Consider the following 115,343-nt stretch of genomic DNA (forward strand, 5'->3'; position numbering starts at 1 on the left):
GAGTTCGCCGCCTCCGGCGCCGACGCCATCTTCAGCCGGTACAGCACCCTCGACCAGGGCCAGGCCTTCTACACCGACGTCAAGTCCCGCCTCGCTAAGTACGGCCGCAGGCCTGACCAGTTGCTCATCCTCCCGGCCGCGACCTTCGTCCTCGGCGACACCGACGCCGAGGCCGAGGACCTCGCCAAGGAGGTGCGCCGCCAGCAGGTCAGCGGCGCCACGGCCATCAAGCACCTGGAGTTCGTCTGGAACCGGGACCTGTCGTCCTACGACCCGGACGGCCCGCTGCCCGAGATCGACCCGGACGTCAGCGAGCAGCACATCTCCAAGGGCCGGGCCCAAGTCCGCATGTACCGCGACCCGTTGGCGACCGCCCGCGAGTGGCGTGAGCGGGCGGAGGCGAACGGCTGGTCCATCCGCGACCTGGTCATCGAGACCGGCAACCGGCAGGCCTTCATCGGCTCCCCGTCGACGGTCGCGAGGACCATCAACGACTTCGTGCAGGCCGACGCGAGTGACGGCTTCATCCTCGTCCCGCACCTCACCCCGACCGGCCTCGACCCGTTCGCCGACACGGTCGTCCCGCTCCTCCAGGAACAGGGCGTCTTCCGCACCGACTACGAGGGGCCGACCCTGCGCGACCACCTCGGCCTCGCACACCCCGACGACGTCCGCGAGGAACGTGCGGCCTCGTGAGGTTCCCCGCGCTCGCGCGCACAACTGCCGCGCGTGCGCGCCGAGTCGGACACGGCTGAGCGGCCGGAGCTCGTATCCCTCCCCCGAAGGCTACGAACTCCGGCCGCTTCCCCCGGCGCCGGACTCGTGGTCCGTCCGCCCGTATGCGGCTGTACCCATGCCGTTACCAGCACATCACCGCGGTTTCCCCCGAACCCCACGTGGAGTACAGGCGCATACGGACGAAGTAGCGGCGGCCCTTGACGAGCCTGACCTTGAGCGTGGCGTTGTGCGGCGTGCCCCCGTCGTCCTGCCCGGCGAGGAAGCGCGGTTCGCCGTCCCGTTCCTCGAAGACCACGACGACCGTGTCGCTGTCCCCGAAGGAGCCGACGGCGTACTCGCGCGTCTGCGTCGGCTCGATCGCGAAGTCGGCCTGCTCACCCGGTCCCAGGCGCAGCGGGGCCGAGCGGAACGGCACCAGTCCGGCCGGCCGCGGAGGACCGGCGGGCGGGTACCAGCGCAGGACGAACTCCTTGTCGCAGGGGGAGAGACCGCCGTGCGGGTGCAGGCCCGTGCGGTACTCCTCCGGCTCCAGGATCAGTCCCGACCCGAACGGGTACTCCATGATCGACTGCGGGTCCCAGACGGAGCCGTTGACCTCGTCCGGGTCGAGCTTGCGCAGGACGTTGAAGCGTGTCCTGTCCCGGCTCCAGAAGTTCGGCGGGCCCGCCAGCTCGGCGTAGACGGCCTCGTCGTCCCAGTGGATACCGGCGAACGGGCTCTGGTGCTCGTGCAGCATGCCCAGGGCGTGCCCGATCTCGTGCAGGGCCGTACCGCGCTGTCCCGGTGCGGTCAGGTCCCAGCCGAAGTTCATGGTGCGGTCGGACAGCCCGATCGCCAGCGCGTCCCGGCCCACCACCGACCAGGAGCCGTCACCGGGCTGGAACCCGATGCGCAGCTCCGCCTCCGAACGGTCCCCGACCTCGGCGAAGTCGACGCCGATCCCGAGCCCCCGCCACTCACGGAAGCACTCGCGTACGACGTCCTGCTGCTCCTTGGCACCGGCCCACGGAACCCGCCGCCGCTCGCCGGTCCCGGGGACCGGGATGACGGACGTGTCGGTGGCGGCCGCGTTGTCGGCGTCGAAGAAGTAGTAGTGCAGGACCGTGCCGTTGACCCACATGCGGCTTCCGCCGATGAGCGCACCGCGCCGCTCGGCGGCCAGTCCCGGTGCGAACTCCGGGGCCGGCTGCTGCGCGAGGGAGCAGTAGCGGGTGGTCATGCGAACAGACTGCCGTCGGCCGTTCCCGGGCGCCTGAGTCGAGGGCTACTCAAGTCACCCTGTATCAGGGCTGAGCAGCCGGACTCATATCTGCGTGACGACTTTCGAACAGGACGCGAAGACCCTGGAACTGCCCTGGCCGTTCACCGGCCGGCAGGACGAACTGGAGCTGGTCAAGGGCTCGTTGACGGCCGGCCGGCACGGCATCGTGGTGACCGGTCCGGCCGGCCGGGGCAAGACCCGGCTGGTCACCGAGGCCGTCCGGGGCGGCGACTGCGCCAAGGTCACCGGGACCCCCGAGACCCGCGGGCTGCCCTTCGCCGCGTTCGCCCACCTGCTCCCCGAAAGCGTCTCCCTGCACCGTGCGGTGCAACTCCTGTCCGGCGTACGGACGCTGATGGTGGACGACGCCCATCTCCTGGACGACTCCTCGGCCGCGCTCGTGCACCAGCTCGCCGTGCACTCCCGGACCCGGCTGGTGGTCGTGGTGGCCGACGGGGAGCCCGTGCCCGGCGCCGTGTCCCGGCTGTGGACCGGAGAGCTGCTGCCGCGTCTCGCGCTGGAACCGCTGCCCCGGGAGGAGACGGCCCAATTGCTCGCGGTGGGCGCGGGCGGCCCGCTGGACGCCCTCACCGTGAACCGGCTGCACCACCTCTGCCAAGGTGATCTCCGGCTGCTGCGCGACCTGTTCGGCGCCGTGCGCGAGCGCGGACTGCTCACCCGGGCGGCGGACTCCGGCGAGTGGGCGTGGCGCGGCTCGGTGCCGGTCACCGCCGCGGTCCGCGAGCGCACCGCGCGGGTCCTCGACCACACCGGCACCGAGGAGCGCGAGATCCTCGAACGCCTCGCGTTCGCCGAGCCGTTGGCGTCCTCGCTGGACGACTTCGACCTCGACGTCCTCGAACGCCTGGAGACCGAGGCCCTGATCCACGTAGACGACCAGGGCGGCGTCCGTCTCGCCCACCCCCTGCACGGCCCCGCGCTGCGCGCCGCGGCCGGCCGGCTCCGGGCCCGCCGCCTGGCCCGCACCCCGGACCAGTGCGCACCGGCCCTCGCCGGCGAACGGGCCGCGCTGACCGACCGCATCGACCGCACCGACGTACGCCCGCTGCCGACGCCCGTGGGGGAGTGGCTGGTGGCGGAGGGCGCGCCGGTTCCGGCCGGGTACGCCGCCGTCCGCGCCCGTTTCGCGCGGCTGCGGGGCGAGTTGCGCGAGGCGGCGGCCTGGGCCCGCGAGGGACTGCGGGAGGCCGCGGGCGACCGGGCCTGCGCGGCCGAACTCGCCCTGGCCGCCGCCCAGTCGGGCGACGTACCGGCCGCCGACGAGGCGCTGGCCCGCCTCGCGTCGGACGACGCGGGCGGCTGGCTCGCGGCGGCGCGCGGCGACGTGGAGTCGGCCCGCGCGACCGTGACCGAGGCGCTGGCCCCCGGCCGGCGCGGGGACGGCGGGGACCCGCGCGCCACCGCCGCCGAGGACGGCAGGCCGGCCGCCTACGTCCTCTACGACGCCGTACGCCTCGGCGCTCCCGAGCGGGTCGCGGGCCGCCTCGCCCGGCTGCCCGGCGACGGGCCTGCCCTCCTCGCCCGGCACGCGGAGGCACTGGTCGACGGCGACGGGCCCGCACTGGACCGGGTGGCACAGGAGTTGGAGCGGCGCGGCTTCCTGCTGTTCGCCGCTGAGGCGCACGCCCAGGCCGTCCGCGCCCACCGCGACCCGCGCGCCGCCCGCATGTCCCGCACCCGGGCGGTCGCCCTCACCCGACGCTGCCAGGGCGCCCGCACCCCGGCCCTGTCCGGCCTCGTCCTGGGTGAACTCACCGCCCGCCAGCGCCAGATCGTCACCCTGGCCGCGGCGGGCCTGAGCAACCGCCAGATCGCCGACCGGCTCACCCTCTCCGTCCGCACGGTCGGCAACCACCTCTACGGCGCCTACGCCCGCCTCGGCGCGAGCGACCGCGGCGCGCTGCCGTGGCTGGTGGAACAGCCGGCGGCGCGGACGGCGTGACGGGGACCCGCTCCGGTCAGGCCGCCCCGAACGCGGAGAACGCCCACCCCGTCGCCTGATGCATCGCGTCCCCGGGCAGCGCCGCCCGTGCGTCGCGCAGCGCCTCCGCCAAGGACAGGCCCGTGGCGAGCCCCTTGTGGAGGGACAGCATCAGGGGGACGACCGCCGCGTCGTTGACCGGGGCGCTGCTCGCGACCACGCCCGCGGTGCCCAGCGGGAGCAACGCCGCGACCAGGCCCAGGAGTTCGTCCGCGCCGACGGATGCGAACCGGGCCGTGTCGCAGCTGGAGAGGATGATGCGGTAGGGACTGCGGGCCAGGCGTTCGAAGTCGTGGACGATGAGCGGGCCGTCGGCCATGCGAAGGGACGAGAACAGAGGGCTGTCCGCGCGGAACGTGCCGTGGGCCGCGATATGGGCCAGTGTCGCGCCGTCCAACTCGGCCAGGACGCGCGGGACTTCGGCGGCGTCGTGTTCCAGGACCGTGGGCCTGCCGTACTGGTCGGCGAGATCGGGGACCTCGGCGCCGCCGGTCGCGAGGCCCGGACCGCGCACCAGGACGTGCCGGCCGCCCGACGGCGGTTCGGTGTCCAGCGCGCGCAGCCAACTGCCCGCCGACGGCGACACACTGAGGACGCGGTCGCGCAGCGAGGGCAGCAACGCCCAGGGAACACCGTGGAGCCGGCCCGGCGGAACCACCACCACCGGTCCCGAGCCCAGGTGCCGGGCCGCTTCGCCCAGGAGGAGTTCCTCCAGGTGCCGGCCCGCCGCCTCCACCACCGGCAGCCGCGCCTCCGCCCCGGGGTGCGCCAGGCGCCGCAGACCCGCCTGGATGTGGTCCGCCTCCGCCATCGCCTTCGCGAGCAGGCCCGTCTCGAAGCGGCGGACCCGGCCGTCGCCGCACAGGAGGACATGCACGCGGCCGTCCACGACGGCGAGTTCGACGAGTCGCCCCGCACCGAGCCGTGCCAGCAGGCGAGTCGGGTCGAAGCGGTCGCCCTCGCCGGGGGAGTCGCCGCGCATGTGGAGGGTACGGGAGCGGATCTCCCGTTCCAGGCGCCGCTGTTCGCGTTCCAGCGCCGGTACCGGGTGGCCCTCCATACGGGCCTCCTCCGCACGGGCGGCGATCTCGCGGAACGCCGTCAGACCGCTGAGCAGCGCCGGGTCGGACGGCGGCCTGGTGGGCGGGGTGGACAGGGCCGTCGCCCGCCAGCGTTCGCTCCAGACCAGAAGCCGGCGCGGGCCCCCGGAGGCCAGGCTCGCCCGCTGGGCCAGCGCCGCCAGTTCCGCGCCCTGTGCCGTCGCCCGCGCCCTCAACTCCGAGGCGCCCAGGGTCGTACGGTGGTCGTCGAGCACGTCGAGGCCGCGGCGGCACGCCTCCAGGACACCGCGACCGGAGCCCGCCGCCTGGGCGCGCAGCGCCTGTGCCGCCCAGCCCGTCATACGGGCCAGGGGCGGCCCGCCGCGCCTGCTGCGCGCGGCCACCGCCAAGTGCCGTTCCGCGTCGGCCGTCCAGCCCAGCGCCAGGGCGATCCGCCCCGCGAGCAGCGAGGCCTCCGGCGCGGACGGTGAGCCGAACCCGGCGAGCCGGTCGGCCACCGCCGCCGCGTCCGCCACCAGCCGCCCCGACGCCCGCCCGGCCGCCAACCGCGCCTCGATCAGCACCAGTCGGGCATGCGTCTCCCACCAGGTGCGGCGCTGCGCGGCGAACAGCCGTACCGCCACGGCCGCGCGGGCGATCGCCGTGTGCGGATCGTCGGCGAGCCGGGCGGCCCGGGCGGCGACGAGCAGCAACTCGGCCTTGCGGGTGGACTGTCCGCCGATGCCGTCGAGCAGCCGGACCGCCGTGTCCGCGTACGTCAGCGCCTCACCGGCCAGGCCCGCGCTCATCAGCACCTCGCAGCGGCGGATGGTGAGCATGAACGTCGGCGTGGCCAGCTTGGCGTACATCTGCTCGGCCTCGTCCAGGAGTTGGAGCGCCACCGGGATGTCGCCCGACCGGAACGCGGCCAGCCCGCGGCTCTCCACCGCGTCCGCCTTGTCGTGCTCCTGGCCGGTGGTCTCCCACAGCCGCTCGGCCGCCGTGAAGTCGGCGTCGGCCCGGTCCACCGCGCCGAGCGCGAGATGCACGGTCGCCCGCAGGGTGAGCGCCCGCGCCGTCCAGATCACGTCGTCGACCTGCCGCAGCACGGGAATCGCCCGCCGTACGTCGTCCAGCGCCTCCCGGTGCCGGCCCAGCACCCACCAGGCGTAGGCGCGCAGGTACAGGACGCGCGACCGGCTCTGCCGGCTGCCGCGGGCGATGCCCCGGTCGAAGGCCTCCAGGCCCTGCCGGGTCCGGCCCGCGTGCACCAGGGCCACGCCGAGCGTGCCGAGGACGTCCGCCTCGCGCTCCGCCGAGTCCGCGCGGGCCGCCAGGTCGCGGGCCCGCCGCAGATGGTGCAGGGCGAGCCGCATGTCGCCGAAGTCCCGCTGCCAGATGCCGATCACATGGTGCGCCACGGAGGCCCGGAACGGCGTCGGATCGCCGTCGAGCACCTCCCGCGCACCGGCCAGCGCCTCGCCCGGCGCCGCGAACACCATCGGCAGCAGTTCGAGAACCGAGTCGCTTCCCGCAGTCACTCCGCGCATCCTAGTGGCCCCTGGTGCGGACCTCACAGATTTGGTGCTGTATCAAGTAGCGGTCCGGCGGCTCTGATTGACGACCGCCGCCGCAGTGGGAGGAACACGCCATGGCGCCACAGCGATTCCACGAGCAGTTCGACCAGATCCAACGCTCGATGCCCGACGTCCCCCTGGCGATGGGGCCGGACGACTCGGCAGAGTTCTTCTACGAGAAGGGCGTCGTGCTCGCCCGCGACGGCGAGGAGGCACGCCTCGTCGAGGACACCGTCCGCACGCACTTCACCGCGGTCACCGGCCTCAGCGAGGACTCCGTCCGCCGCGCGGGCCCGGAGACCAACCGCTCCGGCATCACCCGTATCCAGGTCGGCGACCCGGGCATCGGCGACCGGACCGGCGACCACGCCGTGGCCAACGCGCTGCGCTCCCTGCGCGAACCGGAGGGCCGCGCCGGACGCCGGCTGGTCAGCCGCAACCACGTGGTGTCGATCGCGGTGAACGCCTGCCCCGGCGACGAGCCCGTGCCCGCCCCGCTCGCCGAGGGCGCCAACCCCGCGCCCGCGGAGGCCGGTTACGACGCGGACACCGCCGTGGGCGTCCTCGTCATCGACACCGGCCTCATGCGCGACCACCGCTCCTACCCGCTGCTCGCCCACGTCCAGGGCGACGCCCAGATCAGGGAGACCGACGACGCGGGAGTGCTCCAACAGTACGTAGGACACGGCACGTTCATCGCCGGACTCGTCGCCGCCGTCTCGCCCAACACCGAGATCATCGTCCGCAACACCCTCAACGACGCGGGCGCCATCCTCGAATCCGACTTCGGCGAGGCGCTGTTCGCCGCCGTCGACCAGCACGGCTGGCCCGACGTCATCAGCCTCTCCGCCGGCACGTCGAACGGCCGTACCGACGGACTCCTCGGCGTCGAGGGCTTCATGCAGGCCCTGCGCGGCCAGCGCACCCTCCTCGTCGCGGCCGCGGGCAACAACGCGAGCGCCACCCCGTTCTGGCCCGCCGCCTACGCCGACCTGCCCGACTACCGGGACGTCGTCCTCTCGGTCGGCGCACTGCGCGGCGACGGCGAGTTCGGCGCCTGCTTCAGCAACCACGGCTCCTGGGTCAAGGCCTACGCCCCCGGCGAGCGGCTCGTCGGCCCCCTCACCGGCTTCGAGACGCCCGTGCCGTACGCCTACCAGCACACCACCTACGACGCCTGCCGGTTCGGCTTCACCTACACCTGCACCTGCCAGTCGCCCATCCACAAGGGCGTGCTGAGCCAGGCCGGGGACGCCGAGCCGGGCGACCCGGACCAGGTGACCTTCGAGGGGCTCGCGCGCTGGAGCGGCACCTCGTTCGCCGCACCCGTCGCCGCCGGCATGGTCGCCGCGTTCATGACCGCGAACAAGGAGGCCGACGCGCGCGTGGCCCGTACCCAGCTCCTCACGGGGAACACCGAGTACGCCGAAGTGCGCGGGGCGCACGTACCGGCGCTGCGCCCACCCACCTGGCGCCCGGTCCCCGTCGTACCGCTCACCCCTCCGGCATGACGGCCGGAACCATCCCCTCCACGGCGTACGATGACATGCCGTACACGAGGGGTGGCACCGTGGACCGTGCAGAAGTCGGCGTGCTCGTCCAGTCCGCCGTCGACGGCGACGCGGCGGCCTGGAAGGCGCTCGTGGAGGGCCTCAGCCCGCTGGTCTGGTCCGTGGTGCGCGCGCACCGGCTCTCCGACGCCGACGGCCACGAGGTCTACCAGACCGTGTGGTTCCGCTTCGCCCAGCACCTGCGACGCATCCGCGAACCCGAGAAGGCCGGCTCCTGGCTCGCCAGCACGGCACGCAACGAGTGCCTGAAAGTGATCAAGAGCCTGCGGCGGCTCATGCCCACGGACGATCCCCAGCTCCTCGACCGCGTCAGCGAGGAGCGCACCCCCGAGCAGTCGCTCATCGACTCGGAGGAGGCGGCCTCGGACGCGGAGCGCATCCGGCGGCTGTGGCAGGAGTTCGAGGAACTGGGCGAGCGGTGCAGGCAGTTGCTGCGGGTGCTGATGGCCTCGCCGCCGCCCAGCTATCAGGAGGTGTCCGCCGGTCTGGGGATCGCCGTCGGCAGCATCGGCCCGATGCGCCAGCGCTGTCTGCGCCGGCTGCGGGCCCGACTGGACGCCCGGGGGGCGCTGTGAACGGCATGCACGACGACGGCTACGACCCGTTCGGGACCTTCGGCCAGGACCCCCTGGGCGACGAGGAGGCGACCGGCGCCGAGGCCGAACAGGGCGACGACGGCGGCGGGTTCGACGACAGCCTGCTGGAGGAGGAACTCCGCCAGGCCGCCGCCATCCTGGACCCGGTCCCCGCCGACCTGCGTCAACTCGCCATGGACGCTTACGCGTTGTACGACATGGACGCCCGGCTCGCGGAGCTGACCTTCGACTCGCTCATCGACGCGATCCCGGTCAGAGGGGCCATGGACGTGCCCCGCATGCTGACCTTCACGGCGGGTGACCTCAGCATCGACGTGGAGGTGACGAGCGAGGGCCTGATGGGTCAGGTGATGCCGCCCCAGCCGGCCGGCATCGAGGTCCTGAACGGCCCCCAGGCGCTGCGTCCCACCACCCTCACGGCCGACGCCCTGGGCCGCTTCACCAGCGACGCACCCCCCACCGGTCCCTTCGCGCTCCGGCTGCGGGCGGGCGGGGAGGTCGTCGTCACGGAGTGGCTGCGGGCGTGAACGGCGGTGCGCGGGGCGGGTGGTGGATCCGCACCAGCCGCCCCGCGCGGCGGCGGTGTTCGCGCCCCCGCCTCCCGTGCTCGGGCCTACCAGGTCACCGGCAGCGTCTGCGGTCCCCGGATCATCGTCTTGCGGCGCCAGACGATCTCCTCGGCGGGGACGGCGAGTCGGAGCCCGGGGAGCCGGTCCAGCAGGGTGTCGACGAGGAGTTCGGTCTGCAGGCGGGCCAGGACGGCACCGGTGCAGTAGTGCGGGCCGTTGCCGAGGGCCAGGTGCGGGTTGGGATCGCGGTCGACGTCGATGACGTCGGGGTCCGGGAAGACGGCCGGGTCGCGGTTGGCGGCGAGGTAGGAGACGTAGACCGGATCGCCCGCGCCGATGTGCAGGCCGTGCAACTCGACGTCCTCCAGGGCGATCCGGGCCAGGCCGACCGACGAGCGGTGCGGGATGAACCGCAGCAGTTCGTCCAACGCGGCGCCCCTGCACTCGGGTTGGCCGCGCAGCCGCTCCAGCAGATCGGGGCGGGTGAGCATCAGGTACAGCATCTGGCCGCAGTTGTGGGTGACCGCCTCCCCGCCGATCTGGAGCGGGCCCGCCACCCCGGACGCCTCCGCCTCGCTGATCTCGCCCCGGGCCACGGCACCGCCCAGCAGGGAGTACACGTCGGTGCCGTCGCTGTCGGCGCGGGCCCGGATCGTGTCCGCGATCCACGCGTACATGCCCTGCTTGGCGCGGTCGGCGGCCTCGGCACCGCCGGACGTGGAGATGATCTGCCGGGTCCAGGCGTGCACCTGCTCGCGGTCCGCTTCCGGCACCCCCATCACCTCGCTGACCACGGCGATCGGGAAGGGCTCCAGGACCCGTTCGATCAGGTCCGCCGGAGGCCCGTCCGCCACGACCCCGTCGACGAGCGGGTCGAGCATCTCCTGCGCGCGGGGCCGCAGCCGTTTCATCGCGCCGACCGTGAACGCGCCCGCGACGGCCTTGCGCAGCCGGTTGTGGTCGGGCTGGTCGGCGAACGCCAGTGACCCCGGGCGGGGCTTGAAGTGCGGTGCCATGCGCGTCACTTGGCGTGTGGTGACCTCCGCGCGGCCGAACCGCGGATCGTTGGTGATCATCTTCACGTCGTCGTAGCGGGTCGCCAGCCACGCCCAGCCCTCGCCGTGCGGCAGCCGGATCCGGGTCAGCGGGCCCTCGCGCATCAGCTCCGCGAGAACCGGGTCGAACTCCGTCCCGGTCAGGTCGAGCGGGGGCCAGTCCCGGACGGGGGGCGGGGCCTGGCCGGTCAGCGTGGTGGTCTCCTCGGTCATGCTGCCCACCCTCGTACGGCCCCGGCCGGCTGTCCTGCGGGAGTGCTCCAGCCGGAGGGCTGGGGCGTCAGCCGGACACGGCGTCCACGAGTGCCGCCAGCGCGGCGGCGAGCCGGGCGACCCCGGGGGCGGAGGGCTCGCCGCCGGGTTCGGCCATGTAGGTGTCCCGGCGGATCTCCACCATGAGGGCGCCGACGGCGGGCTCCTTGCCGTAGAACGCCAGCGGGACGTACGTACCGGCGAAGGGGCTGTCGAGCCCGATCTCCCCGCATCCCGCGAACGCCTCGCGGGCCGCCGACAGGAGGTCGGGCGGGGTGTGGAGGCTGTCGGTGCCGAGGCAGACGGCCGGGCGCGGGCCGGTGCCGTGGAGCTCGTAGGGGAGCGGGGCGCTGGGGTAGGAGTGCACATCGATGACGACGGCCCGGCCGGTGGCGGCGAGGCGGTCGGCGACGGCGTCCGTCATGGCGCGGGCGTAGGGGCGGAAGCAGCGCGCGAGGAGGGGCTCCGGGTCGTGGTCCGCGGGGCGCAGGTCGGCGTGGTGGGTGGTACGGGTGTAGACCGCGCCCATGCCGACGGCGAGCATCTCCTCGCGCTCGTCCGGGAAGCGCTCCGGATCGACGACCAGACGCGAGAGCCGGTTCACGAACCGCCACGGGGTCACCGCACACGCGTGTGCCGCCTCGGCGGCGATCCGTGCGGTGTGGCTGTCGGTGATGTGGTCGAGTTCGCGTGCCAGCGCCGGGTCGTCCAGCAGGATGTCCGCGCGGACGTCCGCCGGGATCTCCCGCGCGGAGTGCGGGACATGGAGGATCACCGGGGAGCCGGCGGCGCCGGGCAGCAGCTCGAAGGACGGCCCGGGGGTCGGCGCGGAGGGGGTCACGGGCGGCTCCCGGAGGCGTTGTCAGTGGCGTGGTGCAGGATCAAGGTATCCGCAGCGACGATCACGGACCGGGGGAGCACCACCATGCCCGTCAGCAACCAGCAGATCACCGAGCACGCCTTCCTGCGCGCGCTGTACCGGGACGCGTACTACCCCGACCACGTCGTCGATCTCGGCAAGGCGGTCCTGCTGCGCCTGTGCGAGCGCATCGAGACCGAGCGGCCCGCCGACCTGCCCGCGCTGTACGCCCTCACCGAGGTCGCCACCGAGGAGTTCAACGCCCTTCAGGACGACTTCGAGGCGGCCGGCAGCGACATCGAGACGGTGGCGCGCGAGGAGATAGCCGAGGACTTCTGGTTCGTGGCCCACGCGTACGGCTTCGCGGACGCCGACGTGGAGCAGCTGATCGCCGTCCGGGACTGGTGATCGCCGTACGGGACCGGTGAGCGGCCGACCGCACGGGTGCACGCGACCGCCCGCACGGGGTTCATGCGACCGCCCCGGCCGGGAGAGCCCGGCCGGGGCGGTGTGACTCGGGGAGTCCGCGTCAGCTCAGGGAGGCCAGCGCGTCGTTCCACGTCGTCGACGGGCGCATGACCTTCGCGGCCCTGGCCGGGTCGGGCTGGTAGTAGCCGCCGATGTCGGCCGGGCTGCCCTGCACCGCGCCGAGCTCCTCGACGATCTGCTCCTGGGCACCCGTGAGGGTCTCGGCGAGCGACGCGAACGCCTTCGCGAGGTCCGCGTCGTCGGTCTGCGCGGCCAGCTCCTGCGCCCAGTACAGGGACAGGAAGAAGTGGCTGCCGCGGTTGTCGATGCCGCCGACGCGCCGGGTCGGGGACTTGTCCTCGTTGAGGAAGGTCGCCGTGGCGCGGTCGAGGGTGTCGGCGAGGACCTTCGCGCGGGTGTTGCCGGTGAACGTCGCGTACTGCTCCAGGGAGGGGACCAGCGCGAAGAACTCACCGAGCGAGTCCCAGCGCAGGTAGTTCTCCTTGACCAGCTGCTGCACGTGCTTCGGCGCGGAGCCGCCGGCGCCCGTCTCGAAGAGGCCGCCGCCCGCCATCAGCGGGACGACCGACAGCATCTTGGCGCTGGTGCCCAGCTCCAGGATGGGGAAGAGGTCGGTCAGGTAGTCGCGCAGCACGTTGCCGGTGACCGAGATGGTGTCCTCGCCGCGGCGGATGCGCTCCACCGACAGCTTGGTGGCCTCGACGGGGGTGAGGATCCGGATGTCCAGGCCCTCGGTGTCGTGCTCCGGCAGGTACGCGTTGACCTTGGCGATCAGCTGCGCGTCGTGCGCGCGGGTCTCGTCCAGCCAGAACACGGCCGGGCTGCCGGTGGCACGCGCACGCGTGACGGCCAGCTTCACCCAGTCCTTGATCGGGGCGTCCTTGGTCTGGCAGGCGCGGAAGATGTCGCCCTGGGCGACGGCCTGCTCCAGGACGACGTCGCCGGCCTGGTCGACGAGGCGCACCGTACCGGCGGCCGGGACCTCGAAGGTCTTGTCGTGCGAGCCGTACTCCTCGGCCTTTTGCGCCATGAGGCCGACGTTCGGCACCGAGCCCATGGTGGCGGGGTCGTAGGCGCCGTGGGCACGGCAGTCGTCCAGGACGGCCTGGTAGACGCCGGAGTAGGAGGAGTCCGGGAGCACCGCGAGGGTGTCGGCCTCGGCGCCGTCCGGGCCCCACATGTGGCCGGAGGTGCGGATCATGGCCGGCATCGAGGCGTCGACGATGACGTCGGACGGCACGTGCAGGTTGGTGATGCCCTTGTCGGAGTCGACCATCGCGAGCGCGGGGCCCTCGGCGAGCTCCGCGTCGAAGGACGCCTTGATCGCGTCGCCCTCGGGCAGCGCGGCGAGGCCCTTGAGGATGCCGCCGAGACCGTCGTTCGGGGAGAGACCGGCGGCGGCGAGCGTGGCGCCGTACTGCTCGAAGGTCTTCGGGAAGAAGGCGCGGACCACGTGGCCGAAGATGATCGGGTCGGAGACCTTCATCATCGTGGCCTTGAGGTGCACGGAGAACAGGATGTCCTCGGCCTTGGCGCGGGCGATCTGCGCGGTCAGGAAGGAGCGCAGCTCGGCCACGTGCAGCACGGAGGCGTCGACGACCTCGTCCGCGAGGACGGGTACGGACTCCCGCAGCACGGTGGTGGTGCCGTCCTCGGCGACCAGCTCGATGCGCAGCGAACCGGCCTCGGTGATCGTCGTGGACTTCTCGGTGGAGCGGAAGTCGTTCTCGCCCATCGTCGCCACGTTGGTCTTCGAGTCCGAGGACCAGGCGCCCATGCGGTGCGGGTGGGTCTTGGCGTAGTTCTTGACCGAGGCGGGGGCGCGCCGGTCGGAGTTGCCCTCGCGCAGGACCGGGTTCACGGCGGAACCCTTGACCTTGTCGTAGCGGGACTGGATGTCCCGCTCCTCGTCGGTCTTCGGGTCGTCCGGGTAGTTCGGCAGCGCGTAGCCCTGCTCCTGCAGCTCGGCCACGGCGGCCTTGAGCTGCGGGATGGACGCCGAGATGTTCGGCAGCTTGATGATGTTGGCCTCGGGCGTCTTCGCCAGTTCGCCCAGCTCGTGCAGGGCGTCCGGGATCCGCTGGTCCTCGGTGAGGTACTCCGGGAACACGGCGATGATGCGTCCGGCCAGCGAGATGTCCCGCGTGGTCACGGCGACACCCGCCTGCGAGGCGTACGCCTGGACCACCGGCAGGAAGGAATACGTCGCCAGGGCCGGGGCCTCGTCAGTGTGCGTATAGATGATGGTCGAGTCAGTCACCGGTGCTCCGCTCCACGTCTGCAACATTGCTCGACATCAAGATATCTCGTGCCCGGGTCCCGTTCGACAGCGGTCCGTCCGCACCGCGCGAACACCCGGGTGCGATCCGCGGGCAACCCGCCGGCCGGTTCGGCAGTGGATTACGGGTGGATCGCCATTACCGACCTACGGCCGGAGCCGACCGCCCGGCCGCCCGAACGAGAGCGGATCATGAGATATCGCACCAGAGTGACGGCCCCGGTGGCTGCCCTGATCGGTACGGCCGCGGCACTGACCGCGGGTTCCCCGGCCTTCGCGGCCGGACGGGGGAGCGGCACCGAAGGCGCCGAGACCCTCGGCGACCCGGTGTACCCGGGTCTCGGCAACGACGGCTACCGAGTCCTCGGCTACGACCTCGACCTCGCCTACGACGCCACCACCAAGCGGGTCGACGGCACGGCCACGCTGGAACTCCGCACGACCGAGGCCCTCTCCCGCTTCTCCCTGGACGCCCTCGGCCTCGACCTCCGGGAGGTCCGCGTCCAGGGCCGTACGGCCGGCTTCGAGCAGGCCGGCGAGAAACTGCGGATCACGCCCGCCCGGACCCTCCCGGCGGGGGCCCGGGTCTCCGTCCGCGTGGAGTACTCCGTCGACCCGGGCCGCTCCGCCGCGCCCACCGGCGGCTGGGTCGTCACGCCCGACGGTTTCGCGGTGTGCTGCCAGCCGAACCTGGCGCACACCGTCTTCCCCTGCAACGACCATCCCAGCGACAAGGCCGACTTCACGTTCCGGATCACCGTCCCGGACGGGCTGAGCGGGGTCGCGAACGGCCAACTCCTGTGCACCGAGCGCCTGGACGGCGACCGCACCGCGTTCAGCTACCGCTCGCGCTCACCGATGGCGACCGAGCTGGTGCAGATCACGGTCGGCGACTACGTGGTCAGGCACCGGCCCGGCCCGCACGGGCTGCCGCTGCGGGACGTCGTGCCGGCCGCCCGCGCCGCCGCCCTGGAACCGGCGCTCGCGCTCACGCCGGGACTCGTGGACTGGCTGGAACAGCGTCTCGGGGCGTTCCCGTTCGAGACGTACGGACTGCTGCCCTGCAACTCCGACGCCCCGGACGCCTTCGATTTCACGGGACTCGAGACCCAGACCCTCACGCTGTACAAGCCGGGCTTCCTGCTCCAGCCGGAGAGCAAGATCGGCGCGCACATGATGCACGAGCTGGTCCACTCCTGGTTCGGCAACAGCGTCAGCCCCGCCACCTGGGCCGACCTGTGGCTCAACGAGGGCCACGCCGACTTCTACGGACTCCTCTACCGCTACGAGCGCGGCTGGCCCGACTCCCTGGGCATGACCACGATGGACGCCCGCATGAAGGACACCTACGCCCGCGGCGACCAGTGGCGCCACGACTCCGGCCCGGTCGCCGCCCCGAACGCGGCCAACCTCTTCGACGACCAGCGCTACCTGGGCGGCGTCCTCGTCCTGTACGCCCTGCGGGAGTTCATCGGCGAGGACACCTTCCACGCCGTGGAACGCGCCTTCCTTGCCCGGCACCGCGACTCCTCGGCGACGACCGAGGACTACATCGCCGTCGCCTCGAAGGTCGCGCGCCAGGACCTGTCCGGCTTCCTGCGGGACTGGCTCCACGGTACGACGACGCCGCGCATGCCCGGTCACCCCGACTGGACGGTGACGCCGGTGAACCCGTCCCTCGCCGCCCCGCACAGCCGGACCGGCGCGCACCACCGCGACAACTCGGCGACCCTATAAGGGAGTTGTGCGGCCAGGTCAGTCGAGCCGGGTGGAGGGGACTTCGCCCGACTCGCTCTCCGGGACCCGCTGCTGCGGAATGGCGACCGCCCCCTCGGGAAGCGTCCCCTCGGTACGCGCTCCTGGGGGAAACGTCCCCTGGTGGAGCGCCACCGTGCGGGTCGGCGCCGGGATGCGGATGCCCTCGTCGCGGTACCGCTTGTGCAGGCGCTTGATGAACTCGTGCTTGATGCGGAACTGGTCGCTGAACTCACCGACCCCGAGGATCACCGTGAAGCCGATCCGTGAGTCGCCGAAGGTGTGGAAGCGGATCGCCGGCTCGTGCTCGGGGATCGCGCCGGTGATGTCCGTCATGACCTCGGCGATGACCTCCATGGTCACCGCTTCGACCTGCTCCAGGTCGCTGTCGTAGCCGACGCCCACCTGCACCAGGATCGTCAACTGCTGCTCGGGACGCATGAAGTTGGTCATGTTGGTCTTCGCGAGCTGCCCGTTGGGGACGACGACGAGGTTGTTGGAGAGCGCCCGAACCGTCGTCTGGCGCCAGTTGATGTCCTCGACGTAGCCCTCCTCGCCGCTGCTCAGCCGGATGTAGTCGCCGGGCTGCACGGTCTTCGAGGCGAGGATGTGGATGCCGGCGAACAGGTTGGCGAGCGTGTCCTGGAGGGCCAGCGCCACCGCGAGACCGCCGACGCCGAGTGCCGTGAGCAGCGGCGCTATCGAGATGCCCAGCGTCTGCAGCATCACCAGGAAGCCGATGGCGAGGACCAGTATCCGGGTGATGTTGACGAAGATCGTCGCCGAACCGGCCACCCCGGAGCGGGAGTTGGCGACCGCCCGGACCAGTCCCGTGATCACCCGGGCCGCCGCCACCGTCACGGACAGGATGACCAGCACCTTGAGGGTCTGGTTCACCTGGTGCTGGACCGTGTGCGTCAGCGGCAGCACCGCCCCCGCGACCGCCGCGCTGCTGAGGACCGCCGACCACGGCAGCACGCTGCGCAGCGCGTCGACGATCACGTCGTCGCCGCTCCAGCGGGTGCGGTCGGCGTGCTTGCCGAGCCAGCGCAGCAGGATCCGCAGCAGGAACGCCGCGAGCAGGCCACAGGCGAGCGCGATTCCGGCGAGCATGAAGTCGTCGAGGGTCGGCGTGCGGTTCATCGGACACCACCGGGGAGGGAAACGCCCGCGAAGAGGGCCACCGACGGCCGGATGTGAAGAGTCGTCACGTTGTCCACCTGCTCGAAGTACGGGCATTGCCGGAACTGCCGTCGCACCGGACGGAACGGTCCACCGCACCGGCGCGACCGCTCATCCTGCCGTATCCGCACGGCGGGCCCGTACCCCGGCCGGGCGCCGCGCCCCGCCGAGGCCGACGAGCCCGAGACGGCGCAGCGCGTCAGATGACCCTCAGCCTGACCAGGGCGCCGAGCGTCAACGCGCCCGGAATGATGGGGATCCAGACGGTGATGATCCGGTACGCCAGCACCACCGCCGTGGCCACCGCGACCGGCCCGCCCGCCGCCACCAGGGCCACGATCAACGCGGCCTCCACCGAGCCGATCCCGCCCGGCGTCGGCACCAGCGCCACCGCCACCGTCGCCGCCAGATAGGCCAGCGCCATCTGCGCGGGCGGCACCGGCAGGTTCAACGCCTGCCCCACCGCCACGAGTCCGGCCGCCTGCAGCGCGGGGAACGCCAGCGAACCGCCCCACAGCGCGAGCGCCCGCGCCGGCCGCGTGTGCACCGAACGGGCCTCGCTGAACGCCGTACGGAGGAACGACAGGATCGGCGTGCGCAGCCGCCGCACCAGAACGAGGACGAGCACCGCCGCGCACAGAGCCGCGCCGAGGACGAGGAGGAGGGGGCCGACCGCTCCCGCGGGCAGGAGCGTGCCGAGGCGCAGGGCGTCGGGGAAGGCGATCAGCAGACCGGTGAGGAGCGTCAGCCGGGCTATCGACTCCGCGAGCAGGAACAGGGCCAGCGCCGCCGACGAACGGGCGAGCGGGATCCCGCACACCGTCAGGAAGCGCAGGTTCACCGCGCCCGCGCCGAGTCCCGTGGGCAGCAGGTGGTTGGCGGCGCCCGCCGCGAACTGCGTGGCCAGCAGCCGCCGCGCGGGCAGCCGTTCGACCACGGCACCCTGCCGGGTGACGGCGGCGGCGACCCAGGTCAGACAGGTGGCACCGGCCGCCGCCACCAGCCAGGGCCACTCGGCCGCCCGCAGCTGGCCGAAGCCCTCGACGAGGACGGAGCGGTGCCGGACGGCGACGACGGCGACCAGAAGCAGCGGAAGCAGGCACAGGATCTGCCGGGCGCGGACATGTCTCACATCCCGAGAGGGTCCCCAGGCCACGACAACTGCGGGTAGCGGCAGCGGGGACAGTTCCTTACGCGCGCCCTTACACGAGCCCCGCGCTCCCTCCCGCGCCACGATCCGCCCGATCCGTTGACCTCAACGAAGCTTGAGGTCCTACGGTCTCTCCCATGAGCATGGAGAGCACGGCCTGGACCCAGCTGCACAGCGTCATGACCGCCGAACCCGAACGCCGCCCCTTCGCGCGCGCCACCCTGCGCCGCATCGCGGAGTTCGCCCGACCGCACCGCCGCCCCATCGCGCGGTTCGTCCTGCTCGGAGTGGTGACCGCACTCCTCGCCGTCGCGACCCCCGTCCTCGCCGGGCACGTCGTCGACGCGATCGTGTCGGGCGGCGACGACGGCACCGTCGTCCGCCTCGCCCTGCTGATCGCCCTGATCGCGGTCGCGGAGGCGGCCCTCGGCATCCTGGGCCGGCGGCTCTCCTCGGCGCTGGGGGAGGGGCTCATCCTCGATCTGCGGACGGCCGTCTTCGACCATGTACAGCGCATGCCGGTCGCGTTCTTCACCCGGACCCGCACCGGAGCGCTCGTCTCCCGGCTCAACAACGACGTCATCGGCGCCCAGCGCGCCTTCAGCAACACCCTGTCCGGCGTGGTCAGCAACGTCGTCACCCTGCTGCTCACCCTCGCCGTCATGCTCACCCTGTCCTGGCAGATCACCCTGCTCGCACTCGTCCTGCTCCCGGTGTTCGTGATCCCGGCCCGCCGGATGGGCAGCCGCATGGCCCGCATGCAGCGCGAGGCGGCCGAACTCAACGCCGCGATGGGCACCCGTATGACCGAGCGCTTCTCCGCCCCCGGCGCCACCCTCGTGAAACTCTTCGGCCGCCCCGAGGAGGAGTCCGTCGAGTTCGCCGCCCGCGCGAGCCGCGTCCGCGACATCGGCGTCCGCACCGCCACCGCCCAGTCCGTCTTCATCACCTCCCTGACCCTGGTCTCCGCCCTCGCCCTCGCCCTCGTCTACGGCCTCGGCGGCTGGTTCGCCCTGCACGGCACCCTGGAACCGGGCGCGGTCGTCTCGCTCGCCCTGCTCCTGACCCGCCTCTACGCCCCGCTCACCGCCCTCGCCGGAGCCCGTGTCGAGGTGATGAGTGCCCTCGTCAGCTTCGAGCGCGTCTTCGAGGTGCTGGATCTGAAACCGCTGATCGAGGACAAACCCGACGCCCGCGAGGTCCCCGAGGGCCCGGTCGCCGTCGAGTTCGACCAGGTCCGCTTCGCCTACCCCTCCGCCGACAAGGTCTCCCTCGCCTCGCTCGAAGAGGTCGCCTCCCTCGACACCCGCGGCGGCGCCGAGGTCCTGCACGGCGTCTCCTTCCGCGCCGAACCCGGCCAGACCGTCGCCCTCGTCGGCTCCTCCGGCGCCGGCAAGTCCACCGTCGCCCAGCTCCTGCCCCGGCTCTACGACGTCGACGAGGGCGCCGTACGCGTCGGCGGCGTCGACGTCCGCGACCTCACCGCCACCTCCCTGCGCGCCACCCTCGGCATGGTCACCCAGGACGGGCACCTCTTCCACGACTCCGTCCGGGCCAACCTCCTGCTGGCCCGACCCGCCGCCACCGAGGACGAGTTGTGGGACGCGCTGCGCCGCTCCCGCCTCGACGATCTCGTACGGTCGCTGCCCGACGGCCTGGACACGGTGGTCGGGGAACGCGGCTACCGGCTCTCCGGCGGCGAGCGCCAACGCATGACCATCGCCAGGCTGCTGCTGGCCCGCCAGCGTGTCGTCATCCTCGACGAGGCCACCGCCCACCTGGACAACACCTCGGAGGCGGCCGTGCAGGAAGCCCTCGCCGAGGCCTTGCAGGGCCGTACCGCCGTGGTGATCGCGCACCGGCTGTCGACCGTGCGCTCCGCCGACCAGATCCTCGTCGTCGAGGCCGGCCTAATCGTGGAACGCGGCACGCACGAGCAACTCCTCGCCACCGGTGGGCGATACGCCGAGCTGTACCGCACGCAGTTCGAGAACCAGCCGGAGACCGGAGCGGACCGTGAACGGTATGGCGACGAGGTGACCGCGTAACGGACGTCAGGGCTCGCGGTGTCGGCGCGCCGCCTGCTCCAACTCCGCGGCCTCCGCCTCGGCCACGCGGATCTCCGCCTCGACGTCGATCGACCGGCTGAGCCACCAGTACAGCAGCCCGGCGACCGGCAGCCCGACGAACAGGGAGAGGTCGGCGCCGTCCATGGCGTGCGCGACCGGGCCGACGTAGAGGGTGCCGACGGAGAAGAACGGGACCATCGCGCCGAAGCCCACCAGATAGGAGATGATCCCGTGCCAGCCCCAACGGCCGTAGATTCCGCGGGGGTTGAAGATCTCGGCGATGGCGTAGTGGCCGCGGCGCACCACGTAGTAGTCCATCAGGTTGACCGCGGTCCACGGGATGAACAGATAGAGCACCAGCAGCAGGAAGTTGTTGAAGTTCGTCAGGAAGTTCGCGGTCGCGGCCAGCGCGCCGACCAGGGAGAGCGCGGCGGTCAGGCCGATCGTCAACGCCCGCACGGAGACGGTCGGCCGGACCTTCCGGAACGAGTCGATCGCGCTGATCAGGGTCAGTGAACCGCCGTACATGTTCAGCGCGGTCACCGAGACCAGACCCAGGGTGGCGAAGAGGAGGACGATCGCGCCGAAACCGCTGAACACCTTGTCGCCCGCCGCGTCGATCGAGCGGATCGTGTCGAAGTCCTTGCCCGCCCAGGCGGCGAGCAGCGCGCCGAGCGTCATCAGCCAGACCCCGCCGAGCGCCGAACCGAAGTAGGTCCAGTAGAAGGTCTTGCGGACGGTGACGTCCGGCGGGAGGTAGCGCGAGTAGTCCGAGACGTAGATCGCCCAGCTGATCTGGTAGCCCGCGACCACGCCGAACTGCGCGAGGAACGGCGTCCAGGAGAAACCGCCGAGGTCGAAGGAGCCGGCCGGGTAGTGCAGGGTCGCCAGCACGCCCACGGTGAAGATCCCGAAGACCACCAGGAAGCTGTACGTCAGGAACTGCTCCGCCTTGTGGATGACGTCGTAGCCCACGAGCGCGATCACGAAGCCGACGACGGTGACCACGGCCACCCACATCTTGGTGTTGCCGTGCACCGTGGTGTGCAGGGCCTCGCCCGCGAGGATGGTGTTGAAGACGTTGAAGCCCGCGTACTGCACGTACGCGAACAGCCACACCAGCAGGGCGCCCACGTAACCGAACTGGGGCCGCGACTGGATCATCTGCGGCAGCCCGAGCTGCGGGCCCTGGGCCGAGTGGAAGGCCATGAAGAAGGTGCCGAGCAGGGTGCCCGCGACGATCGCGATGAGCGACCAGATGAGGTTGCCGCCCTCGGTGATGCTGATCAGCCCGACGGCGAGGGTGGCGATCTGCGCGTTCGACATGAACCACAGGGGGCCGAGGTGCCACAGTTTGCCGTGGCGCTCGTTCAGGGGCACGTAGTCGATGGAACGTATCTCCAGGCCCGACACCCGGGGCTCAGATGCGGTGGTCACGGCGCCTCCCAGGTGCTGTTCCAGCCTCTGTGGCCACATTCATCCCCCGCACGCGCGGGGGCAACCGCAACGGAACCTCTCGACTCTCCCAAGCCTTCCCACCGGCGTCCTGACGGCCCCGGCCGGCTGGTGGATCCCGGAGGCCCGGTGATCATCGTCGGCTACGCTCAGGTGGCCGGTACGGCCGGACCATCGCATCAGGAGGACGCCCATGAGCGAGATCGAGATCCGCGACGACCGGGCGGCGGGCCGCCTGGAAGCGGTCGGCGACGGCGAAGTCGTCGGCCACATCGAGTACTTCGTCCTGGAGGACCCCGCGCGCGCCCTCGTCCCGGTGCACACGCTGGTGGAGCCGGCCCACGAGGGAAAGGGCATCGCGGGCTCGCTGGCCCGCGAGCTGTACGGCATCGCGGCCCGCGAGGGCATCGTCGTCGCGCCGCTCTGCCCGTACGTCGTCAAGTGGGCGGAACGCCATCCCGACGAGGCACCGGCCGCGGACCCGAAGCTGCGGCGGGCGGCGATGGAGTGGCTCCGGACGCATCCCGGACGGTTCTAGGCCCGTACGGCCCGCGGCTCGTGCGCGGGGCCGGAGCGCGGAGGGGCTGCGCCGAGTCCACTCGGGTGAGTGGCGGGACGGGGGCGGGGTACGCGGGGGAGTAGTCCAGAGCCGATCGAAGCCACTGGCTGGAGGACACGATGACGCTTCCGCACCCTGACCCGGTACCGCCGAGTCCGGTCCCCGTTCCGGGCCCCGGCCCCACGCCGGTCCCCGACCCGGAGCCCCCGGCCCCGCTTCCCACGCCCCCGCCGGGGCCCCCGCCGGGCCCGGACCCGTCCCCGTCCCCGATCCCGCCGGGCCCCGGCCCGGAACCGGTGCCGGCCCCCGAGCCGGGTCCACCGCTCACCTGACCCGCCGCACCGGCCGCACGGGACACCACGAGCCGGGCAGCCCCCGTCCGGGGCTGCCCGGCTCGGCCGTACTCCCGCATCCGCTTCCTGGCCCGCACCCGGCACACACCACGCGGCCCGCTCCCGCCCCTGGCAGGATGCCCCCATGGAACGAGTACTCGGAATCGGCGGATACTTCCTGCGGGCCACCGACCCGGAGGCGCTCAGCGCCTGGTACCGGGACTGCCTGGGCCTGGACACCGACGAACACGGCCTGTGGCGCCCGGAAGCGGGGCCGACGGTGTTCGCGGCGTTCGAGTCCGGAACCGACTGCTTCGGGTCCCGCACCCAGCAGACGATGCTCAACTTCCGGGTCCGCGACCTGGACGCGATGCTCGCCCAGCTGCGTGCCAAGGGAGCGGACGTGGCCGGGGAGACGCAGGACATGGAGGGCGTCGGCCGCTTCGGCTGGGTCACCGACCCCGAGGGCAACCGCCTCGAACTGTGGCAACCCGCCTGACAGGCACCCCGACGCCCCCGCGTTCCGACGCCCCGCGCCCCGGCACCCCCGGGGCCCGCGCCCCAGAGGTCCCCGACGCCCCGCGCCCTCCGTCCGGCGACGGTCCTACGCCGAGACCTCCGACCGGTCCCCGCCCCACAGCGTGTGGAACGCCCCGTCCCGGTCCACCCGGCGGTAGGTGTGCGCCCCGAAGAAGTCCCGCTGCCCCTGCGTGAGCGCCGCGGGCAGCCGCTCGGCGCGCAGTGCATCGTAGTAGGCGAGGGCCGCGGAGAAGCCGGGCGTCGGGACGCCCTGCCGGGTGGCCGCGACGACGACCGCGCGCCAGTCGTCCTGCGCCCCCGCGATCTCCTGCGCGAACGTCTCGTCGGACAGCAGGCTCGGCAGGTCCGCGCGGGCGTCGTACGCGGCCCGGATGCGGTCGAGGAAGGCCGCGCGGATGATGCAACCGCCGCGCCAGATCGAGGAGATGGCGCCGAGGTCGACGTTCCAGTCGTACTCCTCGCTGCCCGCCGCGATCTCGTGGAAGCCCTGCGTGTACGACACGATCTTCGACGCGTACAGCGCCTGCTCGACCCGGTCCGCGAAGGCCGCCGCCTCGGCCTCGCCCAGCGGGGTGGCCGTGGGACCGGCCAGGCCCCGCGAGGCCTCGCGCAGCGCCGCGTGGCCGGAGAGGGAGCGGGCGAACACCGCCTCGGCGATGCCGGAGACCGGGACGCCGAGGTCGAGGGCGATCTGGACCGTCCAGCGGCCGGTGCCCTTCTGCTCCGCCTGGTCGACGACGACGTCCACGAAGGGCTTGCCGGTGGCCTCGTCCACGTGGGACAGCACCTCGGCGGTGATCTCGATCAGGTAGGAGTCCAGCCGTCCCGTGTTCCAGGTGCGGAAGATGTCCGCGATCTGCGCGGGCGAGTACCCGGCGACATCGCGCAGCAGCTGGTACGCCTCGCCGATCAGCTGCATGTCGGCGTACTCGATGCCGTTGTGGACCATCTTCACGAAGTGCCCGGCGCCGTCGGGACCCACATGGGTCACGCAGGGCGCCCCGTCCTTCGCCTTCGCGGAGATCTTCTCCAGCATCGGGCCCAGCGAGTCGTACGACTCCTTCGGGCCACCCGGCATGATGCTCGGCCCGTGCAGCGCGCCCTCCTCGCCGCCGGAGACGCCCATGCCGACGAAGTGGATGCCCTGTTCGCGCAGGTCGCGCTCGCGGCGCCGGGTGTCCGCGAAGTGCGCGTTGCCGCCGTCGATGATCATGTCGCCGGGTTCGAGGAGCGGGGCGAACTCCTGGATCACCGCGTCCGTCGGGTCTCCGGCCTTCACCATGACGACCAGACGGCGCGGGCGCTCCAGGGCCGCCACGAAGTCCTTGGCCGTCTCCGCCGCGACGAAGTCGCCCTCGCTCCCGAACTCCGCCACCAGATCGCGGGTGCGGGACGCGGTCCGGTTGTGCACGGCGACCGTGTAGCCGTTGCGCGCGAAGTTGCGGGCGAGGTTGCGGCCCATGACCGCGAGACCCGTGACGCCGATCTGCGCTGATGTGCTCATTCGGTTGGCTCCTCAAGATCAGGAAGGTCCTGACATCGGTGGTACCGGTCGGGCTCGCCAGTATTGCCCCACCGTCCATCCTGGCCCGCCGGTACCCCGGCCGCACGTGCTGGCCGTACGGAGATGTCCGTCTTGCGTCGCTGTTCCTCCCGGGCTCCTTCCGCGGAAACGCACGCTCGGTCCCACCCGCCCCAGCCGTTTCCAACAGATGTGGATTACCGGTCACTTGAGCCCCAGAGCGGCCGGTTGCCACCTTGTCATGGCTCGTTCGCGGCGCTTACTTTTGGCCCTCCTGACGCATGTCGAGGGGGATTCTCCATGGCCGTACGCGGCCGGCACCGCCGGTATCAGCCGAACAGGATCAACCGGGCCTCGCTGCTCACGGTCACGGCGGGCGGCGCGGGCATCGCGATCCCGCTCGTCGGCGCGGGCGCCGGCACCGCCCAGGCGGCCGATGTGAGCACCTGGAACAAGGTCGCCGCCTGCGAGTCCAGCGGCGACTGGAGCATCAACACCGGCAACGGGTTCTACGGCGGGCTGCAGTTCACCCAGTCCACCTGGGAGGCCTACGGCGGCACCGCGTACGCGCGCCGCGCCGACCTGGCCACCCGGGACCAGCAGATCGCCGTCGCCGAGAAGGTGCTCAAGGGGCAGGGACCCGGCGCCTGGCCGGTGTGCTCGGTGCGCGCCGGACTCACCCGGGGCGGCGGCGCCCCCGACATCCACGTCGGCGGCACCAGGACCGAGAGCACCTCGGCGCACAAGAGCAAGGCCCAGGGCGGTCAGCAGACCGTCGTCAAGCGGTCCGTGAAGGACGTCCAGCCGCAGACCACCCCGCAGTCCCGCGCGGGCACCGCCGAGATGTACACGGTCGTGCGCGGCGACACCCTCTCCGGGATCGCCGACGCCGAGCGGGTCGACGGCGGCTGGCACGGCCTGTACGCCGCGAACCGGGCGACCGTCGGCAGCGACCCGGACCTCATCCTGCCCGGACAGCGGCTGAGCCTGCACCCCAAGGCCGACCCCACTTCCCGCACGAAGACGAAACCGGCCACCAAGTCCCAGAAGAAGAAGGCCACTTCGCACACGGCGGAGAAGACCACCAAGAAGTCGACGGGCCGCTCCCTCGTCGCGCCCGTCAACGCGCCCATCGGCACCGCCTACCACGCGGAGGGCTCGCACTGGTCGAAGGGCTACCACACGGGCGTCGACTTCCTCGTCCCCACCGGCACCTCGGTGAAGGCCATCGAGTCCGGGACGGTCGTCGAGGCCGGATGGGCGGGTTCGTACGGCTACCAGGTGGTGATCCGGCACGCCGACGGGCGGTACTCGCAGTACGCCCACCTGTCCGCGATCTCCGTGCGGGACGGCCAGTCGGTCGGCGAGGGGCAGCGCATCGGGCGGTCGGGGTCCACCGGAAACACCACGGGCCCGCATCTGCACTTCGAGGTGCGGACGGGGCCCGGCTTCGGTACCGACATCGACCCGCTCGCCTATCTGCGGGCCGGCGGCGTCAGGATTTGACGCGCACCCGGTGCCGGTCGGGCACCGGGAGCATCACGTACAGGCCGGCGTAGAACGGGCCGAAGTAGCTGACCGCCTCCGTCTCATCGGAGTCGGTCGGCTCCGCGGTCCGGTGATCCCCGTCGGCCGGACCCGCCGTCTGGGCCGGGACCAGGATCCCGCCGCCCGAGGTGCCGGCGGTGATGTCCGCGTCCGGCGCGCCGACGTTCACGCTCACGTCGACGGGCTGGCCAGGGAGGGCGTCCAGCAACTCCTCGACGGGCGAGGGCGCCAGCGGGGCCGCGGCGGTGTCGGCCGGCACGGACTTCTCCAGCCGCTCCGTGGTCAGCAGGATCAACCCGCCTGCGGCGACCACTCCGGCCGACAGGGCGAGGAGGGTGCCCGTCGTGCCGTAGCGGAAGGTCTCGCCGAACATCGTGATGCCGACCGCCGCCGCCACCACCGGGTTCACCACGGTCAGGACCGCCAGCGGGGCCGCGAGGCCCGCGCCGCGGTAGGAGGCCTGCGAGAGCATCAGACCGGCGACCGCGAACACCGCGATCACGGCCAGGAACGGGATGTCGGTGGCGGAGACCGCGCTGTCGTCCCAGTCGACCGTCACCGTCTTCGTGAACACCGAGGACATGCCGAAGGCTATGCCGGACGCGGTCGCCAGCAGCACGCTGCGCACCGCCGGGTGCCGGTGTGCCGCGCGGCCCGCGATCATCAGGGTCACGACCACCGCGCCGGTGAGCACGGCGACGGACACCCGCTGGGCGGTGCTCAGCGAGTGGCTGTCGGACGCGCCGACCAGGGAGAGCAGACCCGCCAGACCGATCGTCGCCATGATCGCGCCGCGCCAGGCGGTGGACCCGGCCCTGCGGCCGACGAAGAGCGCCGCCATCGGCAGCGCGAACACGATCGTCAGGGCGCCGAGCGGCTGCACCAGGCTCAGCGGGCCGTAGGCCAGCGCCACCACGTGCAGCAGACCGCCGGTGCCGTTCAGTCCGACCGCCGCCCACCAGCTGGGGCGGCGCAGCGGCGCGTACTCCTGCTCGGGCGAGGACACCGCGACGCGCTCCTGCACGATCGCGCCGCCGGCGTAGGCCACGGCGGAGACGAGCGACAGCAGGATGGACAACGCGAGGGCGCTCATCGGCAGCTCCTCTGCGTCAGGCGGGCGCCTCTGGCACCACGCGGCGAACGGTCGGCTTTCATACAGAACACGATGCCCTGCGATGTTCTTCCCGTCGTCGTACCTGAGCACCGATCGGGTAGTACTGCCGATGGAGTACGAGAGGCCCGCTGTCCTCCCCAGGGTGGGTGACACCGGGCGACACCCCGTGAGGGACATCCCCGAGGGCCTTGGTACTACTGCTGTTCGTGGACCTCGACCCCGAACTCGCCGCGCTCCGCCCGCTCGGCGGCTTCTTCGTACTACGCACGGGCGGAGCCCCGCACGGCCCGCTGCCGACCCTCGCGCGGGCCTACGAAAACCCGTCGTCGGATGTTTACGGAAATCCGCTGACTTCTCGTGTCCATGTCGTCGCCGAACGGATCCACGCCCCCGAGCCCCGGATCGCCGCCTCGATCGCCCAGCAGGGACTCGCGGCCCGGCTCTGGTCGGCGGCCCTCGGCAGCGCCGTCCTGTACGGCCGTGTCCCCGACCTCGACCCGGGCCTGCTGCACTGGGACACCGAGGCGAGCGCGCCCGACGACCTGTGGCTGGCCGAGGTGCGCCCGTTGCCCGGCGACGCCGCGACCCTCGCCGAGACGGTCCTGCACGCCCACCTGGAACCGCTGGTCACGGCGCTGGCGGCCCGTCACCGCACGGCCGCCGGTCTCCTGTGGGGCAACGCGGCCTCCGCGCTCGCGGGCGCCGCACGGGAGCTGAACCGCTGGGCACGCGCGCGTGGCCGCGCCGACGTCGCCACGCGCGCGCGTGCCCTGACCGGGGAACTCTTCGCCCACCCGCTCCTCGCGGGCACCGGAACGTTCACCGGGAGCTCCTTCCGGCGCCGCAGCTGCTGCCTCTACTATCGGATCCCCGGTGGCGGGGTGTGCGGGGACTGCTGCTTCACACGACCGCCGGGCTCTTCCCCGAACGCGGCTTCTGGGTGACCATGAGGGCAATCTGCCGCCGAGAACAAGGGGTTTCGGGTGCGAGTGGGACTGCTGACCCGGGAGTACCCGCCGGATGTGTACGGCGGCGCGGGCGTCCATGTGGAGTTCCTCGCCCGGGAGTTGAGGCCCCTGGTCGACCTCGACGTGCACTGCTGGGGTGAGGGCCGCACCGAAGGCGTCGTACGCCACCGCTCCTGGCCCGTCCTCGACGGCGCCAACGACGCCCTGCGGACCTTCTCCGTCGACCTCTCCATGGCCGCCGCCCTCGAAGGCCGCGAACTCGTCCACTCCCACACCTGGTACGCCAACCTCGCCGGCCACTTCGCCAAGCTCCTCCACGGCATCCCGCACGTGATGACCGCGCACTCGCTGGAGCCGCTGCGCCCCTGGAAGGCCGAGCAGCTCGGCGGCGGCTACGCCCTCTCCAGCTGGGCCGAGCGCACCGCGATCGAGGCCGCCGACGGTGTCATCGCCGTGTCGGGGGCCATGCGCGAGGACATCCTCACCTGCTACCCGGCGCTGGACCCGGCGAAGGTGCGGGTGGTCCACAACGGCATCGACACCGCGCTCTACCGCCCCGACCACGGCACGGACGTGCTCACCCGGCTCGGCATCGACCCCGACCGCCCCTACGTGCTGTTCGTCGGCCGCATCACCCGCCAGAAGGGCGTGCCCCATCTGCTGCGCGCCGTGCGGGACATCGACCCGGCCGCACAGGTCGTGCTGTGCGCGGGCGCGCCGGACACCCCGGAGATCGACCGCGAGTTCCGCGACCTCTTCGAGGAGCTGAGTCGCGTCCGCGCGGGCGTCCACTGGATCCCGCAGATGCTGCCCCGCCCGGAGGTCATCCAACTCCTCACCCACGCCACCGTGTTCGCCTGCCCCTCGGTGTACGAGCCCCTCGGGATCGTGAACCTGGAGGCGATGGCCTGCGGCACGGCCGTGGTCGCCTCCCGGGTCGGGGGCATCCCCGAAGTGGTGGCACACGGGGAGACGGGTCTCCTGGTGCCGGTGGACGACGACTTCGAGGCCGGCCTCGCGCGGGCTCTCGACTCCGTGCTCGCCGATCCGGAGACCGCGAAACGGATGGGCGAGGCCGGGCGGGAACGCGCGGTGGGCGAGTTCGGCTGGGACGCCGTGGCGCGGCGCACCGCGCGGCTCTACGCGGAGATCGCCGAACAGGCTTAGTGTGCGCGGCTCGGGGCAGGCTGGGGTCAAATCAGGGTGAGGGGAGCGGCCATGCGTCGTGGCGGACCTTCGGTGCTCGGGATCGTACTGGCGGGCGGTGAGGGCAAGCGGCTGATGCCCCTGACCGCCGACCGGGCCAAACCCGCGGTCACCTTCGGCGGCACGTACCGTCTCGTGGATTTCGTACTGTCCAATCTCGTCAACGCCGACATTCTGCGCATCTGCGTGCTCACGCAGTACAAGTCGCATTCGCTGGACCGGCACATCACCACCACGTGGCGCATGTCGAGCCTGCTCGGCAACTACGTCACACCGGTCCCGGCCCAGCAGCGCCTGGGTCCGCGCTGGTACCTCGGCAGCGCGGACGCGATCCTGCAGTCGCTGAACCTGATCTACGACGAACGCCCCGAGTACGTCGCGGTGTTCGGCGCCGACCACGTGTACCGCATGGACCCCCGGCAGATGCTGGCCCAGCACATGGAGAGCGGCGCGGGTGTCACCGTGGCCGGTATCCGCGTCCCGCGCGCCGAGTCCTCGCAGTTCGGCGTGATCACCCCGGGCTCGGACGGCCAGACGGTCGAGCGCTTCCTGGAGAAGCCCACCGATCCGCCGGGTCTGGTGGACGACCCGGAGTGCGTGTACGCCTCGATGGGCAACTACATCTTCACCACCAAGGCGCTGATAGAGGCCCTTCAGCGGGACGCCGAGGACCTCGACTCGGTGCACGACATGGGCGGGTCGATCCTGCCCGCGCTCACCGACCGGGGCGAGGCCGCCCTGTACGACTTCAGCGCGAACCACGTCCCCGGCGAGACCACCCGGGACCAGGGTTACTGGCGGGACGTCGGCACCCTGGACGCCTACTACGACGCCCACATGGACCTCATAGCCGAGCGCCCCGCCTTCAACCTCTACAACCGCAACTGGCCCATCTACACCCACTCCGGCCAGCTCTCCCCGGCCCGCTTCAACGCCGGCGGCATGGCCAGCGAGTCGATCATCAGCTCCGGCTGCCTGATCCGCGGCCAGGTCACCCGGTCCGTGCTCTCCCCGGGGGTGGTGGTCGACCCCGGGGCGGTGGTCCAGGGCTCGATCCTGCACGACAACGTCCACATCGGCCGGGGCGCGGTCGTCCGGGGCGCCGTGCTGGACAAGAACGTCGAGGTGCCGCCGGGCGCGACGATCGGCGTCAACCCGGAGCGCGACGCCGATCTGTACACCGTCTCCCAGGGCGGTGTCATCGCACTCGGGAAGAACCAACTGGTCACATAACGCCAGGTGGTGGCGGTTCCGAGCCCCGGTGCCCTGCGGTCGCGCCGGGGCCGCGCCGCGTCCGGGCGCACGGCGGGACCACCTCCCGCCCCCGCTTGTCATGTCCCTGGACGGAATGCGGAATCCGTGTTGTCATGCCAACTGCTGCCCATGACAACGTTGTTATGGAGGTTCCGTGCGCATCAGACGACTCAGAGACCGACTCGCGTTACTGCTCGCCCTGGCCCTCGGCATCGCCGGGCTGGCCGCCCTCCCCGCCGCGAGCGCCGCCGCGGCCGACACCCCCGCCGAGATCCACGGCCTGAAGGGCGAGTACTACACCCAGTCCGCCCCCGGCGCCTTCGACTTCGCCGACCTCAAGGCCACCGGCGTCGACCCGAACCTCGACTTCGACAACCTCGAACCCCGGCTCGCCTTCGCCACCGGCCAGTCGGACGACGTCAGCATCCGCTGGACCGGCAAGGTCGTCCCGACGAAGACCGGCCCCCACACCTTCTCGGTCATCGGCGACAACGGCTTCCGCCTCTGGATCGGCGGACAACTCGTCATCGACCACTGGGTCGACGACTGGGACACCGAACAGACCGCCGCCCCGGTCGAGTTGACCGCCGGCACGGCCTACGACATCAAGGTCGAGTACTTCGAGCACTACGGCGGCTCCAACCTCCACGTGCGCTGGACCGAACCGGGAGGCACCAAGGTGGCCGTCCCGCAGTCGGCCTTCCGGCTCCCCGACGGCTACGACTACGACGGCGCCGTCGCCGCCACGGTCACCGGCACCGGCCGCACCCTGAAACTCGACTTCGCCCAGCCCCTCGCCGCACCCCCGGCCGACCTCGCCGACCACCTCGAAGCGGTGATCGGCGGCGCCAAGTGGCCCCTGGGAGAGATCAAGCAGGACCCGGCCGACCCGCGGACCCTGCTCATCGCGCTCACCCAGCCCGTCGTGGGCAACAAGACCGGCACCGCCTCCGGCACCGCGGACATCCGCTACGACGGCGACGCCGGTCTCTCCTCGGCCGATGGCAACGTTATCAACGGCTTCTGGAGCACCGGCCCGAACCACTCCACCTACGAACTGCGCACCCAGTGGGCCGACCAGGTGGGCCCGCACAACGCCCTCCCCGAGTACCCGCGCCCGCAACTGACCCGTACCGACTGGCGCAACCTCAACGGCAGTTGGCAGTTCGCCGCGGCCACGGCGGGGGAGCGGCCCCCGGTCGGCAGGAACCTCGCCGAACGCATCCTCGTCCCGTACCCGGTCGAGTCCCAGCTCTCCGGCCTGGAACGCCACGAGGACCGCATGTGGTACCGCCGCACCTTCACCGTCCCCGCGGACTGGAAGGTCGGCTCGGGCAAGCGCCTGATGCTCAACTTCGGCGCCGTCGACTGGCGCGCCGAGGTCTGGGTCAACGGCACGAAGGTCACCGAACACCAGGGCGGCTATGACAAGTTCAGCGCCGACGTCACCGACGCGCTCAGGCCCGGACACACCCAGGAACTGATCGTCGGCGTCTACGACCCCACCGACGCGGCCGACGGCGAGAACCCGCCCGTCGGCAAACAGCGTCTCGACCCCAGCGGCATCTGGTACACCCCGACCTCGGGCATCTGGCAGACGGTCTGGATGGAACCGGTCGCCACCGACCACGTCGGCTCCCTCAAGCTCACCCCCGACGTCACCAAGGGCCGACTCACCGTCGAGGCCGAGGGAGTTCGCGCCGGCGTACCGATCACGGCGACGGCGTACGACGGAAAACGCGAGGTCGCCACGGCACACGGCCGCACGGGCGGCCCGCTGACCCTGACCCTGCGCGACCCGCACCTGTGGTCGCCCGACGACCCGTTCCTCTACGACCTGAAGGTCACCGTCGGCAAGGACCGCGTCGGCAGCTACTTCGGGATGCGCTCCATCGCCGTCGAGAAGGTCGACGGCGTCCCGCGCACGGTCCTCAACGGCAAGCCCGTCTTCATGATGGCCACCCTCGACCAGGGCTTCTGGCCGGACGGTCTCTACACGGCCCCGACCGACGAGGCGCTCGCCCACGACCTCAGGATCCACAAGGAGCTGGGCTTCAACGCGGTGCGCAAGCACATCAAGGTCGAGCCCGACCGCTGGTTCTACTGGGCCGACAGGCTCGGCCTCATGGTGTGGCAGGACATGCCCGCGATGACGGCCGGGGTGAACCCCTCGACGGCCGCCCGCGCCGAGTACGAGCGCGAGATGAAGCAGATGATCGACGAGCACATCAGCAGCCCGTCGGTCGTCATGTGGGTCACCTTCAACGAGGGGTGGGGCCAGTACGACGAGGCCCGCATCGCCGACCAGGCCAAGGCCTGGGACCCGACCCGGCTCGTCAACAGCATGTCCGGCATCAACCTCGGCGTCGACGGCGGCACCGGCGACATCATCGACGAACACGGCTATCCCAGCCCGGCCCTGCCACCCCACCCGGACGGTCAACGCGCCCTGGTGAGCGGCGAGTACGGCGGCCTCGGGCTCGCGGTGCCCGGGCACGCCTGGTCGGTCCAGCAGTCGTACGTCGACGTCGACCCGGCCGCCTACACCGACGACTACCTCACCAAGCTCGCCGAGGTGCACGCCCTGGCTTGCCAGGGGAGCAACGGCGCGGTCTACACCCAGATATCGGACGTCGAGGGCGAGTTGAACGGCCTGATGACCTACGACCGCCGGGTGCTCAAGCCCGACGCGCAGCGGGTGAGGGCCGCCCAGCAGGCCCTGATCCGCGACGCCTCGCGGGCGACCCCCGCCAACTGCCCCACCACCTGACCCCTTCCGCCAACCGGAGGCCCACCCGCATGAGATGGACCCGGCGCCTGCGCCTGGGGATGGCGGGGGCGGTGGCAGCGTCCGCGCTGTTCGCCGCCCCCGCCGCGGCCGAAGCCGCACCCCACGGCCAACTCACCGATCTGGTCAACCCGTTCATCGGCACCGAGAACGACGGCAACACCTATCCCGGCGCCGCCGTGCCGTTCGGCATGGTGCAGTTCTCGCCGGACACCGGCCACAACACCGGCTACGACTACTCCCAGAACCACATCCGCGGCTTCTCCCTCGTGCACCTCTCCGGCGTCGGCTGCGGGCTGGGCGGCGACCTGCCCGTCCTGCCCACGACCGGAGACGTCACACAGACCGACTACGCACAGTACGCCGCCGAGTTCGGCCACGACGACGAGCACGCGAGCCCCGGCTACTACCAGGTCGGCCTGCACTCGGGCATCGGGGCCGAACTCACCGCGACCGCCCGCACCGGCGTCCAGCGCTACACCTTCCCGGCCACCGACAAGGCCAACGTCCTGCTGAACGCGGCCCAGTCGCTGCACTCCGGCGTCACCTCGAAGGTCGAGGTCCTCGACCACCGCACCGTGCGGACCGCCATCACCGGCCGCGGCTTCTGCCAGGACACCAAGCCCTACACCGTCTACACGATCACCCGCTTCGACCGGCCGTTCACCACGTACGGCACCTGGAACGGCTCGACGGTGACCGCCGGTTCGAGGACCGGGAGCGGCGGCGCGTACGTCCGCTTCGACACGACCGGGGACCGCACGGTCGAGGCGACCACGGCCCTGTCGTACGTCGACGCGCACGGCGCGGCCGTCAACCTCCGCGCGGAGGGCGGGAGTTCCTTCGACGCGGTACGCCACCGCGCCCAACGGGCCTGGGAGGACCGGCTCGACGACGTGCGCGCGCGGGGCGGGTCCGACAGTCTGCGCCGGACCTTCTACTCGTCCCTGTACCGGTCCTTCCTCGCCCCGAACATCGGCAGCGACGCCGACGGCCGCTACACCGGCTGGGACCAACAGGTCCACCGGGCACGGGACTTCACGTACTACCAGAACTGGTCCCTGTGGGACACCTACCGCACCCAGTCCCAGCTCCTCGCCCTGCTCGCACCCCGCGAGGCCCGCGACATGGCGATCTCGGTGATCAGGATCGACGAGGAGAGCGGCTGGCTGCCCAAGTGGGGCTACGGCACGGTCGAGACGAACATCATGACCGGCGACCCGGTCACCCCGTTCCTCACCAACGCCTACCAGCAGGGCCTGCTGAAGGGATACGAGGAACGCGCGTACCGGGCGCTGAAGCAGAACGCCGACGGCGTGCCGCCCACCGACTCGGCCGCGGTCGGCCGGGAGGCGAACAAGGAGTACCTCGCGGGCGGGTTCGCGCCCTACATCAAGGACCGCCCGCACGCGAAGCCCGGTGACTCGGACTACGACCACGGGGCCTCGGCCACCCTGGAGTACGCCCTCTCGGACGCCATGCTCGCCCGGATGGCCCGCGACCTCGGGCACGGCGCCGACGCCGCCCGCTACGCCGCCCGTGCCCAGAACTACCGCACCGTCTTCGACCCCTCCACCGGCTTCTTCCGCGCCCGCGACGCCTCCGGCGCCTTCGTCGGCCCGGCCGACCCCGCGCAGAGCGAGGGCTTCCACGAGGGCACGTCCTGGCAGTACCAGTGGCTGGTGCCGCAGGATCTGCCCGGCATGGTCGACCTCATCGGCGGCCGGCAGGCGGCCAACGCACGCCTCGACTCCTTCTTCGCCTACGACCGGCTGCTGGCCGACCCGGCGGGGACCGCACGCGAGGTGTGGGTCAACGGGCCGTACGACTACTACAACGCGGACAAGTACAACCCGCAGAACGAGCCCGACCTCATCGCCCCCTACACCTACCTGTCCACCGGCCAGCCGTGGAAGACGACCGACGTCGTGCACGCCGCGCTGACCCTGTTCACGGACGGCCCGACCGGCATGACCGGCAACGACGACCTCGGCACGATGTCCGCCTGGAACGTCCTGTCGTCGATCGGGATCTTCCCGGTCCAGCCCGGCTACGACACCTGGGGCCTGTCCACCCCCGTCTTCGACCGGGTCGACCTGACCCTGGACCGCCGCTACTACCCGCACGGCGCCCTCACCGTCACGGCGCCCGGCACCTCGGCGAGCGACCGCTACATCCAGGGCGCCCGGACGGACGGCACGCCCTACGCCCGGACCTATCTGACGACGGGCGCGCTCCGCTCCCTGCGGTCGCTGGACTTCACGGTCGGCCCGCACCCGTCGGAGTGGGGTACATCACCCGAGGCGGCGCCACCTGCGCTGACGTGATCCCGTGTGTCTCCGCAGTCCCGCCCTTCCCAGAAGGGCGGGACCCGGGCATGACGTAACCTGCTGTTAACTGTGCGTAGCTTGATCGTACTTGACCGTAATCACGTGTCGGCGTTGTACTGCTTGCTCACCCCTAGTCGACGCGAGGCAAGCAATTGACTTCCGACCTGCTCGCTCCTCTCGACCTTGCGTTCTGGAACATCGAGTCCGACCTGAACCCGATGCACCTGGGCGCACTCGGCGTCTTCTCGGCGCACTCACCGACCGCCGGAGCCCACGCCGCCGACCTCCTCGCCGCCCGCGCCGCCGCCGTACCGGGGCTGCGGATGCGCATCCGGGACGTGTGGCAGCCGCTGTCCCTGTCCTTCGGGAGCGCCACCCGCGAGGCCGACCCGGACTTCGACCCGCTCCACCACGTCCGGCTGCACGCCCCGACCGCCGACTTCCAGGCGGACGCCGGCCGGCTCATGGAACGCCCGCTGGAGCGCGGCCGGCCCCCGTGGGAGGCGCATGTGCTGCCCGGCGAGGACGGCGACTCCTTCGCCGTGCTGTTCAAGTTCCACCACGCCCTGGCCGACGGACTGCGGGCCCTGACCCTCGCCGCCGCGATCCTCGACCCGATGGACCTGCCCGAGCGCCGCCCCCGCCCCGCCGAACCCGCCCGCGGACGCGTCCCCGACGTGCGCAAGCTGCCCGACCTGCTCCGCGGCGCGCTGTCCGACGTCGGCCGGGCCCTCGACATCGGGGCGTCCGTCGCCCGCTCCACCCTGGACGTCCGCTCGTCGTCGGCGCTGGCCTCCGAGCCCTCGGGCACCCGCCGCACCGCCGGAGTCGTCGTCGACCTCGACGACGTGCACCGGGTCCGCAAGGTGGTCGGCGGGACCGTCAACGACGTGCTCATCGCGGTCGTCGCGGGCGCCCTGCGCCGCTGGCTCGACGCACGCGGCGACGGCAGCGAGGGCGTCGCGCCGCGCGCCCTCATCCCCGTCTCCAAACGCCGTCCGCGCTCCGCGCAGCCACAGGGCAACCGGCTCTCCGGTTATCTGATACGGCTGCCCGTCGACGACCCGGACCCCCTCGCCCGGCTCGACTCCGTGCGCACCGCCATGGACCGCAACAAGGACGCGGGCCCCAACCGGGGAGCCGGCGCCGTCGCCCTCCTCGCCGACCACGTCCCCGCCCTCGGCCACCGCCTCGGCGGACCCTTCGCCGCGCAGGCCGCCCGGCTCTGGTTCGACATCCTCGTCACCAGCGTCCCGCTGCCCGGCATCGGCCTGAAGCTCGGCGGCAACCCCGTCACGGCCGTCTTCCCGTACGCCCCGCTCGCCCGCGGCCAGTCCCTCGCCGTCGCCGTCTCCACGTTCCGCGGACAGGTCCACTACGGCCTCGTCGCCGACGCGGCGGCCGTACCCGATCTCGACGTGTTCGCCCGCGCGCTCACCGAGGAGGTGGAGACGCTCATCACCGCCTGCGGGTCGTGACCTCGCGCGGGTTTGGTGCTGCGGCCCGGCGCTCCGTAAAATTCCCGGTTCGACGGTGCGCGCGATCGAGCGGCGCCGCGGACGACCCAAGGAAACGGCAGCGCGATGACGGTGACAGAGGACGGCTCGATGACCCCGGACGAGGTCGTGTACGGGCCCGGCATCGACCCCGAGCGGCTGGCCGTCTGCCTCAGCGTGCTCGACGAACTGGAGAAGATCGACGTCGACCACCCCGACGCGATCACCGTCCGCCGCGCCACCGCCGGCATCTACCGCAGCGTCAAGCAGCGCCGCCGCCAGGAGCGCAGGGCCGCGAAGACCGCCCACGACAAAGCGGTCACCGAGTCCACCGCGACCGGCTCCGCCCAGCGCATCGACGACGAGACCGAGGGCCTCCTCCCGACGTCGGTGACGGAGGAGGGCCGGATCGCCGGGATACTCCAGCGGCCCCGCTCCTGCTACACCTGCAAGACCCGGTACGTGGAAGTCGACTACTTCTACCACCAGCTCTGTCCCGACTGCGCCCGCCTGAACCGCGAGAAGCGCGACGACCACGCCGACCTCACCGGCAAGCGCGCCCTGCTCACCGGCGGTCGCGCCAAGATCGGCATGTACATCGCGCTGCGGCTGCTGCGCGACGGCGCCCACACCACGATCACCACGCGGTTCCCGAAGGACGCCATCCGCCGCTTCAAGGCCATGGACGACTCCGCGGACTGGCTGCACCGACTGGAGGTCGTCGGCATCGACCTGCGCGACCCGGCCCAGGCGGTCGCCCTCGCCGACCAGGTCGCCGAAGCGGGCCCGCTCGACATCCTCATCAACAACGCGACCCAGACCGTACGACGGCTGCCCTCCGCCTACGCCGCCCTCGTCGACGGCGAGGGCGCCCCGCTGCCCGCCGGTGAACTCCCCGCCCACCACGTCATCGGCGCCTTCGGCTCCGGCGCGGTCGACGGTCTCGCCGCGCTGCCCGTCGGCATCAGCGGCCTCGACGCCCAGCAGGTCGCCGACCTCGCTCTGGTCGCGGGCAACGCCAGCGTCGCCCGGCACCTCGACGGCACGGCCATCGACGCCGGCGGCCTGGTCCCGGACGTCGTCGACACCAACACCTGGGTCCAGACCATCGAGCAGATCTCCCCGGTGGAACTCCTCGAGACCCAGCTGTGCAACTACACCGCCCCGTTCATCCTGATCAGCAAGCTCCGCCCGGCCATGGCCGCCGCCGCGAAGTCCGCGGCCAGCGGACGCGCGTACATCGTCAACGTCTCCGCCATGGAGGGCGTCTTCGGCCGCGGCTACAAGGGCGCCGGGCACCCCAACACCAACGCGGCCAAGGCCGCGATGAACATGGTGACCCGCACCAGCGGCCAGGAGATGTTCCAGAGCGACGGCATCCTCATGACCTCGGTCGACACCGGCTGGATCACCGACGAACGCCCCCACTACGACAAGCTCCGCCTCGCCGAGGAGGGCTTCCACGCACCGCTCGACCTGGTCGACGGCGCTGCGCGGGTTTACGATCCGATTGTGCGCGGCGAGCAGGGCGAGGACCTGTACGGCGTCTTCCTGAAGGACTACGCGCCCGGTAAGTGGTGACCCGCCACCCCGGACGCCGGCCCGGTCGCCGGTCGGGGTTCCGGCCCTGGTGAGGACCGCGCGAGGAGTTCTCATGGCCAGTACACACGGCATCGATCCGAGGGCCTTCGACGACCCGCGCAACCACTATCCGACCGACGACGAGTTCTACGCGAGCGACCGCCCGGCCGACCGCGCCCTGCCGGAGGACCGGCCGCGAGGCGGCGGCGGCTCCACGACCACGGTGAAGCACCGGGGCACGTGGGCGACCGCGGCGCTCGTCGCCGGTGTCGTCCTGCTGATCCTCGTCGGCATCGCCCTGTTCCCGTAAGGGCCCCGCGGGTGCGGCCGGCCTCGTCCTCATGAGGGACCGGCCGGTCCCACCCGGGGCGGTCCGCCCGACCGCAGCCGGTCATGGACGGCGTACCCGCCGGAGGTCCCGGAGGTGTGCGCCGCCCTGACCCGCGTCCCCCCGTCCACCAGCAGCTCCGCCCCCGTGATCCACTCGGCCTGGTCGGAGGCCAGCCACAGCACGGCCCGGGCGACGTCGGCCGGCTCCCCGATCCGGCCGAGGGGCAGGCCGGCGGCGAGTTCCGGCTCGCCCGGCTCCCACACGAACCGGGCCATCTCGGTGCGGACGAGCCCGGGGGAGACGGCGTTGACCCGCACCCCGGGCGCGAGTTCACCGGCGAGCTGCCGGGTGAGGTGGAGCAGGGCCGCCTTGCTGGTGGAGTACGCGCCCACGTTCGGCCCGACATGCCCGGCGCCCTCCGTGCACACGTTGACCACCGCGCCCCCGTGCTCACGCATCCACGCCCGCCACCCGCACTGCACCAGCCGCAGCGGGGCCTCGACGTTCACCGTGAACGCCGTGCGCCACGCGTCCGGATCGGCCTCCATCAGCGGGCCGTACGGCTGGTTCGTCGCCGCGTTGTTCACGACCACGTCGATCCGCCCGAACGCGTCCAGCGCGCACGCGGTCAGCTCCCGCGGATGGTCCGGGTCGGCGACATCCCCGGCCAGGCCGACCCCGCCCAACTCCTCGGCGGCCCGCGCCACTTCACCGGCGTCCCGCGCACTCACGCACACCAGCGCCCCGGCCCCGGCGAACGCCTCGGCCACGGCACGTCCGATACCCCGCGTACCACCGGTGACCACAACGGCCCGGCCCCGCAGACCGTACGACGACGTCATCGCCGTACGATCTCATGACGGACCGTCAGTCGACAGCCCCCAGAGGCGAGTTGGGGATGCGGGAATTCCGTGCGGCCACGATGTCCAGGACCGTGCGCCAGTCCTCCAGGACCCCGGCGTCGAGGCCGACGACCTTGCCGGCGTCGTCGGCCTGGCGCAGGGTGACCGCGTCCTCGGCGAGCGGGTCGCGTTCGAAGGCGGCGGCCTCGGCGGGGGACATGGGGCCGCCCTGCGCGCGCAGGGTCAGCATGCTCTGCGCGGACAGATCGTGGCCCGGGGACGAGGTGGCGAGATAGCGCTTCGCGGGCACGTGCAGATGGACGAGCCGGGCGACACGCCGGCCGAGCAGGGCGCGGACGGCGTCCGCCGCGTGGTCCGCGTGCCCGGCGTCGTCGCCCGGCCGCAGCAGATGCCCGATGTCGTGGACCAGGCCGGCCACCTGGAGTTCCTTGTCGGCGGGGCGACTTCGGCGCAGCAGCGCGGCCGTCTGCAACGCGTGGTCGTGCAGATCGACCGGGTCGCCGCTCCGGTCGGGGGTGTCCCAGGCGCCCCGACAGGCGTACAGCAGATCCATCAGCTCCTCGACGCTGCGCAACTCCATGCGTCAGTCCTCCCGCGAGACAGCCCGTGCGGAACCCCAGGGGATCATGGCGAGCTTTCGGCACAGCCAACGGGACCTGAACTGCGCGCCGCCCTGAGTGACGTAGGTCATGTTCCCGCTCGTGCGGTCGGGGGCCTCGGTCGAGCGGGGGGACATCAAACCGCGCATGATGTAACAAACCGGTTCAGGTCATGGCCGAAGAACACGGGGAGACTTGTAATGGTTACACCATGTTTTCGGCCCCATCGAGCGGCGGCCCGCTCATTTGGTTAACCTGAGGCGGACGGACAGCGACAAGGGGTCCCACCCACACCCATGGTCCGTCCCGGGGCAAGCCGGTCACAACGGCCTGCTCTCACACGAGTGACCGGCGCCACCGCGTCCGAACTGCCTTGAACCCACGCCCGAGCGGGCCAGGTACCGGACCGATGACCGGCCGGTGTGCCCCGAGGGTGACCCGACACATAAGGAGTGCGCGGTGACACCGGAGAAGACGAATCGCGAGCAACGCCCCAAGGAACACATGGAGCGTGCGGGCCGCAGGTCCGACGAGCTCGGCAGCCTGGCCGTGTGGGCACGGTCCGCCCCCATCCGACTCGCGGGCTACGAGGACGACCTCGCCGAGCCCCACATCCTCCCCAGCGTGGACTGACCTCCGCGGAACCCCTCGCGATCGCCGACGGCATGGGCGTGGAAGGATCACGCCCATGCTGATCAGAGAAGCCGCGGCCGACGACTGGCCGCGGATCTGGCCTTTCTGGCACCGGATCGTCGCCGCGGGCGACACCTACACCTGGGCCCGGGACACCTCCGAAGAGGCGGCCCGGGCCCTGTGGACGAGCCCGCCGAAGCGCGTGTACGTCGCCGAGGACGAGACCGGCACGGTCGTCGGCTCGGCCTACGTCACCCCGAACTACGGCGGCCCCGCCGACCGCATCGCCAACGCCGGCTTCATGGTCGACCCCGACCACGGCGGCCGCGGCATCGGCCGCGCCCTCGCCGAACACATCCTCACCACCGCCCGCGACCAGGGCTTTCGCGGCATGGTGTTCAACGCCGTCGTCGAGACCAACCCGGCCGTCGGACTCTGGCTCTCCCTCGGCTTCACGATCCTGGGCACGGTGCCCGACGCCTTCGACCATCCCCGCGACGGCCGCGTCGGCCTGCACGTCATGCACCGCGCGCTGTAGGGACGCGCCCGGCGGCACCCTCTAGTCGAGCGGCGCCGTCCGCTGCCACGGCCGCAGTGTCTCCAGCTCCTCCGCCAGCTCCAGCAGCGCCGCCTCCGACCCCGGCCGTCCCACCAGCTGCACGGCGCAGGGCGCGCCGGAGGGCAGGGTGCCGAACGGCACCGACATCGCCGGCCAGCCGGTGAGGTTCCACGGGGGTGTCATCGGCGAGTAGGCGCTGTTCACCAGCACGTTCCGCAGCCAGCCGCGCTCGTGCCACGGCCCGGCCTTGGGGGAGCGGCGGGCCAGCGCCGCCGTCAGCAGGACGTCGTGCTCGGCGAAGAACGGCGCCATGCGCTCCCGCAGCTGCTCCCGGGCCCTGCCGGTGCGGACGCCCTTCACGAACCGCCGTCCGATCGCCGCGTGCACCCGGCTGCGCCGCGTCAGCCGGCGCGGGTCGAGCCCCGCCGCGTCCACCGACGTGCCCGCCGTCCAGTGCGCGAGGGAGGTCGTGCTCAGGGAGAGCGGATACGGCGGATCGGCACGCAGCACGGTGTGCCCGGCCCTGTTCAGCAGCCCGGCCGCCTCCCGCACTGCGGTCGTATACGGCTTGCCGACGGCCACTCCGGTGAGCGGGCTGCGCACCGAGGCGGCGATCTTCCGGGGGGTGGGCCCGTCGGGGCGTACGACCTCGATGTCCGCGATGACCGAAAGCATCAGCCGGGCGTCCTCGACGGTCGTCGCCAGGGGTCCGTTCTCGGACATTCCGAACCAGTCACCGTCTCCGATGCCGGCCGGCACCACCCCGAACCCCGGCTTGATCGTGACCAGCCCGCAGTTGGCCGCGGGGATGCGCAGCGAGCCCATGCCGTCGTTGCCGAGCGCGATCGGCACCATGCCCGCGGCCACGGCGGCGGCGCTGCCGCCCGATGAACCGCCCGCCGTGCGGCCGGTGTCCCACGGGTTGCGGGAGGTCCCGTGCACGCCCTCGGTCGTCCCGAAGATGCACAGCTCGGGCACGTTGGTGAGGCCTACGACGATCGCGCCCGCCGCCCGCAGCCGCGCCACGGTGATGTGGTCGTGGCCGGCGGGGGTGTCCGGGGTCGCCGCGGAGCCGACCCGGTTCGACTCGCCGGTCACCGGGAGGTTGTCCTTGACGGCCACCGGCACGCCCGCCAGGGGCAGCCGGGCCAGATCGTCCCGCGCGCCCACCGCGTCGGCCTCCGCCCGCGCCGCCTCTGCCCGCACCACCCGGAACGCCCCGACCCGCCCGTCCAGCCGTTCGATCCGCGCGAGATGCTCGGCCACCACCTCGCGCGGGGTGACCCGCTTCTCCCGTACGGCGGTGGCGATCTCGACGGCGGTACGGCCGACCCAGCTGGTCACGGGCGCGCTCCTTCTCACTACTCGCGAGTATGTACGGAGAACTGTGCCTCGGGAGAGGCGGTGCGTCGAGAGCCGGCCGGGGCGGACACCCCGGGCCGCCGGTCTTGGACATTCGGGGCCGTCTTGTTGGACTTTTCGTGAGCCGGTACCGGGTGGTGCCCGACTGACCTGCTGGTCATCCGATCAATGGCCCAACTCGGCTGCTCCCGCCGCCCATTGACAGCCCTTGAGCGTAGTCCAATCATCAGTCGTCCGATCAATCGCGACCGGTGGAGTGGCATGGCTGAGCGCAGGAAGAGACGGTTCCGGTTCATCGGCTTCGCGGCGGTGTGCGCACTGCTCGCCGCACCCGTACCCGCGTCGGCGGTCGCGGCACAGCAGGAGCGGGCGGTGCCGGTCACGGTGCCCGCGCTCGCCGACTGGACTCCGGAGAACGGGAGTTACGCCTTCCGCCCCGGCGCCCGGATCGTGGCCGGCAGCACGAGCGAACGCCGGGTCGCCGACACCCTCGCCGACGACCTGAAGGCCGCCGGTCACGGACGAGTGCCTGTCGTACGGGGCGCCGCCCGCCCCGGAGACATCGTGATCCATGTCGGCCCGGGGCGGCGCGCGTTGGGTGACGAAGGCTACGAACTCCACGCGGGCGCACGGCTGTCGGTGACCGCCGCCACCGGGACGGGCGCCTTCTACGGCACCCGGACCCTCCTCCAACTCCTCGCCCAGGGCGACCGCGTACCCGCCGGACGCACGGTCGACGTCCCGCGCTACCGGGAACGCGGAGTCGGCGTCTGCGCCTGCTACGTCCACATCTCCCTGCCCTGGCTGGAGAACCTGGTCCGCGAGATGGCGTACCACAAGCTCAACCAACTGCTCCTGGAACTCAAGGTGAAGAGCGCCGCGCACCCCGAGGCCGACACGTGGGGCTACTACACCCAGGACGAGATGCGCCGCCTCGTCGCGCTCGGCGACAGGTACCACGTAGAGATCATCCCGGAGATCAACTCCCCGGGCCACATGGACCCGTGGATAGAGAACCGGCCCGACCTCCAGCTGACCGACAGCGACGGCACCAGGCAGCCCGCCCGGCTCGACGTCACGCAACCGGCCGCCTTCGACTACTACACCAGCCTGATGGACGAGTACGCGCAGGTCTTCACCGCGTCCTCCTGGCACATGGGCGCCGACGAGTACATGCTCGGCTCCGACTACTCGAAGTACCCGCAGATGCTCCGCTACGCCCGGGAGAAGTACGGCGCCGACGCCACCCCGCAGGACGCCTACATCGACTTCATCAACCGGGTCCAGGCCTACGCGGCGGGCAAGGGCCGGAAGCTGCGCATCTGGAACGACGGGCTCACCGGCGCCAACACCGTCCCGGTGGCGCCCGGCACGACGGTCGAGCACTGGCTCGACGTCACCGAGAAACCGAGCCAACTCATCGCCCAGGGCTACCCGTTGATGAACGCGGCCTACTCACTCTACCTGGTCCGCGGCGGCTTCCACAGCGACACCGAGGCGCTCTACGACCAGAGCTGGGACCCGCGCAGCTTCGAGGGCGAGAAGCTCACCTCCCGTCACGGCATCACCGGCGCGAAGATCAGCCTCTGGCCCGACAACGGCCGCGGCGAGACCGAGAACGAGGTCATGGCCGACACCGAGCCCGCCCTGCGCCACCTCGCCCAGGCCACCTGGGGCGACCCGCACCCCGACGCCACCTACGCCGCGTTCACCGCACGGGGCACGGCGGTCGGGCACGCGCCCGGCCTGCGGGACCTGACCCGGGTGCCGGTCGCGGACGGGACCTACACGTTCCGTACGGCGGGCGGCACCTCCCTCGACGCCACGGTGCGGCGCACCCCGGACGGCTACGCGACCCTGCGGACCACCGACGGCTGCCTGGAGATACGGGGCGGCAGGCTCACCCTCAACGTGCCGCTCCAGCCCGGAGTCCCGGCCACCCCGCAGCCCTGCGACGCCACGAACACCATGCAGCGCTGGGACCTTGAGTCCGGGCCGAGCGGCTACCGGCTCGTGAACGCCATCACGCGGATGGCGCTGAGCGTCGCGGCCGACGGCGCGCTCGTGCAGTACCCGCCGGACCAGCACCCGCCCGCCATCTGGCACGTGACCGCCCACTGACCCACCGGAGGAGTCCCACCCCCATGGCCCTCTCCAGACGCCTCTTCGTCCTCTCGGCCACCGCCCTCGCCGCGACCGGCACGGCCACGTCCACCGCCCTCGCGGCACCCCGGCCCCCGTCCGACACCCGCTCCCGCATCCCCGTAGGCCCCGGCGACACCGAGGCCGACCTCGTCCGCAAGGCCTCCCAAGTCCGGCCCACCGCACGGCAGGTGGCGTGGCAGCGGCTGGAGCGGACGGCGTTCCTGCACTTCGGCGTGAACACCTTCACCGGTCTGGAGTGGGGGACCGGTGACGAGGACCCGGACGTGTTCCAGCCGGCCGGTCTCGACACCGACCAGTGGGCCCGCGCCCTGCGCGACGGCGGCTTCCAGCTCGCCATCCTCACCGTCAAGCACCACGACGGCTTCGTCCTCTACCCCTCCCGCTACACCGACCACACCGTCGCGTACAGCAGTTGGCGTGCGGGCCGGGGCGACGTACTGCGCTCCTTCGCCGACAGCATGCGGCGGTACGGCCTCAAGGCCGGCGTCTACCTCTCGCCCGCCGACGAGAACCAGTACCTCCACGGTGTCTACGCCAACGGCAGTGCCCGCACCACCCGCACGATCCCGACCCTCGTCGACGGCGACGACCGCTCCCCGGACATCTCCTTCACCCTGGACGCCACCGACTACGGCGCCCACATGCTCAACACCCTCTACGAAGTGCTGACGGAGTACGGTCCGATCGACGAGGTCTGGTTCGACGGCGCCCAGGGCCGCATCCCGCCGGGCCACGTCGAGGACTACGACTGGGACAGCTGGTACACGCTGGTCCGGTCACTCGCCCCGGACGCGGCGATCGCCGTGACCGGACCGGACGTGCGCTGGGTCGGCAACGAGGGCGGCACCGCGCGGGAGGACGAGTGGAGCGTCCTCCCGGTGAAGGAGGAGCAGTACGGGCGCACCGACTGGGCGTTGTCGTACGACACCCCCGACGAGGGCAGCCGTGACGCGCTCGTCTCGGCGCTGCCGGACACCGACTACCTCCAGTGGTGGCCCGCCGAGTGCGATGTGTCGATCCACGACGGCTGGTTCTACCACCCGGACCAACCGCCCAAGAGCGTGGACGAGTTGATCGACATCTACTTCGGCTCGGTCGGCCGCAACGCGGTGCTGCTGCTCAACGTGCCACCGGACACGGACGGCGTGCTGGCGGCCCCGGACGTGGCACGCCTGCGGGAGTTCCGCGAGCGGGTGGACCGGGAGCTGCCCGAGGACCTGGCGCGCGGGGCCCGGAAGACCACCGCGCCCGGCCGGGTCACCGTCGACCTCGGTACCGAACGGGCCGTGGACCGCGTCCGGTTGGCGGAGGACACGGCCCGCTGCGGCCAGCAGTGCGAGGCCTTCGTGGTCGAGGCGCACGTCGGCGGGGCGTGGACGGAGGTCACCCGGGCCGGGACGATCGGCGCGAGCCGCATCCTGCTGCTGCCCGCGCCGGTGCGCGCCCGGCGATGGCGGGTCCGGGTGACGGCGGCCCGGGACATCGTGCGGATCGCGGAGTTCGGGCTGTACCGGTCGCGGAGCTGAGCGGCCGGGGACCTCCCGCCCTCACATGTCCTTGAGGAGTTTCTCCAGGAACTCCACCGACTCGGGGGCCGGTGAGGCCACCAGGCTCAGCCGGTCCATGACCGCGAGGTAGTGGTCGACCTCGTCGGGCTTGTCCAGGTAGAGGGCGCTGGTGAGTTGTTCGAGGTAGACGACGTCCGGCAGGTCCGGCACCGGGAAGCGCAGCACGGTGACCGGACCGCCGGCGGCGGCGTGGCCGCCCACGTGGAACGGCAGCACCTGAAGCGTGACGTTCGGCAGTGCCGAGGTCTCGACGAGGTGCCGCAGCTGTGCGCGCATCACCTCGGTGCCGCCGAGCGGACGGCGCAGCGCGGCCTCGTCCACCACGACCCAGAGCTTCGGCGCGCCGGGCCTGGTGAGCAACTCCTGCCGGGTCATGCGGAGTTCGACGCGGCGCTGGATCGAGTCCGGGGTGTCGACGGGACGGCCGAGCCGGATGACGGCCTCGGCGTACGCGGCGGTCTGCAACAGGCCGGGAATGAACTGGACTTCGTAGGTGCGGATCAGGGAGGTGGCCTCCTCCAGACCCAGGTGCTGCTCGAACCAGGTCGGGAAGGCGTCGCCGTACGCGCGCCACCAGCCGGGTTCGTTGGCGCGGCGGACCGAGTCCAGGAACTCCTGGCGGACATCCGGCTCGTGGAGGCCGTAGAGGGTCAACAGGTCGGCGACGTCGCGTTCTTTGAAGCCGACGCGGCCCAGTTCCATGCGGCAGAGCTTGGCGTCGGAGGCGCGTATGGCCGAAGCGGCCGTGTCCCGGGTGATGTTGAGGGACTCCCGCAGGCGGCGCAGTCGGGTGCCCAGCATGATGCGCTGGACGGTCGGACCACCGCGCTGGAGGCTCAGTACGTCCGATCCCGAGGGAGCGTATTCCGGTTGAGCTGCAGTCATGTTCATCCCCTCGGCGGTCGCGCCGGTACCGTCCGCACGTGTTCGGGACTCAAAAGAGGATCGTAGCACCGAGGTTCCGGATAACTGCGGGGAGTGAAGGAGCCGGAAGGTGCCGGCCTGTGTCCGGCGCCTTCCGGCCAATCCGCGGGTTGCCTGACCTCAGCGGCCGGGGAGTAGGCCGTCGAAGTCGCCGTCCTTCACACCGCGGACGAACGCGGAGATCTCGGCGCTGGTGTAGACGAGCGCCGGACCTTCGGGATGGCGCGAGTTGCGCACGGCGACGTGCCCGTCGGAGAGAGCGGCCAGTTCGACGCAGTTGCCCTCGGGGTTGCTGTGGTGGCTCTTGCGCCACTGCGCGCCGCTCAGCAAGGTCGCCGACATGCCGTTCTCGTGCACGATCTGAGGCCTCATCGCTCCCCCGGAAGATCGGATGCAATTGCAGCTTCAATTGCACCCTTTGGTGGTGTGCAGGACGATAGCCCTCGTTCGCACCGCCCGCAAGATCATCTGCAATTGCAGCGGTAATTGCCGATGCACTTGCGTTCGCAGGGGCACCCGGAGGACGATGCTCCGGACAGGTTTAGCCGCGCAGTTGTTCTCTTCCCAGGGGTCTCAGGGGTCGCGATGTCCGCAGAGCAAGTCGTACGACCGGTCGACACCCTGCGGATCGAGGGGACTTGGGAGTGGCTGTGCCGAGCCGTCGATCAGGCCGGCCCGCCCGAGCCGGGACGGACGGTCACCCTGGTCCCCGCCGCCGGGGACGGGCGCGACCCCGCTCTCTGCTCCGTCCTGGTCGTGCCGCCGCTGCCCCGATCCGCCCATGTGGCACGGGAGTTCACCCGGACGGCACTGGCCGACCGCACCGGTGCCGACGTCCTCGACGACGTGGCGGTCACCGTGTCGGAGCTGGTGAGCAACGCGCTGCGCTACGGCCGGGCGCCCAACTCCCTCGCGGAGCCGCAGCCTTCGCTCTGGGTCGCGGTGTGGGAGCGGCTGCCGTACGCGGTGTGCGCCGTGACCGACGACAGCGACCGGGTGCCCGTGGAGGGGCACCCCGACGAGTTCGCTGAGTCCGGGCGCGGGCTCCAAGTGGTCTCCGCGCTCAGCGAGTCATGGGGCTGGTGCCAGCGGGCGGGCGGCGGGAAGACCGTCTGGGCGCTGTTCCGGATCTGACGACGGGCCCCGGCCGTCGGCCCGCACGGCGAAGAGGGGCACCGGCGACTCCGGTGCCCCTCCTGCGTGTTGCTGCTCAGGCCTTGCGGCCGATCCCGCAGATCGCGTCCACGTCGGACGGGTCACGCCCCACGTCGACGGGCTCCGGGTGCCACTGCGAGGTGGGCACGATGCCGGGCTCGACGACCTCCAGACCGGTGAAGTACGCCTCGATCCGCTCCGGGCCGCGCAGGTGGTAGGAGCTGGCGGAGTTGGCGTTGTACACCGAAATCGCCTGGTTCAGCGCCGCGTTGGTGTCCGTGCCGTCGCTCAGCGCCAGATAGCTGCCCGGCGGCAGGGCCTCCAGGAAGCGGCTCACGACGGCCTCGGGCTCGTCCGAGTCCGGGATCTGGCCCAGGATGCCGAGCATCGTCAGCGCGATCGGTTTGTCGAAGTCCAGTGTCTTCGCGGCGACTTCGAGGATCCGCTCGGGATCGCGCACATCCGCCTCCAGGTAGGCGCAGGCGCCCTCCGGGGTGCTGGTCAGCAGCGCCTGCGCGTGCACCAGCACCAGCGGGTCGTTGTCGACGTACACGATGCGGCTGTCGGGCGCGATGCGCTGCGCCACCTCGTGCGTGTTGTCGACGGTGGGCAGGCCCGTCCCGATGTCGAGGAACTGGCGGATGCCCGCGTCCTCGGCGAGGTAGCGCACCGCCCGCACCAGGAACCGGCGTTGGAGTCGGGCGAGGAGCGCGATGTCCGGGAACATCTGGACGATCATTTCGCCGGCCTCGCGGTCTGCGGCGTAGTTGTCCTTGCCGCCCAGGAGGAAGTTCCACACACGGGCGGAATGCGGCCGGTCGAGCTGGAGCCGGTCGGCCAGCGGGTCTTCGGAGGTCATGGGCAAAGCCTCACACGAAGTACCCGACGGTGTCCGGCGATTCGGTCTCGAACCGGGAGCTACGGCACGCTCAGACCGGCGCCGGACCCGTGCTGTCCCGCTCGATCAGCCGCGGCACCGGCACCCGCACCGTGCGCGCCGGACCGCCGTCCAGCAGCGCGGTCAACTCCCGTGCCGCCGTGCGGCCGAACGCCACGCTGTCGCGGGACAGCGCGGACAGCCACGGCCGGACCATGCGGCACAGCGCGGAGTCCTCCCAGGCGACCACCGACACGTCCGCCGGTACGGAGCGGCCGAGTTCGGCCGCGGCGGCCACTCCGGCGACGGCCATCACATCGTTGTCGTAGATCAACGCCGTCGGGGGAGCGGCGACGTCGAGGACTCGGCGGGTGACGGCGGCGCCCGCCGCGTCCGAGTAGTCGGTGGTCACCGAGTGGACCTCCGTCAGCCCGCGGCGGGCGGCCTCGGCGCGCAGGGCGCGGATGCGGCGCTCGGTGTGCGCGAGGCCGGGCAGCCCGGCGATGTGCGCGACACGGCGGTGGCCGCGCGCGTACAACTCGTCGACGACGGAGGCCATCGCGCCCGCGTCGTCGGCCCACACCGTCGACAGGCCCGGGTGCCGCTCGTCGGGCGCGCCGCCGATCACCACGGCGGGCAGGCCGAGTTCCTCCAGGAGGTCGGGCCGCGGGTCGGCGGTGCGCGGATCGGCCACCAGGACGCCGTCGACGCGGTGTTCGGCCCACCAGCGCCGGTAGACCGCGCACTCGTCGTCGACGTCCTCGGCCATCTGGAAGAGCAGCCCGAGATGACGCTCGGCCAGCACTTCCTGGATGCCCGAGACCAGCTGGAGGAAGAACGAGTCGACGCCGAGGGTCTCCGCGGGGCGGGCGAGGACGAAACCGACCGTCGCCGCGCCCTCGCCGGACAGCGCCCGCGCGGCCGTGCTGGGCCGCCAGCCCAGTTGCTCCGCCACCCGGCGCACCCGGTCACGGGTGATCTCGGAGACGCCGGGCCGGCCGTTCAGCGCGAAGGAGACCGCGCTCTCGGACACACCGGCCCGCTGCGCGATGTCCTTCATCGTCGGCCTGCGCGCGGGCGACCGCTTGCCTGACAAGCCCGCTCTCCATTCCGTCGGCGCCGCGCACTAATGCGCTTGAGTCCGCACACCCTAAAGCGCATTAGTGATCCACCGCAAGAATGCGATCACACCTCTGTGACCAGTGCCGTTGTCCAGATCCGGCCAACTAATGAATTTAGCTGAGCGGAATCCATTGACGGGCCCCGTGAACACCGTGCAAGGTCTGCCCCGGCACGATCAACACCCCCACTGGCAAAGGAGCCACTCGCCGTGCGCATCTCCCGCAGAGCCTTCGCCGCCGCTGCCGCCGCCGTAGTCCTCATGCCGCTGAGCGCCTGCGGTTCCGGAGGCGACGACGGCGGTTCGACCGACGCCTCGGGCAAGGTCGAGGGCGACATCACCTTCCAGACCTGGAACCTCCGCGCCAACTTCAAGCCGTACTTCGAGGGCGTGATCTCCGGCTTCGAGAAGCAGTACCCCGGCACCCACGTGAAGTGGATCGATCAGCCCGCCGAGGGCTACGCCGACAAGATCAGCGCGGACGCCGCCGGCGGCACCCTGCCCGACGTCGTCAACGTCTCCCCGGACCTCGTCGCCCCGCTCGCCAAGGCGGGCCTCGCGCTCGACCTCGACAAGTCGGCCGCGAAGTACAGGAGCGAGTACCTGCCCGGCGCCTGGGCCAGCCACGAGATACCGGGCATGACCGGCACCTACGCCTTCCCCTGGTACCTCAACACCGGCCCGCTCTTCTACAACAAGTCCCTCTTCCAGCAGGCCGGACTCGACGCCGACCAGCCGCCGAAGACCTACGACGAACTCTTCGCCCAGGCCCTCCAGCTGGCGAAGAAGACCGACGGCAAGGTCGCCACCCTCGCCAACGTCCCCACCGTCGAGGACTTCGGCCGCTACGGCGTCGAGCTGATGAACAAGGCCGGGACCGCCTTCGCCTTCAACGACGCGAAGGGCATCGAACTCCTCACCAAGTACAAGGAGTTGTACGACGCCAAGGCCCTCGACCCGCAGGCGCTCACCGCCACACCGGAGTCGTCCGGCAAGAAGTTCCTCACCGGCGCGGTCGCCATGAACCCCGGCAGCGCCCTGGACCTCGACAACTTCAAGAAGCAGGCGCCGACCCTGTACAAGAACATCGGCATCACCGACCAGATCACCAGCACCGGCCACGTCAACATGTACGTGATGGGCGTGATGGTCAACTCGAAGACCAAGCACACCCCCGCCGCCGTCGCCTTCGCGCACTACGTCACCGACGCCCAGCAGCAGATGTCGTTCGCGAAGAAGGTCGCCATCTTCCCGAGCACCGCCGGTTCCCTCGACGACCCGTACTTCACCAAGGAGGACGGCACCGACGAGACCCGGGTGCGGATCGCCGCCGCGAAGTCCCTGAAGAACGCGGTCAACTACACCCCGGTGCTGTTCAGCGAACAGATGAAGACCGCGCTGCGCAACGAGGTCGCCAAGGCGCTGCAGGGCAAGGAGAGCCCCAAGGCGGCTCTCGACAACGCTGTCAAGGCGTGCGACACGCTGCTCCAGCAGGAGGGCTGAGGAACCCATGGCCGACGTGTCCCGCGTGCGGCGCCAACTGCCCACCAGCCCCTGGCTGTTCGCCGCCCCCGGGCTGCTGATCGTCGGCGCCTTCGTGCTCTACCCCTTCGCCTCCACCGTGATCAACTCCTTCACGGACCGGCGCACCCTGATCCCGGGCCACTTCGTGGGCTTCGCCAACTTCCGCGAGCTGTGGCACGACGACATGTTCTGGACCGGCCTGCGCAACAGCACCCTGTACATCGTCGGGGTGGTGCCCGCACTCGTCGTACTCCCGCTGCTGCTCGCCCTGTTGGTGCAGAAGAACATCCCCGGCATCACCTTCTTCCGGTCCGCGTTCTACACCCCGGTCGTCGCCTCGATCGTCGTCGTCGGGCTGATCTGGGTGTGGCTGCTGGACGAACGCGGCCTGGTCAACTCGCTGTTGGAGACGATCGGCATCGGCAGGATCGGGTTCCTCAGCGACCAGTGGCTCCTTCTGCTGAGCGCCATGGCCGTCACGGTCTGGAAGGGCCTCGGCTACTACATGATCATTTACCTGGCCGCGCTCGCCAGTGTCCCGCGCGAACTGCACGAGGCCGCCTCGGTCGACGGCGCGGGCGCGGTGCGCCGCTTCTTCACGGTGACCGTGCCCGCCGTCCGGTCCACCATGGTGCTGGTGGGCGCGCTCTCCTCGGTCGCCGCCTTCAAGGTGTTCTCCGAGGTCTACCTGATGGCGGGCCCCAGCGGCGGACCCGCCGGCGAGGACACCACCCTCGTGATGCTCGTCCAGCGCACCGGCACCGGACTCACCGGCCGCGTCGGCTACGCCTCCGCGCTCTCGGTCGTCGTCTTCGTCGTCACCGTCGCCCTGATGCTGCTCGTGCTGCGGGCCGACCGGAAGGAGGACGCGTGAGCGTCATCGAGCGCGCCGCACCCGTCCAGGAGACGGCGGTTCGCGAACCCCGCATCACCGACGAACACGGCCGCCGCATCCGCGTCTGGGAACTCGCCCTGCGCTACGGCCTGTTGCTCCTCGTCCTCGCCATCACCGTCGGCCCCTTCGTGTGGCAGCTCTCCACCTCGCTCAAGGGACCGACCGAGGACATCTACAGCTCGCCCCCGACCTTCCTCCCCGAACACCCCACCCTGCACAACTACCAGCGGGTCGCCGACACCATCCCCGTCTGGGACTACGCCCTCAACTCGCTGAAGGTCGCCGCCGGCAACGTCGTGACGAACTGCGTCGGTTCGGCCCTCGCGGGCTACGCGCTGGCCCGGCTGCGCTACCGGGGCCGCCGCGTGGCCACCCTCGTGTTCATCCTCGCGATGCTCGTGCCGGTGGAGGGCATCATCATCGCCCAGTTCACCACCATGCGGGAGCTGGGCCTGAACAACACCCTGATCGGCGTGGTCCTCCCCGGCTGCATCGGCGCGATGAACGTCCTGCTGATGCGCAACGCCTTCCTCAACCTGCCCTACGAGATCGAGGAAGCGGCCTTCGTCGACGGCGCCAACGTGTGGCAGCGCTTCCTGCGGATCGCGCTGCCGTCCGTGAAGGGCACCATCGCCGTCGTCGCGATCTTCGCCTTCATGGGCGCCTGGGACGACTTCCTGTGGCCGCTCATCGTGCTCAGCGACCCGTCCAAGTTCACGCTCACCATCGGCCTCAACTATCTGCACGGCACCTTCGCCAACGACGAACGCCTGGTCGCCGCCGGTACGGTCATCGCCGTGGCACCGCTGATCGCCCTCTTCGCCTGCCTCCAGCGGTACTTCTTCCGGGGCGTCGGCGAAGGCGCCGTCAAGGGCTGATGTTCCCCCGCATTCAGGTACGCACTACAGAACCAGGATCCCGATGTCTTCTGCCGTGCGCTTCGGCGTCAACTACACGCCCAGCCAAGGGTGGTTCCACCACTGGCTCGACTTCGACCTCGACTCCGTACGCGCCGACCTCGACTCGATCGCCGAGCTGGGCCTCGACCACATCCGCGTCTTCCCGCTCTGGCCGTACTTCCAGCCCAACCGGACCCTCATCCGCACCAGGGCGGTGGAGCAGCTCGTCGCGCTCGTCGACGCGGCCGGCGAGCGCGGGCTCGACGTCAACGTGGACGGCCTGCAAGGGCACTTGAGCAGCTTCGACTACCTGCCCGCCTGGACCCGCACCTGGCACCGGCGCAACCTCTTCACCGACCCGGACGTCCTCGACGGCCAGGCCGCCTACCTGCGCACGCTCGCCGCCGCCCTCGCCGACCGCCCGCACTTCATCGGGATGACCCTCGGCAACGAGGTCAACCAGTTCTCGGCCGGACCGCACCCGGACCCCGACCGGGCGACGGAGGACCAGATCGACGCCTGGCTGACACGGATGCTCGCGGCCTGCGCGGAAGGCGCGCCCGGCAAACCCCATCTGCACGCCGAGTACGACGCCACCTGGTACCAGGACGACATGCCGTTCACCCCGGCCCAGGCCGCCCGGCACGGCGCGATGACGGCCGTGCACTCCTGGGTCTTCAACGGCACCGGCCAACGCCACGGCCGGAGTTCGGTCCCCGCCGAGCACCACGCCGCCTATCTGATCGAGCTGAGCAAGGCCTGGGCCGAGGAACCGCACCGGCCCGTCTGGCTCCAGGAGGTCGGCGCGCCCCAGCCGCTCGTCCCCGCCGAGCACGCGGCCGGTTTCGCCTCCGCGACCATCGCCAACGCCCTCGACTGCCCCGACCTCTGGGGCATCACCTGGTGGTGCTCGCACGACGTGTCCCGCGACCTCGCCGACTTCCCCGAACTCGAATACGGGCTCGGCCTGTTGACGAACGACCGGCAGGCCAAGGACATCGCCCTGGTCCTCGCCGAGGCGGCCCGCGAGCCCACGTACACGCCCGCCGCCCGCGGCACCGCGCTCGTCGTGCCCGCCGATCCGTCGGTCCGCTCGGTCTGCGCTCCCGGCGGCCCGGTCTTCGACGCGTACTTCCGGCTCGTCGCCGACGGCGCCCGCCCGACGACGGTCCTCGACGTGCGCGCGGACGACAAGGAACACCTCGCCGCGCGCGGCATCACCGAAGTCGTCACTCCCGGCCAGGTACTTCCCGCCGAACAGGGAGGCACCGTCTCGTGAACCCCGGACGCCCCACCGGGCGCACCGTCCGCAGGCCGGACAGGGCGAGCGGATCGCGGGGTTCGAACGGTGCGCGACAGGGGAGCTCTACACAGCGTCGGCCCCCGCGACCGTCACGCACACCTGGTCACACCCACTGGGCGCCACCCCCGCCCCCACCCGCAACCGAGCTACGGAGCACCCCGCATGCATGACGACCGCAGCCTGGTCGAAGCCCGCCTCAAGCGTGTCCTCGAAGAGCGCATCCGTCCCGCCGTGTATCCCGAGTCCGTGCCGCTCGAGGTGGCCGTCTGGCACGCGCCCGACGAGCCCGTGCCCGTGGCCGAGGGCCTCGCGGGCACACCCGAACCCATCGCGGTCGGTGCCCGGTGGGGTGCCCCCTGGGGCACGAGCTGGTTCCGCGTCACCGGGACCGTCCCCCAGGAGTGGGCCGGGAAGACCGTCGAGGCACTGCTCGACCTCGGCTTCGACGAGAACATGCCCGGCTTCCAGTGCGAGGGCCTCGTCTACCGGCCCGACGGCACCCCCGTGAAGGGCCTCAACCCGCGCAACCAGTGGGTCAGGATCGGCGCGCCCGTCGCCGGCGGCGAGGAGGTGCGGCTGCACATCGAGGCCGCGTCCAACCCGGTGATCCTGGACTACCACCCCTTCCTGCCCACCCAGTTGGGCGACAAGGAGACCGCGGGCAGCGAGCCGCAGTACACGCTGACCCGGATGGACCTGGCCGTCCTCGACGAGAACGTCTGGAACCTCGTCCTCGACCTGGAGGTCCTCGGCGAGCTGATGGCCGAGCTGCCGGTGGACTCCGCGCGCCGCTGGGACCTGCTGCGGGCGATCGAGAAGGCGCTCGACGCCGTGGACCTCCAGGACGTGGGCGGCACCGCGGAGCGGGCCCGGGCGCAGCTGACGGCCGTCCTGGCCTCGCCCGCCGGCCCGTCCGCGCACCGCATCAGCGCCATCGGGCACGCGCACATCGACTCGGCATGGCTGTGGCCGCTGCGGGAGACCGTCCGCAAGGTCGCGCGCACGACCTCCAACATGACGGCCCTCCTCGACGACGAGCCCGACTTCGTCTTCGCCATGTCGCAGGCCCAGCAGTGGGCCTGGGTCAAGGAACACCGGCCCGAGGTGTGGGCGCGGGTCAAGAAGGCGGTGGCGGACGGGCGGTTCGTGCCGGCCGGCGGCATGTGGGTCGAGTCGGACACCAACATGCCGGGCTCGGAGGCGATGGCCCGTCAGTTCGTGCACGGGAAGCGGTTCTTCCTCGACGAGTTCGGCATCGAGAACGAGGAGGCCTGGCTGCCCGACACCTTCGGCTTCGCCGCCGGACTCCCGCAGATCATCAAGGCCGCGGGCTCCAAGTGGCTGCTGACGCAGAAGATCTCCTGGTCGCAGACGAACAAGTTCCCGCACCACACGTTCCGTTGGGAGGGCATCGACGGCACCCGGATCTTCACCCACTTCCCGCCCGTCGACACCTACAACTGCTCCATGCAGGGCCGCGAGATCGCCCACGCGGCACGCAACTTCAAGGACAAGGGCGTCGCCCGGCACTCCCTCGCGCCCACCGGCTGGGGCGACGGAGGCGGCGGCACCACCCGCGAGATGGTCGCCAAGGCGGCCCGCCTGCGCGATCTTGAGGGCTCGGCGGCCGTGGCCTGGGAGACGCCGAAGGAGTTCTTCGCGAAGGCCGAGGCAGAGTACCCCGAACCCCCGGTCTGGGTCGGCGAGTTGTACCTCGAACTGCACCGCGCCACCCTCACCAGCCAGGCCATGACCAAGCAGGGCAACCGTCGCAGCGAACACCTCCTGCGCGAGGCGGAACTCTGGGCGGCGACGGCGGCCGTACGGGCCGGATTCCCCTACCCGTACGAGGACTTGGACCGGATCTGGAAGACGGTCCTCCTTCACCAGTTCCACGACATCCTCCCCGGCTCCTCGATCGCCTGGGTGCACCGCGAGGCCCGCCGCACCTACGAGCGGATCGCCGCGGAGCTGACCACCGTCATCGACGCGGCCCAGCGCGCGCTGGCGGGGGAGGGCACCACCCCGCTCCTCTTCAACTCCGCGCCGCACAGCCGCGAGGGCGTCCTCGCGGGCGGCGCGCGGACCCCGGCCGTCGAGGGCGAGACGGCCCTCGCGCCACGGGCCGGCGGCGGACACGTCCTGGACAACGGCCTCCTGCGCGTCGAGATCGACGCCAGGGGCTTGGTCGTCTCCGCCTACGACATCGAGGCCGACCGCGAGACGATCGCCCCCGGCAGGGCCGCGAACCTGCTCCAACTCCACCCGGATTTCCCGAACATGTGGGACGCCTGGGACGTCGACGAGTTCTACCGCAACACCGTCACCGACCTCACGGACGCGGAGGAGGTCGTGGCCGAGGCCGACGACTCCGTACGGATCGTGCGGTCCTTCGGTACGTCCCGGGTCACCCAGGTGCTGTCCCTCGCGCCCGGCGAGCGGCGGCTGCTCATCGACACGGAGGTGGACTGGCACGAGACGGAGAAGTTCCTGAAGCTCGCGTTCCCGCTGGACGTGCACGCCGAACGGTACGCGTCCGAGACCCAGTTCGGGCACTTCCACCGGCCCACGCACACCAACACCTCATGGGAGGCGGCCAAGTTCGAGGCCTGCAACCACCGCTTCGTCCACCTGGAGGAACCAGGCTGGGGCGTCGCCGTCGTCAACGACTCGACGTACGGCCACGACGTGACCCGTACCGTCCGCGGTGACGGCGACCAGGGCACGACCACCACGGTCCGCGTCTCCCTCCTCCGCGCCCCGCGCTTCCCCGACCCCGAGACCGACCAGGGCGTGCACCGCTTCCGGCACGCTCTCGTGCCCGGCGCGGGCATCGGCGACGCGGTGCGCGAAGGGTGGCGGATCAACCTGCCGGAGCGGCGGGTCGAGGGTGCGCACGAGGTCACGCCGCTGGTGAGCGTGGACCGGGACGCGGTCGTCGTCACGGCGGTGAAGCTCGCCGACGACGGAAGCGGCGACGTCGTGGTCCGCTTCCACGAGGCGCACGGGGGACGGGCCAGGGCGACCCTGACGGTGGGCTTCGCGTTCGACGCCGTGGAGGACGTGGACCTGCTGGAACGGCCCTCGGCCGACCGGGCCGCGCCCGAGTGGGACGGGGACCGGATCCAACTGGCCCTGCGCCCCTTCGAGTTGCGGACCCTCAGGCTGCGGCGGAGCTGAGGCGGGCGGGCCGGCGACGGTCCCCCGAGGGTCCGGCGCGCACACGGGCGGCGATGTCGTCCACGCCGCCCGTGTGCCGCGGACAATCCGGTGGAATCGATGGTGGACGCCCTTTTCGGTGCGTATCGTCGTGACCCGCGCCAGGCGCCGTCGGGGACCACGACCGGCGGGCCGGGGGAATGGCGCGGGGGAGACACCATGCGCCGGGGTCTTGTGTGCGCGGCGGTGGCCGGTTCGCTGGCACTGGCCGCATGCTCGCGAGGGGGCCACGTCCCGTCCGCGGACCCGCCCGCGACGGAGTCCTCCGGCACGGCGGCGACTCCGGCGACGAGATCACCGTCGGCGACACGGCCGGCGACACCGTCGGTGCTGATGTCCGACACGCCCGTGCGCCTCGCCTCCGCTCTCCTCGCCCCCGCCGACCTGGAGGGCTTCTCCAAGTCGCCCGCCCCGCCGGCCTCGGCGCCCGCGGGCTCCCCCGGTTCGACGGGGTGTGCGGCGATGGACCGCGTGAACGCGTACCGGAAGCCGCCGCTGCAGCCGTTCGTGGACGCCAAGTTGCAGCGGTTCCAGCCCGTGTCGCTGGTGTACGAGGTGCTCAGCCATCGCAGGATCGAGGACGCGCGGGAGGAAGTGGAGCTGGAGGCGGACGTCTTCCGGGACTGCCACCGGCTGGTGGCGGGCGAACTCACCGGTGACATGAGCCCGTTGGCGTTCCCGGCGATCGGCGAGCGAACGGTGGCCGGGCGCGTGGAGACGTCGGTCTACGGACTCCGCCAGAACACCGACCTGGTCTACCTGCTGCATCCCAAGGGCATCGTGATCAGCCTCGCGATCATGACCTTCGGTGAGGCCGCCGACTCGGACGTCGCCCAGCACGTCGCCGAGATCGCCTACCGCAAGGTGGACGACGTGGTCGCCGGGCGCTGATCCTTCTCGGCGCGGCAGGGCGGGCCGGCGGGGAACGCCGTCCGCCACAGTCCCGCGGTCGTCGGCGCGCCACGGGCCGAACACACCTGGGCGGCGGCCGAGTCGGCGTCGGTGAACCACCGCTGGAGCCGTCCGTCGCCGGTCACCGCCACCAGATCCGGGCTCGCGGTGGAGGCGGACGCGAGGGCCGTGGCGCGGTCCTCGCCGTCACCCACGGTTCCCTCTCCGGTCCAGACACCCCGGTGCCGGGACTCCCACAGCCGTACGGCGCCGTCGTCGCCGAGGGCCGCGAGGACGGATGAGCCGGGGCGCGTGCCCGGTCCGAGGGCCAGGGCGAGGACATCCCCGGAACCGGAGCCTGCACCGGAGCCGGAGGCGGAGTCGTCGTCCGTGGGGGAGCCGGTGCCGGTGTCCGCGGTGAGGTGGGCGGTCGACCGGGCGGCACCGGCGCTCAGGCCCCAGACCGTCACCGAGCCGCGCTCTCCCGCCGCCGCCAGCACCGTCCCGTCCGTGCTCGCCGCGAGCGCGCGGCCGGTCGGGGAGCCGGTGCCCGCGAGCTTCAGGGCCAGGGCGGGCAGCGTCCAGTCCGTGAGGCTCCAGACGTCCACCGCGCCGTCGTCCGAGCCGATGGCCAGCCGGTGCGTACCGCCCAGGAACGCGAGTCCCGTGACCGCCCCGGAGTGGCCGTCGACGCCGGTCGGGCCGGGGATGTGCGCGGGGTCCGACATGTTCCAGAGGTGGACCCGGCCGTGCGCGGTGCCCGCGGCCAGCAGGGTGCCGTCCCTGCTCAGGGCCAGCGAGACGACCGGCTCGGACGCCCGCGTCACGAGCCGCGCGACCGGCGTGCCCGAGCGGGTGGGCCGCCAGAGCAGCACCGTCCCGGAGTCGTACCCGCCGGCCAGCAGCGCACCGCCCCGGCCGCCGAAGGCGAGGGCCGTGAGCCGGCCCGGGCGGGCACCGCCGTGGGAGAGCGGGCCGACGGGTCGTAGCGAGCGGTCCGGGCCCGGGGACCAGAGGGAGACCGGGCCGGTGCGTCCGCCGCCCGCGATCAGGTCGCCGTCGGCGCGGACGGCGAGCGCGGTCAGGCCGCCCGGCCGGGTACGGGCGGCCGGTTCGGGCAGGCGGTGCAGGGCGAGCCGGGGTCCGGAGGCGGTCGCCAGGGTGCGGCCGTCCGGGGAGACGGCCATCGCGGTGAGGGGGCCGGCGGTGCTCACCCGCGCCGTGAGCCGGTCGTCGCTCGTGCCGAAGACGCGGATGCCGGTGTCGCGGTAGGCCGCCGCCCACTCCCGGCCGTCGGCCGTGAAGGCGAGGCCGATCACCGGGCCCTTGCCCGAGAAGGCGGTCCGGCGGGGAAGTGCGGCCGAGGTGCGGCCGTCGTCGCCGATCCGCAGGCGCGACACCGTTCCGTTCTGGTGGCCGACGAGCAGGAGGGTCCCGGCGGGGTTCACGGCGAGTGCGCTGACGGGGCTGTCGGCCAGATGGATTCTCAGCAGCGCGGGGCGTGGGCCGGCCGCGTCGAGGACGACGACACCGCCGTTCTGGGCGCCGACCGCCAGCCATCTGCCCCCGCCGCCGTAGACGATGGGCGCGGAGTCCCCGGCGATGCGCGTGTGCGGCCAGACGAAGGGCACGGAGGTGCCGCGGGTGGTGTCGAGGACCAGGGTGAACCCGGGGTAGAAGTTCAGGGCGAGCCGGCGGCCGTCCGGGCGGAACGCGAGGCCCATCACCGGGGCGTTGAAGACACCGGTGACCGCCTGTCCGGTGGCGCGTTCGGCGGTGGACGTGGGGCGCAGCACCAAGTGAGCCTGCACCATGCCCTCTCGGGTGGACGCGCCCTGTGTGGTGAGGGCGAGTGCCTTTCCGTCGGGGCGGAACGCGGCGAGGTTCGTGCCGCTCGTGCCGGAGAGCCGGGTCGGCGGACCGGCCGGGCCGCCGCTGTCGACGGGCCACATCCGGACCTGTCCGGCACCGGCGGCGACCAGACGGGTCCCCGTGCGGTCGAAGGACAGCGAGGTGATGTCAGGTCCGCGCGCGGTGAGTTGGACCGAGGAGAGGGTCGAGGCGGTGGTCAGTACGGCGTCCCGTGTTCTGCCGGTGTGCTCGATCCGGTGGGCGGCGAGGGCGAGTTGGGCCGCCAGTGCGGGGTCGGTGGCACGCGTCGCACCGGCGTCGGCCAGCAGGGTCTGGACGGACCGCTCACGTGTCCGCTGCCAGTCCGCCTGAAGTGCCTTGAAGCCGAAACCGGCGCCCGAGGCGATCAGGACGGCGAGCACCACCAGCCCGGAGACCACCCGCTGGCGTACTCTGCGCCGCCGTTCGTACTCGGCGGACGCGGCCAGGAAGTCCTGAACGGTGCTGTTGACCCGCCCCTGCCGGCGGTGCGCCCAGTCGCGGGCGTTCGCCAACTCCGGTCCGAGCCACAGCAGTCGGTCGAGCCGCTGCTCCTCCCAGTCGGCGGCGGTCCGCTCCAGCCGCAGCCGCAACAGGGGTTCGCCGTCGTGGAGTTGCTCCACCCACTGCTCCAGCTCGGCCCAGTTCATCAGCAGGGAACGATGGACGAGCTGGACGTGGTGTTCGTCCTCGGTGACCAGGCGGGCCTGTTTCAGCAGGTCGAGCACGGTGCGGAAGGTGCGCTGCCGGGCGGCGGGGAAGTACGAGGCGAGGACCTCCGTGCGGAGCCGTCTGACGGTCTGCTCCGTCTCGCCCGTCCAGTGCACGAGTTCGACCAGGATCTCCCGGGCCGTCCTGCGGTCCTCGTCGGTGGCCAGGCGCTGGAAGAAGCCGTCGGCGGCGTGGGCGATGGAGCGGCCGAGACCTCCGGTGTGCGCGTAGTCCGCGGTGCGCAGCGTACGGCCGCGGTGCCGGTCCCAGGTGCCGCGCAGCGCGTGCGACAGGAGCGGCAGGACCCCGCTGTCGAAGTCGGCCCGGGCCTCCTGGTGCAGCGCCACGTCGGCCCGTAGCCGGGCGAGGAGTCCGGGGCTGATGACGTGTCCCGCCGCGCGCGCCGGACCGGTGATGACCTCGTCCAAGTGGCGTGCGGCGAGGGGCCGTACGACGAAGAGTCCGGCGCCCGGGGTCAGCGCCGGTTCCAGCGACTCGTACGGCAGCAGCGAACCGAGGTCACTGTGCTGCACGGACAGGACGACGCTCGCCGGGGCCTGTGCCGCGGGGTCCTCGGAGGCCACGGAGGCGGCGACCAGGCAGGCGACGAAGGCGTCCCGTTCCGCCTGCTCGGCGGCCGTCCCGCTGCCGTCCCGGTACCGGAACATCTCCTCCACCTGGTCCACGACCACCAGGTGGTGGGCCGGGACGCGGTGTGCGTCGAGCCGTTCGGCCCGGCTCCGGAGGGCCTCGACGAGCGCGTGCGGGTCGGCCGCGAGCCGCCGGGCCAGATCGTCCACTTCGGCGGGGCCGGCGTCCCGTTCCAGGACGGCCCGGGCCAGGGCCTGCAGCGGTCGGTCGGTGGGAGTCAGGGTCAGCTGGTGCCAACTCCCGGTCTCCGGCGCGATCTTGCCCACCGCGAGCGCGGGCAGCAGTCCGGCCCGCAGGAGGGACGTCTTGCCGATGCCGGAGGCCCCGGTGACGAGCAACGGCCCCTGACCGCGGCGGGCGACGACCCGTCCGACCAGGGTGGCGACCTCGGTCGTACGGCCGAAGAAGCTCTGGACGCCGGACGAGTCGAAGGGTGCGAGGCCGGGATAGGGGCACTCGGGGTGGCCGTAGTCGGCGGCCTCGCAGTCGCCGTCCGGCAGCGGATCGGCGGCGTTCCAGGCGGAGTTGGGGGCGAGGACGATGCGCTCGACGCGGTTGTGGGCGGACGACTGCGGGGTGGACGCGGACTCGCCCTCGGGGCGGGGGCGGCGCGTGTGGTCGAGGAGATGGCCGACGGTCAGCAGCGGATGCCCGGGGGCGGCACCGCCGTCGAGGAAGGCGATGACGTCCCCGGTGAATGCCGTGTGGGCGGCACCGCCCGGCGCGTGGGCCTGCTGGTCGTCGTCCGCCGAGGTCAGCAGCAGGCTCGGCCGCCCCGCCCGCCCGGCGAGCGAGTGCAGCCTGCTTCCGGCGAACTCCCCGCTGCTGAGCGGCAGTCCGGAGAAACAGCAGTCCAGTACGACGATCAGCGGCGCGTCACCGACCGGCTCCAGCGCGCTCATCAGCTCCTCGAACCGCAGGGCCGTGCTGCCGAGCGACGGACTGTCGTAGGTCAGGCGGGCCGCGTCCCCGGTCACCAGGAGAAGGGAGGTGTCGCGGCGCCGGGGAGCCTGCACCCCGTGTCCGACGTAGTGGAGGAGCAGGCCGCCCGAGGCCTCCCGGGCCAGGCGCTCGACCGGTTCGAGGACGTCGGCGGGCCGGGCCGGGTCCGTCAGGCGCAGGAGCCGGTCCGGGGCGAGACCGCAGCGCCCGACCAGCAGCCGGGCCAGTGCGTCGGCGGAGCGGTGCACCGACGGGCGGTGCGGGAAGTCGGCGCTGCCGTCGGGCGAGGAGGCGGACACGACGACCGCGCGTGTCCCCTCGTAGCCCAGGAACAGCTGGCGTACGGGGTCGGACGGGGCGCCCATGCCGGGCTCACCCGGCGCTGTCCGGGGCGGTGGTCTCCGGGCCCGGTGGCGGGCTCGGCGCCGGTCGCAGGGCCGCCCGGACCATCGTGTCGACGGCGTCGTACTCCGCGGCCTGCTGCCGTGTCAGCACGACCCGCACGCGACTGCCGTCCGGGCGGCGCACATCGAGCCTGACGGACTCGGTGCGGGGCCGGAACCTGATCCAGGCCACGACGGCTCCGGCGAGGACCGTGAAGGCGCCGCCCGGTTCCAGCGCGGCGACGAGCGCGTCGGTCAGCGGGCCCAGACGGCCCGTGTCCGTCTCGTCCGTCAGGTGTCTGGTGACGCGTCCGCGCAGTTCCGGACGGTCCGTCAAGTACTCCCACAGGTCCCGGAGTTCGGTGGCCCGCAGATTGGCGGACCCCTCACCCTCCACGCACAGGACCACTTCCACCGTGCCGTCCATCGCCGCCCCCGTACCTGCTCTCGTCCCCCTGGCGAGACGGTCATGCTAGGGCTTGCGCGGCGGGTGCGAAGGGGTTTCGGCGGGCACGTTCGCCGTACGGGTGACGGTCAGGACCCCAGCTGCATCCTGAGCCACACCTCTACCTCGCCCACGTGCGAGGCCGCCGCCGCGCGGGCCGCTTCCGGGTCGCGGGCCACCAACGCCCGGTGGATCGCGGCGTGTTCGCGGCGGGTGCGGGCGAAGGCATCCTCCTCCTGGTAGCCGCGCCAGACCCGGGCCCGGAACGTGCGGGAGGAGAGGCCCTCCAGGATCGCGGCCATCGTGTCGTTGCCCGCGGCGGCGGCGATCTCGCGGTGGAAGGCGAGATCGTGGGCGAGGATCTCCTCCGGGTCGTCGGTGGCGTTCATCGCCGTGAGGTGCTTCTCCACCTCGGCCAGCTGGTCCGGGGTGATCCGGGCGGCGGCCAGGGCGGTCGCCGTCGACTCCAGGATGCGGCGCACCTCCAGGAGCTCGACCAGCTGCGGGCCGCGCGAGAGGTCGGCGACGACACCGAAGGTCTCCAGCAGGTCGCCGGCCTCCAGCCGTGTGACGTAGATGCCCGAACCGTGCCGCGCCTCCAGCACGCCCAGCACCGTGAGCGCGCGGATCGCCTCGCGCATCGAGCTGCGGGAGATGCCCAGCTGGGCCGCGAGGTCGCGCTCGGTGGGCAGCCGCTGGCCCGGCTCCAGGCGGCCCTCGCCGATCAGGGCCTTGATCGAGTCGATGGCGCGCTGCGTCACCGTGCCCTTCGGCGCGGCGGCCTCCGGTTCCGTCTCGCTCGGCGAGATCTCGTCCACGCCACTCCTCCTGTCGCCGGTCCGCGCAGTCTAGTCATGGATGTGGTCGGACCACTACGGCTCGAAAGCGCGAAAATTTGGCTCCTGAGGGTGTTGTAGGGCCGAAGTGGTCTGATAAATATTCCGGCAACTGCTCGATCACGCTCGATGAGGAGCCCGACAGATGGCCGGCAGCACAGTGCGGAACGGACGGCAAGGCAGACGACTGACCGCGTGGGCGGTGCGCGCGACGGCGGCAGCCGCGTGCGGCACCCTCGCGCTCACGGCGTGCGGCAGCACCAAGGACACCGGCGCGTCCAGCGCCGGCGGGGGCGGCACCGGCAAGGTCGGGGTGATCCTGCCCCTGCTGACCTCGCCGTTCTGGCAGTCGTACAACGACTACGTGCCGAAGATGGCGAAGTCCGAAGGTGTGCAGGCACTGAAGACGGTCAACTCCAACAGCGACCCCTCGCAGCAGATCACCGACATCAACAACGAGCTGAACCAGGGCGTCAAGGGCCTGGTCGTCGCCCCGCTCGACAGCGCCGCCATCGAAGCCGGCCTGGACCAGGCGGAGCGCAAGGGCGTGCCGGTCGTCGCGGTCGACGTGGCCCCCGACAAGGGCAAGGTCGCGATGGTGGTGCGTGCCGACAACGTCGCCTACGGCGAGAAGGCCTGCGACTACCTCGGGGCGCACATCACCAGCGGCAAGGTCGTGCAGATCATGGGCGACCTCGCCTCGGTCAACGGCCGTGACCGGTCGGAGGCGTTCAGGGCCTGCGTGACGAAGAAGTACCCGAAGCTCAAGGTCCTGGAGATCCCCGCCAAGTGGGAGTCCGACACCGCGGCCTCCAAGCTCGACACCCTCCTCAACGCCAACCCCGACATCAAGGGCATCTACATGCAGGCGGGCGGCGTCTACCTCGCGCCGACCCTCCAGACCCTCAAGTCCAAGGGCCTGTTGAAGAAGGCGGGCCAGGCCGGACACATCACGATCGTCTCGAACGACGGCATCCCGCAGGAGTTCGACGCGATCCGCAAGGGCGAGATCGACGCCACCGTCTCCCAACCGGCCGACGCCTACGCCCAGTACGGCATGTACTACATCAAGGCCGCCATGGCGGGGAAGACCTTCGAGCCCGGCCCCACCGACCACGACTCCACGATCGTCAAGCTGCCCAGCGGCATCCTGGAGGACCAGCTCCCCGCGCCCCTGGTCACCAAGGACAACGTCGACGACCCCAAGCTCTGGGGCAACACGGTCAAATGAGTACCCCACTTGTTGAGGCGCGGGGCATCGTCAAGCGGTACGGCCCGACCGTCGCCCTCGCCGACGGCCGACTGACCGTGCTGCCGGGCGAGTCCCACGCCCTCGTCGGCCGCAACGGCGCGGGCAAGTCCACCCTCGTCACCGTCCTCACCGGTCTGGCGGCCCCCGACGAGGGCACCGTCCGCTTCGACGGCGAGCCCGCGCCCCCGCTCACCGACCGCGACGCCTGGCGCGCCAAGGTCGCGTGCGTCTACCAGAAACCCACCGTCGTACCCGAGTTGACGGTCGCCGAGAACCTCTTCATCAACCGGCAGCCGCAGTCCCGGGGCGGTGTCATCAGCTGGCGCAGGCTCCGCACGGAGGCCGCCGAACTCCTCGACACCTGGGACGTGCGCGTCGACCCCGACGCGCGCACCGCCGACCTCAAGGTCGAGGACCGCCAAATGGTGGAGATCGCCCGGGCGTTGAGCTTCGGCGCCCGGTTCATCGTCCTCGACGAACCGACCGCCCAGCTCGACAACCGGGAGATCGAGCGGCTCTTCACCCGCATGCGGGCGCTCCAGGAGTCCGGTGTCACCTTCCTGTTCATCTCGCACCACCTCCAGGAGGTGTACGAGGTGTGCCAGACCGTCACCGTGCTGCGCGACGCCCGCTGGATCACGACCGCACCGGTCGCCGACCTTCCGCGCCGGGCCCTGGTGGAGGCCATGGCCGGGGAGTCCATTGACGAACTGGAGGTCCGGCTACGGGAGTTGGACACTCAGGCGCCCGTCCTCCTGGAGGCGCACGGGCTCACCTCCGAGTCGTACGAGAACGTCGACCTCACCGTCCGCACGGGCGAGGTCGTCGGACTCGCCGGGTCGAGCGGCAGCGGCAAGATCGAGCTCGCCGAGTCGTTCACGGGGCTGCACACACCGACCGGCGGGACCGCCCGACTGGCCGGCGAGAAGCTGCCGTTCGGGGATGTGCAGGCCTCCCTGAGGGCCGGGGTCGGCTGTGTGCCGCGCGACCGGCACGGGCAGGGGCTGGTCTTCGGCATGTCCATCGGGGACAACGCCACGATGACGGTCCTGGACCGGCTCGGCCGCTTCGGGTTCGTCGGCACCGAGCGCAAGCGCGCGTTCGCCACCGAGCTGATCGACCGGCTCGACATCCACACCGAGGGCCCCGACCAGCCCGTCTCCGACCTGTCCGGCGGCAACGCGCAGAAGGTCGTCATGGCCCGCGCGCTCGCCTCCGACCCCCGGCTGCTGGTCCTCATCAACCCCACCGCGGGCGTCGACGTGAAGTCCAAGGAGTCGCTGCTGGCCCGCATGGACAGCGCCCGCGACGACGGCACCGCCGTGCTCGTCGTCTCCGACGAACTCGACGACCTGCGGCGCTGCGACCGCGTCCTCGTCCTCTTCCACGGCCGTGTCGTCGCCGAGCACCCGGCGGGCTGGCGCGACCACGAGCTGATCGCCTCCATCGAAGGAGTGGACCATGGCTGACACCAAGGCGGCCCCGGCGCCCGCCGCCCCCCGCACCGCCGGGGCGCGCTCGGCCCGCACGGTCCTGCTCCGCCGGGCCCGTGAACTCGCCCTCGTACCGGCCCTGTTGGTGCTCCTGGTGCTCGGTGCGATCGTCAACGACTCGTTTCTCACCGAACGGAACCTGATCTCCATCCTGGGCGCCTCCGCCGCCCTCGCGATGGTGGTCCTCGCCGAGTCGCTCATCCTCATCACCGGCAAGATCGACCTGTCGCTGGAGTCCGTGGTCGGCATCGCGCCCGCCATCGGCGCCCTGCTGGTCCTGCCGGCCGCCGAGTCCGGCTGGGGCACCGAGTGGGCGGCCCCGCTCGCCCTCGTCGCGGTCCTCGTCGTGGGCGGGATCATCGGCGCCTTCAACGGCATCCTCGTGGTGAAGTTCAAGCTCAACGCCTTCATCGTCACCCTCGCCATGCTGATCGTGCTGCGCGGGCTGCTGGTCGGCGCCACCAAGGGCAAGACGCTGTTCGGCATGCCCGACTCCTTCTTCACCCTGGCCACCTCCACCTTCCTGAGCGTGCCGATATCGGTGTGGCTGGCCGCCGTCTGCTTCGCCGTCGCCGGGTTCGTGCTCAAGTACCACCGCGTCGGCCGCGCCCTGTACGCGATCGGCGGCAACCAGGAGGCGGCCCGCGCGGCCGGCATCCGCGTCGACCGGATGCTGCTCGGCGTGTCCGTCGTCGCAGGCGTCCTCGCCTCGGTGGGCGGCATCATGCAGACCGGCTACGTCGGCGCGATCAGCGCCAACCAGGGCAACAACATGATCTTCACCGTCATGGCCGCCGCGGTCATCGGCGGCATCAGCCTCGACGGCGGCAAGGGCACCATGTTCGGCGCCCTGACGGGCGTCCTCCTGCTGGGCGTCGTCCAGAACCTGCTCACCCTCGCCCAGGTCCCGTCCTTCTGGATCCAGGCCATCTACGGCGGGATCATCCTGGTCGCCCTGATGATCGCCCGCGTCACCACCGGCCGCGCCCAGGACTGACCCCACCGGTCTCCGGCACCCGCACGGCACCGGATCCCCGTACCCGACCGAAAGGCCTTCCGTGTCCCCGACGCCCGCCCGCGTGATCGCGGTCGACACCTACGACATCCGTTTCCCCACCTCGCGCGAGCTGGACGGCTCCGACGCGATGAACCCGGACCCCGACTACTCCGCCGCGTACGTCGTGCTGCGCACCGACTCCGCCGACGGGCACGAGGGGCACGGGTTCTCCTTCACCATCGGGCGGGGCAACGATGTCCAGGTCGCCGCGATCGACGCGCTGCGGGACCATGTGATCGGCCGGTCCGTCGACGAACTCTGCGCGGATCCCGGGACGTTGAACCGCGACCTGATCGGCGACAGCCAACTCCGCTGGCTGGGGCCCGAGAAGGGCGTGATGCACATGGCGATCGGCGCCGTGATCAACGCGGCCTGGGACCTCACCGCCAAGCGCGCCGGCACACCGCTCTGGCAGCTCCTCGCCGACGCCGACCCCGAATGGCTCGTCGGCCAGATCGACTTCAGATACATCACCGACGCCCTCACCCCGGACGAGGCCCTCGACATCCTGCGCCGCGGCAGGGCGGGCGCGGAAGGCCGCAGGAACACCCTGCTGGAGCACGGCTTCCCCGCCTACACCACCTCCGCGGGATGGCTCGGCTACGACGACGAGAAGCTCACCCGGCTCGCCGCGCAGGCCGTCGCCGACGGCTTCCGGCAGATCAAGCTGAAGGTCGGCGCCGACCTCGACGACGACATCCGCCGCTGCCGGGTGGCCCGTTCGGTCGTCGGACCCGACATCCGCATGGCGATCGACGCCAACCAGCGCTGGGACGTGGCCGAGGCGATCCGCTGGACCAAGGCACTCGCCGAGTTCGACCCGTACTGGATCGAGGAACCGACCAGCCCCGACGACGTGTTGGGCCACGCCGCCATCCGCACGGCCGTCGCCCCGGTCAGGGTCGCCACCGGTGAACACGTCCAGAACCGCATCGTCTTCAAGCAGTTGCTCCAGGCGGGCGCCCTCGACGTCCTCCAGATCGACGCGGCCCGTGTCGGCGGCGTCAACGAGAACCTGGCGATCCTGCTGCTCGCCGCCAAGTTCGGCGTCCCCGTCTGCCCGCACGCGGGCGGCGTCGGACTCTGCGAACTCGTCCAGCACCTCTCGATGTTCGACTACCTCGCCGTCTCCGGCACCACCGACGACCGCGTCATCGAGTACGTCGATCATCTGCACGACCACTTCCTCGATCCGGTGGTGATCGGCGAAGGTCACTACAGGGCACCCACCGCGCCCGGTTTCTCGGCCACCATGCGGCCCGAGTCGATCGCGCGCTACACGTTCCCCGGCGGCACCTTCTGGGCCGCCGACCTCGACCGGCAGAAGGGACACGCGGCATGACCGACTTCCAGGGGCTCAAGGCCCTGGTCACCGGCGGCGCCTCCGGCATCGGCCGGGCCACCGCCGAACTCCTCGCCGCACGCGGCGCGTCGGTGGCCGTGCTCGACCTCGACCCCTCCTCCGTCGAGAAGCCGCTGCTCGGCTACCGCGCCGACGTCACCGACGACGCCTCGGTCCGGCAGGCCGTCGCCGCCGCCGTCGACGACCTCGGCGGCCTCGACGTGGTCGTCAACAACGCGGGCATCGGCGCCCAGGGCACCGTCGAGGACAACGACGACGAGGAGTGGCACCGCGTCCTGGACGTCAACGTGATCGGCATGGTCCGTGTCGCCCGCGCCGCCCTCCCGCACCTGCGCGCGTCCTCCCACGCGGCGATCGTCAACACCTGCTCCATCGCCGCCACGGCGGGACTGCCCCAACGCGCCCTGTACAGCGCCACGAAGGGCGCCGTGTACTCCCTCACCCTCGCCATGGCCGCCGACCACCTCCGCGAGGGCGTCCGGGTCAACTGCGTCAACCCCGGTACGGCGGACACCCCCTGGGTCGGCCGGCTCCTCGACGCGGCCTCCGACCCGGCCGCCGAACGCGCCGCCCTGGCCGCCCGCCAGCCCTCGGGACGCCTCGTCTCGGCGGCCGAAGTCGCGGGCGCCATCGCCTACTTGGCGAGCCCGCTGTCCGGCGCCACCACCGGCACCTCGCTCGCCGTGGACGGCGGCATGCAGGGGCTGCGGCTGCGGCCGGTGGACCGGTGAGCGCCCTCGGCGGCAGCGGTGTCGAGGTCAGCGGACTGGGCTTCGGCGGCGCCGCGATAGCCAACCTTTACACCGAGGTGAGCGACGACCAGGCGCACCAGGCGGTCGAGACGGCCTGGCAGCAGGGGATCCGCTACTTCGACACCGCGCCGCACTACGGCCTCGGACTGTCCGAACGCCGGATCGGCGCGGCCCTGCGCGGGCTCCCGCGGTCGTCGTACGCGATCTCCACCAAGGTCGGACGGCGGCTGGAACAGGCGGAGACGGTGACCGGCGACGACCTCGCCAGCGGCTTCGCCGTGCCCGCCGCGCAGCGTCGTGTGTGGGACTTCAGCGCCGACGGGATCCGCCGGACCCTGGACGCCAGCCTCGAACGGCTCGGCCTCGACCACGTCGACGTCGTCTACCTCCACGACCCCGACGACCACGCCGAACAGGCCTTCCGCGAGGGCTATCCGGCGCTGGAGAAGCTCCGCGCCGAAGGCGTCGTCGGGGCGATCGGCGCGGGCATGAACCAGGCCGGGATGCTGACCCGGTTCGTCCGCGACACGGACGTGGACGTGGTGCTGTGTGCCGGGCGCTACACACTGCTCGACCAGAGCGGCCTCGCCGAACTGCTCCCGGCCGCGGTCGCGCGCGGCACATCGGTGGTGATCGGCGGGGCCTTCAACTCCGGTCTGCTGGCGGACCCGAAGCCCGACGCGACCTACAACTACGCACCGGCCCCGGCGGAGTTGGTGGACCGTGCTCTGCGCATGAAGACGGTGGCCGAGCGCCACGGCATCACCCTGCGCGCCGCCGCCCTCGCCTTCTGCGCGGCCCACCCGGCCGTGGCGAGTGTCCTGGTCGGTGCCCGCTCCGAGGCCGAAGTGCGGGACTGTGCCGAGCAGTTCGCGGCGCGCGTGCCCGCCGGGTTCTGGCAGGAACTGCGGGACACCGGGCTGCTGTCCGCCGACGCCCCGATCCCCACGGAGGAGCCGTCATGAGAGTGGCCCTGCACACCAAGGTCCGCGCCGACCGGATCGCCGCCTACGAGGACGCCCACCGCGAGGTCCCCGAGGAACTCACCGCCGCGATCCGCGCCGCCGGTGCCACCTCCTGGACGATCTGGCGCAGCGGCACCGACCTCTTCCACGTCCTGGACTGCGACGACTACGCCCGACTGCTGGCCGAGCTGGACCAGCTCCCGGTGAACGTCGCCTGGCAGGCCCGGATGACCCAACTCCTCGACGTGGTCCACGACTACTCCAGCGAGGGCGCCGACGCCGGCCTGCCCGTCGTATGGGAGCTGCCGTGACCGTCGACGCCCACCATCACGTCTGGGACCTCTCGGTCCGCGACCAGGACTGGATCACCGGACCCGAACTCCAGCCCCTGCGACGGGACTTCAGCGTCGCCGACCTCGCACCCGAGGCCCACGCGGCCGGTGTCGACCGGACCGTCCTCGTCCAGACGGTCACCGTCGCCGAGGAGACCCCCGAACTCCTCGCCCTCGCCGACGCGCACGACCTGATCGCCGGAGTCGTCGGCTGGACCGACCTCACCCGCCCGGACATCACCGACGAACTCGCCCGCCTGCGCGAACTCCCCGGCGGCCACCGCCTCAAGGGCATCCGCCACCAGGTGCAGGGCGAGCCCGACCCGAACTGGCTGCTGCGCCCCGACGTCCGCCGGGGCCTCACCGCCGTGGCGGACGCCGGACTCGTCTACGACCTGCTCGTCCTGCCGGACCAGCTCCCGGCCGCCGTCGAGGCCGCGAGGTCCCATCCTCACCTCACCCTCGTCCTCGACCACTTGGGCAAGCCCCCCATCGCCTCGGGCCGCCGGGAGCCCTGGGCCGCCTCCGTCCGCTCCCTGGCCGCGCTCCCCCACACGTACGGCAAGCTCTCCGGTCTGGTCACGGAGGCCGACCGGAAGACCTGGCGCACGGCGGACCTCCGGCCGTACACGGACACCGCACTCGACGCCTTCGGCCCGAGCCGCCTGATGTTCGGCTCCGACTGGCCGGTCTGCACCCTGGCCGCGACCTACGGCCAAGTCACCGACACGGCAAGGGAATTGACCCGCGCTCTCGACGCGGCCGAACGCGCCGAGGTCTTCGAGGGCACCGCCACGCGCGTCTACGGCCTCTGACGCGCGGTGGCGCGTCCCGTCGGCGGCAGGTACTCGCGCACGAACGTTCGCTCCCAGCACGCGCCCGTCTCCCTCAGCTCCCGCCAGGTCGTGTAGCGGTAGCGGAAGAGACGGGCGCGGATGTGGCGCGGGGGAGCGCCGGGCGGGAACGGGGAGCGGCGCAGGAGCCGCAGGGTGTCGCGGTCGTTCTCCAGGAGGCGTTCCACCAGGGCGCCGAACCACGGTTCCGCGGAGCCGGGGGAGAGGGCCGCGAACCACATCATCCAGTCCAGACGGAGATGGTAGGGCGCGAACTGGCGCGGCCAGCGGCGGGGGTCGCCCGGCTTGCCCCTGAACTCGTACTCCCGCCAGCCGGACTCCTCGCGGGGCACCTCGTCGGCCGTGCCCTCGATCACCACCTCGTGGCGGACCCGGCCGACGGTGCCGAACGCGCCGTAGGTGTTGACCAGATGGAGCGGGTCGAAGGAGCGGTTCATGATCTGGCGGCGGGAGACCATGTTCCGTACCGGGCGGCGGCTGAGCCACAGGAGGAGGGCCGCGACGGCGAGCACGGTCACCTCGTACCAGAGGGGCGGGGCGGCCGTGGGCGGCGGTGTGTGCGGGAGCCCGAGCGCGGAGACGGCCAGCACGACGGTGATCCAGTTCAGCCAGGAGAAGTTGCCGGACAGGACCAGCCACAGCTGCGTCGCGATCATCAGGGACGCGGCGGCCGTCGCGATCGGCTGCGGGGTGAACAGGAGGAAGGGCACGAGGAGTTGGGTGACGTGGTTGGCGGCGGCCTCGATCCGGTGCAGGGGGCGGGGAAGACGGTGGAAGAACCAGCTCAGCGGGCCCGGCATCGGCTGGGTCTCGTGATGGAAGTCCAGACACGTCAGCTTCCGCCAGCACGCGTCCCCGCGGAGCTTGATCAGGCCCGCGCCGAACTCCACCCGGAACAGGATCCAGCGGAGCAGGAAGAGCACCACGACCGGCGGGGCCACCTCGTCGTTGCCGAGGAAGACGGCCAGGAAGCCGACCTCCAGGAGCAGTGACTCCCAGCCGAATCCGTACCAGGTCTGGCCCACGTTGACGATCGACAGGTAGAGGACCCAGGGGACCGCCCACATCACCATCCCGCCCCAGAGCGGCAGTCGGGAGTCGAGTCCGGCCGCGAGGGCCGCCGACACCACGCAGCCCGTTCCCGCGCAGAGCGCGAAGAAGCGGTCCGTGTAGTGGAGTTGGAAGACGCTCGGGGCCCGGCGGAACGGCACGCGGGCGACCAGGCGGGGGACCGGCAGCATGCCGCGTTCGCCGATCAGCGCCCGGAACTGCAGGACCGCCGTCAGGAACGCGACCAGATAGACGCCGGCCAGGCCCCGCTGGAAGACCAGTCGGCCCAGCCAGTAGTCGGGTGCGGTGAACCATCCCAAGACCGGGGTCCTCCTCCCTCCGTCGTCGTGCCTGAACGGGCTTCACTCTCCGTGTTCCATGCCTCCGGTTGCGTAACCCAAGTGAGTGAAGCAGACAATAGTGGCGAATCACCCGGCTTGAGGCGGGAGAACCTGGTGCGCACATCCACCGGAACCATCGCCACGGCCTGCGCGCTGTCGGCGGCGCTCATCGTCGCCGGCTGCGGCGGCGACGGCGGCAAGGACACGAAGCCGAGCGGCGAGGTCTTCCTCCAACCCGTCGCGGCACAGGGCCCCGACCCGTTCACGGACTCCACGGCCACCACCGGGAGCACACCGTCCCGGGTCACCCGAACGCCGCAGTCCACACCTGCGCGGTCGACACCCACAAGTCCGGCACCCGCGCGCACCGCGTCCCCGCCGACAGGCCCCCTGCGCGCCGTCTCCGGCGCCACGCCCGGCCTGTACGGCGGCACCGCGCGGACCGGCAGCTGCGACGTCGAGCGGCAGATCTCCTACCTCACCGCCGACCAGGCCAAGGCCCGCGCCTTCGCGCAGGCCGAGGGCATCTCACCGGGCGGCATCCCCGGCTATCTGCGCGGGCTGACCTCGGTCGTGCTGCGCGCCGACACCCAGGTCACCAACCACGGGTTCCGTGACGCCCGGGTGACCGGGTTCCAGTCGGTCCTCCAGGCCGGTACGGCCGTCCTCGTCGACAACCGGGGCGTGCCCCGCGTCCGCTGCGCCTGCGGCAACCCGCTCAAGGCGGGCCGGGCGGGACAGGGTTCCGCCGGGAGCGGCGGCAGCGGTGGCGGCCGGGCCTGGTCCGGGTTCCGGCCCTCCCAGGTGGTCGTGGTGACGCCCGCACCGCAGGTGATCACCGACATCACGATCATCAACATCGTCGACAACACCTGGATCGAACGGCCCCTCGGGCATCGCGGACCCCACCACGACCACGTCGTGCCCCGGCCGCCGCACGTGCTGCCCACACCCACGCCCACCCCGTCGGGCACCGGTCCGTCCCCGCGACCGCACGACAGCGGGTCCGGTCGTCCGCCCGGCGCGAGCACGAGCCCCTCGCAGAGCGCGAGCAGCAGCCCGAGCGACAGCGCCGGTACCGGTCCGAGCGACAGCCCGAGCAGCAGCCCGAGCAGCAGTCCGAGCGACAGCTCCAGTGCCGGTCCGAGCAGCCCGGGCGACAGCGCGGGTGCCTCCCGGAGTCCGGGCGACGCCACGAGCCCCTCGCCGCGGGACGAGAGCGTGCCGCCCGGCGGCCGTCCCACCACCCCCGGCTGCACGACCCCGACCGTCACGGTCACCCCGGGCACGCCCGGCGACGGGGCCGCGTCACCCGGTGCCGTGGACTGTCCCGCCGCCACCGTCACGGCCACCCCGACGACCAGCCCGCCCGGCAGCACGCTCACCCCCTCCCAGCGCGCCGCCACCCCGGGCGCCGGGACGGTCGTACCGGAGGCGTCCCAGGACCCGGACTCGGCGGACGAGATCGGTCCGCCGTCCGTGCCGGAGACCCCCGACCCGCCCGACGGCGGCGGGCTGATCCCCGACGACACCACCACCGGCAGCATCTTCGACAGCCCCACGAGCGTCTTCGGCGGCTGATCGCGCCGGGTGCCTCCGTGGCGGGAGGACAAGTCGAAGAATCGGGCGAATCCTGGCAAGGTGGGCCGCATGGTTGATCGGGGAGCGAGCGCCCTGTCACTCCCGGACGACTGGCCCGCCCACCCGGACCCGATCCTGGCGCTCAACCGCATGGGCAGCTTCGACTGGGACCTGGACAACGGCCTGTTCCACATGGACGCCCAGGCCCTCGAGGTCTTCGACCTGCGCCCCGACGAATACGACGGACACCCCGAGTCGCTCGCGAGCCGGGTGCCGCCCCCGGAGGGCTACCGGCTCGACGGGCTCGTCTCCCAGGCCATGAAGGACGGCAGCGAGAACTACGGCGCCTACTTCCGGATCCGGCTGCGCGACGGCACCCTGCGCTGGACCCACACCCAGGGCTGCATCCGGCGCGACGGGACGGGCCGCCCGCGCCGGATCATCGGCATCGTCCGGGACGCCACCCGGGAACTCGCCGAGAGCGCCGCCCGCCGCGAACAGGCCGCCCAGGACGCGGCGCTGCGCCGGCAGACCAACGTCGTCCAGCTCACCACCGCCGCCCTCGCGCACGCCCGGACCGTCCAGGACGTCATCGACGTCCTCAAGGACACCCACGGGCTCGTCCACCTCGGCGCGACCAGCCTGGTCATGGGCCTGGTCGAGGCGGGGCGCATCCGGCTGGTCGCTGAGGGGCCCGAGGGCAGCTTCGTGCCCGGCACGGAGGTCACCCGGATCGACGAGCCGTACCCGATGGGGGAGGTCGTACGGACTCTGGCGCCCGCGTTCATCGAGTCCCCGGAGGAGTTCGCCGAGCGGTACCCGCTGCTGTGGCCTGACATCACCGAGCTGCACATCACGGCCGCCGCGTATCTGCCGCTGATCGCGCAGGGGCGGCCGATCGGGGCGATGGGGCTGCTGTACGACGACCGGCGCGGCTTCACGGTGGACGAGCGGAACGTGCTCGTCGCGCTGGGCAGCAGCATCGCGCAGAGCCTGCAGCGCGCGATGCTCTACGAGCAGGAGAAGGACCTCGCGCAGGGGCTCCAGCAGGCGATGCTGCCACGCGCGATCCCGAGCGTGCCGGGCGCCGACGTCGCCGTCCGCTACCGGTCCGCGAAGCTCGGGCGGGACATCGGAGGCGACTGGTACGACCTGATCCCGCTGCCTGGAGGCACCTCCTCCGGGGGAGGGCGGGTCGGCGCGGTCATCGGGGACGTCCAGGGACACGACACGCATGCCGCCGCCGTCATGGGGCAACTGCGCATCGTCCTCAAGGCGTACGCCGCCGAGGGGCACACCCCGGCCACGGTGATGGCCCGCGCCTCCGTCTTCCTCCACGAACTCGACACCGAGCGCTTCGCCACCTGCCTCTACGCCGAGGTCGATCTGTCGACCGGAGTGGTACAGGTGGTCCGGGCCGGGCACATCGATCCGCTGGTCCGGCAGCTGGACGGGACGTCTCGCAGGATGACCGTCGCGGGCGGGCTGCCGCTCGGGCTCTCCGCCGAGTTCGGGACGCTCGAATACCCTGTGTCCACCATCGAATTCGACCCCGGCGAGACCCTGTTGCTGTGCACCGACGGCCTCGTCGAACAGCCGGGGGCCGACCTCGACGACGGCATGCGGACCCTCGCCGCGCTGATCGCCTCCGGGCCCGTCGACGTACGCGACCTCGCCGATCTGCTCATCGACGTGGCCGAGGAACGCGGCGGCGAGGACGACGTGGCGCTGCTCCTGCTGCGCCGGCGCGGGCTCGCCGCGCCGCGGCCGGGCGGGCGGCTCCGGCAGCATGTAGGTCCCGGCGACGCCGAGGCCCTCTCCGAGGCACGGCACATGATCCGGGCGGCGGTCCGCGCGTGGGGCACCGGCGAGCGGTCCGACGAGGTCGAGCTGGTCGCCGACGAGCTGATCACCAACGCGCTGATGCACACCGAGGGCTCCGCGATCGTCACCCTCAGAGTCCTCGACGGCACCGGACGCAGGCTGCGGGTGGAGGTCGAGGACTCCTCCAGTGCCCTCCCGCGCCGGCGCGAGGCGGGCGAGAGCGGGGTCTCCGGGCGCGGACTGCTCCTCGTCGACCTGCTCACGGACGTGTGGGGCGTGGAGGCGCGGGGGAGCGGCAAGTGCGTGTGGTGCGAGTTCCTGGTGCCGGACCAGGGCTGAACACCGCGGTCCCTGACCGGACGAACCGGAGCTGACCCCGAGCGCGCCCGATGGCACCCTGGACGTATGCCGGAACTCCCCGAGGTCGAAGCGCTGAAGGACTTCCTGACCGAACACCTCGTCGGCCACGAGATCGTACGGGTGCTGCCCGTCGCCATCAGCGTCCTGAAGACGTACGACCCTCCGCCCACCGCGCTGGAGGGGCATGAGGTGGTGGCCGTGCACCGGCGCGGCAAGTTCCTTGACGTCGAGACGGACGGCGGCCCGCACTTCGTGACCCACCTGGCCCGCGCGGGCTGGCTGCACTGGAAGGACCGCCTCCCGGACGGGCCGCCGCGCCCCGGCAAGGGCCCGCTGGCACTCCGCGTCGCCCTGGAGACCGGCGAGGGCTTCGACCTCACGGAGGCGGGCACGCAGAAGCGCCTCGCGGTGTACGTCGTCGCCGACCCGCAGGAGGTCCCGGGCGTCGCCCGCCTCGGCCCCGACCCCCTCGCCGACGACTTCGACGAGCAGGCCCTCGCCGACCTGCTCAAGGACGAACGCCGTCAGCTCAAGGGCGCCCTGCGCGACCAGACCCTGATCGCCGGGGTCGGCAACGCGTACAGCGACGAGATCCTGCACGCGGCGAAGATGTCCCCCTTCAAACTGGCGTCGTCGCTGACCCCGGCCGAGACGCGCACGCTCCACACGGCCCTGCGCACCACGCTGACGGAAGCCGTCGAGCGCTCCCGAGGGGTGGCGGCGGGCCGTCTGAAGGCGGAGAAGAAGAGCGGCCTGCGCGTCCACGGCCGCACCGGTCAGCCCTGCCCGGTCTGCGGCGACACCATCCGGGAGGTCTCCTTCAGCGACTCCTCGCTGCAGTACTGCCCGACCTGCCAGACGGGCGGCAAGCCGCTGGCCGACCGGCGGATGTCGCGACTGCTGAAGTAGCTACCAGGGCACCGGGGTCCCGTCCCACGACACGAACCGTCCCGTCGGCCCGTCGTCCGGCAGCAGCGCCAGGTCGACGGCTCCCCGGGCCGCCTCCGCGGGGTCCCCGTCGCTCGCGGCGGCCCGTTCGTTGAGGTCCGTCGCGCGCAGGCCGGGGGCCAGGGCGTTCACCTTGAAGCCCGCCGCCGCCAGGGACTGGGCGTAGAAGAGGGTCAGGGCGTTGAGCGCCGACTTGGACGAGCGGTAGGCGGCGCCCGCGCCGGCGTGGCGGGCGAACTCACGGTCCGGGTCGGCGCTCCAGGTCAGGGAGCCGGTGCCGCTGGACACGTTCACGATGCGGGGGTGCGGGGAGCGGCGCAGGGCGGGGAGGAAGGCGTTGGTGACGGCCAGGACGCCGAAGACGTTCGTCTCGTACGTGCGGCGGACGTCGTCGAGGTCCACCCCCGGCGCGGGATCGCCGCCGGCCATGATCCCCGCGTTGTTGACCAGGATGTCCAGGGCGTCCACCTGCCGTGCCGCCGCCGCGACGCTCTCCGCGTCCGTGACGTCGAGGACCAGCAGCCGTGCGCCGCCGCCCAGTTCCGCCACGGTCCGTTCGCCCCGGCCCGCGTCGCGCGAGCCGACGTGGACGGTGCATCCCTCGGCGATCAGCAGGCGGGCAATTTCCTTGCCGATGCCTTTGTTGGCTCCGGTGACGAGTGCTGTGGAATCGTTCATGGGGACGACGATTCCGCAGCCGTGGCCGCCGAACCAGGGACAACCGATCCCTGTCGGCCGAAGAGCGGTCGAAGAGCCGCCGGAGGGCTGACGGCGAGCGGCAGGAAGACATCCGGGCCGGGGTCGGAGGGTCCGGGGGCGGACGGCCGAGGGAAGGAGACACCGTGACCGGTAGGCAGGAGCTCGCCCGGTTTCTGCGGGGGCGGCGGGAGCTGCTGGTGCCCGCCGATGTGGGGCTGCCCGGTGGACCGTCCCGGCGGACCCTCGGGCTGCGGCGCGAAGAGGTCGCCGAGCTGGCCCACATGTCCGTCGACTACTACGCCCGGCTGGAACAGGCGCGCGGGCCCCGCCCCTCGCCCCGCGTCCTCGACGCCCTCAGCGGTGTGTTCCGGCTGACCGCGGCCGAGCGGACGCATCTGTTCCGGCTGGCGGGGACGCAGCCGACCCCGCTCGCCGCGCCGGTACGGACCGTGCGTCCGGACGTGGCGGCCCTGCTGCACCGGATCCCGGACACGGCGGCCGTCGTCACCGACGCGACCTACGACGTCATCGCCTGGAACCCGCTGGCCGCCGCCGTGTTCGGCGGTGATCTCGGCGCGCGGCCGAACCTGGCGCGCCGCCGGTTCCTCGGGCGGCCGATGGAGAGTTCCGGCGCGGAGGAGTTCGGCGCCGTCGCGGTGTCCCGGCTGCGGCGCGCCGCCGACCGCTATCCGCACGACCCGGGGCTCGCCCGGCTGCTGGCGGAACTGCGGGCCGGCAGCGAGGAGTTCACGGAGATCTGGGCGACCGGCCCGGTGCACGCCCCGGGTCATCGCACCAAGACCCTCACCCACCCGGAGGCGGGCCGCCTGCGGGTGAACTGCGACGTGCTCACCGTCCCGCACGACGACCAGCAGGTCGTCTTCGTCACCGCGGACCCGGGGACCCCCTCCGCACGGGCCCTGCGGCACCTGGCGTCCCGGGAACGGGACGTCAGTGCGAGGTGAGCCGTACCAGCTGCCGGCCGTCCTCGGTCCGCACGTCGTAGTGGTCGATGTCGGCGGGGTGCATCGCCGAGCCACCCTGCATCGTGATCATCGTCGCGTCGTGCGCGGGAACGTTCCAACTGGTCACGGTCTGCTCGGAACCGTCGCGGCCGACGACCACGAGACGGCACGAACGCGGTCCCGCGCCGTCCTTGATGCTGAGGGACACATCACTGCCGTAGTTCTCGTCGGCGGCCGTGATCTGCGCCCACACGCCCGACTTGGCGTCGGTCGCGGTGAGGCGCACCGCCCCGTCGCCGTGCCCGACCAGGGTCGCCACCGCGGGCCCGCCCACGGCCAGCACCACCGAGGCGGCCAGGGCGAACAGAAACCGCCGCCGTCCGGACCGCCGGCGCGAGGACACCTCGCCGAGCAACCGGTCCAGCAGGCGCGGGCCGGGTTGTGCCATGGGGTGCACAGAGCGCGGCGTCGCACGCCGGTACAGCATCAACTGCCGTGAGGCGGGACCGAATTCGGTCACATGAGCCGCGCAACTGGTGCACTCCATGAGGTGATCCTCGAAGCGGAAGGCGTCCGCCTCGTCCAGCACGCCTAGCGCGTACGCGCCGACGTCGCGATGCCTTTCCAGGGACCTCATGCCGAATCCTCGTGCCGTTAGGTGCGGGTGGGGTTACTCCTTGCTCCCATCGGTACGCACCAGTCAGCCGAATCACTCAAGGCGTACACAGAATCGCAACCTACGGGTTCGGAGCGGCCGGGCCCGCGGATTGGTCCTGTTTCAAAAAAGATGGATGGCGAGATGGCCGAGGGGCAGACCCAGTCGCCAGGCGGGCGTCCAGACCTTCGGTCCGTCGTCCTCACCGATCACCGGACCGCCTCCCGGCACCGCGTCCAGATCCGGTGCGAGCAGCTCGGTCTCCTCCAGCCACCGCCAGGCGGCCTCCGCCAGCGTCAAGTCCGGTGATTCCGCACCGGCTTCGCGTGTCTCGGCCGTCAACCTGGACATACGTTCCTGGACCCAGTCCTGCCACGGCTGGTCGTACGCCGTCAGCGAAAGCCAGGTCTCCAGCTGGGTGACCACCCGGATTCCGGACAGCTCGCCGTCCGTGTCGGAGAGGAAGATGGTCAGCGCCAGGGCGTCCCGTCCCGCGCGGAACTCGAAGGACGTCGGCGGCATCAGGTCGCCGGTCCGCAGCAGCTCGTCGGCGATGTACTCGGCGTACAACCAGGCCATGGGGACGGTGAGTTCACCGCCACCGGTGCCGTCCGTGCTCTCTTGACCTCTGTGCAGCATCCCTTCCTGCCTTCCTCCGGTGCGTGCGCGTCGCCCGGCGCGTGGTTCCGTCAGGAACCCCGAGCCCCCCAGTCCGGAACACGGATGAGGACAGCCGATTACTCAACAGGGGTGCTGAGCAAGGCGCTTTACGGAGGTTTGACCAATGGATTGGTTTCACCGCAGGTCGGCCGCGTAACCCGGCAACACCCGGCGCAGGGCACGCAGGGCGTAGAACGCACGGGACTTCACCGTACCGGGCGGAATTCCGAGTGCCGCCGCGGCCTCCGCCACACTCGCCCCGTGGAAGTACACGAGTACCAGGACGTCACGGTGCTCCGGAGTGAGTGTCTTCACAGCCTCCCGCACATCGAGCGTCGCCGCCGACCGTTCCGCGTGATCGGCGCAGACGCGGGCGTTCTCCAGCACCGCGTCCCCGACCTCGGGCGGTCGCGCCTGCCGGGCCCGGCGCGCGTCGATGGCGAGCCGCCGGCCCACCGTCAGCAGCCAGGGCCGGACGGACTCGAAGTCGTCGGCGCGCAGCGCCTCGGGGTGCTGCCAGGCGCGGACGAGGGTCTCCTGGACGAGGTCCTCGGCGCGCTGGCGGTCGCCGTCGCAGAGCCGGAGCAGCAGCGCGAAGAGCGGCCTGCCGTGCTCGCGCTGGAGTGCGGCGAGCTCGTGCTCGGCGGTCGTTCCGTCTCTGAGCGTGGGTCCGGCCGTCATGGCCGTATGGCATCGCAGGGTGCGGTTCGGGGACAGGGGGCGCACGAGGGGCTTGCGGCGGACGGTCGATCGCGTCGACGAACGGTGCGACGAACGGTCCGGGCTCCCCGGCGATCCGCCGCCCGCGCACACCGGACGGGTCATCAGGGGCCGGAAGTCGTTTGCGGGGCCGGTGAAGTTCATACCTATCGGTGGGTAAATATGACCACAGTGGGGTGAATCGATGATCGCACGCAGACAGCAGGTGGCCGTTGCCCTCGCCGGCGTCCTCACCGCGGCCGCCGCCTGTCAGGCCCAGCACCACGACTCCAGGACGGCCGGCCGCCCGGCACCCCCCGCCGCCCGCGGCTTCACCCTCGTCGCCGCCGGGGACATCCTCCCGCACAGCGCCGTCCTGGACCGGGCCCGCTTCGACGCGGGCGGCTCCGGCTACGACTTCCGGCCGATGCTCTCCGCGGTCCAACCGCTCGTCTCCCGCGCCGATCTGGCGCTGTGTCACATCGAGGGCGTGTACGGCGACCCCGCCGGTTCGGTGGGCCTCACGACCCCGCCCGAGGAGGCGCGGGGCCTCGCCGCGACCGGCTACGACAGCTGCTCCACCGCGTCCGACCACAGCCTCGACGCCGGTCCCGCCGGCATCCAGCGCACTCTGGACGCCCTCGACGGCGCGGGCGTACGGCACGCGGGGACGGCGCGCACGGATGGCGAGGCGCGCACGGTCACGCTGCTGCGCGCCGGTCCTGCGAAGGTCGCCCACCTCGCGTACACCACCGACACCAACGGCGTCCCGCTCCCGCCGGCCGAGCCCTGGGCCGTCAACCTGACCGACCCCGCCCGCGTCCTCGCCGACGCCCGCGCCGCCCGCCGCGCCGGGGCCGACGTGGTGATCGTCTCGCTGCGCTGGGGCACGGCCGGCGGGCCGGCACCGGACCCCCAACAGGTCGCGCTGGCCCGGGAACTCACCGCCGCCCGTACCGGCGGCCGACCCGACGTCGACCTGATCCTCGGCAGCCGGGCCCACGCCCCGCAGCCGTACGAGAAGGTCAACGGCACCTGGGTGGTCTACGGGCTCGGCGACCAGGTCACCGGCGAGATGTACGACAACGCGGGCACCCAGGACCCCGGCGGCAACCTGAGCACCCTCGGCCGGTTCACGTTCGCGCCGCCCGCCCGGCACGGCGGACGCTGGGAGGTGGCGAAGGCGGAGTTCGTCCCGCAGCTGTTCGACATCGACGCGGGCCGGGTCGTCGACATCGACCAGGCGATCGGCCAGGGCGCCGACCTGACCGGCGACCGCGACCGCGTCCGCGAGGCGGTGCTGAGCAGGGGCGCGGCGAAGGACGGGCTGGTGATGGGGAAGTAGCCTGGGGGTCAGTCGACGTCGACGTGCGCGAAGGTCTCCAGCATCCGGGTGAGCACCTTCGCGCACGCGTCGACGTCGGCCTCCGTCAGCCCGCCGCCGACCTGGCGCATCAGGTGGTGCTCGCGGCCCAGCACGGAGGCGATGGCCGAGCGGCCGGCGTCGGTGAGCCGGATCAGGGAGGACCGCTGGTGCGCCGGGTTCGGGACGCTCTCGACCCAGTCGTGCGCCGCCGCGTCGTTGACCATGCGCTGCACGAACTGCCGGCTCAGTGCCTGGTCGCGGCCCATCTGGGGGACCGTCATGGGTCCGTGCAGGCGCAGCAGGTTCAGGACGGCGCGCACGCCCGCCGACACGCCCTCGACCGGCTCGGCCTGCTCGACCTTGCGCGCCGCGCGCCGGTAGAGCGGGCCGACCAGGTCGAACACCTCGGTGAGGCGGTGGCCGAGTTCGTCGGGGGAGAGGGCGGCTGGGTCGTGCGCGGGGGTGGAGTCGTTCACGAGCACATCATGACACCTTGGTTGCCAAACCCTGGTGAAGATGACACCTTGGTTGTCATGACAGCTGCTCCGGAACTGAGCTTCTTCGCATCTGCCGACGGGGACCTGGCCTACCGCGACGTGGGCTCCGGCGACCCCGTGGTCCTCCTCCACTCCGGCTTCGCCGACCACCGCGTCTTCGACGACCAGATACCGGCGCTGGCCGGCGACCACCGCGTAATCGCCCCCGACATCCGGGGCCACGGCTTCTCGGCCAACGCGAGCGCACCCTTCCGCTGGGCCGACGACCTCACCGGCCTCCTGCGCCACCTCGACCTCGGCCCCGCCGTCCTGGTCGGCCTGTCCATGGGCGCGGGCGTCGCGACCGACACCGCGCTGGAGTCCCCCGACCTGGTCCGCGCGATCGTCGTCAGCGGCGGCGGGACCAGCGCGTTCGAGTACAAGGACCCCGAGCTGCTGGAGCACACGGCCCGCGCCGGCCGACTCCTCGCCGCCGGCGACATCGAGGGCTGGCTCGACCGGTTCACGGAGGGCGTGGCCGGCCCGCACCGCACACCGGACGACGTCGACCCCTCGGTCCTGCGCCGCCTGCGCGCCCTGACCGCCCACACCATCGCGAAGCACACACCGGGCGAGAAGGACTGGTACGTGCCCCTGGGCGACCCGTGGCCGCGGGTCCCGCGGCTGGACGTACCGGTCCTGGCCATCCACGGTGCCGCCGACTGGCCCGACAGCATCGCCATGGCGGACCGCCTCGTCGCCACGGTCCCGAACGGCCGCGCCACAGCCATCGAGGGCGTCGGCCACTACCCGAACATGGAGAACCCGCACACCTTCAACAAGATCCTCAGAACCTTCCTCGACACGCTCTGAGAAACCCCGCACCACCCCCGCTCGACCGCCGGAGGCTACGGCACCACCGTCACCGGCCACCGCCCCGCCTTCACCAGCCGCACCGCGACCGACCCGATGATCCGGTGGCCGGCCTGTTCGGAAGCGCCCACCACGACCGCGTCGGCCTTCAGCTCGTCGGCGGCCTTGACCAGGCCTCCGTAGGGGTCGCCGCGGAACGTGTGGAACTCCCAGCGGATGTCGAATATCTCCTTCACCCGCTCGGTCTCGTGGCGGATCTGGGCGACGAGGTTCTCGGCGATCTCGTCGGTGGTGTCGGCGACCGGTGCCCCCATGGCCGCCCCGGCCGCCAGTACCGGTTGCACGTACACCAGGGCGAGGAGCGCCCCCTGACGCCTGGCCAGACCCGCCGCATAGGACGCGGCCCGGAGCGAGGAGTCGGAGCCGTCCACCCCCGCCACGATCACCTTGGGGCCGTCCGTGCCCCGCTCGAACTGAGTTGAGTGCTGTTCCGTCACGGCCGTGAGGCTATCGGAATCCCCAGGTCCCGAACCCGCCCGGGAGCGCTCGACGGGCGCGCCGCCCGCCCTGTTCCTACAGTCGGAAGCATGACTGCCACCGCGGAGGCCGCCAGGGCCAAGGACACCAGGGGTCCGGCACGACCGCCCGGCAACGGCTTCCTCAGCAGGGTCCCCGAAGGCTTCGCCACCTTCTTCGGCGCCCTCGGCCTGCTCTGCGTCCTGCTCGCCCTCATCGCCCCGCTGCGCCGCGTGCTGCGCCCCGTGGTCCGCTTCCTCGACCTGCTGATCGTCCCGGTCAGCGCCAACCTCGCCTACGCCGTCTTCCTCTTCCTGCTCGCCGCCGCGACCGCGGCCCGCAAGAGGATCGCCTGGTGGCTGGTCGTCGTCTACCTCGGCCTGCTGGTCCTCACCGACGCCCTGGGCGTGGCCCTCGGCCTGTACGCCGAGTCCCTGCCCTCCCTGATCGTGTGCGCCCTGCTGCTGGTCCTGCTGATCGTGGCGCGCGGCCAGTTCTACGCGGCCTCCCGCCGAGCGGCCGTACGACGGGCCCTCGCCGTCCTGCTGATCGGGCTCGCCGTCGCGATCCTCGCGGGCTGGGGACTGGTCGCCCTGTTCCCCGGCACCCTGCCCACCGGCCAGCACCTGGGCTGGGCCGCCGACCGGGTCTGCGGCGGACTGGTCTCCGCCCGCTCCTTCGGCGGCCGGCCGCCCCGCGCCCTCTACTTCCTCCTGGGCCTCTTCGGCGCGCTCGCCCTGCTGAACGCGGCCACCGTCCTCTTCCGCTCCCAGCGCCTCGAAGCCGCCCTGCACGGCGACGAGGAGGACCGCATCCGCACCCTCCTCAAGGCCTACGGCGGCCACGACTCCCTCGGCTACTTCGCCACCCGGCGCGACAAGGCCGTCGTCTTCTCGCCCAGCGGCAAGGCCGCCGTCACCTACCGCGTCGAAGCGGGCGTCTGCCTCGCCAGCGGCGACCCGGTCGGCGACCGCGAGGCCTGGCCGCACGCCATCGCCGCCTGGCTGGACCTGGCCCGCCGCCACGGCTGGGCCCCCGCCGTGATGGGCGCCTCCGAGGACGGCGCCCGCGCCTTCGCCCGCGCCGGACTCGGCGCCCTCCAACTCGGCGACGAGGCCATCCTGCACGTCGCGGGCTTCGACCTCGCGGGCCGCGACATGCGCGTCACCCGCCAGGCCGTCGGCCGGGTCCGCCGCACCGGTGCCGGCTGCCGCATCCGCCGCCACGCCACCCTCACCGACACGGAGATGGAGGAGGTCGTCGACCGCGCCGACGCCTGGCGCGACACCGAGACCGAACGCGGCTTCTCCATGGCCCTCGACCGCCTCGGCGACCCCGCCGACGGCGACTGCCTCCTGGTCGAAGCACTCGACGAGGACGGCAGACTGCTCGCGCTGCTCTCCCTCGTCCCCTGGGGCACCGACGGCGTCTCCCTCGACCTGATGCGCCGCGACCGCACCGCCCCCAACGGCGTCATGGAGTTCATGATCGCCGAACTCTGCGCCGCCGCGCCGAAGTTGGGCGTCCGCCGGATCTCCCTCAACTTCGCCGTGTTCCGCTCCGCCTTCGAGGAGGGCGCCCGCATCGGCGCGGGCCCGGTCCTCCGCCTGTGGCGCCGCCTCCTGCTCTTCTTCTCCAAGTGGTGGCAGCTGGAAGCCCTCTACCGCTCCAACGCTAAGTACCACCCCGAGTGGTACCCCCGCTTCATCTGCTACGGCGAGACCGCCTCCCTGGCCCGCATCAGCCTCGCCTCCGGCATCGCCGAGGGCTTCGTCTCCGTACCGTCGCTGCGCCGGCTCTGGGGCAACGGACACCGGAGGAGCGGACCGCGGCCCGCGACCACGGCGGGTCTCCCACCGCTGTCGGCGCTCGCTCCCGACACCGGGGACGACACCGGCGGCCCGGACGGCGGCCTGCCCGAACAGGTCCGCGTCCGGCACCGCAAGCTCGACCGCCTCCGCGCGGCCGGCATCGACCCCTACCCGGTCGGCGTCCCGCGGCGCACCCACACCCTCGCCGAGGTCCGCACGGGCGACGACGTCACCGTCGCCGGGCGGGTGATGCTCGTCCGCGACCTCGGCGGCATCGTCTTCGTCACCCTGCGCGACTGGTCCGGCGACCACCAACTCGCCCTCACCCGCGCCGGATCGGGCCCCGCACTCGACCGCTTCACCGCCGACACCGACATCGGCGACCACATCACCGCGACCGGCCGCGCGGGCACCAGCGACCTGGGCGAGCCCACCGTCTTCGTCACCTCCTGGCAGCTCACCGGCAAGTGCCTGCGCCCCCTGCCCGACAAGCGCCGCGGCCTCACCGACCCCGAGGCCAAGGTCCGCATGCGCTACCTCGACCTCGTCGCGAGCCCCGCCGCCCGCGACGTCGTCCGCGCCCGCTCCACCGCCGTACAGGCCCTGCGCCAAGGCCTGTTGGAGCGCGGCTACCTGGAGGTCGAGACCCCGATGCTCCAGCAGATCCACGGCGGCGCCAACGCCCGCCCCTTCACCACCCACATCAACGCCTACGACCTCGACCTCTATCTCCGCATCGCCCCCGAGCTGTATCTGAAGCGGCTCTGCGTCGGCGGCCTGGAGAAGGTCTTCGAGATGGGCCGCACCTTCCGCAACGAGGGCGTCTCCTACAAGCACAACCCCGAGTTCACGATGCTGGAGGCCTACCAGGCGTACGCCGACTACGACGTGATGCTCGACCTCGTCCGCGAACTGATCCAGGGCGCCGCGACCGCCGCCTTCGGCTCGCCCGTCGCCCGCAAGGGAGGCGAGGAGTACGACATCTCCGGGACCTGGCCGGTGAAGACCGTCCACGGCGCGATCTCCGAGGCGCTCGGCGAGGAGATCGACGCCGACACCGGACTCGCCCGCCTGCACCGGCTCTGCGACCGCGCGGGCGTGCCGTACGGCGCCGACGACGGGCGCGGGGACGTCGTCCTGGAGATGTACGAACGGCTGGTGGAGGAACCCACCCGGCTGCCCACCTTCTACAAGGACTTCCCGACCGACGTCTCCCCGCTCACCCGGCAGCACCGCACCGACCCCCGGCTCGCCGAACGCTGGGACCTCGTCGCGTTCGGCACCGAACTCGGCACCGCCTACTCCGAGCTGACCGACCCGGTCGAGCAGCGCCGCCGGCTCACCGCGCAGTCGCTGCTCGCCGCCGGGGGAGACCCCGAGGCGATGGAGCTGGACGAGGACTTCCTCGAGGCCCTCGAATACGCGATGCCGCCCACCGGCGGACTCGGCATCGGCGTCGACCGACTCGTCATGTTCCTCACCGGCCTGACGATCCGTGAGACCCTGCCGTTCCCCCTCGTCCGGCGCCGCTGAGCGCGCGGACACTGGGCCGGGCGGGTGTTTTCCTGCCGCCGCACCGGTGTTGCCGTGGGGCGCCGGGTCCCGCACGGGCGACTGATGAGTCATGAAGAAGGAACAGTCGCTCACGCGCCGACGGGCCCTGCTCGCCGGCGCCGCCGCCGTCGGCGCGGCCGGCACCGCCGGTCTGCTGTACTCCGGACTCTCGGACGACGCCCCGGTCCGGGCCGCCGCCCCCGCCGCCGGGCCCCCGCCGCGCCTCGCGCGCACCCCCTCCTCCTACCGCCTCCGGCCCGTGGCCGGCTACGGCGCACCGCCCGCCGCCCCCGCCCGCGTCCCGGTGCGGCACGAACCGTTCCTGCGCATGTCGGGACGCGGCAACACCATGGTCCTGACCTTCGACGACGGACCCGACCCCCGCTACACCCCGCACATCCTCGACACCCTCGCCGAGTACGACGTCCGCGCCACGTTCTTCGTGTGCGGCGAGATGGCCGACTGGAACCGGGACCTGCTCGCCCGCATGGCCGACGAGGGCCACGTCGTCGGCAACCACACCTGGTCCCACCCCCTGCTCACCACGATGACCCGGAGCCGGATCCGCTCCGAGATGGAACGCACCAGCGACGTCATCGAGGACGCCTACGGCGAACGCCCCCAGTGGTTCCGCGCGCCCTACGGCGCCTGGAACCGGGCCACCTTCCAGCTCGGCTCCGAGATGGGCATGGAACCCCTCGCGTGGACCGTCGACACCCTCGACTGGGACACCCCCGGCGTCCGCCACATCGTCGACGCGGTCGAGGACGGCGCCGCCCCCGGCATCGTGGTGCTCTCGCACGACGCCGGGGGCGACCGCACCCAGAGCGTGAAGGCGCTGCGCGAATACCTGCCGCACCTTCTCGACTCCGGCTACCACATGACCCTTCCCCGCCGCCGCACCACCACCTGACGGGCCGTTCGCCCGCCCGGCCGGGAACGCTCAGCGGACCTCGACCAGGCGGGCGAAGACGACGACGTTGCCGTCGTAGCCGTTCTGCTTGGAGAAACCGCCGCCGCAGGTGATGACACGGAGTTCCGGAGTTCCCTTGGAGGCGTAGACGCGGTCTCCGGGGAAGTCCTTCTTCTCGAAGACCTCGATGCCGTAGATCTCGAACACGGCGGTCTTTCCGTCCTTGCGCCCGACCTCGACGCGATTTCCCTTCTTGAGGGCCCCGAGTCCGTAGAACACGGCGGGGCCCATTTTGTTGTCGACATGGCCGACGACGACCGCCGTGCCCTTTTCGCCGGGGGAGACGGCGCCGGTGAACCAGCCCGCCAGATTCGGGTCCTCCGGCGGCGGGGCGCCGACCCAGCCGTCCGCGTCCAGGCCCACCGGCATGACGGGCGCGTCGACCCGGATCGCGGGGATCCGCACCCGGTCGGCGACGGAGTAGGGCAGCGGGTCCGGGGCCTTGGCGAACGTGCTCGGGGCGGTGCGGGCGTCCGCGGCCGCCGCCGTCGCCGGCTGGGGCGGTCCGACGTCGAACTCCCCCGAACCGTTCCTGATGAGCGCGAGACCGGTCAGCAGCACAAGCGCTATCACTCCCCACGGGGCGCGCTTCTTCTGCCGCTCCGCCTCTTCCAGCTCGGACAGCTCGGACGCAGACATTCGCCATCCCCTCTCGACACGGCCGTCGCCATGTCAATCGCGCATACGAGAACGCTAAGTCCCGAAGCCGGAACCGGCGACGGGGAAAGCGCGAACGGGTGGCCCGGACATCCTTATGTGCGCCATATGAGTTGGCCGTCGCAGGAATTTTCTGACGGTGTGTGACCTGCGGCAATATCAGATTGCGCGCTTTTCCCCCGGCGTGTCCTCTCACCAGGACGGACCATTCTCGAAATGCGGGCGCGTGCACGGCATCTGAGGGTCTGTCTGGGAGGCGTTTTCTCGCCGATCGACCGGGGACGGGTCCCGGGGCGCCTTCCGCGGAGGATGACATGCGTACAACTCGTGCCCTGGCCGCCGCCGGTGCCGCGGTGGCCGTCCTGGGGCTCGCCGCCCCGGCGGCCGTCGCGGACGGCATGGGCGCCAGCCCCAGCAACATCGTCGCCCTGCCCAGCGTGATCGCCCGCGGCGGACAGCTCACCGTCACGGTCGACGGCTGCTTCAGCGGCGGCAACGCCATCGCCACCTCACCGGGGTTCGAACGCCCCGCCAACCTGTCCCTGCTCGGCGGCTCCGGTACGACGTCCAGCGGCCAGGCCAGGATCAGCCGGTCGGCCACCCCGGGCTCGTACAGCATCACGGTCCGCTGCTCCAACGGCTCCTCGCTCACCCGTGACGACGCCTACACCGTCATCGGCGGTGTCCGCGGCGGCCTCGGCGGCAGCAGCACCGCAGGGGCGACGCCGACCGACATGGCGATCGGCGGCGGCCTGGTCGCCGCGGCCGTGGTGGGCGGCGGGGTGTTCTGGATGCGCCGCCGCACCGAGCGCGGGATCTGACCTCCTCCCCTTCGGAGTTCAGGCGCGCCTGACAGGCCTTCGCCCCGGACCCTTGCGGGTTCCGGGGCGAAGGCCTGTGCGGGTGGCGGAGCGGTCAGCCGCCGTCCTCGCCGGTACGGCGGCGCGAGAAGTGGTACGCCGCTCCGACCGAGCCCGCGATGAGGGCCGCGCCGACACCGAGTTCCTTGAGGTCGAAGCCGGCGATGCTGCCGCCCTCACCGGCGTGGACCCCGCGCGGCATCTGCCGGTCCGGCTGCAGCGGCTGGATGTTGTTGTTGGTGCGGCCCGACGCGATGGTCAGCCCCGTGGAGCCGCTCGCGCCGTCGCACGAGAACGTCACCTGGTACACCGCGCCCGGCCTCGCGTCCCAGTCGACCATCGCCGTCGCCGAGGACTGCCCCGGGGGGATCCGCACGGTGTCGAAGACCCCGGAGGAGACCGTGGCGGGACCCTTGCAGCCGCCCTGGTCGCGGTCGAGCTGCAGGGTCACCTGGCCGCCCGCCGCGATCGTCGAGGGCAGGACGGTGAAGCCGAACGGCGTGATGTTGTGGTTGCCGTCGCCCTTCGCGAGGGCGGCCGGCGCCGAGAGGGCGAGGGCGCTGATGCCCAGCAGTGCGGCCGAGGCGACGCGTATCGCGCGCATGGTGATTCCTCCGGGTCCCCGAGGAGCAGCAGCGGACCTTTTCCGCTAGCGCCGTAAATGCACCTCGATGACCGAAACGCTAGGAACATGTGTGCGCTCCCGCGATCCCAGTCGCGCGAATGGGGCAACGGTGTGGGCCGCACAGGGGACACCGCTCGTGCGACCGGGGGACGTCCGCGGCGTGGCGGACGTCCCCCGGCGGGCGGCTCCGGTGAGGGGCCGTCAGTCCTTGATGTGCGGGAAGAGGTTCAGGAACGGCTGCGCCGAGGCCGTGATGCCACGGCTGTACGGCGCGTCGAAGTCCCAGATCAGGAAGAGCAGGAAGGCGATCAGCGCCGAGAACAGCCCGGCGAGGATCAGCTCCCGTGTCGTACGCCTGATCTGGAGCGCGAAGACCATGCCGATGGTGATCACCGCCCCGGCGAGCAGCCCGAACCACACCACCGAGGGCATGGTCGCCCCGGTGGAGTCCTGACGGGCGTTGCGCGCCTGGTCCAGGGCGGTGACCTGGTCGACGAGCGGCTGGTAGGCCTGTGCCTGGAAGTCCGTCGTCGGCTGGTAGTCCGTGACGTCCGCGCGGATGCGCTCCAGGAGGTCGGTGCCGCGCTGGGTGAGCTTCTCGTGGTTCGCCATCGTCTTCCACTCGACGTTGACGACCTGGGAGACGTAGGCGTCGACGTCGGCCCGGACCCGGTCGCGTTCGTCGGCGGGGTAGACCCGCACCCGCTCCGAGATCTCGTGCAGCGCCTGTGCCTCCGCCTGCACATGGTCCTGGGCGGCTTCGCGGGCCTCCCAGACACCGGCGATCGCGAGGCCCAGGACGATGGCGTACACCACGCCGATCCACATCGTCATGTACTCGATGACGTCCGGGGTCTCACTGGGGTCCTCGTCCTCGGACGCCGTGCGTTCGCGCACGAAGGTGACGATGACGACGACCACACAGGCCGCCGCCATCACGAGGACGAGAACAAGCCATTCCGACAAGAGGTTCCTCCGGGGGTCAGCGCGGACGCAGCGCGACGATGGCGATCACTGCGGGCACGGTGATGAGCAGGACGTAGACGACCGGTGACGTCCGGCCGGGCGTCGGCCGCGGGTGCGGCTGGGCGTGGTACTTCGGATAACTCACCGGGGACGCCGAGGGATGCGGGGTGGGCCTGGGCGAGGGCTTCGGGGTCGGCGTCGGGGTGGGCGTGGGGGTCGGAGCCGGGGCCGGCCGGACCAGCGGGGCCGGTGGTGCCGGGCGGGGTGCCGGAGCGGGCGGCGGCGGCACGGGTTTCGGCGTGGGCCGGGGCTTCGGGGTCGGTGTGGGGGTCGGGGTGGGTTTCGGCGGGGGCGGCTTCGGTGGAGTCGGCTTCGGCGGGGGTGGTGGTGGCGGTGTCGGCGGGGTGGGTGTCGGCGAGGGGCAGGGCGGCGGCGGGGTCGGTTTCCGGCAGCCCGGGGGGATCGGCCAGGAGTCGCCGCCCGCGACCGCCACCGCCTCCGTGCCGTCCGGCCCCGTCGAGGCGTACGCGCACGCGTCGGCCGCCGCCGGGCCCGCCGGGGCTCCCGTCAGCAGCCACGTCAGCGTCACCAGGGTCAACACCCTTGCGGCGAGGGCGGTTCGGGTGGGTTCGGGTCCATGCACGACGGAGATCATGAGGCCTCGCGGGCCGGGGCGCGCCGGTGCTCGCGGGGAATGCCCCGAAGGAGTGGATGCCGTGGTGTGACGGTTTGACGAACCGATCGTCGGAGGTGGCCGGATGTGCACGCGCATACGAGCCGGGTGCCGCGTCACAGGTGTCGGAAAGAAATTTGTGCGGCGGTTGAACACTTTCGTGGTCCCCACCCGTACCTAGGGCCGTGCGGCGGCACAGACGGGCGCTGCAACATCCAGGTGATTATGGGGAGTTGAAGATGAAGACCTCCTGGCGGAGCGCCTCACTCGCGGCGACGGCCGTGTCCGTCATGGCGTTGACGGCGGCGTGCGGTTCGGAGAACGTGACCACGCCTTCCTCCGCGGCGCAGAACGTCGGTGCCACGGCCGCGGCCGGGGGTTACGGCAGCGTCGGCGCCTCGGCGAGCGCCAGCACCGGTGCCGGCAACGGCTACGGCGCCGACGGCCAGCAGGCCGCCGCCGCGGAGCCCGCGGGCCAGCTGACCGTTGCCAGCAACCCCGACCTCGGCAAGGTGGTGAGCGACGGCGCGGGGCTCACCCTCTACCGCTTCGACGCCGACACGGCCAATCCCCCCAAGTCCAACTGCGACGGCGACTGCGCCACCGCCTGGCCCCCGGTGCCCGCCAACGACGCCACCGCCGGTGCCGGTATCGACAAGTCCCTGCTCGGCGAGGTGACCCGCACCGACGGCACCAAGCAGCTCACCATCGGCGGCTGGCCCGCCTACCGCTACGCCAAGGACGTCAACGCCGGTGACGTCAACGGCCAGGGCGTGGGCGGCAAGTGGTACGCGCTCGCCCCCGACGGCAAGAAGGCGACCCTCTCCTCGCTGCCCGGCCTCTCCGTCCGCAAGGACGCCAAGCTCGGTGACATCGTCGTCGACAAGAACGGCCACACGGTCTACCGCTTCCTCAAGGACAAGGCGTGGCCGAAGTCGGTCTCGAACTGCCTCGGCGCCTGCGCGGACAAGTGGCCGGCCGTCGGCATCGTCTCGGCGAACGACACCAAGGGTGTGCAGAAGAAGGGCCTCATGGGCTTCACCCGCCCCGACGGCGTCAAGCAGATGACCGTCAACTGCTGGCCCATCTACACCTTCTCCGGTGACACGGCCGCCGGACAGACCAACGGTCAGGGCGTGGGCGGCACGTGGTACGCCGTCTCCCCTGAAGGCAAGCCGGTCGGCGCGCCCGCGGAGTAGCGAGAACCTCCCCAGGGTTCGATCGCCCCCGCCCACTCGGCAACCGGGACGCGGAAGGGAGGGACGCGGGCAAGCGAAAAGAGTGCCGAACACCACAGCAAGCGCGTACGACCCCGGGTCCGCCCCCTCCGCACCGCACGGAGGGGGCGGACCGCTTTGGCTTATTCCGCACGCCAATTCCGGCATTCTCCGCGCTTCTCCGCGTGTCCCCGCACGTCAATTCGGCACGTGCCGGCGGCAGTCAGCGGGAACGGATGGTCAATTTCCGTTTCCGCTCGACCCTTTGGCGGGCGATCAGTAGCCTCAGCTCGAACACCGGATCGCCTACGCCTTGGAGAGATACATGGAGCGTCCCGCCTGGGCACCACGGAGCATCGACATCTCGGTGCCGAGCGTTTCGCGTATCTACGACTACTACCTGGGCGGTTCGCACAACTTCGAGGTCGACCGGGAGGCGGCCCGCAAGGCCATGGAGTTCCTCCCGGGACTTCCCAAGATCATGCAGGCGAACCGGGCGTTCATGCGTCGCGCGGTCCGATTCGCGGCGGGCGAGGGCATCACCCAGTTCCTCGACATCGGCTCCGGAATTCCCACCTTCGGAAACGTCCACGAGGTCGCCCAGAAGGCCGGCCCCGGCGCCCGTGTGATGTACGTGGACCACGATCCGGTGGCGGTCGCGCACAGCCAGGCCGTCCTCGCGGACAACGCGACCGCCGACGTCGTCGCGGCGGACCTCCGCAAGCCCCAGGAGATCCTGTCGAGCCCCGAGGTGCGGGAGCTGATCGACCTGAATCAGCCAGTGGCCTTACTTCTCGTTGCCATACTGCACTTCGTGGAGGACGCGGACGACCCGTACGGAGCGGTGGCCCGGCTGCGCGAGGCACTCGCGCCCGGCAGCCTGCTCATCCTGACCCATGCCGCGTACGAGGGCCTGCCGTTGCCGCCCGAGCGTGCCGAGGGCGCGGTGGACGTGTACAAGGACATTCGCAATCCGCTGATCATGCGCTCGCGCGACGAGATCGCGCGGTTCTTCGAGGGGTACGACATGGTGGAACCCGGACTGGTGCCGATGCCGGACTGGCGGCCGGACACCGCACCGGAGGACGAGGATCCGTATTCCTTCTCGGGATTCGCCGGCGTAGGACGCGCGGCGTGATCGCGGAGCCGGACGGGCCGGAGGACAGACTGCGGAGGTTCGCGACGATCTGGAGCCGGGCGGTCTTCCCGGCCACCTCGACGTCCCTGACCCGGCCCGAGTTCGAGGAACTGCTCCTGCCGCTGGCCCGGCGGCTGAGCGAGGCGCTGCGGGCCAGGACCCTCGACGCCGAGGAGGGCAAGGCCGTCGGCGCCGCCCTCGTCGCCGCGCACTGCACCGACCCGGACGCCCTCACCCGCACCCTGGAGTGCGTCGACGCCTACCTGGTCCTCTACTGCGGCGGCGACGGCTCCCCGGAGGACCTGCGGATCCGCTCGGCCCGCCTCCAGCACGCCATGGCCGCCGGGTTCGCCCAGGAACTCCGCGAGCGCACGCTGGCCGAGCAGGAGGCCATCTCCGTGGCCGCCCTCCAGGCCCAGGGCGTCGTCGCGCAGGCCCTGCACGCGACCGAGGCCCGCTTCCGCGCGGTCTTCGAGGGCGCGGCCATAGGAATCGGCATGGCCGACCTCGAAGGCAACATCCTCCAGGTCAACGGCGCACTGCTGCGCATGTTCGGCATCTCCGACCAGACCATGGGCGGCCGCAACGTCCGCGAGTGGACCCACCCGGACGACGCGCCCCAGACCTGGACGCTCTACGACGAGCTCGTGCGCGGCGAACGCGAGCACTACCACGTGGAGAAGGCGTTCTACCGGCCGGACGGCACGGTCCTGTGGACCAACCTCACGGTCTCCCTGCTGCGCGACGCGGACGGCAACCCGCAGTACCAGCTCGCCCTCATGGAGGACACCACCGAGCGGCGGCTGCTGAACCTGCGCCTGCGCTACGAGGCGACCCACGACGCGCTCACCGGCCTCCCGAACCGCACCCTGTTCTTCGAGCGCCTGGAGAAGGCGCTCGGCGCGGGCGACAACCAGCGGTTCGGCCTGTGCTACCTCGACCTCGACGGCTTCAAGACCATCAACGACAGCCTCGGCCACGCGGCCGGCGACCGGCTCCTCGTCGAGGTCGCCGACCGGCTGCAGTCCTGCGCGACCGCACCCGGCGAGATGGTCGCCCGGCTCGGCGGCGACGAGTTCGTCGCGCTGACCACGGGTCCCGACACCGAGCGCGAGGTCGACGAACTCGCGGGCCGCATCATGAACGCGCTGATCACCCCCGTCAGCATCGACGGCCGCGACCTCACCGTGCGCGGCTCCATCGGCATCGTCGAGGGCCCCGCGGGCGAGCGCGGCCCCGCGGAGGTGCTGCGCAGCGCCGACATCACGATGTACCGGGCCAAGTCGGCGGGCGGCAACCGCTTCGAACTCGCGGACCCGGAGGCCGACGCCCGGGCGATCACCCGCCACGGCCTCACCACGGCCCTGCCCGCCGCCCTGGACCGCAACGAGTTCTTCATCGAGTACCAGCCGCTGGTCCACCTCGGCGACGGCAGTGTGCGCGGCGCGGAGGCCCTCGTCCGCTGGCTGCATCCGCAGCACGGCGTCCTGGGCCCCGACCGCTTCATCCCGCTCGCCGAACACACCGGCCTGATCGTCCCGCTGGGCCGCTGGGTCCTGGAACAGTCCGTCCGCCAGGCCCGCGCCTGGCGTGAGGCCTACGGCGACGGCGTCCCCCTGCGCATCAACGTCAACCTCTCGCCCTGCCAGCTCACCCACCCCGGACTGGTCCAGGACACCGTCGACATCCTGGAGCGCACCGGCGTCGCACCCGACGCGCTCTGCCTGGAGGTCACGGAGTCCGCGCTGATCGGCGCCGACGACGATCTCCTGAAGCCGCTGCGGCGGCTCGCCGAGATGGGTGTCGACATCGCCCTGGACGACTTCGGCACCGGCTACTCGAACCTCGCCAACCTCCGCCGCCTGCCGGTGAGCATCCTCAAGCTGGACCGCTCCTTCACCCAGAGCATGCAGCAGTTCCCGGCCGACCCCGTCGACCTGAAGATCGTCGAGGGGATCGTCTCCCTCGCCCACAGCCTGGACCTCGCGGTGACGGTCGAGGGCGTGGAGACCGGCGCCCAGGCCGAGCAGCTCCGCATACTCGGCTGCGACACGGCCCAGGGCTGGTTCTACGCCCGCCCCGGCCCGCCGGAGCGGCTGCACGACCTGGCGCTGGTGGACGCGACGGGGTGAGCGGGGTTCGCGGGCACCGCGCAGGACCTGTGCGCGGGGCCCGGGCGGGGGAGGATGCCCTCATGGCGACCGGACACCTCCTGTCCCTCGCCGCGTCGCACCGAAGGAGCCGGGTTCGATGAGTACTGGGACGAGCACCGAACTGCAGGGCAGGACCGCCGTGGTCACGGGCGCCAGCAAGGGCATCGGGCTGGCCGTCGCCGCTGCGCTGGCCGGGGCGGGGGCGAGCGTCGTCGCCGGCTCCCGTACGACGACCGAGGGGCTGGACGCCCTGGTCAAGGAGGGTTCCGTCACCTGGGTGCCGGTGGACCTCGCGGAACCGGGTGCGGCCGAGCGGCTGATCGAGGCGGCGGACGGCCGGGTGGACGTCCTGGTGAACAACGTCGGTACGGCACCGCCGCGCACCGGCGGCTTCCTCTCGGTGACCGACGAGGAGTGGGCACGCACCCTGGACCTGAACCTCCTCACGGCGGTACGCGTCACCCGCGCCGCCCTGCCGCTGATGCTGGCCGCCGGACAGGGGTCCGTGATCACGATCGGCTCGGTCAACGCCACCCTGCCCGACCCGCTGGTCATCGACTACAGCGCGGGCAAGGCCGCCCTGGTCGCCTTCTCCAAGGCCCTGTCCAAGGAGGTCGGCCCGAAGGGCATCCGCGTCAACACGGTCAGTCCTGGCCCGGTCGAGACGGACCTGTGGCTGGGCGGCACCGGCGTCGCCGCGACCGTCTCGGCCGCCGCGGGACTCACCCCCGAGCAGGTCGTCGCCCGGGCCTCCGCCGACATCGTCACCGGCCGCTTCTCCAAGCCCGCCGAGATCGCCGACGTGGTCCTGTTCCTCGCCGGCACCCGCGCGGCCAACCTGACCGGCACGGACGTGGTGATCGACGGCGGCCTGATCCCGACCTGGTGACCAACGGGTCACCCGTCTGACCCGGCGACGCGAGACGCGGCGCGGACGCCCGGCGGCACGCGCGCCGCGCCGCGGAACACCGCCGGCCCCACCCCTCCCCGCACCCTCGCACCCCTCAGCGCTCCAGCAGCATCCGCTGCAGCTCCCGCGCGGCCCTCGGCGGAGCCACGTCGCTGCGGTGCGCGAGGGCGATGGTCCGGTGCAGTCCGGGCCGGGCCAGGGACGTCACCCGCAGTCCGCGGCCGGACTTGGTGGCGACCATGCGCGGGACCACGGCGACGCCCAGGCCCGCGCGGACGAAGCCGAGGACCGCGTCCATCTCGCCGCCCTCGACCGCGAAGTCCGGTTCGAAGCCCTCGGCGCGGCACGCGGCGACGGTGAGTTCGCGCAGGTCGTAGCCGTGGCGGAACATCACGAGGCGTTCGCCCTCCAGGTCGGCGATGCGGACGGTCCGGCCGCGGCCGGGGGCCGGCGCCTCGGGGGAGGAGACCACGACCAGGTCCTCGCGCAGCAGCTCCACCGTCGTCAACGCCGGTGAGGGGGTGGGCAGGGGCAGCACCACCAGGGCCAGGTCGAGCGCCCCGCGGGCGAGCTCCCGTACGAGGTCGTGGGAACCGCCCTCCTCGATCAGCAGCCGGATGCCGGGATAGCGGTCGTGGAAGGCGCGGAGGACGTCCGGGAGCAGGCCGGTGCAGAGGCTCGGTGTCGCGCCCAGCCTGATCCGGCCGCTGCGCAGCTGGGCCAGTTCCTGCACCTCGTGCCGGGCGGTGTCCGCGTCCGCCAGGATGCGGCGGGCCAGCGGCAGCAGCGCCTCGCCCGCGTCGGTGAGCGTGATGTTGCCCCGGGCCCGCAGGAACAGGTCCGCGCCCAACTCCCGCTCCAGCGCCTTGATCTGCTGGGACAGCGAGGGCTGCGCGACATGCACGAGATCGGCGGCCCGGGTGAAGTGCCGGGTCTCGGCGACCGCCACGAAGTACTGGAGCTGCTGGAACTGCATACCTCCACGATAGCTCCAGGCTATGGAAACCAGGCAGACCATGTCTTGGACCGATCGGGCATCGGGCGCCTAACGTCACTGGACATGGCTCTGGCAACGCGGACGGACCGACGGCCGTCGATGGCGCGCACGGTGTGGGACAGCTCCGTCGGCAAGAAGACAGTGATGGCGGTCAGCGGCCTGATCATGCTGCTGTACCTGGTCGTCCACATGATCGGCAACCTGAAGATCTTCTTCGGTGCGGGCGAGTTCAACCACTACGCCCACTGGCTGCGCACCGTCGGCGAACCCTTCATGCACTACGAGTGGACGCTCTGGCTGATCCGCGTCGTACTGGTCGTCGCCGTGGTCGCCCACGCGGTCTCCGCCTACCAGCTCAGCCGCCGCGACATCAAGGCCCGCCCCAGCAAGTACGTGCACAGGAAACCCCGGGCGAGCTACGCCACCCGCACCATGCGCTGGGGCGGCGTCATCCTCGCCCTGTTCATCGTCTGGCACATCCTCGACCTGACCACCGGCACCGTGCACTCCGGCGGCTTCCAGGAGGGCCACCCGTACCAGAACGTCGTGGACACCTTCTCCACCTGGTACGGCGACACCATCTACATCGTCGCGATGCTCGCCCTCGGCCTGCACGTCCGGCACGGCTTCTGGAGCGCCGCCCAGACCCTCGGCGCGGGCAGCCGCAGCCGCGACCGCGCCCTGAAGACGATCGCCAATGTCCTCGCGCTGCTGCTCACGGCCGGCTTCATCGCCGTTCCCGTGGGCGTCATGACCGGAGTGGTGAGCTGAAATGACCCTTGAATACGCGGACTTCACGACCGGGGAACCCGTCACCGACACCAAGGCCCCCACGGGACCCGTCAACGAGCGCTGGGACACCCGCCGTTTCGAGGCGAAACTCGTCAACCCGGCCAACCGCCGCAAACACACGGTGATCGTCGTCGGCACCGGCCTCGCCGGCGGCTCCGCGGGCGCCACACTGGCCGAACAGGGCTACCACGTCGTCCAGTTCTGCTACCAGGACTCCCCGCGCCGCGCCCACTCCATCGCCGCCCAGGGCGGCATCAACGCGGCGAAGAACTACCGCAACGACGGCGACTCCGTCCACCGCCTCTTCTACGACACCGTCAAGGGCGGCGACTTCAGGGCCCGCGAGTCCAACGTCCACCGCCTCGCGCAGATCTCGGTCGAGATCATCGACCAGTGCGTCGCGCAGGGCGTGCCCTTCGCCCGCGAGTACGGAGGCCTCCTCGACACCCGCTCCTTCGGCGGCGTGCAGGTCTCCCGCACCTTCTACGCGCGCGGCCAGACCGGTCAGCAACTCCTCCTCGGCGCCTACCAGGCGCTGTCCCGGCAGATCGCCGCAGGGAACATCGAGATGCACCCGCGCACCGAGATGCTCGACCTGATCGTCATAGACGGGAAGGCGCGGGGGATCGTCGCCCGCGACCTGATCACGGGCCGCATCGACACCTACTTCGCGGACGCCGTCGTCCTCGCCAGCGGCGGCTACGGCAACGTCTTCTACCTGTCGACGAACGCCATGAACTCCAACGCCACCGCCGTCTGGCGCGCGCACCGGCGCGGCGCGCTCTTCGCGAACCCCTGCTTCACGCAGATCCACCCCACCTGCATCCCGCGCACCGGTGACCACCAGTCCAAACTCACCCTGATGAGCGAGTCGTTGCGCAACGACGGCCGCATCTGGGTGCCGAGGGCGAAGGGCGACCAGCGCCCGCCGAACGAGATCCCCGAGGCCGAGCGCGACTACTACCTGGAGCGCATCTACCCGTCCTTCGGCAACCTCGTGCCCCGCGACATCGCCTCTCGCGCCGCGAAGAACGTGTGCGACGAGGGACGCGGGGTCGGCCCCGGCGGACAGGGCGTCTACCTCGACTTCGCCGACGCCATCGGCCGGTTGGGGCGCAAGGCCGTGGAGGAGAAGTACGGCAACCTCTTCGACATGTACGCCCGGATCACCGCCGAGGACCCGTACACGGCCCCCATGCGGATCTACCCCGCCGTGCACTACACGATGGGCGGCCTCTGGGTCGACTACGACCTCCAGACCACCGTCCCGGGCCTGTTCGCGATCGGCGAGGCCAACTTCTCCGACCACGGCGCCAACCGCCTCGGCGCCTCCGCCCTGATGCAGGGCCTCGCCGACGGCTACTTCGTCCTCCCGGCGACCATCAACGACTACCTCGCGCGCAACCCCCGACACGAGGACATCGGCGACCATCACCCCGCCGTGCAGGAGGTGCTGGCGGAGACCGAGGACCGGCTCAACCTGCTCCTCGCGGTGGACGGCGACCGCACCCCCGACTCCTTCCACCGTGAACTCGGCGAACTCATGTGGGAGTTCTGCGGCATGGCCCGCACCGACAGCGGACTGCGCAAGGCGCTGGAGCGGATCCCGCAGATCCGCGAGGAGTTCTGGCGGCGGATCAAGGTCCCGGGCACCGGTGAGGAGTTCAACCAATCGCTGGAGAAGGCGAACCGCGTCGTCGACTACCTCGAACTCGCCGAGCTGATGTGCCTCGACGCACTCCACCGCGCCGAGTCCTGCGGCGGCCACTTCCGCGAGGAGTTCCAGACTCCGGACGGCGAAGCGGAGCGCAGGGACGAGGAGTTCGGCTACGCGGCCGCCTGGGAGTTCACCGGCACCGGCTCGTCTCCCGTCCTGCACAAGGAAGACCTGGTCTTCGAGTACGTCCACCCCACCCAGCGGAGCTACGCATGAAGCTCACCCTGCGCGTCTGGCGGCAGAAGAACGCCGACGCCGAAGGCGCCATGTCCACCTACCACGTGGACGGAATCTCCACGGACATGTCGTTCCTGGAGATGCTCGACACCCTCAACGAGGAACTCATCCTCACGGGCGAGGACCCGGTCGCCTTCGACCACGACTGCCGCGAGGGCATCTGCGGCGCCTGCTCCCTCGTCATCAACGGCGACGCCCACGGCCCGGAGCGCACCACCACCTGCCAGCTCCACATGCGGTCCTTCCAGGACGGCGACACGATCGACATCGAACCGTGGCGTGCCGCCGCCTTCCCGGTCGTGAAGGACCTCGTGGTCGACCGCTCGGCCTTCGACCGCATCATCCAGGCGGGCGGCTACATCACCGCCCCGACCGGCGCCGCCCCCGAGGCCCACGCCACCGCCGTACCCAAACCGGACGCCGACCTCGCCTTCGAGCACGCCGAGTGCATCGGCTGCGGCGCGTGCGTCGCCGCCTGCCCGAACGGCGCGGCGATGCTGTTCACCTCCGCCAAGGTCAACCACCTCAACGTCCTCCCGCAGGGCGCCCCCGAGCGCGAGACCCGCGTCCTCGACATGGTCGCGCAGATGGACGAGGAGGGCTTCGGCGGCTGCACCCTCGCCGGCGAATGCGCCACCGCCTGCCCCAAGGGCATCCCGCTGATGTCCATCACCGGCATGAACAAGGAGTGGCTGCGCGCCACGCGCAAGGCCGCGAAACGCTGAACTCGCATGTGAACTCCCTTACGGGACAAGAACGTTCGCCGACAAGGTGCGGACGGGCGGGGCCGGGAGTGGTGCTCATCCCCGGCCCCGCCTCCTCATTCCCGACCGCGGGCCGGGGCCGGTCGGGGAACTCGCCTCGGGCCCCCTTCGTTCACGCGAGGACGAGTGTCCCTGAATGCAGGGGTGTGAGGACGCCGTTCAACAACCCCACATCCCGGCTCCGGGCACAGGTCACGCGCAGGACGCCCGGCGTAGGAAGAACTGTTGCGGCCGGACTTACGGAACCGGCCAGCCAGTTCCCCCGCCGTCCCCGGCCCGTGATCAGGGAGAGCCATGACCGGCGTTTCCACCCTCGACCGTCCCTCGCAGCCCGACGCGCCGACCCGCTACACCGTCACGCTCGCCCGCGACGAGGACGATGTGCGTGCCGCGCAGCGGCTGCGGCACGACGTCTTCGCCGGGGAGATGGGCGCCCACCTGTCCAGCCCGCAGCCGGGCCTGGACGTCGACGCCTTCGACGCCTACTGCGACCACCTCCTCGTCCGCGACACGGTCACCGGGCAGGTGGTCGGCACCTACCGGCTGCTGCCGCCCGAGCGCGCCGCCGTCGCCGGACGGCTCTACTCGGAGAGCGAGTTCGACCTCGCCCCCCTCGACGCGATCCGACCGGGCCTCGTCGAGGTCGGCCGCTCCTGCGTCCACCCCGACCACCGCGACGGCACCGTCATCGGTCTCATCTGGGCCGGCATAGCCCGCTACATGGTCGACCGCGGCCACGACTGGCTCGCCGGCTGCTGCTCCGTCCCGCTCGCCGACGGCGGCGCCCTCGCCGCCGGGACCTGGGACCGGGTCAGCGCCAAGCACCTCGCCCCCGAGGAGTTCCGGGTACGCCCGCTGCTGCCCTGGAACGCCGACGGCGTCACCCGCCCGGCCGGCCGCGTCGAACTCCCGCCGCTGCTGCGCGGCTACGTCCGCCTCGGCGCCTGGGTCTGCGGCGAGCCCGCCCACGACCCGGACTTCGGGGTCGCCGACCTGTACGTGCTGCTGTCGATGCGCCGGGTCAACCCGCGCTATCTGCGGCACTTCCTCTCGCTCGTCCCCGCGTGATGAGCGTCTGGCTGCCCAGCGCGCCCTGCACCCCCAGGTCGTGCATCGACTCCAAGGGGTCCGTCACGGACGTACCGCGTGCCGTGCTGCGCTTCGTGACGGTTCTGGTCGTGGTGGCGGCGGGGGCCGCGCTCACCCCCGTCGGCAGGAGGATCCCCGCCGCGGCCGTGCGCTGGTGGTGCCGGACGATCGTCCGGGCCGCCGGCATCCGGCTCCGCATCACCGGCACCGCCACGCCCACCGGCGGGCTGCTCCTGGTCGCCAACCACATCTCGTGGCTCGACATCCCGCTGCTGGCCGCCGTACGCCCCGCCCGCATGCTCGCCAAGGCGGAGATCCGGCACTGGCCGATCGCCGGGACACTGACCGCGGGCAGCGGCGCCCTGTTCATCGACCGCGACCGGCTGCGCGCCCTCCCGGAGACGGTCGCCTCCATCGCGGGCGCCCTGCGCGCCGGGGGAGCGGTCGCCGTCTTCCCCGAGGGCAGCACCTGGTGCGGCCGGGCCCAGGGGCACTTCCGGCGGGCCGTCTTCCAGGCCGCGCTGGACGCCGGGGTCCCCGTCCAGCCGGTCGGCCTGCACTACCTGACCGACGGCACCGCCAGCACCGCCCCCGCCTTCGTCGGCAGCGACTCCCTGCTCACCTCGGTGTGGCGGGTGGTCTCCACGCGCGGGCTCGTCGCGGAGGTGGAGGTGGGTCCGGTCCTGGCGCCCGGCAGCCACCCCGACCGCCGTTCCCTCGCCCACGCGGCCCAGACCGGGGTGACCGGTCGGCCCCCGTACCGGGACCACTGCGTCTCGGTGGCGCAGGCCCCGGTGAAAATCCGCAGGACGGCCCGCAGGCGTCCTGTTAGCGTGGCGTCCATGAGGATCATCAGGCACACCGGCACCGCGACCGCGCGAGCGACCAACTCGCCGGCTGCCGACGCCTGACCTCACTGACCTCTCCCGGCGGCCGGAAACGGACCGCCGGGTGTGTCGTCTCCCGTCCTCGCGTACGCCGCCCCGCGGTCCCTTCCGGTCCCATCCGACCCGAAGGACTCACCGCCATGAACACCGACGACGTCGTCCGTACGTTCCTCGACTTCTACCGCGAACGCGGGCACGAGCCGATCACCGGAAGCTCGCTCCTGCCGCCGCCGTCGGACCCGGTCCTGTTCACCACGTCCGGCATGCACCCGCTCACGCCCTACCTCCGGGGCCGCCCGCATCCGCAGGGGCGGCGGCTGGTCAACGTCCAGCGCTGTCTGCGGACGACGGACATCGACGAGATCGGCGACCTCACCCACCTCACCGTGTTCGACATGCTCGGCTCGTGGTCGCTGGGCGACTACGGCCATCCGCAGAGCCTGCGGTGGGGGTACGAGCTGCTGCGGGACGGTTTCGGCATCCCGCGGGAGAAGCTGTTCGTCACCGTCTTCGGCGGTGACGAACAGGTCGGCCCCGACCTCGAATCGCTGGACACCTGGCGGGAGCTGGGCGTGCCGGTTGAGTCGACCCGGGACGAGAACTGGTGGTCCAACGGCCCGGTGGGGCCGTGCGGGCCCGACTCGGAGATCTTCCACTGGACCGGGGACGGCCCGCCGGAGGGTGTTCCCACCGGAGATCCGCGGTGGGTGGAGATCTGGAACCACGTGCACATGCGGCTGGAACGGCGCGAGGATGGCGGGCTGGTTCCGCTGCGGCAGGTCAACGTCGACACGGGCATGGGGCTGGAGCGGTTCGTGTCCGTGCTCCAGGGGCGCCGCTCGGTGTACGAGACGGATGTGTTCGAACCCTGGACGCGGGGCGTGCGGACGCTGTGGGTCCTGGACGAGCGGTCCCTGCGGATCGTCTGCGACCATCTGCGGTCGAGCGTCGTCGTCCTCGGAGAAGGAGTACGGCCGTCCAACACCGGGCGGGGGTATGTGGTGCGGCGGTTGATCCGGCGCCTGCTCACGGTGCTGTGGCGGGACGACGACTCGCGCACGCTGACCGATCTGCCGGAGGAGCTGACGGGCGGCGGCACGGTGCGGAGGCTGCTGCTGGAGGAGGAGCGGCGGTTCTCCCGGCTGCTCGAACGGGGGCGGCGGGTGCTGTCCCGGCCCGAGTTCCGGGGGGAGCTGGGTGACGAGGAGTACCGCTGCCTTCACGACACCTATGGGTTGCCCAGGGAGTTGGTCGTCGGGCTCCTGAGGTAGTCGTGCGGGTGCGTGAGGGGCTGGGGGCGCAGGTCCCCGCGCCTCCAAGGACGGGCGTCTAGCCCAGCGCGGTTGCCAGGTAGGGGGCCGTGGTGCTGCCCTTGGCCCTCGCCACCTCCGCCGGCGTCCCCGCCGCCACGACCAGTCCCCCCTTCTCCCCTCCGCCCGGGCCCATGTCGATCACCCAGTCCGCGCCGGCCACCACCGTCATGTCGTGTTCGACCACGACCACGGTGTGGCCGGCGTCGACGAGGCCGTGGAGCTGGCGGAGGAGGAGCTCCACGTCGGCCGGATGCAGGCCGGTGGTGGGCTCGTCGAGGAGGTAGAGGGTGTGGGTGCGGTGGGCGCGCTGCAACTCGGTGGCCAGCTTGATGCGTTGGGCCTCGCCGCCGGACAACTCGGTGGCGGGCTGACCGAGATGGAGGTAGCCGAGGCCCACGTCCAGCAGGGTGGTCAGGCTGCGGGCCACGGCCGGAGTGTCCGCGAAGAACTCCGCCGCGCTCTCCACCGTCAGGTCGAGGACGTCCGCGATGTTCCGTCCCCGGTACGTCACTTGGAGCGTCTCGGGGTTGTAGCGGGCTCCGCCGCAGTCCGGGCAGGGGGCGTAGGTGCTGGGCAGGAAGAGCAGTTCCACGCTGACGAAGCCCTCGCCCTGGCAGGTCTCGCAGCGGCCTCCCGCCACGTTGAAGGAGAACCGGCCCGCGCCGTAGCCCCGTCGGCGTGCCTCGTCCGTGGACGCGAAGACCTTGCGGACGACGTCGAAGAGACCGGTGTACGTCGCCAGGTTCGAGCGCGGGGTGCGGCCGATCGGTTTCTGGTCGACCGACACCAGGCGCCCCACGCCCGCCGGTTCCTCCGTGATCTCGCCGATCAGCGTGGACTTGCCGGAGCCCGAGACGCCGGTGACCGCCGTGAACACGCCGAGGGGGAACTCGGCCGTCACGTCGCGCAGGTTGTGCCGCGTGACCGGGCCCACCTTCAATTCACCCCTCGGCGAACGGACTTCGCGGGGCGGGGCGGGGGAGCGGTCGAAGAGGAAACGGGCCGTCGCCGACTCCTTCACCGCCGCAAGACCTGCCACCGGGCCGCTGTACAGCACCCGTCCGCCGTGCTCGCCCGCCCGCGGGCCCACGTCCACCAGCCAGTCGGCGCCGCGCATCACGTCCAGGTGGTGCTCCACCACGAACACCGAGTTCCCGGCGGCCTTCAGCCGGTCCAGGACCGTGAGCAGGGCCTTCGTGTCCGCCGGGTGCAGTCCGGCCGACGGTTCGTCGAGGACGTAGACGACTCCGAAGAGGCCGGAGCGCAACTGGGTCGCCAGGCGCAGGCGTTGGAGTTCGCCCGCCGAGAGGGTGGGGGTCGCCCGGTCCAGGCTGAGGTAGCCGAGGCCCAGTTCGAGGATCGGGGCGATACGGGAGGTGAGGTCCGCGGTGAGGACGCGGGCCGCCTCCGACGTGCCGGTCAGCGTGCCTGCCAGCTCGGACAGGGGGAGCGCGGCCAGGTCGGCGATCGTACGGCCCGCGACGGTCACCGCCAGCGACTCGGCGCGGAGTCTGCTGCCTCCGCACAGCGGGCAGGGGGCGCTGGTCAGGAAGCGCTCCGCCTTCGCCCGCAGGGTCGGGCTCTTCGTGTCCGCGAAGGTCTTCATGACGTAGCGGTGGGCGCTCATGTACGTGCCCTGGTACGGGCGTTGGATGCGGTCCGCGTCCCGGACGGGGTGGACCGTCACCACCGGCTGTTCGTCCGTGAAGAGGATCCACGTCCGCTCGTCGGCGGGGAGTTCGCGCCAGGGCACGTCCACGTCGTGGCCGAGGGTGTCGAGGATGTCGCGCAGGTTCTTGCCCTGCCAGGCGCCCGGCCACGCGGCGATCGCGCCCTCGCGGATCGAGAGGGAGGGATCGGGGACGAGGGACTCCTCGGTGGTGCGGTGGACCCGGCCGAGACCATGGCACTCCGGGCACGCGCCGGCCGCCGTGTTGGGGGAGAAGGCGTCCGAGTCGAGACGTTCGGCGCCGGGCGGGTAGTCGCCCGCGCGGGAGAACAGCATCCGCAGGGAGTTCGAGAGGCTGGTGACCGTGCCCACCGAGGAACGGGAGGTGGGGGTCGAGCGGCGTTGCTGGAGGGAGACCGCCGGGGGAAGGCCGGTGATCTCGCCGACCTTCGGCGCGCCCACCTGGTGGATCAGGCGGCGGGCGTACGGCGCGACCGACTCGAAGTAGCGGCGCTGTGCCTCCGCGTAGATCGTGCCGAAGGCCAGGGACGACTTTCCGGAGCCGGAGACGCCTGTGAACACGGTCAACACGTCTCGCGGGATGTCGACGTCGACGCCCCGGAGGTTGTGCTCGCGGGCGCCGCGGACGCGGACGCAGGGATCGTGGGGGCTGTGCATGGCCCGTCGAGTCTAGGGGACCCCGCCGGGCGCCGCCCGGTGACCCGCGCGGGTGCGAGGGCGTCCGCGCTGTGCCACGTTGGAAGACACGGATACCAGTCGCCGCACTCCCGCCGCACGGAAGGTCCGTGGTCATGAGCACTCCCGGATTCGGTTTCGGACGCAGTCCCTTCGAGGAATTCGACGAGCTGATGTCCCGGTATTTCGGCGGTTCGGGGCCGGCGTCACCCACGCGCCGGGCTCAGCGCGTGGACATCGGCAGCCTGCTCTCGGAGCGGGCCCGTGAGCTGGTGGCCCGGGCGCGGGACATCGCCGCCGCCGAGGGCAGCGAGCAGCTCGACGCCCGGCATCTGCTGGCCGCCGCCACCGAGCAGGAGTCGACCCGGCGCCTGCTCACCGAGGCCGGGGCCGATCCCGACCGGATCCGCGAGCGGCTCTCCGCCGGGGCCGAGGGCGGCCCGAAGACCGAACCCGCCACCCTCACCCCGGCCGCCAAGCGGGCCCTGCTCGACGCCTACCAGCTCTCCCGCGCCGAGGACTCCTCGTACATCGGCCCCGAGCACCTGCTGCGCGCCCTGGCCGCCAACCCGGAGTCGGGTGCCGGTCAGGCCCTCGCGGGCAGCGCCTGGGAGGGCGACCGGATGCCCACCGGCAGCGAGCCCGAGCGGAAGAGGCCCAGCAGCACGCCGACCGTCGACGAGTACGGCCGCGACCTCACCGAGGACGCGCGGGCGGGGCGGCTCGACCCGGTGATCGGCCGGGACGAGGAGGTCGAGCAGACCATCGAGGTGCTGTCCCGGCGCAGCAAGAACAACCCCGTCCTGATCGGCGACCCCGGCGTCGGCAAGACCGCCGTCGTCGAGGGCATCGCCCAGCGGATCGTCGCCGGTGACGTGCCGAAGACCCTGGCCGGCAAGCGGCTCGTCTCGCTGGACCTGGCCGGGATGGTCGCGGGCACCAAGTACCGGGGCGAGTTCGAGGAGCGGCTGAAGAAACTCCTCGACGAGGTCGGTGAGCACAGCGACGAACTGGTGCTGTTCCTCGACGAGTTGCACACCGTGGTGGGCGCGGGCGGCGGCGGCGACGGGGCCATGGACGCCGGCAACATGCTCAAACCCGCCCTGGCGCGCGGCCAGTTGCACCTCATCGGCGCCACCACCGTCGACGAGTACCGCCGGTACATCGAGAAGGACTCCGCGCTGGAGCGCCGCTTCGCGCCCATCCTGATCGGCGAGCCGACCGTCGACGACACCATCGAGATCCTGCGCGGCCTCCGTGACCGCTACGAGGCCCATCACCAGGTCCGCATCACCGACGAGGCGGTCGTCGCGGCGGCCGAACTCTCCGACCGCTACATCACCGCCCGCTTCCTGCCCGACAAGGCCATCGACCTGATGGACCAGGCCGCGGCCCGGGTACGGCTGCGGGCCGGGACGCCGCTCTCCGACACCCGGGACGCCGAGGACCGGCTCGCCGCCCTCAACCGCGAGAAGGACCAGGCCGTCGCCGACGAGGAGTACGAGCGGGCCAAGGAGATCCGCGACCGGATCAAGGACACCGAGGCCGAGCTGAAGGCGGGCGGTTCCGCCGGGGAACAGGCGCCCAAGGTCACCGCCGAGGACATCGCCGAGGTCGTCTCCCGCACCACCGGCATCCCCGTCGCCCAGCTCACCGAGGAGGAACGCGCCCGCCTGATGAAGCTGGAGGAGCACCTCCACGAGCGGGTCGTCGGCCAGGACGAGGCCATCACGGCCGTCGCCCGTGCCGTACGGCGGGCCCGGGCCGGGATGAGCGACCCGAACCGGCCCATCGGCAGTTTCCTCTTCCTCGGGCCCACCGGCGTCGGCAAGACCGAACTGGCCCGCGCGCTGGCCGCCGCCCTCTTCGGTGACGAGGGCCGCATGATCCGCCTCGACATGAGCGAGTTCCAGGAGCGCCACACCGTCTCCCGGCTGGTCGGAGCGCCTCCCGGATACGTCGGCCACGAGGAGGCCGGCCAGCTCACCGAGGCCGTCCGCAGGCAGCCGTACGCCGTGCTGCTGCTCGACGAGGTCGAGAAGGCGCACCCCGACGTCTTCAACACGCTGCTCCAACTCCTCGACGACGGACGGCTCACCGACTCGCAGGGCCGCACCGTCGACTTCAAGAACACCGTCGTGATCATGACGTCGAACATCGGCGCCGACCGCATCCTCGCGGCGGGCGTCGACGACTACGCCACGGTCCGCGAGACGGTGATGCCGGTCCTGAACCAGCACTTCCGCCCCGAGTTCCTCAACCGCATCGACGAGATCATCGTCTTCCGGGGTCTGGAACGGACCCAACTGCGCGAGATCGTCGACCTGTTGCTGGACCACACCCGGCGCAGGCTGGACGCCCAGGACGTCACCCTGGACGTCACCGACGCGGCGGCCGACCTCCTCGCGAACCTCGGCCACCAACCCGACTTCGGCGCCCGGCCGTTGCGCCGCACCATCCAGCGCGAGGTCGACGACCGGCTCGCCGACATGCTGCTCGCGGGCGAGCTGAACGCGGGTGACCAGGCGCAGGTCGACGCGGCCGACGGCACGATCCGGATCAGGGCACGTCAGGCGGCCGAGCACTAGCCGGACCGCGTTCGCACCCCCCATCGGGAGACAGGTATGAGCAGCTATCGAGCCGCGCAGGTGGCCGCGCCCGGCGGCGGGTTCGCGCTCGTCGAGCGCGATGTGCAGCAGCCGGGACCGGGCCATGTGCGGATCGCCGTGGAGGCCTGCGGGATCTGCCACAGCGACACCTTCTTCGTGAACGCCGGAGTACCGGGCGTGCGCTTCCCGCTCGTCACCGGGCACGAGATCGCCGGGCACATCGACGCGCTCGGCGAGGGCGCCGCGGACGACGGCTGGCGGATCGGCGACCGGGTGTCCGTCGGCTGGTTCGGCGGCAGCTGCGGCCACTGCATCCCGTGCGGGCAGGGCGACTTCATCGTCTGCGAGAACCTCAAGGTGCCCGGCTGGGCCTACGACGGCGGCTTCGCGGAGATGACCGTGGCACCGGTCGACGCGCTCGCCCGCATCCCCGACGGCCTGTCGGCGAGCGCCGCCGCACCCATGGGCTGCGCGGGCGTGACCACCTTCAACGGCCTGCGCCGCAGCTCCGCTAGACCGGGCGACCTGGTGGCGGTCCTCGGCCTGGGCGGCCTCGGTCACCTGGGCGTGCAGTACGCGGCCGCGATGGGGTTCGAGACCGCGGCCATCGCGCGGGGCCCCGAAAAGGCCGACTTCGCGAAGCAGTTGGGCGCGCACCACTACATCGACAGCACCGCCGGCACCGAGGTCGCGGAGGCGCTCCAGGCGCTCGGCGGCGCCAAGGTCGTGCTCGCCACGGCGGGCAACGCGGATGCGGCCACGGCGACCGTGGAGGGGCTGCGGCCACGCGGCGAACTGGTCGTCGTCGGGGCGGACTCCGCACCGCTGGGCATCAGCCCGCTCCAACTGCTCATGAGCGCCAAGGTGGTTCGGGGCCACCCGTCCGGCACCGCGCGGGACGTGGCGGACACGCTGGCCTTCAGCGCCCTGCACGGCATCAGCCCGATGGTGGAGACCGTCCCCCTGGACCGGGCGGGCGAGGCCTACGAGCGGATGCTGTCCGGCGCCGCGCGCTTCCGGATGGTGCTCACGCCCTGAGCGAGGCGAGCCGCCGATAGGAGTCCAGCAGGGCTTCACGGTCGTAGCTGCTGGTGGTGACGAGGACCTCGTCGGCCGCCGTCTCCTTCAGCACCGTCTCCAGCTCGTGGGCGACCTGTTCCTCGGTGCCCGCGAGCTGACCGCTGAGCCCGGCCTCGTAGAAGCCGAACTCCTTGTCCGTCATGGGCAGTTGCTCCACGCGCTCGGCGGGCGGGAGCGGCGGGAAGGTGCCGTGGGTGCGCGCGTGCGCCATCGACCACGCCTCCGGGACGAGCAACCGCCGTGCCGCCTCGGGGGTGGCGGCCACGGCGATCGTGCCCGAGATGACGACGTACGGTCGCGAGGCCCAGGAGGACGGGCGGAATGCGGCGCGGTAGTGGTCGATGCCGCGCCGCATCCTCTCCCGGTCGCGGAGGTCGCCGATGACCATCGGGAGACCGGCGCGGGCCGCGATCTCGGCGCCCTCGCCCATCGCGAGCACGAACGGCGGGACGGCCAGGCCCTCGGAGGGGCGCGCGTGCGCGCCGGTGGGCGACGTCCCGTGGAACCAGCCGAGGAGTTCGTCGAGCTGCGCGGCGAAGTCGTCGGCGTCGTCCTTGTCGCGGCCCAGCGCCTTGCGCACGCCGGTGGTGAACCCGACCGAGCGGCCGAGGCCCATGTCGATCCGGCCCGGGAACAGCGACTCCAGGACCCCGAACTGCTCGGCGACGACCAGGGGTTGGTGATTGGGCAGCATCACCCCGCCCGTGCCGACCCGGATGCTCCGGGTGGCCGAGGCGACAGCGGCGGCCAGCACGGTCGGCGCCGAACCGGCGACCCCGGGCACGCCGTGGTGCTCCGACACCCAGAACCGGTGATATCCCAGCTCCTCGATCTCCCGGGCGAACCGCACGGTGTCGCGCAGCGCCTCGGCGGCCGGGTGCCCCTCGCGGGTGCGGGACCGGTCGAGGACGGAGAAGGGGGTCGTGGCGATCACGGAACTCACATCTGGTTCAACACCGGGGAGGCGCCGGCATTCCCGTGCCGGTCAGTCCC

Annotated in this window: 94 protein-coding genes (1 of these 94 running past the window's edge); 59 read left to right on the forward strand and 35 right to left on the reverse strand. The window is 71.9% G+C overall.

The genetic code is table 11. The features are described from left to right. Positions 1-696, forward strand: a 696-nt coding sequence (locus ACIPTO_RS32050; protein ID WP_401197949.1) for an LLM class flavin-dependent oxidoreductase, incomplete at its 5' end; no start/stop codon positions are given. A gap of 163 nt (positions 697-859) precedes the next feature. On the opposite strand, the gene ACIPTO_RS32055 is transcribed toward ACIPTO_RS32050, so the two are convergent. Beyond that, positions 860-1,957, reverse strand: a complete 1,098-nt coding sequence (locus ACIPTO_RS32055; RefSeq protein WP_401197951.1) for a M12 family metallopeptidase — start codon at positions 1,955-1,957, stop codon at positions 860-862. Positions 1,958-2,051: 94 nt separating this feature from the next. On the opposite strand from ACIPTO_RS32055, the gene ACIPTO_RS32060 reads away from it, so the two are divergent. Further along, positions 2,052-3,962, forward strand: a complete 1,911-nt coding sequence (locus tag ACIPTO_RS32060) for a LuxR C-terminal-related transcriptional regulator (protein ID WP_401197953.1) — start codon at positions 2,052-2,054, stop codon at positions 3,960-3,962. A gap of 16 nt (positions 3,963-3,978) precedes the next feature. On the opposite strand, the gene ACIPTO_RS32065 is transcribed toward ACIPTO_RS32060, so the two are convergent. Beyond that, positions 3,979-6,582, reverse strand: coding sequence for a CHAT domain-containing protein (locus ACIPTO_RS32065; RefSeq protein ID WP_401197955.1), 2,604 nt, complete (start codon positions 6,580-6,582; stop codon positions 3,979-3,981). A 110-nt stretch (positions 6,583-6,692) separates the two neighbouring features. Between ACIPTO_RS32065 and ACIPTO_RS32070 the strand changes: the two genes are divergently transcribed. The 3 genes from ACIPTO_RS32070 to ACIPTO_RS32080 are packed head-to-tail and all read left to right on the forward strand — an operon-like array spanning position 6,693 to position 9,312. Further along, positions 6,693-8,129, forward strand: a complete 1,437-nt coding sequence (locus ACIPTO_RS32070; RefSeq protein ID WP_401197957.1) for a S8/S53 family peptidase — start codon at positions 6,693-6,695, stop codon at positions 8,127-8,129. After that, positions 8,126-8,764: a sigma-70 family RNA polymerase sigma factor gene (locus ACIPTO_RS32075; RefSeq protein WP_366322719.1), complete on the forward strand. Its 639-nt coding sequence runs from the start codon at positions 8,126-8,128 to the stop codon at positions 8,762-8,764. The genes ACIPTO_RS32070 and ACIPTO_RS32075 overlap by 4 nt, the downstream gene beginning before the upstream one ends. Positions 8,765-8,769: 5 nt before the next feature. After that, the gene (locus tag ACIPTO_RS32080; RefSeq protein ID WP_401198398.1) at positions 8,770-9,312 is read left to right on the forward strand and encodes a hypothetical protein; all 543 of its coding nucleotides are present in this window, start codon (positions 8,770-8,772) and stop codon (positions 9,310-9,312) included. Positions 9,313-9,398: 86 nt separating this feature from the next. Here the strand turns inward: ACIPTO_RS32080 and ACIPTO_RS32085 are convergent, their stop codons facing one another. Beyond that, on the reverse strand, positions 9,399-10,622 hold the full coding sequence (locus ACIPTO_RS32085) for a cytochrome P450 (RefSeq protein WP_401197960.1): 1,224 nt from the start codon (positions 10,620-10,622) through the stop codon (positions 9,399-9,401). 67 nt (positions 10,623-10,689) lie between these two features. Continuing rightward, entirely contained in the window at positions 10,690-11,502 is an 813-nt protein-coding gene (locus tag ACIPTO_RS32090; protein WP_401197962.1) for an N-formylglutamate amidohydrolase, read from the reverse strand. 84 nt (positions 11,503-11,586) lie between these two features. Between ACIPTO_RS32090 and ACIPTO_RS32095 the strand changes: the two genes are divergently transcribed. Then, entirely contained in the window at positions 11,587-11,928 is a 342-nt protein-coding gene (locus ACIPTO_RS32095) for a DUF5713 family protein (protein WP_366322727.1), read from the forward strand. 121 nt (positions 11,929-12,049) lie between these two features. On the opposite strand, the gene ACIPTO_RS32100 is transcribed toward ACIPTO_RS32095, so the two are convergent. Further along, positions 12,050-14,269 (reverse strand): NADP-dependent isocitrate dehydrogenase, encoded by a 2,220-nt coding sequence (locus ACIPTO_RS32100; protein WP_401197964.1) that lies wholly within the window; start codon positions 14,267-14,269, stop codon positions 12,050-12,052. Positions 14,270-14,479: 210 nt separating this feature from the next. Between ACIPTO_RS32100 and ACIPTO_RS32105 the strand changes: the two genes are divergently transcribed. Then, positions 14,480-16,024 (forward strand): M1 family metallopeptidase, encoded by a 1,545-nt coding sequence (locus ACIPTO_RS32105; protein ID WP_401197966.1) that lies wholly within the window; start codon positions 14,480-14,482, stop codon positions 16,022-16,024. A gap of 18 nt (positions 16,025-16,042) precedes the next feature. Here ACIPTO_RS32105 and ACIPTO_RS32110 read toward each other — a convergent pair whose 3' ends face one another. Then, complete coding sequence (locus ACIPTO_RS32110; protein WP_401197968.1) at positions 16,043-17,185, reverse strand: mechanosensitive ion channel family protein; 1,143 nt, start codon at positions 17,183-17,185, stop codon at positions 16,043-16,045. A gap of 238 nt (positions 17,186-17,423) precedes the next feature. Then, positions 17,424-18,356 (reverse strand): lysylphosphatidylglycerol synthase transmembrane domain-containing protein, encoded by a 933-nt coding sequence (locus tag ACIPTO_RS32115; protein WP_366322735.1) that lies wholly within the window; start codon positions 18,354-18,356, stop codon positions 17,424-17,426. A gap of 161 nt (positions 18,357-18,517) precedes the next feature. Here ACIPTO_RS32115 and ACIPTO_RS32120 point away from each other — a divergent pair, with 161 nt between their 5' ends. Next, positions 18,518-20,422, forward strand: coding sequence for an ABC transporter ATP-binding protein (locus ACIPTO_RS32120; RefSeq protein WP_401198400.1), 1,905 nt, complete (start codon positions 18,518-18,520; stop codon positions 20,420-20,422). Positions 20,423-20,428: 6 nt separating this feature from the next. Here ACIPTO_RS32120 and ACIPTO_RS32125 read toward each other — a convergent pair whose 3' ends face one another. Further along, a complete protein-coding gene (locus ACIPTO_RS32125) occupies positions 20,429-21,880 on the reverse strand; it encodes a purine-cytosine permease family protein (protein ID WP_401197971.1) in 1,452 nt (483 codons plus the stop codon). Positions 21,881-22,091: 211 nt separating this feature from the next. On the opposite strand from ACIPTO_RS32125, the gene ACIPTO_RS32130 reads away from it, so the two are divergent. Further along, complete coding sequence (locus ACIPTO_RS32130; protein WP_366322739.1) at positions 22,092-22,436, forward strand: GNAT family N-acetyltransferase; 345 nt, start codon at positions 22,092-22,094, stop codon at positions 22,434-22,436. A 498-nt stretch (positions 22,437-22,934) separates the two neighbouring features. Next, positions 22,935-23,288 carry a VOC family protein gene (locus tag ACIPTO_RS32135; RefSeq protein ID WP_401197974.1) on the forward strand — a complete coding sequence of 118 codons (354 nt, stop codon included), beginning with the start codon at positions 22,935-22,937 and terminating at the stop codon, positions 23,286-23,288. 105 nt (positions 23,289-23,393) lie between these two features. On the opposite strand, the gene gndA is transcribed toward ACIPTO_RS32135, so the two are convergent. Then, the gene (gene gndA / locus ACIPTO_RS32140; protein ID WP_401197977.1) at positions 23,394-24,833 is read right to left on the reverse strand and encodes an NADP-dependent phosphogluconate dehydrogenase; all 1,440 of its coding nucleotides are present in this window, start codon (positions 24,831-24,833) and stop codon (positions 23,394-23,396) included. A gap of 318 nt (positions 24,834-25,151) precedes the next feature. Between gndA and ACIPTO_RS32145 the strand changes: the two genes are divergently transcribed. Then, positions 25,152-26,357, forward strand: a complete 1,206-nt coding sequence (locus ACIPTO_RS32145) for a transglycosylase family protein (RefSeq protein ID WP_366322745.1) — start codon at positions 25,152-25,154, stop codon at positions 26,355-26,357. Here the strand turns inward: ACIPTO_RS32145 and ACIPTO_RS32150 are convergent. Next, complete coding sequence (locus ACIPTO_RS32150; RefSeq protein WP_401197981.1) at positions 26,347-27,492, reverse strand: DMT family transporter; 1,146 nt, start codon at positions 27,490-27,492, stop codon at positions 26,347-26,349. The genes ACIPTO_RS32145 and ACIPTO_RS32150 overlap by 11 nt on opposite strands. 209 nt (positions 27,493-27,701) lie before the next feature. Between ACIPTO_RS32150 and ACIPTO_RS32155 the strand changes: the two genes are divergently transcribed. From ACIPTO_RS32155 to ACIPTO_RS32190, 8 genes are all read left to right on the forward strand, one after another. Further along, entirely contained in the window at positions 27,702-28,457 is a 756-nt protein-coding gene (locus tag ACIPTO_RS32155) for a (2Fe-2S)-binding protein (RefSeq protein ID WP_401197983.1), read from the forward strand. A gap of 39 nt (positions 28,458-28,496) precedes the next feature. Then, on the forward strand, positions 28,497-29,648 hold the full coding sequence (glgA, locus tag ACIPTO_RS32160; RefSeq protein WP_366322751.1) for a glycogen synthase: 1,152 nt from the start codon (positions 28,497-28,499) through the stop codon (positions 29,646-29,648). 51 nt (positions 29,649-29,699) lie between these two features. Continuing rightward, positions 29,700-30,920 carry a glucose-1-phosphate adenylyltransferase gene (gene glgC / locus ACIPTO_RS32165; RefSeq protein ID WP_401197986.1) on the forward strand — a complete coding sequence of 407 codons (1,221 nt, stop codon included), beginning with the start codon at positions 29,700-29,702 and terminating at the stop codon, positions 30,918-30,920. 175 nt (positions 30,921-31,095) lie between these two features. Further along, on the forward strand, positions 31,096-33,711 hold the full coding sequence (locus ACIPTO_RS32170; RefSeq protein WP_401197988.1) for a PA14 domain-containing protein: 2,616 nt from the start codon (positions 31,096-31,098) through the stop codon (positions 33,709-33,711). A 29-nt stretch (positions 33,712-33,740) separates the two neighbouring features. Further along, entirely contained in the window at positions 33,741-36,056 is a 2,316-nt protein-coding gene (locus ACIPTO_RS32175; protein WP_401197990.1) for a GH92 family glycosyl hydrolase, read from the forward strand. Positions 36,057-36,211: 155 nt separating this feature from the next. Further along, complete coding sequence (locus tag ACIPTO_RS32180; protein WP_366322759.1) at positions 36,212-37,537, forward strand: wax ester/triacylglycerol synthase family O-acyltransferase; 1,326 nt, start codon at positions 36,212-36,214, stop codon at positions 37,535-37,537. 105 nt (positions 37,538-37,642) lie between these two features. After that, positions 37,643-39,136 carry an SDR family NAD(P)-dependent oxidoreductase gene (locus tag ACIPTO_RS32185; protein WP_366322761.1) on the forward strand — a complete coding sequence of 498 codons (1,494 nt, stop codon included), beginning with the start codon at positions 37,643-37,645 and terminating at the stop codon, positions 39,134-39,136. Positions 39,137-39,209: 73 nt separating this feature from the next. Then, positions 39,210-39,446: a hypothetical protein gene (locus ACIPTO_RS32190; protein ID WP_366322763.1), complete on the forward strand. Its 237-nt coding sequence runs from the start codon at positions 39,210-39,212 to the stop codon at positions 39,444-39,446. A gap of 29 nt (positions 39,447-39,475) precedes the next feature. Here ACIPTO_RS32190 and ACIPTO_RS32195 read toward each other — a convergent pair whose 3' ends face one another. Both ACIPTO_RS32195 and ACIPTO_RS32200 read right to left on the reverse strand, forming a co-directional pair. Next, complete coding sequence (locus ACIPTO_RS32195; RefSeq protein ID WP_366322765.1) at positions 39,476-40,309, reverse strand: SDR family oxidoreductase; 834 nt, start codon at positions 40,307-40,309, stop codon at positions 39,476-39,478. Between the two features lie 25 nt (positions 40,310-40,334). Beyond that, a complete protein-coding gene (locus tag ACIPTO_RS32200; RefSeq protein WP_401197995.1) occupies positions 40,335-40,910 on the reverse strand; it encodes an HD domain-containing protein in 576 nt (191 codons plus the stop codon). Positions 40,911-41,388: 478 nt separating this feature from the next. Here ACIPTO_RS32200 and ACIPTO_RS32205 point away from each other — a divergent pair, with 478 nt between their 5' ends. Both ACIPTO_RS32205 and ACIPTO_RS32210 read left to right on the forward strand, forming a co-directional pair. After that, positions 41,389-41,562, forward strand: a complete 174-nt coding sequence (locus tag ACIPTO_RS32205; RefSeq protein WP_366322769.1) for a hypothetical protein — start codon at positions 41,389-41,391, stop codon at positions 41,560-41,562. Positions 41,563-41,617: 55 nt separating this feature from the next. Next, on the forward strand, positions 41,618-42,100 hold the full coding sequence (locus ACIPTO_RS32210; protein ID WP_401197997.1) for a GNAT family N-acetyltransferase: 483 nt from the start codon (positions 41,618-41,620) through the stop codon (positions 42,098-42,100). A gap of 21 nt (positions 42,101-42,121) precedes the next feature. Here ACIPTO_RS32210 and ACIPTO_RS32215 read toward each other — a convergent pair whose 3' ends face one another. After that, positions 42,122-43,465, reverse strand: coding sequence for an amidase (locus ACIPTO_RS32215; protein WP_401198000.1), 1,344 nt, complete (start codon positions 43,463-43,465; stop codon positions 42,122-42,124). A gap of 279 nt (positions 43,466-43,744) precedes the next feature. On the opposite strand from ACIPTO_RS32215, the gene ACIPTO_RS32220 reads away from it, so the two are divergent. Then, on the forward strand, positions 43,745-45,604 hold the full coding sequence (locus ACIPTO_RS32220) for a family 20 glycosylhydrolase (RefSeq protein WP_401198002.1): 1,860 nt from the start codon (positions 43,745-43,747) through the stop codon (positions 45,602-45,604). Positions 45,605-45,627: 23 nt separating this feature from the next. Next, positions 45,628-47,175 carry an alpha-L-fucosidase gene (locus tag ACIPTO_RS32225; RefSeq protein ID WP_401198005.1) on the forward strand — a complete coding sequence of 516 codons (1,548 nt, stop codon included), beginning with the start codon at positions 45,628-45,630 and terminating at the stop codon, positions 47,173-47,175. Between the two features lie 21 nt (positions 47,176-47,196). Here the strand turns inward: ACIPTO_RS32225 and ACIPTO_RS32230 are convergent, their stop codons facing one another. Together ACIPTO_RS32230 and ACIPTO_RS32235 are read right to left on the reverse strand one after the other, a co-directional pair. After that, positions 47,197-48,102, reverse strand: coding sequence for a helix-turn-helix transcriptional regulator (locus tag ACIPTO_RS32230; protein ID WP_366322779.1), 906 nt, complete (start codon positions 48,100-48,102; stop codon positions 47,197-47,199). A 159-nt stretch (positions 48,103-48,261) separates the two neighbouring features. After that, positions 48,262-48,513, reverse strand: a complete 252-nt coding sequence (locus tag ACIPTO_RS32235) for a DUF397 domain-containing protein (protein ID WP_366322781.1) — start codon at positions 48,511-48,513, stop codon at positions 48,262-48,264. A 213-nt stretch (positions 48,514-48,726) separates the two neighbouring features. Between ACIPTO_RS32235 and ACIPTO_RS32240 the strand changes: the two genes are divergently transcribed. Next, positions 48,727-49,275 carry an ATP-binding protein gene (locus tag ACIPTO_RS32240; RefSeq protein WP_401198009.1) on the forward strand — a complete coding sequence of 183 codons (549 nt, stop codon included), beginning with the start codon at positions 48,727-48,729 and terminating at the stop codon, positions 49,273-49,275. Between the two features lie 76 nt (positions 49,276-49,351). On the opposite strand, the gene ACIPTO_RS32245 is transcribed toward ACIPTO_RS32240, so the two are convergent. Together ACIPTO_RS32245 and ACIPTO_RS32250 are read right to left on the reverse strand one after the other, a co-directional pair. Then, a complete protein-coding gene (locus ACIPTO_RS32245) occupies positions 49,352-50,155 on the reverse strand; it encodes an SAM-dependent methyltransferase (RefSeq protein ID WP_401198011.1) in 804 nt (267 codons plus the stop codon). Between the two features lie 70 nt (positions 50,156-50,225). Continuing rightward, positions 50,226-51,233, reverse strand: a complete 1,008-nt coding sequence (locus tag ACIPTO_RS32250; RefSeq protein WP_401198402.1) for a LacI family DNA-binding transcriptional regulator — start codon at positions 51,231-51,233, stop codon at positions 50,226-50,228. Positions 51,234-51,503: 270 nt separating this feature from the next. Here ACIPTO_RS32250 and ACIPTO_RS32255 point away from each other — a divergent pair, with 270 nt between their 5' ends. From ACIPTO_RS32255 to ACIPTO_RS32280, 6 genes are all read left to right on the forward strand, one after another. Beyond that, complete coding sequence (locus tag ACIPTO_RS32255; protein ID WP_401198014.1) at positions 51,504-52,796, forward strand: ABC transporter substrate-binding protein; 1,293 nt, start codon at positions 51,504-51,506, stop codon at positions 52,794-52,796. A gap of 7 nt (positions 52,797-52,803) precedes the next feature. Further along, positions 52,804-53,691: a sugar ABC transporter permease gene (locus ACIPTO_RS32260; RefSeq protein ID WP_366322789.1), complete on the forward strand. Its 888-nt coding sequence runs from the start codon at positions 52,804-52,806 to the stop codon at positions 53,689-53,691. Continuing rightward, positions 53,688-54,590 carry a carbohydrate ABC transporter permease gene (locus ACIPTO_RS32265; protein WP_401198018.1) on the forward strand — a complete coding sequence of 301 codons (903 nt, stop codon included), beginning with the start codon at positions 53,688-53,690 and terminating at the stop codon, positions 54,588-54,590. The genes ACIPTO_RS32260 and ACIPTO_RS32265 overlap by 4 nt, the downstream gene beginning before the upstream one ends. Positions 54,591-54,645: 55 nt before the next feature. Further along, positions 54,646-55,890: a glycosyl hydrolase gene (locus ACIPTO_RS32270; RefSeq protein ID WP_401198404.1), complete on the forward strand. Its 1,245-nt coding sequence runs from the start codon at positions 54,646-54,648 to the stop codon at positions 55,888-55,890. Positions 55,891-56,076: 186 nt separating this feature from the next. Continuing rightward, positions 56,077-59,094 carry an alpha-mannosidase gene (locus ACIPTO_RS32275; protein ID WP_401198021.1) on the forward strand — a complete coding sequence of 1,006 codons (3,018 nt, stop codon included), beginning with the start codon at positions 56,077-56,079 and terminating at the stop codon, positions 59,092-59,094. A 372-nt stretch (positions 59,095-59,466) separates the two neighbouring features. Further along, positions 59,467-60,024: a hypothetical protein gene (locus ACIPTO_RS32280; protein WP_366322795.1), complete on the forward strand. Its 558-nt coding sequence runs from the start codon at positions 59,467-59,469 to the stop codon at positions 60,022-60,024. Here ACIPTO_RS32280 and ACIPTO_RS32285 read toward each other — a convergent pair. The 3 genes from ACIPTO_RS32285 to ACIPTO_RS32295 form a co-directional block, all read right to left on the reverse strand. Further along, positions 59,988-64,583 (reverse strand): AAA family ATPase, encoded by a 4,596-nt coding sequence (locus ACIPTO_RS32285; RefSeq protein ID WP_401198024.1) that lies wholly within the window; start codon positions 64,581-64,583, stop codon positions 59,988-59,990. The genes ACIPTO_RS32280 and ACIPTO_RS32285 overlap by 37 nt on opposite strands. 7 nt (positions 64,584-64,590) lie before the next feature. Further along, on the reverse strand, positions 64,591-65,028 hold the full coding sequence (locus ACIPTO_RS32290; protein WP_366322798.1) for a hypothetical protein: 438 nt from the start codon (positions 65,026-65,028) through the stop codon (positions 64,591-64,593). Positions 65,029-65,135: 107 nt separating this feature from the next. Then, entirely contained in the window at positions 65,136-65,864 is a 729-nt protein-coding gene (locus ACIPTO_RS32295; protein ID WP_366322800.1) for a FadR/GntR family transcriptional regulator, read from the reverse strand. Positions 65,865-66,027: 163 nt separating this feature from the next. On the opposite strand from ACIPTO_RS32295, the gene ACIPTO_RS32300 reads away from it, so the two are divergent. The 8 genes from ACIPTO_RS32300 to ACIPTO_RS32335 all read left to right on the forward strand — a co-directional run bounded on the left by ACIPTO_RS32300 (position 66,028) and on the right by ACIPTO_RS32335 (position 73,911). Further along, positions 66,028-67,113 carry a sugar ABC transporter substrate-binding protein gene (locus ACIPTO_RS32300; protein ID WP_401198027.1) on the forward strand — a complete coding sequence of 362 codons (1,086 nt, stop codon included), beginning with the start codon at positions 66,028-66,030 and terminating at the stop codon, positions 67,111-67,113. Continuing rightward, positions 67,110-68,603 carry a sugar ABC transporter ATP-binding protein gene (locus ACIPTO_RS32305; RefSeq protein WP_366322803.1) on the forward strand — a complete coding sequence of 498 codons (1,494 nt, stop codon included), beginning with the start codon at positions 67,110-67,112 and terminating at the stop codon, positions 68,601-68,603. Before ACIPTO_RS32300 ends, ACIPTO_RS32305 begins: the two co-directional genes overlap by 4 nt. Further along, positions 68,596-69,624, forward strand: a complete 1,029-nt coding sequence (locus tag ACIPTO_RS32310; protein WP_401198029.1) for an ABC transporter permease — start codon at positions 68,596-68,598, stop codon at positions 69,622-69,624. Before ACIPTO_RS32305 ends, ACIPTO_RS32310 begins: the two co-directional genes overlap by 8 nt. Positions 69,625-69,685: 61 nt before the next feature. After that, on the forward strand, positions 69,686-71,026 hold the full coding sequence (locus ACIPTO_RS32315) for an L-fuconate dehydratase (RefSeq protein ID WP_366322807.1): 1,341 nt from the start codon (positions 69,686-69,688) through the stop codon (positions 71,024-71,026). Beyond that, positions 71,023-71,778, forward strand: a complete 756-nt coding sequence (locus tag ACIPTO_RS32320; protein ID WP_401198030.1) for an SDR family NAD(P)-dependent oxidoreductase — start codon at positions 71,023-71,025, stop codon at positions 71,776-71,778. Before ACIPTO_RS32315 ends, ACIPTO_RS32320 begins: the two co-directional genes overlap by 4 nt. Continuing rightward, complete coding sequence (locus tag ACIPTO_RS32325; protein WP_366322811.1) at positions 71,775-72,764, forward strand: aldo/keto reductase; 990 nt, start codon at positions 71,775-71,777, stop codon at positions 72,762-72,764. The genes ACIPTO_RS32320 and ACIPTO_RS32325 overlap by 4 nt, the downstream gene beginning before the upstream one ends. Next, positions 72,761-73,075, forward strand: coding sequence for an L-rhamnose mutarotase (locus ACIPTO_RS32330; RefSeq protein ID WP_366322813.1), 315 nt, complete (start codon positions 72,761-72,763; stop codon positions 73,073-73,075). Before ACIPTO_RS32325 ends, ACIPTO_RS32330 begins: the two co-directional genes overlap by 4 nt. Beyond that, complete coding sequence (locus ACIPTO_RS32335; protein WP_401198035.1) at positions 73,072-73,911, forward strand: amidohydrolase family protein; 840 nt, start codon at positions 73,072-73,074, stop codon at positions 73,909-73,911. The genes ACIPTO_RS32330 and ACIPTO_RS32335 overlap by 4 nt, the downstream gene beginning before the upstream one ends. Here the strand turns inward: ACIPTO_RS32335 and ACIPTO_RS32340 are convergent. Then, the gene (locus tag ACIPTO_RS32340; RefSeq protein WP_401198037.1) at positions 73,899-75,320 is read right to left on the reverse strand and encodes a lipase maturation factor family protein; all 1,422 of its coding nucleotides are present in this window, start codon (positions 75,318-75,320) and stop codon (positions 73,899-73,901) included. The two genes, ACIPTO_RS32335 and ACIPTO_RS32340, sit on opposite strands and share 13 nt — an antisense overlap. A 135-nt stretch (positions 75,321-75,455) precedes the next feature. Between ACIPTO_RS32340 and ACIPTO_RS32345 the strand changes: the two genes are divergently transcribed. The 3 genes from ACIPTO_RS32345 to ACIPTO_RS32355 all read left to right on the forward strand — a co-directional run bounded on the left by ACIPTO_RS32345 (position 75,456) and on the right by ACIPTO_RS32355 (position 80,015). Continuing rightward, entirely contained in the window at positions 75,456-76,922 is a 1,467-nt protein-coding gene (locus ACIPTO_RS32345; RefSeq protein WP_401198038.1) for a DUF6777 domain-containing protein, read from the forward strand. Positions 76,923-76,991: 69 nt separating this feature from the next. After that, positions 76,992-79,085, forward strand: a complete 2,094-nt coding sequence (locus ACIPTO_RS32350) for a SpoIIE family protein phosphatase (protein WP_401198040.1) — start codon at positions 76,992-76,994, stop codon at positions 79,083-79,085. A 66-nt stretch (positions 79,086-79,151) separates the two neighbouring features. After that, entirely contained in the window at positions 79,152-80,015 is an 864-nt protein-coding gene (locus ACIPTO_RS32355) for a DNA-formamidopyrimidine glycosylase family protein (protein WP_366322823.1), read from the forward strand. Here ACIPTO_RS32355 and ACIPTO_RS32360 read toward each other — a convergent pair whose 3' ends face one another. Further along, positions 80,016-80,732, reverse strand: a complete 717-nt coding sequence (locus ACIPTO_RS32360) for an SDR family oxidoreductase (RefSeq protein WP_366322825.1) — start codon at positions 80,730-80,732, stop codon at positions 80,016-80,018. A 164-nt stretch (positions 80,733-80,896) separates the two neighbouring features. Here ACIPTO_RS32360 and ACIPTO_RS32365 point away from each other — a divergent pair, with 164 nt between their 5' ends. After that, on the forward strand, positions 80,897-81,718 hold the full coding sequence (locus ACIPTO_RS32365) for a helix-turn-helix transcriptional regulator (protein WP_401198043.1): 822 nt from the start codon (positions 80,897-80,899) through the stop codon (positions 81,716-81,718). Here the strand turns inward: ACIPTO_RS32365 and ACIPTO_RS32370 are convergent. The 3 genes from ACIPTO_RS32370 to ACIPTO_RS32380 all read right to left on the reverse strand — a co-directional run bounded on the left by ACIPTO_RS32370 (position 81,705) and on the right by ACIPTO_RS32380 (position 83,714). Continuing rightward, a complete protein-coding gene (locus ACIPTO_RS32370; RefSeq protein ID WP_401198045.1) occupies positions 81,705-82,355 on the reverse strand; it encodes a zf-HC2 domain-containing protein in 651 nt (216 codons plus the stop codon). The two genes, ACIPTO_RS32365 and ACIPTO_RS32370, sit on opposite strands and share 14 nt — an antisense overlap. Positions 82,356-82,496: 141 nt before the next feature. Continuing rightward, on the reverse strand, positions 82,497-83,012 hold the full coding sequence (locus ACIPTO_RS32375) for a hypothetical protein (RefSeq protein ID WP_401198047.1): 516 nt from the start codon (positions 83,010-83,012) through the stop codon (positions 82,497-82,499). Positions 83,013-83,168: 156 nt separating this feature from the next. Then, a complete protein-coding gene (locus ACIPTO_RS32380; protein WP_366322833.1) occupies positions 83,169-83,714 on the reverse strand; it encodes a sigma-70 family RNA polymerase sigma factor in 546 nt (181 codons plus the stop codon). 223 nt (positions 83,715-83,937) lie between these two features. Between ACIPTO_RS32380 and ACIPTO_RS32385 the strand changes: the two genes are divergently transcribed. Continuing rightward, positions 83,938-85,077 carry a CapA family protein gene (locus ACIPTO_RS32385; protein WP_401198050.1) on the forward strand — a complete coding sequence of 380 codons (1,140 nt, stop codon included), beginning with the start codon at positions 83,938-83,940 and terminating at the stop codon, positions 85,075-85,077. A gap of 8 nt (positions 85,078-85,085) precedes the next feature. Here the strand turns inward: ACIPTO_RS32385 and ACIPTO_RS32390 are convergent, their stop codons facing one another. After that, positions 85,086-85,580, reverse strand: a complete 495-nt coding sequence (locus tag ACIPTO_RS32390; protein ID WP_401198052.1) for a MarR family winged helix-turn-helix transcriptional regulator — start codon at positions 85,578-85,580, stop codon at positions 85,086-85,088. 51 nt (positions 85,581-85,631) lie between these two features. Here ACIPTO_RS32390 and ACIPTO_RS32395 point away from each other — a divergent pair, with 51 nt between their 5' ends. Then, positions 85,632-86,447 carry an alpha/beta fold hydrolase gene (locus ACIPTO_RS32395; protein WP_401198053.1) on the forward strand — a complete coding sequence of 272 codons (816 nt, stop codon included), beginning with the start codon at positions 85,632-85,634 and terminating at the stop codon, positions 86,445-86,447. A gap of 35 nt (positions 86,448-86,482) precedes the next feature. Here the strand turns inward: ACIPTO_RS32395 and ACIPTO_RS32400 are convergent, their stop codons facing one another. After that, positions 86,483-86,944, reverse strand: coding sequence for a universal stress protein (locus ACIPTO_RS32400; RefSeq protein ID WP_366322841.1), 462 nt, complete (start codon positions 86,942-86,944; stop codon positions 86,483-86,485). 90 nt (positions 86,945-87,034) lie between these two features. On the opposite strand from ACIPTO_RS32400, the gene lysX reads away from it, so the two are divergent. Continuing rightward, complete coding sequence (gene lysX, locus ACIPTO_RS32405) at positions 87,035-90,307, forward strand: bifunctional lysylphosphatidylglycerol synthetase/lysine--tRNA ligase LysX (RefSeq protein WP_401198056.1); 3,273 nt, start codon at positions 87,035-87,037, stop codon at positions 90,305-90,307. Positions 90,308-90,398: 91 nt separating this feature from the next. After that, the gene (locus ACIPTO_RS32410; RefSeq protein WP_401198058.1) at positions 90,399-91,241 is read left to right on the forward strand and encodes a polysaccharide deacetylase family protein; all 843 of its coding nucleotides are present in this window, start codon (positions 90,399-90,401) and stop codon (positions 91,239-91,241) included. Between the two features lie 30 nt (positions 91,242-91,271). On the opposite strand, the gene ACIPTO_RS32415 is transcribed toward ACIPTO_RS32410, so the two are convergent. Next, the gene (locus tag ACIPTO_RS32415; protein ID WP_366322847.1) at positions 91,272-91,940 is read right to left on the reverse strand and encodes a class F sortase; all 669 of its coding nucleotides are present in this window, start codon (positions 91,938-91,940) and stop codon (positions 91,272-91,274) included. A 332-nt stretch (positions 91,941-92,272) separates the two neighbouring features. On the opposite strand from ACIPTO_RS32415, the gene ACIPTO_RS32420 reads away from it, so the two are divergent. Further along, positions 92,273-92,779: a hypothetical protein gene (locus ACIPTO_RS32420; protein WP_366322849.1), complete on the forward strand. Its 507-nt coding sequence runs from the start codon at positions 92,273-92,275 to the stop codon at positions 92,777-92,779. 94 nt (positions 92,780-92,873) lie between these two features. Here the strand turns inward: ACIPTO_RS32420 and ACIPTO_RS32425 are convergent, their stop codons facing one another. From ACIPTO_RS32425 to ACIPTO_RS32435, 3 genes are all read right to left on the reverse strand, one after another. Further along, a complete protein-coding gene (locus ACIPTO_RS32425) occupies positions 92,874-93,422 on the reverse strand; it encodes a hypothetical protein (RefSeq protein ID WP_366322851.1) in 549 nt (182 codons plus the stop codon). A 222-nt stretch (positions 93,423-93,644) separates the two neighbouring features. Beyond that, positions 93,645-94,409 (reverse strand): DUF4239 domain-containing protein, encoded by a 765-nt coding sequence (locus ACIPTO_RS32430; RefSeq protein ID WP_366322853.1) that lies wholly within the window; start codon positions 94,407-94,409, stop codon positions 93,645-93,647. Between the two features lie 16 nt (positions 94,410-94,425). Continuing rightward, positions 94,426-95,052, reverse strand: coding sequence for a hypothetical protein (locus tag ACIPTO_RS32435; protein WP_401198062.1), 627 nt, complete (start codon positions 95,050-95,052; stop codon positions 94,426-94,428). Between the two features lie 269 nt (positions 95,053-95,321). Here ACIPTO_RS32435 and ACIPTO_RS32440 point away from each other — a divergent pair, with 269 nt between their 5' ends. From ACIPTO_RS32440 to ACIPTO_RS32455, 4 genes are all read left to right on the forward strand, one after another. Beyond that, positions 95,322-96,281, forward strand: a complete 960-nt coding sequence (locus ACIPTO_RS32440) for an SCO0930 family lipoprotein (RefSeq protein ID WP_366322857.1) — start codon at positions 95,322-95,324, stop codon at positions 96,279-96,281. A 343-nt stretch (positions 96,282-96,624) separates the two neighbouring features. Further along, a complete protein-coding gene (locus ACIPTO_RS32445; protein WP_401198064.1) occupies positions 96,625-97,437 on the forward strand; it encodes an SAM-dependent methyltransferase in 813 nt (270 codons plus the stop codon). Beyond that, positions 97,434-99,569, forward strand: coding sequence for an EAL domain-containing protein (locus tag ACIPTO_RS32450; protein ID WP_366322861.1), 2,136 nt, complete (start codon positions 97,434-97,436; stop codon positions 99,567-99,569). The genes ACIPTO_RS32445 and ACIPTO_RS32450 overlap by 4 nt, the downstream gene beginning before the upstream one ends. A 118-nt stretch (positions 99,570-99,687) precedes the next feature. Then, positions 99,688-100,479 carry an oxidoreductase gene (locus ACIPTO_RS32455; RefSeq protein ID WP_366322863.1) on the forward strand — a complete coding sequence of 264 codons (792 nt, stop codon included), beginning with the start codon at positions 99,688-99,690 and terminating at the stop codon, positions 100,477-100,479. Between the two features lie 115 nt (positions 100,480-100,594). Here ACIPTO_RS32455 and ACIPTO_RS32460 read toward each other — a convergent pair whose 3' ends face one another. Then, entirely contained in the window at positions 100,595-101,476 is an 882-nt protein-coding gene (locus tag ACIPTO_RS32460; protein WP_366322865.1) for a LysR substrate-binding domain-containing protein, read from the reverse strand. 120 nt (positions 101,477-101,596) lie between these two features. Between ACIPTO_RS32460 and ACIPTO_RS32465 the strand changes: the two genes are divergently transcribed. The 6 genes from ACIPTO_RS32465 to ACIPTO_RS32490 all read left to right on the forward strand — a co-directional run bounded on the left by ACIPTO_RS32465 (position 101,597) and on the right by ACIPTO_RS32490 (position 108,254). Further along, positions 101,597-102,268, forward strand: a complete 672-nt coding sequence (locus ACIPTO_RS32465) for a succinate dehydrogenase (RefSeq protein WP_401198406.1) — start codon at positions 101,597-101,599, stop codon at positions 102,266-102,268. A 1-nt stretch (position 102,269) separates the two neighbouring features. Beyond that, complete coding sequence (locus ACIPTO_RS32470) at positions 102,270-104,222, forward strand: fumarate reductase/succinate dehydrogenase flavoprotein subunit (RefSeq protein ID WP_401198069.1); 1,953 nt, start codon at positions 102,270-102,272, stop codon at positions 104,220-104,222. Next, on the forward strand, positions 104,219-104,968 hold the full coding sequence (locus ACIPTO_RS32475; protein ID WP_401198071.1) for a succinate dehydrogenase/fumarate reductase iron-sulfur subunit: 750 nt from the start codon (positions 104,219-104,221) through the stop codon (positions 104,966-104,968). The genes ACIPTO_RS32470 and ACIPTO_RS32475 overlap by 4 nt, the downstream gene beginning before the upstream one ends. 333 nt (positions 104,969-105,301) lie before the next feature. Next, entirely contained in the window at positions 105,302-106,075 is a 774-nt protein-coding gene (locus tag ACIPTO_RS32480; RefSeq protein ID WP_366322871.1) for a GNAT family N-acyltransferase, read from the forward strand. Continuing rightward, complete coding sequence (locus ACIPTO_RS32485; RefSeq protein ID WP_401198073.1) at positions 106,075-107,007, forward strand: lysophospholipid acyltransferase family protein; 933 nt, start codon at positions 106,075-106,077, stop codon at positions 107,005-107,007. The genes ACIPTO_RS32480 and ACIPTO_RS32485 overlap by 1 nt, the downstream gene beginning before the upstream one ends. Before the next feature lie 116 nt (positions 107,008-107,123). After that, on the forward strand, positions 107,124-108,254 hold the full coding sequence (locus ACIPTO_RS32490) for an alanine--tRNA ligase-related protein (protein WP_401198076.1): 1,131 nt from the start codon (positions 107,124-107,126) through the stop codon (positions 108,252-108,254). A gap of 58 nt (positions 108,255-108,312) precedes the next feature. Here ACIPTO_RS32490 and ACIPTO_RS32495 read toward each other — a convergent pair whose 3' ends face one another. Next, the gene (locus tag ACIPTO_RS32495) at positions 108,313-110,643 is read right to left on the reverse strand and encodes an ATP-binding cassette domain-containing protein (protein WP_401198078.1); all 2,331 of its coding nucleotides are present in this window, start codon (positions 110,641-110,643) and stop codon (positions 108,313-108,315) included. A gap of 134 nt (positions 110,644-110,777) precedes the next feature. Between ACIPTO_RS32495 and ACIPTO_RS32500 the strand changes: the two genes are divergently transcribed. Both ACIPTO_RS32500 and ACIPTO_RS32505 read left to right on the forward strand, forming a co-directional pair. After that, complete coding sequence (locus ACIPTO_RS32500; protein ID WP_401198080.1) at positions 110,778-113,249, forward strand: ATP-dependent Clp protease ATP-binding subunit; 2,472 nt, start codon at positions 110,778-110,780, stop codon at positions 113,247-113,249. 36 nt (positions 113,250-113,285) lie between these two features. Beyond that, entirely contained in the window at positions 113,286-114,308 is a 1,023-nt protein-coding gene (locus ACIPTO_RS32505) for an alcohol dehydrogenase (protein ID WP_401198082.1), read from the forward strand. Here ACIPTO_RS32505 and ACIPTO_RS32510 read toward each other — a convergent pair. Both ACIPTO_RS32510 and rpmF read right to left on the reverse strand, forming a co-directional pair. Beyond that, positions 114,298-115,293 carry an LLM class flavin-dependent oxidoreductase gene (locus ACIPTO_RS32510; protein WP_401198084.1) on the reverse strand — a complete coding sequence of 332 codons (996 nt, stop codon included), beginning with the start codon at positions 115,291-115,293 and terminating at the stop codon, positions 114,298-114,300. The two genes, ACIPTO_RS32505 and ACIPTO_RS32510, sit on opposite strands and share 11 nt — an antisense overlap. A 42-nt stretch (positions 115,294-115,335) precedes the next feature. Then, positions 115,336-115,343 carry the final stretch of a 50S ribosomal protein L32 gene (gene rpmF / locus ACIPTO_RS32515; protein ID WP_401198086.1) on the reverse strand. It continues 163 nt past the right edge of the window, so the window shows 8 of its 171 coding nt (coding positions 164-171); the start codon falls outside the window, past its right edge; it ends in the stop codon at positions 115,336-115,338.

The sequence above is a fragment of the Streptomyces sp. NPDC090083 genome (assembly GCF_044747445.1).
Classification (GTDB): Bacteria; Actinomycetota; Actinomycetes; order Streptomycetales; family Streptomycetaceae; genus Streptomyces.

Coding starts and splice junctions, on each gene's coding strand:
- ACIPTO_RS32330 (WP_366322813.1), top strand. CDS start 72,761: ATGAGAGTGGCCCTGCACACCAAGGTCCGCGCCGACCGGATCGCCGCC.
- ACIPTO_RS32150 (WP_401197981.1), bottom strand. CDS start 27,492: ATGAGCGCCCTCGCGTTGTCCATCCTGCTGTCGCTCGTCTCCGCCGTG.
- ACIPTO_RS32280 (WP_366322795.1), top strand. CDS start 59,467: ATGTCCGACACGCCCGTGCGCCTCGCCTCCGCTCTCCTCGCCCCCGCC.
- ACIPTO_RS32470 (WP_401198069.1), top strand. CDS start 102,270: ATGACCCTTGAATACGCGGACTTCACGACCGGGGAACCCGTCACCGAC.
- ACIPTO_RS32375 (WP_401198047.1), bottom strand. CDS start 83,012: ATGCTGCACAGAGGTCAAGAGAGCACGGACGGCACCGGTGGCGGTGAA.
- ACIPTO_RS32220 (WP_401198002.1), top strand. CDS start 43,745: ATGGCTGAGCGCAGGAAGAGACGGTTCCGGTTCATCGGCTTCGCGGCG.
- ACIPTO_RS32225 (WP_401198005.1), top strand. CDS start 45,628: ATGGCCCTCTCCAGACGCCTCTTCGTCCTCTCGGCCACCGCCCTCGCC.
- ACIPTO_RS32260 (WP_366322789.1), top strand. CDS start 52,804: ATGGCCGACGTGTCCCGCGTGCGGCGCCAACTGCCCACCAGCCCCTGG.
- ACIPTO_RS32440 (WP_366322857.1), top strand. CDS start 95,322: ATGAAGACCTCCTGGCGGAGCGCCTCACTCGCGGCGACGGCCGTGTCC.
- ACIPTO_RS32300 (WP_401198027.1), top strand. CDS start 66,028: ATGGCCGGCAGCACAGTGCGGAACGGACGGCAAGGCAGACGACTGACC.
- lysX (WP_401198056.1), top strand. CDS start 87,035: ATGACTGCCACCGCGGAGGCCGCCAGGGCCAAGGACACCAGGGGTCCG.
- ACIPTO_RS32505 (WP_401198082.1), top strand. CDS start 113,286: ATGAGCAGCTATCGAGCCGCGCAGGTGGCCGCGCCCGGCGGCGGGTTC.
- ACIPTO_RS32500 (WP_401198080.1), top strand. CDS start 110,778: ATGAGCACTCCCGGATTCGGTTTCGGACGCAGTCCCTTCGAGGAATTC.
- gndA (WP_401197977.1), bottom strand. CDS start 24,833: ATGAGCACATCAGCGCAGATCGGCGTCACGGGTCTCGCGGTCATGGGC.
- ACIPTO_RS32485 (WP_401198073.1), top strand. CDS start 106,075: ATGAGCGTCTGGCTGCCCAGCGCGCCCTGCACCCCCAGGTCGTGCATC.
- ACIPTO_RS32490 (WP_401198076.1), top strand. CDS start 107,124: ATGAACACCGACGACGTCGTCCGTACGTTCCTCGACTTCTACCGCGAA.
- ACIPTO_RS32185 (WP_366322761.1), top strand. CDS start 37,643: ATGACGGTGACAGAGGACGGCTCGATGACCCCGGACGAGGTCGTGTAC.
- ACIPTO_RS32075 (WP_366322719.1), top strand. CDS start 8,126: ATGACGGCCGGAACCATCCCCTCCACGGCGTACGATGACATGCCGTAC.
- ACIPTO_RS32190 (WP_366322763.1), top strand. CDS start 39,210: ATGGCCAGTACACACGGCATCGATCCGAGGGCCTTCGACGACCCGCGC.
- ACIPTO_RS32360 (WP_366322825.1), bottom strand. CDS start 80,732: ATGAACGATTCCACAGCACTCGTCACCGGAGCCAACAAAGGCATCGGC.
- ACIPTO_RS32495 (WP_401198078.1), bottom strand. CDS start 110,643: ATGCACAGCCCCCACGATCCCTGCGTCCGCGTCCGCGGCGCCCGCGAG.
- ACIPTO_RS32250 (WP_401198402.1), bottom strand. CDS start 51,233: ATGAAGGACATCGCGCAGCGGGCCGGTGTGTCCGAGAGCGCGGTCTCC.
- ACIPTO_RS32135 (WP_401197974.1), top strand. CDS start 22,935: ATGGAACGAGTACTCGGAATCGGCGGATACTTCCTGCGGGCCACCGAC.
- ACIPTO_RS32370 (WP_401198045.1), bottom strand. CDS start 82,355: ATGAGGTCCCTGGAAAGGCATCGCGACGTCGGCGCGTACGCGCTAGGC.
- ACIPTO_RS32320 (WP_401198030.1), top strand. CDS start 71,023: ATGACCGACTTCCAGGGGCTCAAGGCCCTGGTCACCGGCGGCGCCTCC.
- ACIPTO_RS32305 (WP_366322803.1), top strand. CDS start 67,110: ATGAGTACCCCACTTGTTGAGGCGCGGGGCATCGTCAAGCGGTACGGC.
- ACIPTO_RS32145 (WP_366322745.1), top strand. CDS start 25,152: ATGGCCGTACGCGGCCGGCACCGCCGGTATCAGCCGAACAGGATCAAC.
- ACIPTO_RS32275 (WP_401198021.1), top strand. CDS start 56,077: ATGCATGACGACCGCAGCCTGGTCGAAGCCCGCCTCAAGCGTGTCCTC.
- ACIPTO_RS32110 (WP_401197968.1), bottom strand. CDS start 17,185: ATGAACCGCACGCCGACCCTCGACGACTTCATGCTCGCCGGAATCGCG.
- ACIPTO_RS32290 (WP_366322798.1), bottom strand. CDS start 65,028: ATGGACGGCACGGTGGAAGTGGTCCTGTGCGTGGAGGGTGAGGGGTCC.
- ACIPTO_RS32445 (WP_401198064.1), top strand. CDS start 96,625: ATGGAGCGTCCCGCCTGGGCACCACGGAGCATCGACATCTCGGTGCCG.
- ACIPTO_RS32240 (WP_401198009.1), top strand. CDS start 48,727: ATGTCCGCAGAGCAAGTCGTACGACCGGTCGACACCCTGCGGATCGAG.
- ACIPTO_RS32410 (WP_401198058.1), top strand. CDS start 90,399: ATGAAGAAGGAACAGTCGCTCACGCGCCGACGGGCCCTGCTCGCCGGC.
- ACIPTO_RS32105 (WP_401197966.1), top strand. CDS start 14,480: ATGAGATATCGCACCAGAGTGACGGCCCCGGTGGCTGCCCTGATCGGT.
- ACIPTO_RS32385 (WP_401198050.1), top strand. CDS start 83,938: ATGATCGCACGCAGACAGCAGGTGGCCGTTGCCCTCGCCGGCGTCCTC.
- ACIPTO_RS32210 (WP_401197997.1), top strand. CDS start 41,618: ATGCTGATCAGAGAAGCCGCGGCCGACGACTGGCCGCGGATCTGGCCT.
- ACIPTO_RS32095 (WP_366322727.1), top strand. CDS start 11,587: ATGCCCGTCAGCAACCAGCAGATCACCGAGCACGCCTTCCTGCGCGCG.
- ACIPTO_RS32195 (WP_366322765.1), bottom strand. CDS start 40,309: ATGACGTCGTCGTACGGTCTGCGGGGCCGGGCCGTTGTGGTCACCGGT.
- ACIPTO_RS32175 (WP_401197990.1), top strand. CDS start 33,741: ATGAGATGGACCCGGCGCCTGCGCCTGGGGATGGCGGGGGCGGTGGCA.
- ACIPTO_RS32080 (WP_401198398.1), top strand. CDS start 8,770: ATGCACGACGACGGCTACGACCCGTTCGGGACCTTCGGCCAGGACCCC.
- ACIPTO_RS32310 (WP_401198029.1), top strand. CDS start 68,596: ATGGCTGACACCAAGGCGGCCCCGGCGCCCGCCGCCCCCCGCACCGCC.
- ACIPTO_RS32380 (WP_366322833.1), bottom strand. CDS start 83,714: ATGACGGCCGGACCCACGCTCAGAGACGGAACGACCGCCGAGCACGAG.
- ACIPTO_RS32130 (WP_366322739.1), top strand. CDS start 22,092: ATGAGCGAGATCGAGATCCGCGACGACCGGGCGGCGGGCCGCCTGGAA.
- ACIPTO_RS32230 (WP_366322779.1), bottom strand. CDS start 48,102: ATGACTGCAGCTCAACCGGAATACGCTCCCTCGGGATCGGACGTACTG.
- glgC (WP_401197986.1), top strand. CDS start 29,700: ATGCGTCGTGGCGGACCTTCGGTGCTCGGGATCGTACTGGCGGGCGGT.
- ACIPTO_RS32285 (WP_401198024.1), bottom strand. CDS start 64,583: ATGGGCGCCCCGTCCGACCCCGTACGCCAGCTGTTCCTGGGCTACGAG.
- ACIPTO_RS32055 (WP_401197951.1), bottom strand. CDS start 1,957: ATGACCACCCGCTACTGCTCCCTCGCGCAGCAGCCGGCCCCGGAGTTC.
- ACIPTO_RS32235 (WP_366322781.1), bottom strand. CDS start 48,513: ATGAGGCCTCAGATCGTGCACGAGAACGGCATGTCGGCGACCTTGCTG.
- ACIPTO_RS32480 (WP_366322871.1), top strand. CDS start 105,302: ATGACCGGCGTTTCCACCCTCGACCGTCCCTCGCAGCCCGACGCGCCG.
- ACIPTO_RS32120 (WP_401198400.1), top strand. CDS start 18,518: ATGGAGAGCACGGCCTGGACCCAGCTGCACAGCGTCATGACCGCCGAA.
- ACIPTO_RS32355 (WP_366322823.1), top strand. CDS start 79,152: ATGCCGGAACTCCCCGAGGTCGAAGCGCTGAAGGACTTCCTGACCGAA.
- ACIPTO_RS32350 (WP_401198040.1), top strand. CDS start 76,992: ATGGTTGATCGGGGAGCGAGCGCCCTGTCACTCCCGGACGACTGGCCC.
- ACIPTO_RS32200 (WP_401197995.1), bottom strand. CDS start 40,910: ATGGAGTTGCGCAGCGTCGAGGAGCTGATGGATCTGCTGTACGCCTGT.
- ACIPTO_RS32475 (WP_401198071.1), top strand. CDS start 104,219: ATGAAGCTCACCCTGCGCGTCTGGCGGCAGAAGAACGCCGACGCCGAA.
- ACIPTO_RS32460 (WP_366322865.1), bottom strand. CDS start 101,476: ATGCAGTTCCAGCAGCTCCAGTACTTCGTGGCGGTCGCCGAGACCCGG.
- ACIPTO_RS32465 (WP_401198406.1), top strand. CDS start 101,597: ATGGCGCGCACGGTGTGGGACAGCTCCGTCGGCAAGAAGACAGTGATG.
- ACIPTO_RS32455 (WP_366322863.1), top strand. CDS start 99,688: ATGAGTACTGGGACGAGCACCGAACTGCAGGGCAGGACCGCCGTGGTC.
- ACIPTO_RS32395 (WP_401198053.1), top strand. CDS start 85,632: ATGACAGCTGCTCCGGAACTGAGCTTCTTCGCATCTGCCGACGGGGAC.
- ACIPTO_RS32415 (WP_366322847.1), bottom strand. CDS start 91,940: ATGTCTGCGTCCGAGCTGTCCGAGCTGGAAGAGGCGGAGCGGCAGAAG.
- ACIPTO_RS32420 (WP_366322849.1), top strand. CDS start 92,273: ATGCGTACAACTCGTGCCCTGGCCGCCGCCGGTGCCGCGGTGGCCGTC.
- ACIPTO_RS32070 (WP_401197957.1), top strand. CDS start 6,693: ATGGCGCCACAGCGATTCCACGAGCAGTTCGACCAGATCCAACGCTCG.
- ACIPTO_RS32085 (WP_401197960.1), bottom strand. CDS start 10,622: ATGACCGAGGAGACCACCACGCTGACCGGCCAGGCCCCGCCCCCCGTC.
- ACIPTO_RS32245 (WP_401198011.1), bottom strand. CDS start 50,155: ATGACCTCCGAAGACCCGCTGGCCGACCGGCTCCAGCTCGACCGGCCG.
- ACIPTO_RS32425 (WP_366322851.1), bottom strand. CDS start 93,422: ATGCGCGCGATACGCGTCGCCTCGGCCGCACTGCTGGGCATCAGCGCC.